The organism is Sphingopyxis sp. GW821-FHT10B01 (genome assembly GCF_059415685.1).
On record NZ_JBWKNS010000006.1, the window covers coordinates 57,358 to 170,466 of the forward strand.

Sequence of the window (113,109 nt, forward strand, 5' to 3'; positions counted from 1 at the left end):
GTCAGCTGATCGAAGAGGTCAGCGGCCAGACGTGGGAAGTGTTCATGCGCGATCGCGTGCTGCGCGCAGGTGGCATGAAGAATGCGACGAGCGACAGCGAAGACCGCTTTCGCATTCCGAACCGTTCGTGGCCGCATGCGCGCCTGTCGGGTGCGTTGCGCGGTCTTGGGCCGCAGGAAGCACTGAACGAACGCGACGAGCTTGGCCGCAACGGCGCACCCGCCGGCGGGCTCGCGCTCAGCGCCAACGACATGGCGGCATGGCTCAAGATCCAGCTCGCGCACGGCGCGCTGCCGAACGGGAAGCGCCTGTTCAGCGAAAAGCAGGCGACCGAGATGTGGACGCCCGTGACTCCGATGCCGATCAGCGAACTACCCGATGCACTCAAGCCCGCGCAGCCAACGCAACAGGCGTATGCGCTCGGCTGGCAGGTGCAGGACTATCGCGGTCACCGCATCGTCCAGCACAGCGGCGGGGTTTTCGGTTCGATCACGCGCGTCGTGATGATCCCCGACAAGAATGTCGGCTTCGCGATCATGATGAACAGCGAGGACAGCGGCATGATCCTCGGGCTGACCCACGAATTGATGGACCATTATCTCGATCAGCCGGACTTTGGCTGGACGACAAAATGGCAGGACTGGTTTGAGGCACGGCTCGCGGGCGGCAAGGCGTTCCTCGAAAAGTCGAAGGCATCGGCTGTGAAATCGGGACCGTCGCTTGCGCTTGCCGGTTACGCCGGGCGCTATCGCGATCCCTGGTATGGCGATATCGTGATCGGCCAGGCGGCGACGGGGTTGACGATCGACTTCACCTCGACGCCGCGGATGGCGGGACGGCTCAAACATTGGCAATATGACAGCTTCGTCACCGATTTTGACGATCCGGCGATCGAACCCGCTTATGTGACATTCTCCCTCGACGCCGATGGCAAGATCACCGGCGTCAAGATGAAGGCGGTAAGCCAGATCGCCGACTTCAGCTGGGATTATCACGATCTCGACCTGAAGCCCGTGAAGGACACGAAATGAAACGCATCGCCCTCCTGCTTGCGGCCACGGCGCTGACCGCCTGCTCGACAGACAAAGAGCCCGCAAAGCAGCCGGAGGGCCCGCTGCACAGCCGGATGCTCGTGCTCGACACGCATCTCGACACCCCGCTGCATTTCGAACGGCAGGGCTGGAGCTTTGCCGATCGTCATGCGCTAGCGACCGACCTTTCGCAACTCGACATCCCGCGGATGAAGGACGGCAATCTCGATGGCGGTTTCTTCGCCATCTACACCGATCAGGGGCCGCTGACCGCAAAAGGCTATTCGGACGCGCTCGCCTTTGCGCGTGCGCGATCGGACCTGATTGACCGGACCATCGCCAAATATCCCGACGCGATCGCGCCGGCGCTGACCGCGGCCGACGCGCTGCGGCTGAATAAGGACGGCAAGCTGATTGCCTTCAAGTCGATGGAGAACAGCTATCCGCTGGGTGAAGATCTGACGTTGCTTGGCGAGTTCTACAAAAAGGGCCTCCGGCTCGCGGGGCCGGTGCATTCGAAGGACAATCAGTTCGCCGACAGCGCAACGGGCGAGGGGCGCTGGAAAGGGCTGAGCCCGCTTGGCAAGCAATGGGTAGCGGAGATGAACCGGCTCGGCATCGTGATCGATGCGAGCCATTCGTCCGACGCGGCGTTCGACCAGATCCTCGCGCTGTCGAAATATCCGATCCTGCTCTCGCACTCGAGCCTGCGCTCGGCGTACGACCACCCCCGCAATCTCGACGAGGGCCGACTGAAGGCGCTCGCAGCCAAGGGCGGGGCGATGTGCATCTCGACGATCTTCATGTCCGAAATGAACATGTCGCCCGAGCGCGCCAAGCTGTTCGGAGCATATGAGCGTATCGGACAACTTTCGCCTGCCGAGCAGGCCGATCTCACGCGCCAGTGGCGCGAACTCGACAAGAAAGAGTTGATGTGGGCGGCCGATTTCGACGCTTATATGAAGATGGTGCTGCGCGCGATCGAGGTTGGCGGTGTCGACCATATCTGTTTCGGCGCCGACTGGGACGGTGGTGGTGGTTTGTCGGGCATTGAGGATATCTCGGCACTTCCCAAGGTTACCGAACGGTTGAAGGCCGCCGGCTATTCGGATGCGGACATCGAAAAAATGTGGAGCGGCAACATCTTGCGCGTGCTCGCGGCACAGGGGAAGCCGACGGCGCGCTAGGCGCGGAAGCGCTTCGGGTCGATCCCCAACTTCTGCATCTTGTCGTAAAGCGTCTTTCGCGGAACCCCCAGCTGCGCCATCGTTTCGGCAATATTGCCGCGCGTCTGGGTCAGCGTGTCGTGAATAATGGTCGCTTCGAAACGGCGCAGCCGCTCCGACAGCGGCGCGTCGGCGGGCATCGACGCCAGTCCCGGATCGGACGGCAGGTCGAGCACGACGCTATAAGCGAAATTCTTCAGTTCGCGGACATTGCCCGGCCAGTCATGCTCGACGAGGTGGCGGCGCACGCTGTCGTCGATCGCAAAGCCCGCCAGCCCCATTTTGGCCGCCGCTTCGTCGAGGAAATAGGCGAAAGTCTGCGGAATATCCGACCGGCGCTCGCGCAGCGGCGGAATGCGCAGCTTCACGACATGCAGGCGGTAATAAAGATCCTCGCGAAATGCGCCGGCGCGCACCGCCTCCATCAGGTCGGTCTTGGTCGCCGCGACCACGCGCAGATCGACGGGTTCGGGCGCGCTGGCGCCGATCGGCTGAACCTCGCGCTCCTCGATCACGCGCAGCAGCTTTGCCTGTACCGCGGGATGCATGGTGTCGATCTCGTCGAGGAAAAGCGTACCGCGGTGCGCGCTGCGAATACGCCCCGCTTGGCCGAGCTTGCCCGTGCTGCGATCGACGAGATCGCTGCCGAACAGCTCGGCCTCTGCCAGCTCCTGCGGCAGCGCCGCGCAATTGACCGCGACCAGCGACGCCGCGCTTCGCCGGCTCTGGCGGTGGAGCATATGCGCGACCAGTTCCTTGCCGGTTCCCGTTTCACCCTCGATCAACACGTCAAAGTCGGCCTGTGCCAGCTGAGCGATCGTCTCGCGTAGCCGCAGCATGGCAGTGCTTTCCCCGATCAGGGGGCTGTCGATCGCGGCCGCTGCGGCCGTCAGCCGGCGATTGTCGAGGATCAGCGCGCGGTGCGCGAGCGCCCGGCGCACGATTCCGACCAGATGGTCGGCGGCAAAGGGCTTGGCGAGGAAATCGAAGGCGCCGTCGTGAAGCGCCCGCACGGCCATTGCGACATCCGCATGGCCGGTGATCAGGATGACAGGGATATCAGGGTCGATGCCATGGATCGCGGCGCGCAATTCGAGCCCGTCCATGCCGGGCATGCGGATGTCAGTGACGACGACCCCGGGGAAATCGGTGGCGATGCGGGGCAGCACGCTCTGCGCGTCGGGGAAAGCCTCGACGGCAAGACTGGCAAGGTCGAGCGTCTGGACATTCGCCTCGCGCAGCGCCGTATCGTCGTCGACGAAGAAGATCGTCTGTTCAGCCGTGAAAAAGCTCATGCGGCCCTCAATGTCAGGCGGAAACCCGCGCCGCCGAGCGGGGAGGGGATGAGGGCCAGCATCCCGCCGAATTCGGCCATGATATCACTCGCGATGGCCAGCCCGAGACCGAGCCCGTCGGGGCGGCCGGTCACGAAGGGGGTGAAAAGCTGCGGCAGCAATTCTGCGGGGACGCCGGGGCCGTTGTCGCAGACATCGATGCAGACGGGCGCGCTGCCATGGGTGCGCAGATCGATGCGCGGGTCCTTGCTCCCCTGTACGGCGTCGGCGGCGTTCTGCAGCAGGTTGACGAGCACTTGTTCGAGCCGGACCCGATCGGCGTGGACCGCCCTGTCGGGCGCCTCGACACCGATATCGAGCGTGATGCCCTGCGCGCGAAGTCGGTCGCCGATGAGCAGACAGGTGCCCTCGATTGCCGATTGCAGCGACACGGGTCCGAGCGGGGTCGGTTTGCGCCGCGAAAAATTGCGCAGTTCGTTGGTTATTGCGCCGACGCGTGCGGTCAGTTCGACGATCGTGTCCAGATTGCCGCGCACCTTGTCGGGCTGTTCGCGCTCGAGATAGCGCAGGCTGTTTTCGGCGAACGTGCGGATGGCGGCAATCGGCTGGTTGATCTCGTGCGCGACGCCCGCCGTAATCTGCCCGATCGAGCCGAGGCGACTTGCCTGCGCCAGTTCCTCGCGCGCGGCGCGATAGCGCAGGTCGGTGTCGGCCTGCCGTTCGGATGCCTGCCGCAGTTCGTCGTTCGCGGTGCGCAGATCCTGTGTGCGCGCGGCGACCTCGCGCTCGAGCGCGTCGTGCGCGGCTTGCCGCAGCGTCTGCCGCTCGACGAGGCGCAGCAGCGTCACGATCGCCGCGCCGACGAGGATCAGCAGGACGAGGAAGATAACGCGCGCGGTCGCATTGGCGCTGTCTCGCGCCGGTTCGGCGGGCTGGAGCAGGCGAAGCGTGCTGCCGGGCAGCGAGACGCGCTCGTCGGCCTGGCGAAACATGTCTGCCCCGACACGCAGATCGCTGTCGGTCCGGCGGACCGGCAACGGATCGAGCGGCGCCTCGCCATAGCTGCGCGTCTCGCGAAGCTGTGCCTGCCTTTCAGGCGAAATGGCGTTGAACGAACGGAAACGCCATTCGCTCTCGCTCGTCATGACGATGATGCCCGCGGCATCGGTCACGATCGTTTTTGCCGTGGAATCGGCCCATCGCGATTCGAGCTTGTCGAACTCGATCTTGACCACGATCGCTCCCAGTTGTCGGCCGCCGACGTCGACGCGCCGCGCCAGATACAGCCCCGGCCGCCCGCTGACCGTGCCGAGCGCGAACAGTTCGGCCTCGCCATCTTGCATCGCGCCCTGAAAATAGGGCCGGAACCGGTAAGTCTCGCCAACGAAGCTTGTCGGCGCGCGCCAATTGCTCGCGGCGATGGTCACCCCGCCAGCGTCGATTACATAGAGAACTGCAGCATCGGTGCGGGCGGCCAGTTGTTCGAGCTCGCGGTCGAGCCGGCGCGACGCGGCATCGCTCTTGTCAGCGAGCGCCGTCCGCACATCGGGAAACTCGGACAGCACGCGCGGTAGCAGGCGGAATTTCTGTAACTCGCTCTCGAGCAAGCTCGCATGCGCACGGGCATTTTGCCGCGCCTCGACATCGGCCTGCGCGCGCGCATGGCCTGCCGCCCATCCCGACAAGCCGAGCGCGGCAACGAGTAGGAGCATCGCACCGACAATCGTCGCGATCAGCAATCGCCGTCGGTCGAGGCGGGCAGTGATCCTGGGCGACTCAGTGAGCGATGGCATGTGCGGAATATTGCACATTCTGAGTCATTCGTATGCGGATTTTTGCACAAATTTGGGTATGTCGCTCGGGCATCGCAAATATTACATATTATTTACAATGAATTAGTAATGCGGCGCGGGTGTTTGACCATGCTTCTTGCGTCCGCCTATTTTGGCACTGCGGTCGAACAACGGCCGTGGATCGCGTCGAAACGGGCGCCTGACATAGGGAGAGGCCGGTGGCCGCCATGATCGACATGAATGCGGTGCCCGAACCCGCGCGGCGGGGGCCATGGTGGTCGCACCTCTATGTGCAAGTGCTCGGCGCCATTCTCGGTGGGGTCCTGCTCGGCCATTTCTGGCCCGAGGTCGGCGTCAAGCTCCAGCCGCTCGGCAAAGGCTTTATCGACCTGGTAAAGATGATCATCGCACCGGTGATCTTCCTGACTGTCTCGACCGGCATCGCGTCGGTGGGCAGCGGCAAGACGCTCGGGCGCCTGACGGTGAAGACCTTCGCTTATTTCCTGTTCTTCTCGACGCTCGCGCTAATCGTCGGGCTCGTGGTCGCCAATGTGATCCAGCCGGGCGCGGGAATGAATATCGACCCGCGGACGCTCGATCCCGGCGACATCGCCAAAATCGCCGAATATGATGCCAAGGCGCATGACACGTCGCTGGTCGGGTTCCTGCTCGCGATCATTCCGACGACCTTCGTTTCCGCGCTGACCTCGGGGTCGATCCTGCAGGCCCTGTTCGCGGCCATATTGTTTGGCATTGCCCTGTCGCACACGGGCGCGGCGGGCGCGCAAGTGCTCGGCATGCTCGAAAAGCTTTCGAGCGTTTTCTTCTATCTCGTCGGCATGTTGATGCGTTTCGCGCCGATCGGCGCGTTCGGGGCGATGGCTTTCACGATCGGCGAATATGGCGTCGAATCGCTCGTCAACCTCAGCGCGCTGATCGCAACCTTCTATCTGACGTCGATCCTGTTCGTCGTCGTCATCCTCGGTGCGATGGCGCGCTTTTCGGGCTTTTCGATCTTCCGGCTGATCGCCTATCTGAAGGCCGAACTGCTTCTCGTTCTCGGTACCTCGTCGTCCGAGGCGGCGCTGCCCAGCCTCATGGAAAAGCTCGAAAAGGCGGGCTGTGCCAAGTCGGTCGTCGGCATGGTCGTGCCCACCGGCTACAGCTTCAACCTCGACGGCACCAATATCTATATGACGCTCGCCGCGCTGTTCGTCGCGCAGGCGACGGGGATCGAACTCAGCCTTGGCGACCAGATCACGCTGCTGCTCGTCGCGATGGTCAGTTCGAAGGGCGCGGCGGGGGTCACTGGCGCGGGCTTCATCACGCTCGCTGCGACGCTGACCGCAGTGCCGACCGTCCCGGTCGCAGGGCTGGCGCTGATCCTCGGCATCGACCGCTTCATGAGCGAGTGCCGCGCGCTCACCAACTTCATCGGCAATGCGCTCGCGGCGATCGTCGTCGCGGGCTGGGAAAATGCGCTCGACCGCGACGCGCTGCACCGCGCGCTGAACGGCGAGCCTGCGGCAGGGCTCGCGGCGCAGCCGGTCGAGACCGACGCCGATTGACGCCGCAAAGGCGCAGAAATTCAAACAATAAAATTGGGGAGAGTGACAATGAAACGCACAATCGGAACAATGTTTCTGGCGAGCACGGCGATATGCCTGCTCGCGAGCGCACCCGCGCGGGCGCAGACCGGCGGTGAGACCGCCGCGGCGGACCCGGCGACCGATACGGCGGACAGCGAGCCGCAGCCCGATGGCGAAACCGCTGGCGACATCGTCGTCGTTGGCACGCGCATCGAGGGCGCGCGCGTCACCGAGGCGCTGCCGGTCGTCGTCGTCGGGCAGGACAAACTCGACGCAATCGGCGCGGTCAGCGGGGACGAGCTGATCCGCAACATTCCGCAGATGGGCGACGTCAGCTTCAACCCGGGCAACAATGCGCAGACCAGCAACGCCGCGCGCGGCGACGTCGGTTCGGTCAACCTGCGCTCGCTTGGCGTCGGCAACACCCTCGTGCTGCTGAACGGCCGCCGCATCGTCACCCACCCCGCCAGTCAGGGGCTGTCGGATACCGGTACGGTGCCGGTGCTGAGCTATAATTCGAATGCGATCCCGACGACGGGGCTGCAGCGGCTTGAAGTGCTGCTCGACGGCGCGGCGGCGCTTTATGGCTCGGATGCCGTCGCGGGTGTCGTGAACACCGTGCTCAAGGACAATTATGACGGGCTCCGGCTGCAGGCTCAATATGGCGGCGCCGAGGGCACCCATCTGCGCGAATTTCAGGGTAATATTCTCGCCGGCAAGAATTTCGAGCGCGGCAATATCACCGTCTCGCTCGAATATACCGACCGCTCGGCCTTGCGCGCCGAGGATCAGGATTTCACCGCCTCTGCCAACCTCCGCCCGCTGTTCGCCGATTATCCGGACTTTGCGGACTCGCAGACCCCCGATGCGCGCGCCACGCGCGGTGCCTGGCCCGCGCTGATGGTCCCGGTTACCGGCGGCCGGCCACGCCGCGGGACGACCAATCTGACCACCGCCGCGGGTGCGTTCACGGTTCGCCCGACAGCATTGGGCGGATGCTCGCAGGCGCTTACCGCCGACCTGTGTCTGGTGAATACGGCGCTGGCGACCAACAACGCCTTCCGCGATCTGCGCTACGACACCGCAGTCGGCACCACGGTGATGCCCAGCGTGAAGCGGTACAACGCCTTTGCAAACGGTCACTATGACGTCACCGATGATCTGACGCTGTTTGGCGAGTTCGGCTATTACAAGTCGAGCACGACCCGCATCCAGCCGCCGGTGATCAACCTCAACCAGATCTGGATTCCGGCCAGCAACTATTACAATCCCTTCGGTGCGGCGACGATCAATGGCCAGCCCAATCCCAATCGCATCCCGGGCCTCGTCAACGTGCCCGCAGCGGGTTTGCCGGTGTTGCTCACGACCTATCGCTTCGTCGATACCGGGCCGCAGGCCGTAAAAGTGACCGGCGAGCAATTGCGCGGCCTGATCGGCGTCCGCGGCGAGGCGGCCGGATTCAAATGGGACAGCGCCTTCGTCTATTCCGAAGCCTCTGCCGTCGACAGCAGCCTCGCGGTCCGCAGCTCGGCGCTCCAGAAGAGCCTCGCGCTGTCGACCCCCGACGCCTATAATCCTTTCAACGGCGGCTGCATCGGCAGCCTGAGTTCGGGGGATTGTACCCCCAGCTCGCAGGCGGCGCTCGACGCGATCACCTTCCAGCTCCAGCGCCGCTCGAAAACCACTCTGACGATGGGGGACTTTCGCGCCTCGCGCGCGGACCTGTTCGCACTACCCGGCGGTGACGTCGGCATGGCATTCGGTCTCGAAGTGCGTCGCGAGACCCAGCGCGACAATCGCGATTCGGCGGTCGACGGGTCGAGCCCCTTCGTCGATGCCGTGTCGGGTGCGGTCACCATCAGCGATGCCGCAGCGGTCAGCGACAATCCCGACACCTATGGCAAGCGCACGGTCGCGGCTGCCTATGCCGAACTCGCGGTGCCTTTGGTGTCGGAGGAGATGGATATCCCGCTCATCCGGCGCTTCGATGTCCAGCTTGCGGGCCGCTACGAGCATTATAGCGACTTCGGCAGCGTTGCCCGGCCGAAAATCGCCGCGGCGTGGGACGTCGTCGAAGGGGTGCGTTTCCGGGGCTCCTTCTCGCAGGGCTTCCGCGCCCCGAACCTCGAACAGACCAATGCCGTCGAATATGCACGCCTGTCGACCACCCGCGATTTCCTGCGCTGCGAAGTCGATCTGCGTCGGGGGCGGATTCCCAATTTTAGCGCGTGCGGCAGCGATCCCTACGCCCGACGCGTCTCCGGCAATCCCGAGCTCAAACCCGAAAAGAGCACCAACTATAATCTGGGCGCGGTCTTCGAACCGGCCTTCCTCTCGCCGGACCTCGGACGCGTGACCTTCACCGTCGATTATTGGTCGATCAAGCAAAAGGGCATCGTTGGCGTTCTTGGCAATGATACGGCGATCGCGCTCGACTATCTGCTGCGCTTGAAGGGGTCGTCGAACCCGAACGTCGTTCGTGACGCTCCCAACGCCGACGACATCGCGGCTTTCGCTGGGACGGGCATCGCGCCGGTGGGGCGGATCAACACGGTGCGCGACCAGTTCGTGAACCTGTTGCCGCAGACGGTGCGCGGGCTCGATTTTGCATTCTATTGGCAGTCGCCGAAGACCGACATCGGCAAGTTCGATTTCTCGGTCAACGCGACGCGATTGCTCAAATTCTCGCGCGCGCCGGGCGACGCGGTCGACTTGCTCGTCGCGGCACGCGCGGCCGGCGACATCAATGCCGGCACACCCTTGCCAGAGACCGAAAATCTGATCGAAGCGAATGGCCGCCCGAAATGGCGCGGCACGGCATCGCTGACCTGGTCGCTCGGCGAGTTTCAGATCGGTGCCTTCGCGCGCTACACCGGCGCGGTCGACGAAACGGCGTTCGTCGACGCCGACGGCGATCCGTGGCGCGTGAAATCGCAGGTCACCGGGAATCTGTATGCGCAGGTGCGGATCAAGGACCAGGGCGGCATCGGCGGCGATATGCGCTGGCGCGTCGGGGTGCGCAACATCACCAACGAAAAGCCGCCGCTGTCGTCCGAAGGTTATCTGGGGTCGCTCTACAACCCCTATGGCCGCTATTGGTATACCTCGGTCACCACGGAGTTCTGATATGAAACGCGAGCACGGTATCTGGCTATTCATCGGCTGCGCCGCGCTCGCCGTCGCGCCGGCCGGTACGGCAAAGGAACGCGCGCCCGCGCCGACCGCCGCCGCCGGCGCGACCCCATCCTCTCCGCCGGCAAAGGCTGCACCGCGCACGATCCTGTTTATTGGCAACAGCTTCACACAGGGCGCGCATTCGGCGGCGCGGAACTGGCGCGCGGGGACGGTCACCGACCTCAACAACGCGGGCTATGGCGGCGTGCCCGCGCTGTTCAAACTCTTCGCACAGCAGGCGGGCCTCGATTATGATGTCAGCCTCGAGACGCAGGGCGGCAAATCGCTCGGCTTTCACTATGACGAGCGGCGTCAGCTTTTCGACCGGTCGTGGGATATTGTCGTGCTGCAGGAATTCAGCACGCTCGATCGCGCCAAGCCGGGCGATCCCGCGGATTATATGCGCAATGTCGACCGGCTCGCCGCGCTGTTCAAGGCGCGCAATCCCGCGGTCGACATTCGCCTCGCGGCGACATGGACGCGCGCCGACCAGATCTACCGACCCGGGGGTCCTTGGTACGGAAAGCCGGTAACGGCGATGGCCGACGACCTCCGCGCCGCGGCCGACCGCGCACGATCCGCCAATCCGTCCGTGGCGGGTATCGTGCCGGTCGGCCAGGCATGGAGCCGGGCGATGGCGACAGGCGTCGCCGACCCCAATCCCTATGACGGGATCGGATACGGCCAGCTCGATCTATGGGCCTACGACCATTATCATGCGAGCGTCGCGGGCTATTATCTCTCGGCCCTCGTAACCTTCGGCGCGATCACCGGCGTCGACCCGACGACGCTCGGCGCGAAGGAACAGGGTGCCGACGAGCTGGGGCTGTCGGACGCGCAGGCTGCGGCGTTGCAGCGCATCGCGCGCGATACGCTCGCAAGCGGATCATAAGGTCGGGACGGTTCCGCTCGCTAATATATCGGCGTGATCTGCATTTGGGGCAGCGGCCTTGGTGTCGCGTCGCTGAGGTCGGGGCCAAGATCGGCCCATTCCTCACCGCGCGACACAAGGTCCGCGTACAGTTTCTGTGCGGTGGCACCGGCGGCGGCGGACCGGAATCTATACGAAACCGGCGGCGGTGTTCCCGTCCTGACCGTCGCAAAGGCCGCCTCATAGGCGGGGATGGGCGGGACGACATTCGTACTCGCGGCAATCCGCATCGTATAGCGTTGAAGCCCCGATGCGACGTTGCGCCAGCGCACCCAGACATGATTGGCAAAGGAAAAACCGTAGAGTCGTTCGCCTGCGGCGGTTCCTTTTAGCGAAATGCTGTCGAGTATCGTCTGCGACATGTCGAGGTTCATGCCGCCCTCGGTCGCGTCGAGCGAGACATGGACGATCCTGTCGCGCTGGCCCGGCGCCCGGGACTGCAACAGATCACGCCAGTTCTGCATCGTGGCGACAAGGCCAAACACAAAGCCGGATACTTCGGCCAGCGCGACCGGCCGGGCAATCGATCGATAGGAACGTTGCCACCCGCGGTTGTTGTGCAGCGGCAGCCATACGGCCGCCTCTGCCTTGTCCCGTGCATTCTGCGGTTCGCTGCTTTCGACGGGCGGTCCGGTCTCGTCGGCCTGGGGGTAAACCAGATTGATCGCAAAGGTCGGCCAACGCGGAAGCGGCGCGTCGAACAGGTGCAGGGGGAAATTGCTGGAGATGCCGCCATCGGAAAACCAGCAGATGCGAAATCCCTCGATCGACGAGACCCGCACCTCGCCGCCGGTCGCCAGGCTGTCGGTACTCTGGCTGAGCGTGGTCTCCCTGGCGTCGGCATGCGGCATGTCGTCAAGCGCATCGCCCTCGGTTTCGGCGCCGCGCGTGCGCCGGGCGATCGGCTCGTGAAGCGGCACCGCGCTGATGAGCAGCGGAAAGCTGAGGCTCATCCGCATCGCCACCAGCACCGGCATCCGGCCCCCGCTGGGCAGTCGGTAGTATGTCTTTCCCGCGACCTGATCGGGGGTCCCCGCGTTCGCGACCATCGCATCGACGACCGGCTTGGGAAACAGCAGGTCGAACTCTTCGCGCAGGAACCAGAATGTCGCATCGGTGAACGGCAGCGTTCGCGGCTCGTGATGCGACACGCCGGTCGTGATCATTTGCAGCGAGATTGCAGTCTCGGTATTCGGCTCGCCCGGGTAGCGCGGTGCGGACCAGAGATCGTCGAAGAGCAGCGGGTCCGACGGTGCCTTTCCCGATAGCGATTGCAGGACATCGTGCAGCCATTCGGTCAGCACCGGCTTGGGTGGGCCCGATCGCCATGGAAACAGGCGCTTTGTCCTACTGGGTACCGCGAGGCCGGAGCAAAGCCCCAGCAGATTGCGGCGGGCGACGCGTGCAACGCGCAGCACTGCGGCAATTGCAGCGCCCAGATAGGCGCAGATCGCCGACGGTAGCGCGACCGCGGCCAGCCCCGGCACTCCTGCGAGCCAGTATCCGAGCGTGGCAAATATGCCGAAAAGCAGCAGCGCCTCGAGCGGGGCGATGGCGACCACGGCAATCGCCGCCGCGAAGGCCTTGCGGGCGATACCGGCATTTCCGGCAAGGGTGACGATCAGCCGATAGGTGTTTCTCGCGCCGCGCGCGGGCTGGAACAGGCCAAAGATGAAGCCTTGCGACGAAAGTTGCGCCGCAACGGTCTCGAGTCCTGCAAATCCAAGCGTCCGGGGGCAGGGGGCGGTGGTTCCCGATGCGATATGCTTGCGGTCGCCCAATGCTGCCGCTGCGGTGGCGGCGGCCGCGATCGCACCGGCCGAGGTTCCGCCGATATTCTTGAAGCGAAAGTCGCGGGAGAGGGCCAGTACCGCATTGGGATATACGATGCCGCTCGTGATCCCGCCCTTCATCACAAGATCGCAATAGCGGGTCGCTTCTTGGCTCATCTCTTCGCTCTCCGGATGCGCGGGCCGTCGGCGCCATTCTATCCCCGCGCGGCGCTCAAGTCGCCGCCCATCTGCTGCATAAGCTATTTGCTTATGCTGTATTGGAATTGTAATACGGGCCCAAGCATGAACTGGTTCCGCAAACCCGACAGCCCTGATCCGGCACTCGCCGCAATACCGGGCGGCCCCGTTTCCGACCCGGCACTTCCTGTCGTTCCCGAAACGCGCCGGCGCAAATGGCTGCGCCGGATTTCGCGCGGCTTTGCCATTTTTTGCGTCGTCTTCATCCTGCTTATTGGCTGGCTGGCGCTCACTGCGCCGCTGTCGAAATCGCTCGAACCGATCGCGCCGCCGCAGATTACCCTGCTTGCGTCCGACGGCACTCCGATCGCGCGCATCGGTGCGATCGTCGACACGCCGGTGAAGGCGAAGGATCTGCCAAAGCATGTGACGGGCGCTTTCCTCGCGATCGAGGATCGCCGTTTCTATACGCATTGGGGGGTCGACCCGCGCAGCATCGCGCGTGCTGTATGGAGCAACGTCACCGGCGGACGGACGCAGGGGGGGAGCACGATCACCCAGCAACTCGCGAAATTCACCTTCCTGACGCCAAAGCGAACGCTCGGCCGTAAGGCGCGCGAGGCGCTTATCGCCTTCTGGCTCGAAGCCTGGCTTAGCAAGGACGAGATTCTCGAACGCTATCTCTCCAACGCCTATTTCGGCGATAACACTTACGGGCTGCGCGCGGCGTCGCTCCATTATTTCTATCGCCAGCCCGAAAAGCTGACCCCGGCGCAGGCCGCGATGCTCGCGGGGCTGGTGCAGGCGCCCTCGCGCCTTGCTCCGACGCGCAATCCCGACCTGGCCGAAAAACGCATGAAGCTCGTCCTGAACGCGATGGTCGACACGGGCTATCTGACAGAAAAGGAAGCGAAGGCGCTTCGCGCGCCGCGGATCGATGTGCGCACGCGCAATGCCCTGCCGACGGGCACCTATTTCGCCGACTGGGCTTTGCCCGAAGCGCGCAAGCTCAGCGACGTCGGCTATTCGCGGCAGACGATCACGACAACGCTCGACGCACGGCTTCAGGCGGCCGCGCGGCGCGTGACGGCGCGCGCCGGGCTCGGCAAGGCGCAGGTCGCGCTCGTCGCGATGCGCCCGAATGGCGAGGTTGTCGCGATGATCGGCGGCAAGGATTATGCCGCATCGCCCTTTAACCGCGCGACGCAGGCGCAGCGGCAGCCGGGCTCGACCTTCAAACTCTTCGTCTATCTCGCCGCGCTTCGCGCGGGTTGGGATCCTGACGACGTCATCGACAACAGCGCGATCGAGACCGGATCCTACCGCCCCAAAAATGCCGGCGGGGCCTATTCGAAATCGATCACGCTCGAAGACGCATTCGCATCCTCGAGCAATGTCGCCGCGGTGCGCCTGTTCCGCGAGGTCGGTGACGACAAGGTCATCGACATGGCGCGCGACCTTGGCGTCACCGCCCCGATGACGAAGGGCGACCCCAGCCTCGCGCTCGGCACGTCGAGCATGACGCTGCTCGAACTTACCGCCGCCTATGCCGCAGTTGCAGCAAACAGCTATCCGGTCGAACCGCGCGCCTTCAAAGGCGAAGAACGCGGCTGGTTCGAGAATCTGATTTCGGGGCCCAGTCGCTTCGGGGCCGAAGAGCATGACGAGATCGAACAATTGCTGCGCGCCGCGGTCAATCGCGGCACCGGCCGCGCCGCACGGCTTCCGCAGGCCAATTTTGGCAAGACCGGCACCAGCCAGGACAATCGCGATGCGCTGTTCGTGGGCTACGCTAACGGCCTCGTCGTCGGGGTCTGGATCGGCAATGACGACAACACCCCGCTTCGGGGTGTATCGGGCGGCGGGCTGCCGGCGCGCATCTGGCGGGATTTCATGGTCGAGGCATCGGGCAAAAAGGCGGCGCCGCCGTCGAGACCCGTCAATCCCGCGGGTCCGGTCGAGCCGCTCGACATTCCCGATATCAGCGATATTCCCATCGGCGACCGGACACGCGTCGGTATCGAGGGTGGTGACGCGGTGATCTCGACCGAGATCAACGGCAGCCGCATCGATTTGCGCCTGCCGATTCAGGAGGGGCGTCCGCCGCCCGAGGTGGTGACCGAACCGCCGCCGCCGTCTCCACCTGCGGCGTCGCGGCAAGGAAATTAGCGCGCCAGGATATCGAATGCGGCCGTCGCCATCGTCTGGCCGTTGACGATCAACTCCACTTCGTGCCGCCCCGGGTGATGGCGCCGCGTGCTGAAATCCCGGATAACCTGGCTGATGCCCAGCGGCACGGTGTCGCCCGCCGCAAGTTCGAACGTCTTCAGCTTGAATACCTTGGCGGCAGTCTTGCCGCCGGCGCGTGCGTAATGGACGCGGTAATCGACGACCAGTCTCTGCTGTTCCGCTGAGCCGGACAAAAGTTCGGCAGCGATCATGATCCGGTCGCCGAGGCGGACGGTCTGCGGGGCGACCGAGAAATGGCGAATGGTGACCTCGGCGCCGTGACCGACGCCGATCAGCGCCAACGCGCGCGGTTCGCCCTTTTTGATAAGCGTCCGCAGCGCATGACGCACAATCCACGCCGTACGCGGGTCGTCCTGCGGCCAGCCGGCGAGGCGATCGAGCACCCAATCGGGCTGGTCCTTCGCGATGTCGTTAAGATGGTTCGCAACCGATTTGCGAACATAAAGGCTGGCGTCGGCCTTGAGCGCCTCGAGGATCGGGGCTGCCAGCGTTGGATCGAGCTTTAGTGCCGCAACGCGCGTCGCCCAGGGCAATCGCGGCCGGCTTCCTTCGCTCGCCAGCCTTCGCACATGCTCGTCGTTACTGCCGGTCCATTGGTTCATGACCGCAAGCGCACGAGGGGCATCTGCCGCGAGAAAAGGGCGGATCGCGAATTCGGCGGAACCAAAGCGCGTCAGGTCGGCGAGCGCGTCCATCGAGCGGTCGAAATCATCGAGGCCGTGGCGGGCGACATATTCGGTAACCGCGATCGCCTGAAACCCTTGCTTCAATCGCGGCGCCATCGCGCGGAGAATATCGAGTGCCTCGGCATAATTGCCCGGCAGCGCCCGATGAAGCGCATCGGCGATATGGCGCACGCGCTCCATGATCGACAGCGCCTCCAGCCCGTTTGACGCCGCGTCAAGGAAAGCGGTTCGACCGAAATGCGGCGACGCCGCGGAGCCCGCATCGGCGATCGTTTCCAGCGCCTGAGAGCCCAGGATATCCTTGAGCAGGGCAGGGGCGGCGGCTTCGTTCGTCATCGCACTTGTCCCCGGATAGCACGCGCCGGCATGGTCATGCGGGCTTCGCGGTAGGCATAGCAGGCCGGGTCTGATCCGGAATGATTTTCATTTCCGCAAGCCTGGAATTTGCTTTTCGACGATCCTTCCAACCTGTTGATCATTTCATTCACACTCGTGAGAGTGAATGTTGACTCGTTGCCGAGCCGCTGTCATGAAAGCGGCATGCCGACGAGCGAGCGGCGATGAATGGGAGAGGGCAAGATGAAGGCAAGGCTGTTTGCGTCCGTATGTGCGGGCGCATTTTTCGCAATCCCGGCAGGCGCTGCCGCGCAGGATGCGGCCGAGGCCGCACCGCAGGCCGATCAGGCGCATGACGGCAACGACATCATCGTCACCGCGACCCGCCGCGCCGAGCGCATTCAGGATGTGCCGATCAGCATTTCGGCCTTTTCGCAGGAAGAGCTGACCGAAAAGGGCATCGTCGGATATGAAGGTATCGGGCGCGAGACGCCGGGCGTTGTGCTGAACAAGCCGACCGCCAACTTCAACAATTTTACCGCGCGGGGCATCGCGACCAACGGCTATAACGCGAACCTGCAAAGCTCGGTCGCCATCTATATCGACGAGCTTCCGGTCTCGACGATTGGCAACACCACCGTCGTGGACCCGAACCTGTTCGACGTCGAGCGCGTCGAGTTCCTGCGCGGGCCGCAGGGGACTTTGTTTGGTTCGGGTTCGCTGTCGGGCGCGATGCGCATCTTGCAGAAAAGCCCCGACCTCAATGATTTCGATGCCGCGGCGCTCGTCGATCTCGGGCTGACCGGGTCGGATTCGATCCGTCAGCGCTATAATGCGATGGTCAATGTGCCGTTGGTCGAGGATCGGTTGGCGGTGCGTGCAGTGGGTTTCTACCGCCACGAGGAAGGCTATCTCGACAACGTCGGGACCGGGGTCAAAAACTCGAACACGCTGGTCGATTACGGCGGGCGTCTGGTCCTGCTGTGGAAGCCGACCGACCGGCTTTCGATCAAACTGCTCGGTTCGTACGAATATAGCAATCCGAAGGACAGCTCGCTGACGAGCCCCTCGCTCGGCCGCAACAAGCGGATTTCGGACGAGCCCGACCGCTTTACCGGCAAGCAGCTGATCGCGAACGCGACGATCGATTATGAATTCGATTTCGCCAAGCTCACCAGCTCGTCGACCTATTCGGATTTCAAACAGCGCTTTTATGTCGACCTTGCCGGGACCTTCCCGGCGGGATCTTTCCCGGGTGCGCCGATCGCTTTCGGCCTCGATGCGGACGGTTACGACAAGGTGTTTGTCCAGGAAACGCGGCTCGCGTCGACGCTCGACGGCCCGTTCCAGTTCGTCGTCGGCGGTTTCTATCTCGATCGCCGCCGCGACGTCGATTATTTCTACCGGTCGAACCCCGCCTTTCTCGCGGCGCGCGGATACACAGGGCTCCCCGACAAATATTATCAGAAGCAATATACCCATTCGCTCAGCAAGGAGCTGGCGGGTTTCGGTGAGCTGACCTATCGTTTCTCGGACAAATTCTGGCTCACCGGCGGCATGCGTTATGGCGAGACATCGGCGCAGGGCTTCACCGAAGAGGGCGGTTATCTCGCCACGGCGCCCGCATTCTTTAACCTGAATTATCTGCAGGTTGCGTTGGGAGGCTTCTCCAACGTCGCCTTCACCGACTTGACGCCTTACGCGGCGGTGACGGGTCTCAAGGCCAAAGGGTCGAAACCGTCGTGGAAGGCAAGTGCCACGTTCAAGCCGAGCGAAACGCTCACTACCTACGCGACCTTCTCGACGGGCTTCCGCGCCCCGATTGTCAACGCATTTGCCAACCGGCCGAGCGTCACCGATCCAAGCGACATCGTCATTCCCTTCGGTGCGAGCTCCGACAATCTCAAAAGCTATGAAGTCGGCGCGAAAGGCCGCTGGCTGGACGGACGCGTCAGCATCAACGCGGCCTTCTACCAGATCGACTGGAGCAATATTCAGGCGCAGGCGAACCGCGTGTCGGACTCGGTGCAGTTCGCGACTAACATTGGCGCCGCGCGCAGCAAGGGTTTCGAGTTCGAGGTCGGAGTGATCCCCGCGACGGGCTGGGCGATCGGTTTCAACGGCGCCTATAATGATGCAAAGATCACCAAATTGTCGGCGGCAGAAGCGGCGATTTCGGGCGCCGTGCTCGGTCACCGGCTGTCGGCGCCGCGCATCCAGGGGTCGGCCTATATGTCCTATAATTTCAAGCTCGCGAGTGACATCGATGCGATGCTGGCGGTCAACGCCCAGCATATCGGGGCATATAACAGCAGCTTCCCGAACACGCCGGGCCGCCCCACCGTGCCGCTCTCGACCTTTGGCAAGACCGACGCCTACAGCAACGTCAATCTCAGCCTCGGGCTGAAGAAGGGCGATGTATCGGCGCAACTCTATGTCGAAAACCTCTTCGACGATCATTCGATCACCTACATCCATCCGGAGGCCTTCCTGAACAGCCGCTTCGGGACGATGCGCCCGCGGACTTTCGGCATTCGCCTCGGTTACGGTCTCTAAACGATGGCGGTCGCCGATCGCGCCCTTCTCCCGGCCGCAGCGTCCACGCGGCCGGGGGGCAATCCGAGCTTCGTGTTGGGGATGCTCTGCTTCGTCTATGTGCTGAACTTTCTCGACCGGCAGCTGCTCTCGATCCTCGCGAAGCCGATCCAGGATACACTCCAGATCAGCGACGGGCAGCTCGGGCTGATCAGCGGCCTCTATTTCGCGATGTTCTATTGCTTCATCGCGATCCCCGTCGGCTGGTTCGCCGACCGGACCAGCCGTGTCGGCGTCCTGTCGGCCGCCTGCGCGATCTGGAGCGGGGCCACCGTCGCGTGCGGGATGGCCGCCAATTATACACAGCTGGTGGTCGCGCGCATGGTCGTCGGCTTCGGCGAAGCGGGCGGCGTGCCGCCATCTTATGCGATCATCACCGACACCTATCCGCCCGGAAAGCGCGCCGCGGCGCTCGGCATCTTCAACCTCGGCCCAGCGATCGGCGCGGCGGCGGGGGTGGCGTTCGGCGCAGCAATCGCCGAGCGCTTTGGCTGGCGCATCCCCTTCATCGCCGTGGGTGCGATCGGGATTGTGACGGCGCTGATTGTCTGGCTGACGGTACGTGAACCGACCCGCGGCGCAACCGATGCGGTGGTTCCGTCCGCAAACCCGCCCGCGAACGAGAAGGCGGCCTTCTGGCCGACGGTGCGCATGTTCCTGTCGAACCGCGTCCTCATGCTCGCCGCGCTCGGCAGCGGTGCGACGCAGTTCGTCACCTATGGCCTTGGCAATTTCGCGGTGCTGTTTCTGATGCGCGAAAAGGGCATGGTCCTCGGTGACGTCGCGATCTGGTACGCGTTGGTGCTTCTGATCGGCATGGGCGGCGGAATGATCGTCTCGGGCCGCGTCATCGACCGCATGGTGCGCAAATCGCGCGCGGGCTATGCCATCGCGCCTGCGCTTTCGCTGGTGGTGGCGATGCCCTTTTACGTCGCTTTCGTCTGGGCGCCGGGCTGGCCGCTCGCGCTCGCGTTTCTCACCGTCGTGATGATCTTCAACTATTTCTACCTCTCGGCCTCGGTTGCGCTGGTTCAGGAGGAAGTGAAACCCAACCAGCGTGTGCTGGCGGGCGCCTTGCTGCTGCTCATCATGAATTTCATCGGATTGGGTCTGGGCCCGACATGGGTCGGCTTCGCCAGCGACTGGTTCAAGGCGCAGGGCGACCTGCATGGGCTGCAAACCGCGCTCTACACGCTGACGCCCTTTTATCTGATCGCGATCGGACTCTTCCTCTGGCTCGCGCGGCGGCTGCGCGGAGAGGATAGCCGGCAGGAGTTAGCGGCATGAAGAAACTGAACATCGCATTGTCCGCTGCGGGGCTTTTGATCGCGGCGCCCGCCATCGCCGCGAGCCCGGTGGTCGAGGCGCCCGCCGGTAAGCTCGAGGGCAAGACCGTCGGTAAGGTCCGCGAGTTCAAGGGCATTCCCTTTGCGCAGCCGCCGGTCGGGTCGCTCCGCTGGAAAGCGCCGCTACCGCTGCCGGCCTGGCAGGGCGTACGCAAGGCGCAGAGCTTTGGCGCCGCCTGCATCCAGCCGCGCCCGACCGCGGTACACATCTATGCCAATCCACCCGCGAAGATTTCCGAGGATTGCCTGACGCTGAACATCTGGACGCCCGAAAAGGTGACGGATGCACCCGTGATCGTCTGGATCCATGGCGGCGCGCTCACCACCGGTTACAGCCATGAGGGCATGTACGACGGAGCGAAGCTCGCGGCGCGCGGTGCGATCGTCGTGTCGATCAACTACCGCCTCGGCGTGCTCGGCTATATGGCGCATCCGGTGCTGAGCGCGGAATCGCCCGACGGGGTCTCCGGCAATTACGGCCTGCTCGACCAGATCGCGGCGTTGCAATGGGTGAAGGATAATATCGGCGCGTTCGGCGGCGATGCGAACAATGTCACCATCGCGGGCGAGTCCGCAGGCGCGCTCAGTGTGATGTATCTGATGGCGTCACCCAAGGCGCGCGGCCTGTTCCACAAGGCGATCGCGCAGAGCGCCTATATGATCTCGACCCCGTCGCTGAAGGAAGACCGTCACGGCGAACCCGCCGCCGAGGCGGCGGGCATGCGGATCGCAACCGCTCTTGGCGCGAGCGACGTGACGGTGCTGCGCGCGATGGATGCCACTGCTCTTTCGGACGGCGCGCTGAAGGCGGGCTATTTCCCGTGGGGAACGGTCGACGGCAAGATCCTTCCCGACCAGCTTGTCGATATCTTCGACCGCGGCGAGCAGGCGCCCGTACCGATGATCGCCGGGTTCAATATCGGCGAAATCCGTTCGCTGCGGATGCTCGCACCGCCAGCCCCCGCCAGTGCAGCCAGCTATGAAGCGGCGATCCGTGAACGATATGGCGACCTCGCCGAGGCTTGGCTGAAACTCTACCCAGCAAAGGATCTGGCCGAAACGATCCTCGCGACGCCGCGCGATGCGCTCTATGGCTGGACCTCCGAACGCCTCGCGATCAAACAGAGTGCGCTCGGTCAGTCTGCGTATCTTTACCTCTTCGACCATGGCTATCCTGCGACGAGCGAATACGGGCTACACGGCTTCCACGCCGCCGAAATCCCCTTCGTGTTCGGCACGGCAAACGACACGCCGCCCTATTGGCCGAAAATCCCCGATACAGTAGCCGAGCGCCGCTTCGCGACCGCGATGGGCGATTATTGGGTGTCCTTCGCCAGAACGGGCAAACCCGAGGCAGCGGGGCAGGCGGCCTGGCGCCCTTATGGCAAGGACGCCGCCTTCATGGCCTTTGCCGACATACCGCGCAGCGGTGCCCGCTTGATGCCCGGCATGTATGCGCTCCACGAAGCCGCAATGTGCCGACGCCGCGCTGCGGGTAATCAGCCATGGAACTGGAACACGGGGATACTGTCGCCGGTGCTTGCAAAGGGTGACCATTGCCCATGATCGACGGCAGCATTCAGGATTACCCGCTCACACTGAACAAATTTCTCGACCACGCCGCGCGCTGGCACGGCGAGGCCGAGGTTGTGACCGCGCGCGAGGACGGCAGCATCGGACGGATTACCTATGCTGCGCTTCGCGAGCGTAGTCTGGCCATCTCGTCGTTGCTGGCCGGTTTCGGCATCGGGCAGGGCGACCGTATCGCGACGCTGGCGTGGAACAGTCAGGCGCATGTCGAGACCTGGTACGCGGTCATGGGCATGGGCGCGGTCTGCCATACGCTCAACCCGCGGCTGACGGGATCGCAACTCGCGTCGATGGCGGTGCAATCGGGCGCAAAGATTTTGGTGGCGAGCGCAGACCTGTTGCCGCTCGCGCGGCTGATCGTCGAACGTGCGCCCGCGATCGAGCGCGTGCTTGTCATTGACGGACATATCAGGGAATGGTCGGCAAGCGCCTCGCCGCTTTTCGATATCGAGCCGTTGATCGCCGACGTCTCCGGCGAAATGATCTGGGGCGACTTCGCCGAGACATCACCGGCCGGCCTTTGTTTTACCTCGGGCACCACGGGGGCGCCGAAGGGCGTGACTTACACCCATCGCGGCAGCTTTCTCCACACGCTGCGTAGCCTCCAGGCCGACGTCATGGCTTTCACCAGCCGCGACGCCGTGCTCGCGGTCGTGCCGATGTTCCACGCCAACGCATGGGGGCTGCCTTTCGCGCTGCCTGCGGTCGGCGGCAAGCTGGTGCTGCCGGGCCGTCAGGCCGACGGCGCCAGCCTCTCCCGTTTGATCGCCGCGGAAGGCGTGACGATCGGGGTCGGCGTGCCGACGATATGGCTCGGGCTGGTCGAACATCTCGAGGCGATGGGTGGCGATCTGCCCTCGCTCAAACGCCTGATCGTCGGCGGCGCGCCGATGGCGCCCGCGCTGATGGAGCGGCTTGAAAACCGCCTTGGCGTCACCGTCCAGACGAGCTGGGGCATGACCGAATTGTCACCGCTCGGCGTCATCGCGCCGCCAGAGGATCCGCAGCGCAGCGCAGCGGTGTCGGGGCGGCCGGCGATCGGCGTCGACCTCCGCCTCACCGATGCGGGTGGCATTCCGCTGGCGGAACAGCGCGGCGGCGAGGGGCACCTCCATGTCCGCGGCGCGTCGGTGGTCAATCGCTATTTCGGCGAGGACGCGCCTGCGACCGATGCCGAGAGCTGGTTCCCGACCGGCGACCTGGCGCGTATCGACGCCAAGGGCAACCTCGTCATCACGGGCCGCGCCAAGGATCTGATCAAATCGGGTGGCGAATGGATCAATCCGGCCGAGATCGAAGCCGTCGTTGGTGCGCTGCCCCAAGTGTCACTGGCTGCGGTGATCGGCCGCGAAGACGCCAAATGGGGCGAGCGTCCGATCCTTCTCGTCGAGCTGCGCACGGGTGAAGATATTGGCGACGATGACCTGCTCGCGCCGCTAAAGGGCCGCGTCGCGCCCTGGTGGATTCCCGATGCGGTCGTGCGCCTCGACGCCATGCCGCTGGCGCCGACCGGAAAAATCGATAAGATTCGCTTGCGGGGCGAATATGGCGAGGGCTGAGCCGGCGAAGGACACGTTGGCACTGTCGTCGACGAACAGGGAATTGAAGGTCGATATCGTGACAGAGCAGGTGAAAACACGTCGGCGATCGACCAAGGCCGAACAGCGTGCCGAAACCATCGAACAGATTCTCGACGAGGCAGAGTTTCTGTTCTCGAGACACGGTCTGCATGGCGTCACACTGAAGGATGTCGCCAAGCGCGTCGGTGTACATCACACGCTGCTCAACTATTATTTCGAGGACAAGAAGAAGCTGTTCGATGCGGTGTTCGCGCGCCGCGCGGTGGTGACAAGCACCGAGCGGATGCAGGCGCTCGACGAATATGATCGCGCGACCGGCGGCAAGCCGACCGTCGAAGGCGCACTCCACGCGTTCCTCGACACCGACCTTGACCTCTACATCCACGGCGGCGACGGCTGGAAGAATTATGGCGCACTCGGCGCACAGGTCGCCAACACCCCCGAATGGGGCGCCGAGCTCATGGATAGCCACTTCGACCCGGTCGTGTTACGCCTGATCGACCTTCTGAAACGCGCGTTACCCGATTGCGCCGAGGAAGATATCTTCTGGGGCTATCATTTCGTGACCGGTGCGCTGATGGTCACCCTCGCGCGCACCGGGCGTATCGATAAATTGTCGGGCGGCCTTTGCAAATCCGAAGATTTCGAGGCGATCAAAGCGCGTATGGCCTCGTTCATGGCCGCCGGTTTCCGACAGGTCTGCGGAGCGAAACAGGCCTGACCTGTCGCGCTCCGCAACACAATGGTGCCTTAGCGGCGCTCGACCAGTCCACCACCGAGCGCAACATAAAGCGTGACCAGATTGTCGACCTGCGCGCGGCGAAGCTCGATCAGCGTTTGTTCGGCAGCGAACAGGTTGCGCTCGGCATCGAGCACTTCGAGATAGGTCGAGACACCCTCGCGATAACGCTTGCGCGCAAGGTCGGCGATCTGGCGCGTCGCCAGCGTGCCGCGTTCCTGGGCCTCGACCTGTTCGGCAAGATAGCGCCGCCCGGCCAGCGCATCGGCGACTTCGCGGAATGCGCCCTGAACCGTCCGTTCATACGTCGCGACGGCGATATTCTCGCGCGCCTCGGCGACGGTCAGATTGCCCTTGTTTCGCCCGAAATCGAAGATCGGCAGGCTGATCGAAGGGCCGAAGCTCCACGTCAGGCCATTGTTGCTGAACAGATTATCGAGCGAGCCCGACGCAAAGCCCAAATTGCCCGTCAGCGAGATCGATGGGAAGAAGGCGGCGCGTGCGGCGCCGATATTGGCGCGCGCGGCCCGCAAACGCTCTTCGGCTGCGAGAACATCCGGGCGTGCGACGAGCAGGCCCGACGGCAAGCCTGCGGTGAGCGTCGGCGACTGCCCCTGCGCAACGAGCGGTAACGGAGCGGGCAGGGGGCCAGCCACCGGACCGCCGGTCAATACGCTCAGGAAATTGTCGGCCTGGGCCTTGCTGAGCTTCAGGCTCGCGAGCTGGGTTTCGGCCTGCGTCAGCAGCGTTTCCGACTGGCGATAGTCGAGCGCAGAGGTCACCCCGGCGTCGAGCCGTCGTTTCGCGATCCGGAGTCCTTCCTTGCGGCTGGTCACCGTCGCTTCGGCGAGCGTGATCTGCTCCTCGGCGCCGCGCGACGCGAAATAGGTCGATGCGACGTCGCGAACCAGCGTCAGGCGGAAGGCGCGCTCGGCCTGTTCCGTCGCGAGATACTGGCTGCGCGCGGCTTCGGACAGATTTTTCACCCGTCCCCAGAAATCGAGCTCGAACGAGGTGGCGCCGACCCCGACCGAATAGCGGTTTGTGGTGTCGGTGCCGGGTCCAGTCAGCGACGCGCCGCGAGTGCGTGTCGCATTGGCGCTTGCGCCGACGGTGGGCAAGCGGTCGGCGTCCTGGATCCGGTACAGGCCGCGCGCTTCCTCGATCTGCGCAATCGCGACGGCAAGGTCGCGATTGCGCTCGACGGCTTGCGCGATCAGGACTTCGAGCTGCGGGTCGGCAAAGAAATCCCGCCAGTTCACCTCGGTGGCGCGCTGACCCAGCGTCACATCGCCCGCGAATTCGGCCGGATAGTCAGGCGCCGTCGCCAGCGCCGGGCGCTCGTGCGGCGGAGCCATGTTGACGCATCCGGCCAGCGTCGTCGCCGCGAGCAGCGCGATCAGGTTACGCATGGTCGAGCTCCTCATGATGACCTTTTTCCGCAGGCGCAGGCGGCCGCTTGCGGCTGATCCACTTGCGTATCGACAGGTAGAAGAGCGGGATGAAGAAGACGCCGAGCAATGTCGCGGCGATCATGCCGCCCATCACGCCCGACCCGACCGCGATCCGGCTCGCCGCGCCAGCACCGCTCGCGATAACGAGCGGGACCATGCCGAGGATGAAGGCAAGGCTGGTCATGATGATCGGACGCAGGCGAAGCTTGACGGCTTCCATCACCGCGTCGAGCGTCGATTTGCCTTCGGCTTCCTGTTCGATCGCGAATTCGACGATCAGGATCGCGTTTTTGGCTGCAAGCCCGATGATCGTAATCAGCCCGACGTTAAAGTAAATGTCAGCGGACAGGCCCCGGAACATCGAGAAAAGCACCGCGCCGAGCACACCGAGCGGCACGACGAGCAGCACCGCGACCGGCACCGCCCAGCTTTCGTAAAGCGCGGCGAGCAGCAGGAAGACAACGACTAGCGACAGGCCGAGCAGCATGCCGATCTGGCCCGCCGACTGCTTCTCTTCATAGGAGATGCCCGTCCATTGGAACGAGAAGCCTGCGGGGAGCGTCTGCGCCAGCCGCTCCATCTCGGCCATTGCCTCGCCGGTCGACTGGCCCGGCGCGGGTTCGCCCGAGATCGTCATCGCGGGATAGCCGTTATAGCGCTGGAGCTGCGGGGCTTCGGCCGACCATTCGGCCTTGCTGAACGATCCGAAGGGGACCATGTCGCCGTTCGCGCTGCGGACGCGCAGGTCGAGGACGTCCTGCGGCGTCATGCGGCTCGCGGCATCGGCCTGGAGCAGCACGCGCAGCACGCGGCCTTCGCGGGTGAAGTCGTTGGCGTAGGCGCTGCCGAAGCTGATCGCGAGCGTCGCGTTGACGTCGCCGATCGACAGGCCGAGCGCACGCGCCTGAATGCGGTCGATATCGACCTTCAGTACCGGCGCATCCTCCTGCCCCTCGGGACGGACATTGGCGAGCAGCTTGCTCTGCATGGCGCCGCCCAACATCTGGTTGCGCGCGGCGATCAGAGCCTCGCGCCCGTTGCCGCCGCGATCCTGCAGCTTGAAGGTAAAGCCGCTCGACGTCCCGAGTTCGGGAATCGACGGCGGGCTCAGCGAGAAAGCAAAGGCCTCCTTGATGTTCGAATAGGCGCCCATCGCCTTGCCGGCGATCGCGTCGGCGCTGTCGCCGTCGCCCTTGCGTTCGTCCCACGGCTTCAGCGGGGTGAACATGATCGCGTTCGCCTGACCCTGGCCAAAGAAGCTGAACCCGTTGACCAGCACGATGTTCGCGACCTGTGGCTGTTCGGCGAAAAAGGCCTTTACCTGCTTGGTCGCTTCGTTCGTGCGCTGCGTCGTCGCACCCGGCGGCGCTTGAATGACGGTCACCAGATAGCCTTGGTCTTCCTGCGGCAGGAACGATCCCGGCAGGCGGGTGAACAGCAGCGCGGTCACGGCGACCAGCGCGAGAAACACGCCGAGCCAGCGCAGCGGTGCCGACAGCATCTTGCCGACGCCGCCCTGATAGCGATCGGTGGTCCGGCCGAACCAGCGGTTGAATCCACCGAAAAAGCGGTCGAAAAATGCACCGATGCGGCCCTTGCGTTCGGCCTGGTCGTGCGGCTTGAGCAACGTCGCGCACAGCGCAGGTGTCAGCGTGAGCGCGAGCAAGGCCGAGAAGGCGATCGAGATCGCGAGCGTCATGGAGAACTGGCGATAGATGCCGCCGGTCGATCCGGGGAAGAAGGCCATCGGGATGAATACCGCGATCAGCACCAGCGTGATGCCGATGATCGCCGAGGTGATTTGCGTCATCGCCTTCACCGTCGCCTCATAGGGCGACAGATGTTCCTCGTTCATGATGCGCTCGACATTCTCGATCACGACGATCGCGTCATCGACGAGAATACCGATCGCGAGCACCATGCCGAACAGGGTCAGCACGTTGATCGAGAAGCCGAACATCCAGAGGCCAAGGCAAGCGCCTGCCAGTGCGATCGGTACGACGATCGTCGGAATTACCGTCGCGCGCCAGTTCTGGAGGAAAAGGAACATGACGAGGAAGACGAGCACCATCGCCTCGGCGAGCGTTTTGACCACTTCCTCGATCGACAGGCTGATGAACGGCGTCGTGTCGTACGGGATCGACCAAGTGATGTCGGGGGGGAAGCTCTTTGACAGCTCGGCCATCCGCGCCCGAACGCCGTCCGCCGTCGCCAGCGCGTTGGCGCCGGGGGTCAGCTGGATTGCCATGCCCGCCATCGACTTGCCGTTAAGTTCGGACGAAAAGAGATAGCTTGCCGCGCCCAGTTCGACGCGTCCGACGTCGCCCAGCGTCACCGCCGACCCGTCTGGGTTGGCGCGCAGGATGATGCTCGCGAACTGTTCGGGCGTGGTGAAGCGGCCCTGCGTCGTGATGACGGCGTTGAGCTGCGCGCCCTTGGCGATCGGCTGGTCGCCCAGCTGGCCGCCCGGGGTCTGGCTATTCTGTTCCTGCACCGCGCCGAGGGCCTCGGCGGCGGACAGGTTAAAGCTCGCGAGCTTTTGCGGATCAAGCCAGATACGCATCGCATATTCGGGGGCAAAGGCCTGGACGTTGCCGACGCCGCCAACGCGCCGCAGTTCGTCGAGAACGCGGGTGTTCGCGAAATTGTTGACCTCCATCGGCGCGGTCTCGCCGGTTTTCGAGGTGATCGCGACGATCAGCAGAAAGCCCGAGTTGGCTTCGGTGACCGAGATGCCTTGCCGACGTACGTCTTCGGGCAATCGCTGCTCGACGCGGCGCAGGCGGTTCTGCACCTCCATCTGGGCATTGTCGATGTCAGTCCCCGCCTCGAAGGTCAGGGTTATCGACGCCGTGCCGTTCGATTCACTGGTCGAGGCCATGTAGAGGAAGCCCTCGACCCCGTTGAGCTCCTGCTCGATGACCTGCGTGACATTCTGTTCGAGCGTCTTGGCGTCGGCGCCGGGATAGGTGACGCCGATCGTCAGTGAGGGGGGCGCGACCGAGGGATATTGTTCAACCGGCAGGCTGCGCAGCGCGATGATGCCCGACAGCAGGATGCCGATGGCGATGACCCACGAAAAAATGGGCCGGTCGATGAAAAAGCGGGGGGTCATGGCAGATTAGCGCTTCGATGCCGGAGCCGAAGCACGACCCTTGGGCTGTGCTATTCGCACGGGCTGGCCTGGCTGCACCTTTTGCAGCCCGTCGACGATCACGCGGTCGCCCGGTTTCAAGCCGCCGAGGACCGCCCACTGGCCCGAGACCATGGCGCCGAGCTTCACTGGACGCGGTATGGCATTGTTCTTGGCATCGAGAACCATCACGCTCGCCGCGTCGGCGGCGAGTTTTACCGCACGCTGCGGGATCAGGACGCCGTCGGCGCGGTTACCCGCAAAGATGCGGGCGCGGACGAACTGGCCAGGGAGGAGCGCCGAATTCGGGTTCGGGAATTCGGCACGCAGCGCGGCGGTACCCGTCGCTTCGTCGATCGACAGGTCGAAGAAGTCGAGGTGGCCCGTGACCGGATAGGCGCTGCCGTCCTCGAGGATTAACTGGACCTCGACGCGTTCGAGCTGCGGCAGGTTCAGCTTGCCCGAATTCATGTCGCGCCGGATCGTCATCAGGTCCGAACTTGATTGCCCGAAATTGACATAGACCCGGTCGATCTGTTCGATCGTGGTGAGCAGCGTGCCGTTGCCGGCGCTGACAAGCGCACCTTCGGTCACTTCGGCGCGGCGGGCGCGGCCCGAAATCGGGGCGATCACCGATGCATAACCGAGGTTGAGGCGTGCCGATTCCAGATTGGCCTGCGCCTGTGCGACATCGGCCTCGGCCGTGCGCTGCTGCGCGATGGCGGCGTCATATTCTTGTTTCCCGATCGCCTGATCGGCAAGCAGCGGCTGGTAGCGGTTCACGACCTGACGCGCGTTGGCAGCGGTGGCCTGCGCGCGGGCGAGCTGCGCGCGCGCCGCATTGGCGGTTGCGTTGAGTTCGCGCGGATCGATCCGGAACAACGCCGTCCCGGCCCGGACAAAGCTGCCCTCGTCGAACAGACGGCGCTCCACGATGCCGTTGACACGCGCGCGGACCTCGGACGTGCGATACGCCTGCACGCGGCCTGGAAGTTCGATGACATTCGGCACGGCTTGCGTGCGGATCGTCACGATGTTGACCTCGGGCGGAGGGGGCGCGGGCGGGGCTTCGGAGGAGCAGGAAGCCAGCAAAAGGGACAGCGCGGCGCCGGCGGCGCTGGCAAGAGGACGGACGCGACTCATATGGACCCCTGAATAATCGCAGTTGTGCGGGACTTGTTTATACGCAAAACGTTGCGTTGGCGCGCCGTGTAATTTAAATTACAAAAAAGAGCAAGCGAGAGGAACTGCAAGTGGACACGTCCGAATCGATTTTATGTCAGATAGATAGGCTGTCGCCGCGCGAACGGCGGCAAAGTGCCATTCTCGACGCGGCGGAGTCGCTGTTCCTCGAGCAGGGCTATGAACGCACCAGTCTCTCCGAAATCGTCAAGCGTTCGGGCGGTTCGCTGGCGACGCTCTATGAATTGTTCGGTAACAAGCAGGGGCTGCTTCGCGCGATCGCGACGCGTTGGTGCGACGAGGTCATGCTGCGGTCGATCGGCGACGAAGCAACCCGGAGTTTGTCGACCGTAGACATCCTGAAGAGCTATGCGCATCGCCAGAGCGAGCTGATGGAATCGCCGCACGCCGTCGCGCTGATGCGCATGTTGATATCCGAAAGTTTGCGCGACCACGAATTCGCGATGCAGATATACCATGATCTTCACGTGCCCGCGCTCAAGGAGCTGGTCGAGCTGTTCGCCGAATGGGCGGCGACAGGCAAGGCCGACATCGACCGCCCGGAGGCGGCTGCGCGCCTGTTTTTCGATATTGTCGTCGGCGATTCGATGCTGAGCATGTTAATGGGCATCGAGGACGAATGGCTCGACCCCGAACAGATCGACTGGCGCCTTCAGCCCTTCCTCTCGCATTTCAAGATTCGATAGGGGCGTTCTTGCTAATCCGACGTGGATCCGCTTGCCTGTTGACATGATTGTCAATAACTGAAAGTCTGCGGCTCCCTGTCTCGGGAGCTTCGCGTTTTGGCCAGTACCGCCCTGCCTTCGGCTGCCCCGGCCGGCGAAACGTCAGCGTTGCGTCCGCGGATAGTTGCCGCTTATGCCGCAACGGCAGGGCCGACGGTGATCCTTGGGCTGCCGTTCAGCGTCTACCTGCCGCCCTACATCGCGGAAGGTGGGGCGATTTCGGTGGCGCTGGTCGGTCTTCTCTTTTCGCTCACCACGATATGGGACGGCGTCGTCGACCCGCTGATCGGCACGATGGTCGATCGCGTGCGGACCGGCCTCGGCGCCCATCGGCGCTGGATGCTGCTGGCGATCGTACCGCTGGCGCTGTTGCTTTTCGTGCTGGTGACGGTTGGCGACCGACTGCCCTTTGCGGCGCTGTTCCTGACGATGGTGCTCTTCTATTCGAGCTACAGCCTCTATGAGGTCGCGCAGTTGTCCTGGGGGTCGGCGCTGGTGGGCTCGCCTGCTGATAGCGCGCTGCTATACGGGATGCGCGACTGGTTTGCGAAGATTGCGCTGATCTTCGCCTTTGCCGCCCCGGCGGCGGCTCAACTTCTGATTCCAGGCATCAGTTTGCAGGGACGGATCATCGCATACGCCAGCCTCTTCCTGCTCATGGTGCCGATCGCGCTATTCGCGCTTAGCCATGTCCCGCCGCGCGCGGTGGTGGCAGAGCCCGGCATCGGCTGGCGGCACGAGATACGCGTATCCTTGTCCTTCCCGCCGCTGATGCTGTTGCTTGGGGTGCAGTTCCTCAACAGCTTCGCTTTCGGGTCGCTGACCTCGCTCTTCGTCTTTTTTGCTGCTGCAGTGCTTGATCTTGACGGGCAGAGCGCCGTGTTGCTTTTTGCGAGCTTCATTGGCGGCGCCTTCGCGTCGCCGGTCTGGACCTTCCTTGCGCGCCGCTTCGGCAAGCCGCCGATGATGATGGCGATGGGGCTGCTGATCTCCAGCTTCCTCGTTGCGACATTGTTCCAGCAACCGCGGGGTCTGGGGCAAGCGGTCGGTTTCTCGCTGATGCTCGGAACGGGCTTCGTGGGACTGCTCTTCACTTACTCGATGCTCGCCGACTTGATTCCGCGTGACGCCGGGCGTTGCGGCCGGAACCGGTCGGCCTTTCTCTTTGCGCTTTTGAACCTGATGCAAAAGTTCGGCGTCGCCGCCGCGATCGCCGTCAGCTACGCGCTCCTCGATCTTGTCGGCTTCGACCCGAAAAATGGCGAGGCGGCCGCGCGCGAACTGCATCTTCTGTTCGCGCTCCAGCCGACGGTCAGCTGGATTGTCATGGTGGGCTTGCTGCTTCTGATGCAACGCGCAAGCGCTCGCCTTTGATTTACGACCGCTACGCGCCTCAAGCCAAAGGCCGCTTTCATCCCCGAATTGCGGGATGAAAGCGGCCGGTAGGCTCTCTCGCTGAGCTTCTAAGGATGGGTTTGTTGGCGGGCAGCGATCACATGAATTCTACCTGCGCCGCAACGCCATTGTCGCTCGTCTGATTATATTCGATTGCGACTGAAACATGGCTGTTGCCCGCGATATTCGCACCAGAACAGGCGATTTCCAATTGCGCGTTCATGTGGGTGGCGCCACCGACTTGTGAAGCCGCAATTGAAAACCCGCTAGGACCGCCAATGGTCGATTCGTCGAATATGACGACTGACGGCCCGAACTTGATCGCGACCGGATACCCTGCAATCATCCGCACGCCGAAGGGGATTTCCAATATGCGGGTTGCGGCAAAACCCAGGTCCGCCGTTGCACCGCACATCGTAATCATCAGTTTGCCCGAAACATTCTGGGCCCCGGTGTCGCTCGTGCGCGTAAAATCAAGCAGCGCGAATGTCCGTGCAGCGTTGAAATCGCGCTTGCGCCCATTGCCCTTGCCTTGGCGATCGGTTTTGATGGTCCAGACGTCGGCGCGCGAGTTGCCGAGCGCACCGAGATTCTCGCCGTTCACCAGCATTCGGTCGGGTCCCGGCGATTTCCGATGCCAGCTGTTGGACCCGAAAGTGACGCGCCCATCGCTGGCGAACTTATAGGGGATGAGTTCCCCTCCGATAGAGGCGCCCGTAAAGTGGCAGCCGTCGAACTTGACGCCATTGAGGCTTTCCGTCTCGACCAGCGCATATTCATGCGTCGCTTCCACATAAGTGGCAAACGAGACCGAGCGAGCCTGATGCAGCCGGATCGTTGGTGTATAGCCCTTGACGCTGGCGGACGCTGCGGTCTGGCTGATATTGACGGTGTAGGTGCCATTGCCGCCGGTCCCGGTGCCGAGCGACGTGATGACCGTCCCCGAAGCAACATTATCTCCCACAAGATAGGAGCCGATCCGCAATGCCCCGTTTGCCAAGGCTGTTACGGTTAAGGTCGTTCCGGCGATACTGCCGGTGACATTGCATTCTGGTTGGCCTCCGGCTTCGAAACGGCCACCCAGAAAACGGACATTCTCTGGGCTGTTGAGCCAGACATGCTCAAGTGTATGATTCGTAAACTCGCAGCTGATGAAGCTGACGGCGTTGCAGACCGGACCCGACATGATCAGGCCACGCGGCGCTGCTCCAAAACCAACATGATAGAAGGTCGTTGTTTGCAGATATTGATTGATCTCGAAGTTTGCGACCGTCTGCAAATCCATCGATATGTCGTCGAAAAGAAGGCCCTCCGCTGCCCCGACGTCAAGCTTGATACCGTGCGTTCCGCCGTGAAACGACACGCCTTTGACGGCGGAGTTGATGAGCGTGACCGGATCGCGATTGATCAACAACGGATAGTTTGCTGGCGTGCTCTGATTATCGATGATGGTCCTGCCGCTGCCGTCGCCTTCTAGAGCGCACCAATTCGGCATCTTAAGTGGACCGGTATTACCTCGATAACGACCGGCCGGAATATAAACGCGGCCGCGGCTATGCGGGCTGTTGGCCAGAGTGTTGAGAGCCTTGTTGATGGCCAGCCCGTCGATCAGATCGTCAAGCGAAGTTGCGTCCGGAAACTCGGCTTGGGCAGCGGACAGCGAAGCGTAGAACTCGCTGAGCGGATGTACTCCATTGTCGCCAACGGCGCCAAAATCTTTAACGTTGTAAGGGGATGCCATTTTCTTTGTTCTCCAATAGCGCGGGAACATAATGGGAACATTCGATTTCCTACAACGCAACCTATATCGTGCAGGAAGAAATCGGGGCTTGCATCGATGTAGAAGGGGCGGGCAGTGACGGGTGTTGCAATCGCCGCACAGCGCAAGTAAAGGCCGCTTTCATTCGGACAGATGCGCCGTTTTCCTTCCGCCTTTCGCTGACATGCTCGGGGAGGGTGGGCGGACTATTGCCCCAAGCGCGCTTGACGCGCGGCGGGCGGCAACCCATCTGGCTCGAACCGAAGACGTTAAAGGACAGGACGATCGTTATGGCGAAGACCAGCCCGGCTGAGTTCATCAATCAGGTGCGCGCCGAAGCCCGCAAGATCGTGTGGCCCACGGGCCGCGAAACGGTGCAGACGACGATCATGGTGATCATCATGATGACGATCCTTTCGCTGTTCTTTTTCGGCGTCGACACGGTTTTCAACGCGATCGTCAGCTGGCTGACGTCGCTCGCGCGCTAAACGCCGCGATTACAGGGACGGGATAGTTACACTTATGGCGCGCTGGTACATCATTCACGCCTATTCGGGTTTCGAAAACAAGGTTCGCGATTCGGTGCTTTCCGAAGCCGAGCGCATGGGCCTCACCGAGTTCGTCGAGGCGGTTGAAGTGCCGGTCGAAACCGTCACCGAGGTGAAGCGCGGCAAGAAGATCCAGGCCGAGCGCAAATTCTTTCCGGGCTATGTTCTCGCCAAGCTGACGATGACCGACGATGTCTATCACCTTGTCAAGAACACGCCGAAGGTCACCGGCTTCCTCGGCTCGATGGGCAAGCCGCAGGCGATCAGCGAAGCCGAAGCCGCACGCATCCTGAACAGCAAGGAAGAGGCCGCGGCCCGTCCGAAGCAGGAAATCCGCGTCGATTACGAAATCGGCGATCAGGTCAAGGTGCTCGATGGTCCCTTCGCCAGCTTCAACGGGCTGGTCGAGGAGCTCGATTTCGAAAAGGCGCGCGTCAAGGTGTCGGTGTCGATCTTCGGTCGCGCCACCCCGGTCGAACTCGACTTCGAACAGGTCGAACGCTTCAAATAACATCTTCGCGCGCCTGTGAAGGTGCGCGGCGTCCATTGAACGGAACATGCGCATGAGCCTTTCTCCCGACGAGATCCAGGCTCGCATCGATCGCGCGCGTGAAATCCAGGCGGCTTTCTCGCCTGAAAAGGTCGTGTCGGCGGTAACGCGCCTGTTCGAACTCGACCCGGTGCCGGGGCTTGAGGACGAATTCACCTTTCCCGCGTTCGACAAGCCGACCCGCCAGCGTATCTTCGGCGGACAGGTGATCGCGCAGGCGCTGGCCGCCGCGGCGCGCACCGTCGATCCGGGCAAGCCGGCGCATTCGCTTCACGCCTATTTCCTGCGTGGCGGCGATGAGGCGAAGCCACTCCATTTCCGCGTTCACCGCGACTTCGACGGACGCAGCTTCGCCAACCGGCGCGTTGTCGTACGGCAGGACGGCAAGGTCATCTTCAACCTCACGGCGTCCTTTCACGCGCCGGAGCCGGGCGCGACGCATCAGGCTCCGATGCCCGACGTGCTGCCGCCCGAGGAATGCGCCGAGCTGGTCGAAAATCTGGCCGCCGATCCCAATGTCAGCGATGCGCAGCTCGAACGGATGGCGCGGCTGCGGCCGTTCGAGACGCGTAATTTTCGTCCGTCCTCGACCGAGCGCGGGACGAAACATTATCAGTGGTACCGGCTCGCGGCGCCGATCGGCGACGATCCGCTGCTCCACCGCGCTTTCCTTGCCTATGTATCGGACATGGGGCTCCTGTCCTCGTCGCTGCTGCCGCACGGCTTCACCTGGTCGACCCCCGGGTTGTTTTCGACCAGCCTCGACCACGCGATGTGGTTCCACGGCAACATCCGTGTCGACGACTGGTTCGTCTATGTGATGGACAGCGACTGGACCGGTGGCAGTCGTGGGATCAACCGCGGGCTGATCTATCGTCGCGACGGCACCCTGATCGCATCGGCAATGCAGGAAGGGCTGTTGCGGGTCACACCGCCCACATCCGACGCATAAGGCTTGTTTTTCGGCGCCTTTGCGCTTATGGGCGCCGCTTCGCGTCAGATAAGGGCGTGATTCCGCGCGGGAGGAAGGGGTGATGCCCTTCTGTTCGACCGCTAATTTTGAGCCCCGGATCAGTCCGCGGCGACAGAAAGATAGGAGGCCATCATGGCTAAAAAGATCAGCGGCTACATCAAGCTGCAAGTTCCGGCAGGGACCGCAAACCCCTCGCCGCCGCTCGGGCCGGCACTCGGCCAGCGTGGCGTGAACATCATGGAATTCTGCAAGGCGTTCAACGCTGCGACCGACGGTATGGAAAAGGGTACGCCGACCCCGACCATCATCACCGTCTTCGCCGACAAGAGCTTTACCTTTGTCACCAAGACGCCCCCGGCGACGTACCTGATCAAGAAGGCTGCGAACCTGAAGGCTGGCTCGAAGGAGCCCGGCAAGATCAGCGGTGGCAAGATCGCGCGTTCGAAGCTGACCGAAATCGCCGAGATCAAGTTCAAGGATCTCAACGCGAACGATCTGGAACAGGCGACGAAGATCATCGAAGGCAGCGCCCGCTCGATGGGCCTCGAAGTAACGGAGGGCTGAACCGATGGCAAAGCTGACCAAGAAGCTCAAGGCCCTCGAGGGCAAGGTTGACGCGCTGAAGCTTCACGACGTCGACGTCGCGATCAAGACCGTTCGCGAACTGGCTTCGGCCAAGTTCGACGAAACGCTGGAAGTTGCGATCAACCTCGGCGTCGATCCGCGCCACGCCGACCAGATGGTCCGCGGCGTCGTGACGCTCCCCGCCGGTACCGGCAAGGACGTCAAGGTTGCCGTGTTCGCGCGCGGCGACAATGCCGACAAGGCGCTGGCCGCCGGCGCCGACAAGGTCGGTGCCGAAGACCTGATGGAAGACATGCTCGCGGGTAACCTCGACTATGGCCGCGTCATCGCGACGCCGGACATGATGGGCATCGTCGGCCGCCTCGGCAAGACGCTGGGTCCGAAGGGCCTGATGCCGAACCCGAAGCTGGGCACCGTGACCCCGAACGTCGCCGAAGCCGTGAAGGCCGCCAAGGGCGGTCAGATCGAATTCCGCGTCGAAAAGGCCGGCATCATCCACGCTGGCCTCGGCAAGCTGTCGTTCGGCGAGGAAAAGCTCCGCCAGAACTTCGACGCCTTTGTCGACGCGATCGTCAAGGCCAAGCCGGCTGGCGCGAAGGGCAAGTACGTTCGCAAGATCGCACTGTCGTCGTCGATGGGCCCGGGTGTGAAGGTCGATACGGCCGACGTGACCGGCGCCTGATAGGCACCAAATGATTTAGGGAAGGGCCGGGGGAAACTCCGGCCCTTTTCTTATGGGCGGCTTTGGGGGCGGCGAACCGCCATGGCCTCCTTTCATCGTCCCGGTTGGGTCCGCGATCCGGTCGGCGCAAGCGCCGCGTGATATTCCAAAGTTCAGTAAAGTTCAGCCCTGTGCGTTCCGGGGTTTGGACCTTGCCGCGTGCTATTTGGACCTTGCCGCGTGCTAGATGCGCCCCACCTTGGTCGTACCGGCAAGCCAAGCAGCGACCGCTTTTATCCACCAAATGAAAGAGCTGGATGAAGGCTGGCACAGCCGGATAATGTAGGAAAGGCTTATTTGAAGGCGACGTCGGCTTTGGGTTGGGAAGCGGACGTTCGCTACCGCTCCTGTTCCCCGGCGAAGGCCGGGGCCCAGAGCGTTAGAAAGCAAATGTCTGCTGGTTGCGCCCTGGACCCCGGCCTTCGCCGGGGAACAGCAACTCTTGGCCCCATTCAGACCTTCGTCATCCCGGACTTGATCCGGGATCCATAGCTGCACCGTCGTCATGGATCCCGGATCAAGTCCGGGATGACGATGCGAGAAGGTCGACAATCGATCGCTAGCGGTCAAGCTGGCGAAACTCGATCAGGTCCCATTTATTGCCATAAAGGTCGAGGAAGACCGCGACGGTGCCATAGTCGGCCTCCAGCGGCTCGCGCTCGATCCGCACGCCTTTGTCGAGCAGGCGCTGATAGTCGCGCCAAAAATCGTCGGTCTGCAGGAACAGGAAGACGCGGCCACCCGCCTGATCGCCGATGAACCTGGCCTGTTCTTCATTGGAGGCCCGCGCCAGCAGGATCGTTGCCCCGCCCGGCGGATTGCCCGGCGGCGCGACGAGCACCCACCGCTTGTCCTGCGCGGGTTGATAGTCGTCGGCGACGAGCGAGAAGCCGAGTGTGCCGACATAGAAGTCGATCGCCTCGTCATAATCGCGCACCACCAGCGCGATATGCGCAATCGACTGCCGCGTCATTCGCGCAGACCGCGCAACGCCGCGCCCGTAGCAAACGGCCCGATCATCGTCAGCAGCAAACTCGTCGCCCCCAACAGCTTGATTGCCCCGCGCCCCGACGGGTCGAGCATCCCGGCGCCGAAGATCAGCATCGGCACCGCGAGTGGCAGGATCAGCAGCCCGCCGATCGCGCTCCCGCCCTTGAGGTTCGCGGTCAGCGCCGCGCTCAGCACGGCAAGCGAGGCGAGCGCCGGAATGGCAATGGCGATCCCGGTCGCGAGCAATCGGGTCCGTTCCGCATCCTGCGCGAGCAATGCCGCAGCCGGAAACAGCGCGATCATCAGCGGCAGGCCAAAGGCGATGGCGTGCGCTGCGATCTTTACCGCCGCGATGACCTCGTCCGCCATCCCCCGCACCGCGAGCTGGTCGAGCATGCCTGCATCGCGGTCGGGGCGCACCAGCCGGTCGATCGGGAGCAGCGCCGCGAGCAGCGCCGCGACCCACACCATTCCGCCGCCGGCGCGGCGCAGCAACGGCGCATCCGGCCCCACGGCAAAGGGAAAGGCGGTGGCGACGAGCAGGAAGAACAGCACCGGCAACCACAGCGCCCCGCTGCCCCATGCGCGCTGCAGGTCGCGCCAGAACAGGGCGAGCAGCGCGGTCAAGCGCGTGCACCCATATCGAGTTCGGCAAGGTCGGGAACGCCGAGCGCAAAATGCGACGCCAGCAGAACCGCGCCGCCGTTGGCGCGATGCTTCGCAATCGCCGCAACCAGCCGCGCCTGCGCCGCGTCGTCCATGCCGTTTGCGGGCTCGTCGAGCAGCCAGATTGGCGCGCTCGAGGCGATGACGCGGACCATCGCCGCGCGCTTGCGCTGCCCGGTCGAGAGCATCGATACGGGCACCTCGGCGAGCGGCGCCAGTGCCATCTCGTCCATCGCACGGTCGACGGTGTGACCGTCGACGGTATCGATCCGCGCCCAGAAATCGAGCGCGCGGCGCAAGGGAAGTTCGGCGTCGAGCGCGGCCGCTTCGTCGATCAGCGCGCAGCGGCCGTGCCGTTCGACGCTGCCTGCGGCGGGCCGCAACAGGCCGGCAGCAAGCCGGATCAGGCTCGACTTTCCCGCGCCGTTCGGACCGCGCAGCCATAGCGCGTCGCCGCGCCCGAGCGACAGTGACAGGTTTTCGAAGAGTAGCCGGTCGCTGCGAATGCATGCCACGCTGTCCAGCCGCAGCAGTTCGGTCACGCCATATCCTCGAGCGCGTGCATGTCGTCGTCCGAAAAGCCGAAATGATGGCCGATCTCGTGGATCAGGACATGGCGCACCAGCGTATCGAGCCGCTCGCCGGTCTCGATCCATTCGACAAGGATCGGGATGCGATACAGGGTGACGCGATCGGGCATGCCACCGCTCTGGTCGATGCTGCGTTCGGTGAGCGGCCGGCCTTCGTAAAGGCCGGTGAGTTCATAGGGGTGCTCGATGTCGAGCGAGGAAAGCGTTTCGTCGTCGGCAAATTCCTCGATCGCGACCACCACCCCTTCGATATGGGGGGCAAAGACGGCGGGCATCGTCGCCAGCGCGGCTTCGGCCATCGCAAACAGCGCATCGGCGTCGGGCGCGCCGCCGGTCCAGCCGGGCGGCAAATCGGGGAGGGCACTCTTGTCGCTCATCGCGCCCACCCTTATGGCGGGCGCACGAAATTGACCAGCGGGAGAAGAAAAGATGGTTCAGAAACTCGGCGAAGATGCCCGCAGCGCGCTGCTTGTCCGCTTTCCCGAATGGACGCACGAACCCGTGCGCGACGCAATCACACGCCGCTTTCAGTTCGCCGATTTCGCGCAGGCGTTTGGCTTCATGGCGAGCGTCGCGATCATCGCGGAAAAGATGGATCATCACCCCGAATGGTCGAATGTCTATAATCGTGTCGACATCCTGCTGACGACACACGACGCCGATGGGTTATCCGAACGCGACGCAAAGCTGGCCGAAGCGATCGAGGCGCTTTTGTAACTCGGCTCGTTCATCCCGGCCTTTGCGATTGCCGGCGATGACGCGGCGGGGTTGCGCTGCTTTTCCGTGACCCTACAAGCGACGAAAAGCACAAGGGGAGCCTACCGCATGACCGACAGCCTGTTCCGCCGCAAACCCATCGTCCCGGAAAAGCAGGAAGGGCACACGCTTGCACGGACGCTCGGCTGGCCGCACCTCATTGCTCTTGGGGTCGGTGCGATCGTTGGCACGGGCATTCTGACGCTGATCGGCGTCGGCGCCGACAAGGCCGGACCCGCGGTGATTCTCTCGTTCGGCATCGCCGGCCTGATCTGCGCCTGCGCCGCGCTCGCCTATGCCGAAATGGCGACGATGATCCCTGCCTCGGGCAGCGCCTACACCTACAGCTATGTCGTGATCGGCGAACTGCTCGCCTGGGTCGTCGGGTGGAGCCTGATCCTTGAATATTCGCTGGTGGTCAGCGCGGTCGCGGTCGGTTGGTCGGGCTATGCCGCGCCGTTGCTCGAGGCGTGGGCGAGCGTCCCTATGGCCTTGATGCAGGGTCCCGAACTCGGCGGTATCGTCAACCTGCCGGCGATCGCGATCATCGCAATTGTCGCCGGGCTGCTGCTCGTCGGAACGCGCGAAAGCGCGACGCTTAACGCGATCCTTGTGCTGGTGAAGGTGGTCGCGCTCGTCATCTTCGTGGCGGTCGCACTCCCGGCCTTCAACGCCGCGAACCTCGAGCCGTTCAGCCCCTATGGCTTCACCAAACATATGGGACCCGACGGCGTCGAGCGCGGTGTGATGGCCGCCGCGGCGATCATCTTCTTTGCTTTTTACGGCTTTGACGCGATCGCGACGGCGGCCGAGGAAACGCGGAATCCCGACCGCGATCTCAAGATCGGCATCGTCGGCTCGATGTTCGCTTGTGTGATCATCTATATCGCGGTTGCGGTCGCCGCGGTGGGCGCAATTTCCTACACGCGCTTCGCCAACAGCCCCGAACCCTTGGCGCTGATCCTGCGCGAGCTCGGCAGCCCGCTCGCGGCGCAATATCTCGCGGTCTCGGCGATCATCGCGCTGCCGACCGTCATCCTCGCCTTCTTCTATGGCCAGAGCCGCATCTTCTTCACCATGGCGCGCGACGGGTTGCTGCCCGCCAGCCTTGCGAAGCTGTCGTCGCGCGGCACGCCGGTGCGGATCACGATCTTCACGGCGCTCGTCGTCGCGGTGCTCGCGGGCTTCATCCCGCTCGGCGAACTCGCCGCGCTCGCCAATGCCGGCACGCTCGCCGCCTTTACCGCGGTGTCGATCTGCATGCTTATCATGCGCCGCCGCGCGCCCGACGCCCCGCGCACCTTCCGCGCGCCGATGCCGTGGGTGGTCGGCGGTATCGCGGTGCTCGGCTGTATCTATCTGTTTTTCAGCCTGCCGGCGAAGACGCAGCTCTGGTTCCTGGTATGGAATGTGGGCGGGCTGGGCGTCTATTTCCTCTACGCCCGCCGGAACGCCGTCATCGGTTAAAAAAAAAGGGCCCCGCTCCGACCGGGGAGGCGGAGCGGGGCCCAGTTTCGCCGGTCTGTATTCAGCCGTCGGCTTCGAACGCCAGCAAGTCGCCGGGCTGGCAATCGAGTTCGGTGCAGATCGCCTCGAGCGTTGAAAAACGCATCGCTTTCGCCTTGCCGGTCTTGAGGATCGACAGGTTGGCGAGGGTGATACCGATCCGGTCGGACAGGTCGGTCAATGTCATCCGCTTCGCGTGGAGCAGGTCGTCCAGTTTCACGACGATCGCCATCACACGGTCCCTTCCAGCTCGTCGCGCATCGAGGTGCCCTGTTCGAACACCGCGGCGAGGACAAAGGCGAGCAGGATCGCGAGCAGGCTGCCGAGCGAGATGCCGCCCATGTCGCCAAAATCGCTACCCGCTTTTGCGATGCTGCTCGCGGTCCAGCTGAGCGGGATCGCCAGCACCTGCGTAACCACCAGCGCCCAACCGATCCGGCGCAGCCGCGCGGCATTCTCCGGGACGAAGGGGTCGCTTGTCGTGCTCGCCACGAGCGCCTGAAACTGGCGGATGATATAGGCTGCGGCGGCGAGGATCGCGAAGAGCAATGTCATCAACACGCCGACGGGGACGCGAAGCGTCGTGACCTCAAGGAGTGCGGGGTTGTCCCGAAATCCGGCCATGACCTCGGGCCAGGCGACGATCAGCGCGATCGCAACACCGACAACGAGCAGCGCCGACGCGATGATCAGTGCCAGGATCAGCCAGAGCAGGCCGCGCGTCGCGCCGAGTAGGGGGGTATTGGGAATAGGCATATCGTTCTCCGATGGGTTGCTTATCGAAGAACGATATAGTTCGAGTCATTCTTATCGTCAATCGATATTATCGAAAAACGATATATTGCCGGAGGGAGGGATCAGGCCCGCTGCCAGTCGAAAGGCAGGGGCGCCTCGCGAAAGGCGAAGCGGTCGAGATGGCGCGCGACGGCGCCCTCCAGTCCCTCAAGCTGTTCGTCGACGCTGGCATCGATGCGGACCGACAGGGTGTCGGGTCCGGCATCGAAGGTCACCAGTCCGTCGCCCGGCCAATCGGCGCCGCGGGCATCCTTTGGGAAGGCCACGGTGCCACGGTCGGGGGAGAACTCGACCGCCAGATTATGCTGCCAATGCTTGCACAGCTGCTGGAGATATTTGCTCGCGTGCGCTGTGGGCACCTTGGCCGTGGAGGAAACCGTCATATCTGCGCTCCTTACAATCGTTCGATCTTCTGCGCGGCCTCGTCGATCAGTGCGACGATGTCGTGCAGCGCCGCATCGTCGAGGTCACGATCGCCCAGCCGGTTCACCAGAACCTGGCGCAGATTGCCCATCGCGCGGCGCACCGAAGCCGAGTCCGTGCGCTGCGTTTCCTCGCCGACCGCGGTCAGGCGCGCGAGTGCGGCTTCGACGATCTCCTTGTTGGCTTCGAGTTCGGCGCGCCCGGCATCGGTGATCGCGAACAGCTTTTTCGCGCCGTCGCTTTGCTGCGCCGCGATCAGGTCCATGTCGTCGAGCATCGTCAGCGTCGGATAGATGACGCCCGCACTCGGCGCATAGGTGCCGCCGGTCAGCTCCTCGATCTGGCGGATCAGGTCGTAGCCATGGCGCGGCTCGTCGGCGATCAGCTTCAGCAGCACCAGCCGCAATTCGCCGCCGTCGAACATGCGCCGGCGTTCGCCGCGTTCGCCCCGGCCGCCACCACGCCGGCCGCCACCGCCAAAGCCGTGGCCGAACCCGTGACCAAAGCCACGCCCGCCGCCGCGATGCATCGCATGCCGCCCGCCGCAACCGCGGCCATCCATTTTTGCATAGAATATCATTATTCGTTCCTTAGAGTGATTCTAGATGCGTCTAAGATATATCTTAAGATATGATATGCAAGAGCCTCATCGAAAATTCTCGCGGGGAAGGCGGGGCGATCAGATTTGGGGCGCGAAACGCAAGTGAATCAACGGATAGGCGCGGCCTTGGCCGTCGCGCTCAGAGCGTCCGATCCGCACAAAACCCAAGCGTTCATAGAAGCCGACCGCTTGCCCGTTCTGTTCGTTCACGTCGGTGGTCAATATGGGGTGGCGCTCCAGCGCGTGCGCGACCAGCGCGCGCCCGACCCCGGCGCCGCGATGCGCCGGATCGATGAACAGCGCCTCCATGCTCGTCTCGTCGAGCAGCATGAAGCCGATTGCCCGGTCATCCGCATCGACCGCGAGGCAGAGCGGCGCGAAGGGCAGGAAGGACTGGACCTCGGCTTCGATCGCGGCGCGGTCTTCGGGGGTCAGGAAATCATGCGTCGCATCGACAGCGTCGCGCCAGATCTGGACGGCGCGCTCGCCATCTGCGGGGGTGGAGGGGCGGATACGGATCATCGCGGTCACATAGGAAAGGACGGACGGTCGGCCAAGCCTCCATTCCGCCTTGGTTGACATGCCTCGACCATTGCCTTCGCCCGGCCGGGACGGGGGGCAGTCTCGCTGACCCCGATCCTTCGCCATCCCGGGCTTGCCCCGGGACCGGCCTTTTCCTTCAGAAAGACAGGCCCCGGATCAAGTCCGGGATGACAAGGAAGGAGAAGGCATCTTTCGGTCGAGCGCGCACCGTCTTGAGGATAGGAAATCGCTGCGTTTCTGCCGATCGCGCCTTGACTCTGCGCCCATCAGCGCTATTAGCGCCCCCGTGTTGCCACGGGTTCGCCCGCGGCAATTCCGTCCGAGACAGTTGGTGAAGGGGATTTGCCCTTCTTAATTTCCAGCCGAGACGGGGAACAGTCTTTTTCGGTCGCCCGCCTGTTTTTCAGGCGACGCGTCTTGACCGACCCCATCGGACATCGTTGCGCAAATGCAGGTGAGCCTCGGCTCGCGTCGGCATTTGCGTGTGTTAGCCGCCCGGCGGCGCGTGCGTTTCGGCGTATGCGGTTCCGGGCAGATGAGTGGAGTATAGGCATGGATCGTACGGAAAAGGCCGAAGCCGTATCCTCGCTGAACGCTACGCTGGGATCAGCTGCTGCTGTTGTGGTCGTCCGCAACCTCGGCATGACCGTCGCTCAGTCGACGGTGCTGCGCCAGCAAATGCGCGATGCAGGGGCCGACTTTCGCGTCACGAAGAACCGTCTTGCCAAAATCGCGCTCGATGGCACGTCCTACACCGGTATCGGCGAACTGCTGACCGGTCCCACGGCCCTCGCAACCTCGACCGATCCGGTCTCGGCTGCGAAGATCGCCGTGGAATTTGCCAAGACCAACGACAAGCTTGAAATCGTTGGTGGCGGCATGGGCGACGTGGTCCTCGACGTGAATGGCGTGAAGGCGCTGGCTTCGCTTCCCTCGCTCGACCAGCTTCGTGCCACGATCATTGGTCTGGTACAGGCTCCGGCCACCAAGGTTGCGCAGATTGCCGCAGCCCCGGCTGGCCAGTTGGCGCGGGTTTTTGGCGCATATGCCGCCAAAGAAGCAGCGTGATTTCGAACTGAACTGAAACTTACTGCCGGGATATCCCGGTTCTGATGGAGAATGAACATGGCTGATCTTGCAAAGATCGTTGAAGAACTGTCGACGCTGACCGTCCTCGAAGCGGCTGACCTGTCGAAGCTGCTCGAAGAAAAGTGGGGCGTTTCGGCTGCCGCTGCTGTTGCTGCTGCTCCGGCTGCTGCCGCTGCTGGCCCGGCTGCTGAAGAGCAGACCGAATTCGACGTCATCCTGACGGGTGACGGCGGCAACAAGATCAACGTCATCAAGGAAGTCCGCGCGATCACCGGCCTGGGTCTTGGCGAAGCCAAGGCACTCGTCGAAGGTGCGCCGAAGGCTATCAAGGAAGGCGTGAACAAGGCTGAAGCTGAAGAGCTGAAGGCCAAGATTCTCGCTGCCGGTGGTACCGTCGAGCTGAAGTAATTCGGTTTGATGGGTTCCGGCCGGTTGACCCGGCCGGCTTCCAGCGAAATGAGAAAGGGCGGCGCCGCGAGGCACCGCCCTTTTTCTATGCGGTGAGGGGACCACCGCGGATTGCCGGGCCTAGTTGCTCGAATAGCCCGGACGGAAGCTGGTCGAGGTGCGGACACGCGCGGGTTCGGCGCGGCGCACCTCCTGTTCCTGCGTCGCCGGGGTGGGACGCTGGGCGATTTCCCAGGCGCTGACCGGTTTGCGGGTCATGTCCTTTTGACCGGCCAATGTTTCATCATAAGCCGTGCGTTCCTGGCGGTCGAGGAAGCGCGCGCGCTTCAGGCGCTTGCTCAGCGTAGCGAACGGATTGTCATCGGTCGGACCGGCCATCGCCATCGCTTCGTGACGACCCATGCTGCCGCTCGGCGCTGCGGCGAACGTTGGCACAGTAGGTGGAGCAACCTCTTCGCGCGGGGCATATGCGGGCGTGATCCACTGTTGGCTTTCGGCGGCCGGCTCGGGAGCTACAGGTGCACGCTCATCATCATAAACCGCCGTTTCTTCGCCGACCACGCGGCGACGGCGGTTGGCAAACGCAAGGCCTGCACCACCGACGATCAGCAGCGCGGCCGCGCCACCGGCGATCTCCCACGGGAATTCATTTCCGGTCGTGCTGGCCTGTTCGGCCGGCAGCGGTGTCGGCGCAGCGATCGGTTCGGCGGCTGCCGTCACCGGCGCTTCGATCGGCGCGGCTTCGTCGAGGAGGGGAGCTTCGGCTATCGGCGCGGCGGCAGGCGTCGCGGCAACCGGCGCCGCGGCTGCGGGCTGCGCTCGCTGTGCCGTACGTTCCGCACGCGGGGTCGGAGCAGGCGCGCGCGCGGCGGCCTTGGGCGTGGGTGCGGCTTCGGCCGGAGCGATATCGAGCGGCACGCGAATGACCGGCTTCGGCGTGACGGGCTGTGCCGCCTGCTGTGCTGCGACCGGCGCGGGGGCGCTCGGCTCGGCGACGGTCGGCGGGGTCGGTGCCGCGACGGGCGGCGTCATCGTGACGGTCGGGGTTTCCTGCGCAAAAGCGGCGGGGGTGGACAGGGCCAGGAACGCGGCAATCGCGCTCATGGCGGGGCGGGAGAGGGCGATGTTTCTTGTCATAGTGAAGGACGAACGAACCGCCCGGTCAAAGTGCTGCTCCGTCGGCGCCGTTTCCGGGATGAGCCGTGTGTCTCGAACGGCACGGCGAAGATTCGGGTGTCGCCAGTCGCCATCTGCGACCGGTTTTATCGCGGCGGCGCGGGTGCCATCATGACAGAGATCTTGCGCTTCGGTGTCACGCGGGTCACCAATTCGTCATTCCCGCGAAACCTTGGCGTGGTCAACGCCGCGCATGAAAACGACCGATCTTGCCCCGACCCGGCTGCCCGACCACATGCGCGAAACGCAGCGGCTTCTTTTCATCGCCAAACATGCGCGCTGGACCGGCGGGTTGCACGCCGACGACGGCAATCACGCGCTCTATCATCGGGAAATGCGCGAGACGCTGGAGGGGCTGGGCATCGAACTGCTGATTGCCGACAGCTATGCCGCGCTGTTCGACCGCCCTGCCGCCGATTTCGTTTTCCCGCTGCTTAACCGCGGCGGCTTCTTCAACTCCGAAATGCTGCTGCCTTTGCTGTGCAACCAGCATGGGCTGCCATATCTCGGCGCGTCCCCGATCGTCCGCGGCCTGTCCGACGACAAGCATTTGACCAAGCTCGAAGCGGCTGCGCGCGGCGTGCCGACCGCGCCGTGGGCGCTGTTCCGCCGCGGCGCGCCTGTCGACGTGTCACATTGCCCTCCCGCACGGCGCTGGGTGATCAAGCCGAACAACAGTTCGGCCTCGTGGGGCGTCCGCGACGCGCATGACCGGATCGAACTGGCGCAGTCGATCGCCGAGATCCACGCGCTCGACCATGATGCGCTCGTCGAACCCTTTATCGACGGCAGCGATATCGAGGTACCGGTCATCACGCTCGACGGTGAACCGGCGATGATGCCGATGATGATTTTTGAACAGGCCGACCCGACCCAGCTTCGTACCTATCAGGAAAAGCGCGATCTCGTCGGGAACGTCGGATATTGCATCAAGCGCTTCGACGATCCGCTCATTTCGGGTCGGATCGCCGAATATACGAAGCGGATGGCGGATATCTTCCGGCCATTTGACTATGGCCGGTTCGAGTTCCGCGTCGACCACACGACCGGCGACGTCCGGCTGCTCGAGGTCAATCTCAACTGCAACCTCTGGTCCGAAAAGCTGTTTTCCCGTTCGGCCGTCGTCGCAGGCTTCACGCACGACACGCTCATCGAAACGATCGTCGCCGAAAGCATGATTCGCCAGATTGCGCCGGCGGCCGCCAGGCGGAACGCCGCGTGAGCGGGTCGATCCTGATCCTTGCCGGTCGTCGCCCCGGAGCCGTCGATGCACTGGCGGCGGCGCATGGCGTCGCCGACAAGTGCCTCGTTCCCGTGGCGGGGCGCCCGATGATCGCGCATGTGCTGGAAAGCGCGGCCGACAGTCCGGCGAAGCAGGTGTTCGTCTCGACGCATCACGCAGCTTTGCTTGAGGATCTGAACGATCCGGTTGTCGCCATGCTCGGCAATCGTTTGATCATTGTACCGGCCGCTGACAATCTGGCGGACTCGGTGATCGCAGTTGCCGGTGTGGCCGTCTTTCCGTTGCTCATCACGACCGCCGACAACTGCCTGCTGACGCCTGCAACGATCGCCGAGATCAGAGCGGAGGCGGAACGGCTCGACGCCGAGGCGGGTGTCGCGTTGGCACGGCGCGAGGATGTGCTTGCGGTCCATCCGGAAGGCCAGCGGCGCTTTTACGCGTTTTCGGATGTCGCGGTGTCGAACTGCAACGCCTATTGGATCGGGCATCCAAATGCACTGCGTGCGGTCGAAGCTTTTCGCGGCGGCGGGCAGTTCGTCAAGAAACCGTTTCGCGTGATGCAGGCCTTCGGGTTGATCAACCTGATCCGCTTCCGGTTCGGCATGGGGCCAATTCATCACATTTTCGCGTGCATCTCGCGCCATCTTAAAGTCGAAGTCGCCCCGCTGCTGGTGAGCAACGGGGCGACGGCGATCGATGTCGATAGTGAACGCTCGCTGCGCGTGACCGAGGCGCTGATGAAGCGCCCCGATATCGTCAATCCGCGACCCAGTTCCCGTGAAAGCCGGGGGGAACGCGGTGCGGCAGGTGAACGACAGCTTGCGGTGACCCGGTAAAATCATCGGCGTTGAGGATGACGAGTTCGGTCGTCTCGTGATTCATGTCGACCACCAAGCCGATGAGCCAGCCGTCGTCCTCGGCACTGTCCGCACGGCGGGGGACGAAGACGAACTCGCCGGGATGCCGGCCGGGGCCGAAATCATGGATTGTGGTGCCGCCCTCGTTCAGATCGTGGCGGAATAGCCGCGTGTCGGCCATCGCCCATTCGAGGCTCTCGCCGTCGGGCATCGCGACGCTATAGACATAGCGATAGGGACGCGTGGTCAGCCGTTCGTCGTAGCGCGGGAATTCCTGTGCGTGGTCGTGGATGACGGTGCGGGTCGTCGTTCCGGCCACCGGATCGATCGTCCAGCGTTCCATGCGCGACTTCTGGCTGTCGGGACCGCGCTTCGATTCCGCAAACATCGTTTCGTGCGCGACGACGTCGACGATCACTTTGCCGTCGGCCGTTTCATGGGCGTTGGCGGGGTGAAAGACATAGCAGGGCTCGACCGGTACCCAGATGATGCTGTCGCCGCTACCTTTCCGGGGGAGGAGGCCGACACGTGCCGGATGCGCCTCGTTCCAGGCATAGGGAAAGCGGTAACCGGCCAGCAGCATCTTCATCGAGAAGGTAACGGGAAGGTCGAAGACGAGCGCGTAATTTTCGGTGATTGCGCAATCGTGGATCGACGGCCCGTCGCTGACCGCAATCGCTTCCTCGCGGATCACATGCGCATCCCTGTCGAGCACGACGTGCCAGACCTTGTTCGGCTCGTCGCCGCGATAGGTGATCGCGTGCACCTCGTCGGTGACGGGGTCATGGTGCGGGTGCGCGGTGTACGATCCGACGAGCGTACCGTCGAACGGGTTGTGCGCGATCGTGTTCAGTTCATAGCCTAGCTCGACGGGTTTCCCGCCCGCCTCGACGATGGCGAAGGTGCGGCCGGCGAGACCGACGACATTGGTGTTCGGCGCGTCGTTGCCATCGGCGCGCGGGCCCGGCGGCAGTTCTTCGCCCAGAACGGCGCAGGCTTCGCTGCCGCGGACCCAGCGGTTGCGGTACCAGTCGGCCTTGCCGTCCTCGATACGGATCCCGTGGAGCATGCCTGCGCCGGTGAACCAGTGGTAGCTCGCCGGATCGGGGGCGACGGCCGGGTTCGGCCCGTTGCGCAGGTAGCGGCCGGTGAGCGCGGCGGGGATTTCGCCGTCAACGCGCAGTTCTTCCAGCGTGAACTCCTCGGTCATCGGTTTGTGGATGCCGGTGAGGAAGGGGTGGGCGTCGGTGGGGCGGGGGAGGCGCTTGCGGTTGAAGTCGGCGACCTTGCCGATGCCTTTGACAACGGCGCCGCGGATCAGGGTTTCGACATTGCTTGCCATGATATTGCTCCTTACGGATGTTGGCGAAAGTGCCGCGTAGCGTGGGGCTTGTGCGGACGACTCGATATGTTTACAGTGACAACATGATGGCAAGCAAAGATAACAGTGTCAACATAAAAAGCGACGGCGCGAAGGCGACGGGCGCTTATCATCATGGCGACCTTCGCGCGGCGGTGATCGCGGCGGGGCTGAAGCGGCTCGCCGAAGGCGATGGTGCCGAGCTCGGGCTGCGCGCGCTGGCGCGCGACGTCGGGGTCAGCGCGACGGCGCTGTACCGGCACTTTCCGGACAAGGAGGCGCTGCTCGACGCGCTCGCCGACGAGGGGCTGCGCCGGCTCGGCGCGCTGCAGGCGCAGGCATGGCTGAAGGCAGGCGGCGGTCACGCCGGTTTCAAGGCGACGGGCATCGCTTATGTCCGCTTCGCCTATGAGGAGCCGGCGGTGTTCCGGTTGAGCTTTACCCGGCAGATGTCCGAACGCTGCCAGCCGGGCGCCGACGGGGGAGAGGTGGGCTATAATCTGTTGCGCGCCGGGGTTTCGCAGACGATGCCCCACCTTGACGACCCCGACACCGCGGCGCTGCATGCCTGGGCGCTGGTGCACGGCCTCGCGATGCTGATCCTCGACCGGCGTATCGAGTGGGACGCGGCGATGGTCGAGGAGGTCGTCGGGCTGACCTTTGGTGGAGTTGCGTGACGTGCGGCACGATGTAGCGAAGCAGCGGAGGCAGGTGGGCTCGTCATAATTTTAGCGGTTTATTTTCCCCTTTCCGGCTATTTGGTCGCATGACCCGGTCGCTATCCCCCAGAGTTGAGGCGGTCTTCTGGTTCCTCTTGACCGCAATGGGATATTTTCTGCTTGCGAGTCTGTCGCTGCACGCCACGAAAGGCGCCGACAATATCGCGGCGGTATGGCCGCCGAGCGGATATTTCCTTGCCATCCTGCTGCTGATACCCGCCTCGGCGCGTGGCGCGGCTTTCGGCGGGATGATGGCGGCGAGCCTTGCCGCCAATATGCTGGGCGGCACGCCGTTCTGGACCTGTTTTGCCTTCACCGTGTCGAACGGCTGCGAAGCGGCGGTCGCGCTGTGGCTGATCCGCCGCCGCGAACCGGACGCGCTTTCATTCATGGTTCCGCGCTCGGTCGCCCGCTTTTGTATGGCGGCCTTCGCCGCCAGCATCGTCAGCGCGGTCCTTGCATGGGCACTCACCGGAAAGGGGCCCGATTTCTTTCTGTCCTGGTTGACGACCGTCTTGCTGGGCATGTTGATCGTGACCCCGCCGATCGTCATGCTCGCCCGGATGGTCGGAACGCATGCGCTTGCCAACGCGCCCATGCTAATGAAGGCCGAAGCAACGGCGATTCTGACGATCGCAGGGCTGGTCACCGCCCTGTCTTTTTCGCAATCGCAGTTTCCCGTAACCTTCCTTCCGTGCATCGCGGTCATTGCGGCGGCGTACCGTCTCGGCCCGTTCGGCGCCGCGGCAGGCATGCTGATCGTGACGATCGTCGCCTCGCTGCTGACCGGGCAGGGCTATGGCCCGATCGCCGCGATCGAGGGTATGCAAAAGACCCGGGTGCTGTTCCTGCAATTCTATCTGCTGATGCTGTTGTTCACGACGCTGCCGCTTGCGGCGTTGCTGATCGGTCGCCAGCGGCTGGCGAAGCGGCTCGAGCAAAGCAACCGCTGGCTGCTGCAGGCCGAGGCCGCGGCGCTGGTCGGTCATTGGCGCGTCGATCTGGTCGGATGGACGATTACCTGGTCGGACCAGACCTATCGCATCCATGGGCTGGAGCCCGGGGTGGCTGTCGATGTCGATTATAGCGTCAAACAATATGTCGCCGAGGACCGGCTGGCGGTGCGAAAGATTCTGGCGGAAGCGGTACGGACGGGGCGGCCTTTTGAATTTCAGGGGCGGATATTGCGTGCCGATGGACGGGTCCGGCACGTCAAATCGCACGGCTCGATCGAAATGGGCCGGAGCGGCCAGGCGGTTGGCATTTTCGGGACCGTCCAGGATGTGAGCGAGACGGTCGAAAACGCGCGGATACTGGAAGCCGCGCGCAGCGCCGCCGAACGCGTTGCCAACACCGATATGCTGACCGGGTTGCCGAACCGCCGCCATACGCTGGCTTTCCTCGAAAAGGCGTTGGCCGACGCGCGCGACCATGGTGCGCCACTGGCCGTGGCGATTTTCGATATCGACCATTTCAAGCGGATCAACGACACGCACGGCCATGCGGCGGGCGATCAGGTGATCCGCCGCGTTGCACAGCGCGCCAAGGCGGCGCTGCGCGACGAAGATATGCTCGGTCGCATCGGCGGCGAGGAGTTCGTGTGCATCTTGCAGCAGTCGAGTGCGCAGGCCGCAGAAATCGTCGCCGAACGTGTCCGCAAAGCGGTAGAGGTGGGCACCGTAGCCCAGGAAGGTTTGCCCAAAGCGACGATCAGCGTCGGCCTGGCGGTCTATGACGGCGAGGTGGATGTCGAGGACCTGCTGCACCGCGCCGACAAGGCGCTTTATGTCGCCAAGCGTGAAGGACGGAACCGGCTGCGCATGGCGGCGTAGAAATATTTCCATGCGATCGAAGGAGGCGACCGGCGCTTGCCGCGGTGAATTGCGGCATGACCTGAACATAGAGGCCCGTCCGTTGCCGATGGACGGCCGGGCGCGAGGGATGACGGTTTTGCCATCGCCATAACGGTACAGCAGGAATCGCCATTCTTGCCCTTGACCTTCCCATCGTTGGAAGCCCCACATTCCGGTTAATCGAAAAAAACCGGAGTGATTTGCGATGTCTGACCTAATGCAATTAGAGCGGGAAAGTGGCGGCCCCGCCCGCCAACCGGCGCAGCTGAGTGTCGCTGTCGCGGGCATGACCTGCGCTTCATGCGTCGGCCATGTCGAAAAGGCGATCGGCACGCTGCCCGGCGTGACCGGTGTCAGCGTCAATCTGGCGACCGAACGCGCCAATGTGACCTTCGCGGGCGTCGCCGATCCGCAAGCCGTCGTGCAGGCGATCGAGCGCGCCGGCTATGAGGTGCCCGAGCGCGAGGTCGAAATCGGCGTCGCGGGGATGACCTGTGCCTCATGCGTCGGCCACGTTGAAAAGGCGTTGTCCAAGGTGCCGGGGGTCATCACCGCCACGGTCAATCTGGCGACCGAAAAGGCCAGCATCCGCTATCGCAGCAGCATCGCATCGCTGGAGGATCTGGAAGCCGCGATCAGCGGTGCCGGTTATGAACCGCGCCGGATCGAAGGCGACAGCGCGTCGTCCGATCAGGCCGCCTCGGCGCGCGAGCAGGAACTGGAGAGCCTGCGTCGTTCGCTGTTGCTTGCGGCGGTGCTGGCACTGCCGGTGTTCCTGCTCGAGATGGGCTCGCACCTCATCCCCGCCGTCCATGAGTTCGTCATGACCCGCATCGGAATGCAGACAAGCTGGCTGATCCAGTTCGCGCTGACCACTTTGGTGCTCTTCGGCCCCGGGCTGCGCTTTTTCCAGAAGGGCATTCCCGCGATCCTGCGCGGAACCCCCGACATGAACTCGCTCGTCACCTTGGGGACGAGCGCCGCCTGGGGCTATTCGCTGGTCGCGACCTTTGCCCCCGGCGTCCTGCCGGCGGGCACCGCCAACGTCTATTATGAAGCCGCGGCGGTGATCGTCGCGCTGATCCTGCTCGGCCGCTATCTCGAGGCCAAGGCGAAGGGGCGAACATCGGAGGCGATCAAGCGGCTCGTCGGGCTTCAGGCGAAAACCGCGCGCGTCGTGCGCGATGGTGCGGCGCTGGAAGTCGCGCTCGCCGACGTTCGTGCCGGCGATATCGTCCAGGTCCGCCCGGGCGAACGCGTGCCGGTCGATGGCGAGGTCGTCGACGGCAATTCCTGGGTCGACGAGTCGATGATCACCGGCGAGCCGGTTCCGGTCGCCAAGGCCGCGGGCGCAGCCGTCGTCGGCGGCACGATCAACAAGACCGGCGCTTTCACTTTCCGTGCGACCAAAGTCGGCGGGGATACGGTGCTGGCGCAGATCATCCGCATGGTCGAGCAGGCGCAGGGATCGAAGCTGCCGATCCAGGCGATGGTCGACAAGGTCACCGCCTGGTTCGTGCCCGCGGTGATGGGGATCGCTGCGCTGACCTTCCTGATCTGGCTCGTCTTCGGGCCCGACCCGGCGCTGACCTTTGCACTGATCAACGCTGTCGCGGTGCTGATCATCGCCTGCCCATGCGCGATGGGCCTCGCGACCCCGACCTCGATCATGGTCGGCACCGGCCGCGCCGCCGAACTGGGGGTGTTGTTCCGCAAGGGCGAGGCGCTCCAGACGCTGCGCGACGTGACGGTCATCGCGCTCGACAAGACCGGCACGCTGACCAAGGGTCGCCCCGAACTGACCGACCTTGAGCCGGCCGCGGGCTTCGGGCGCGACGAAGTGCTGGCGCTGGTCGCGAGCGTCGAAAGCCAGTCCGAGCATCCGATCGCTGAAGCGATCGTGGCGGCCGCGAACGCGCGGGGTTTGGACGTTCCATCGCCCGCGGCGTTCGAAGCCATTCCCGGTTACGGCGTATCGGCAAAGGTCGGCGGCCGCGAGGTCCAGGTCGGCGCCGACCGCTTCATGACCAAGCTGGGCCACGATGTGTCGGCCTTTGCCGCCAAGGCGCGCGAACTCGGCGCGATGGGCCGGTCGCCGCTCTATGCCGCGATCGACGGCAAGCTCGCGGCGGTGATTGCGGTCGCCGACCCGATCAAGGAGACGACGCCCGAAGCGATCCGCGCGCTGCATGACCTCGGGCTCAAGGTCGCGATGATCACCGGCGACAATCAGGCGACTGCCGATGCCGTCGCGCGCACGCTGGGGATCGACGAAGTGGTCGGCGAAGTGCTTCCCGACGGAAAGGTCGATGCGATCAACCGGCTTCGCGCGGGTGGCCGCAAGGTTGCGTTCGTCGGCGACGGCATCAACGACGCCCCCGCGCTCGCCGAGGCCGACGTCGGCCTGGCGATCGGCACCGGCACCGATGTTGCGATCGAGTCCGCTGACGTCGTGCTGATGTCGGGCGACCTGCGCGGCGTGGTGAACGCGATCGCGCTGTCGAAGGCGACGATCCGCAATATCCAGCAAAATCTGTTCTGGGCGTTCGGCTATAATGCGGCGCTGATCCCGGTCGCCGCCGGGGTGCTCTACCCGCTGAACGGCACGCTTTTGTCGCCGGTGTTCGCTGCCGGTGCGATGGCGCTGTCGAGCGTCTTCGTGCTAAGCAATGCGCTCAGGCTGAAGGCCTTCCGGCCGGTGATCACCTCCGACAAAAATACAGAAGGAGCGCCGTCATGAACATAGGCAACGCCGCGAAAATGTCGGGCGTCTCGACGAAAATGATCCGCTATTATGAGCAGACGGGCCTCATTCCCAAGGCCGCACGTCATGACTCGGGCTATCGCGACTATGACGATGCCGATGTCCATCGGCTGCGTTTCATCCGGCGCGCGCGCGATCTGGGCTTCACGGTGGAGCAGATCGGCGAACTGCTCGGCCTGTGGTCGGACCGGACCCGCGCCAGCGCCGACGTGAAGCATTTCGCGCTGGGGCATATTGAGCGGCTGCGGGGGAAAATGGCCGAGATCGAAGCCATGGTGCGGACGCTCGAAACGCTGGCCGACCATTGCCATGGCGATGACCGGCCCGATTGCCCGATTATCGAGGGGCTGGCGGAGGAGGATGGCGCGCCGTCGCGTCTGGAACCGCGCGAACCGCGGCGCTTCGGCAAGCCCGGCGGGCAATCCGCGCGGCGATTGTGATGCGCCCGTTCTGACACAGCCTCGACAACATATGGGCCCCTCTTGCAAGCAGGAGGGGCCTTTTGATTCCACGCCGAAATAGCACTTGACCCTCCCACGATGGAAACCCGCACCCCCCGAATATGAGCGCGCCATCCATCCGGATCGGCGGGCAAAGATTCGGAGGTTGAAATGCGAAAATCGAGGGTCGCCGCGGCGCTGGGCGCGATATTGGCGACGGGGCTGGTGATATTTTGGGTGCGCGGGCCGGGCGGTGACGGACAGGCCGCCGCGCCGGGGCCGCCGATGGTGCTTGCAGCACCGGTCGTGGTGCAGGACCATGTGCCGCGTTCGACCTATACTGGCCGCCTGACCGCGGTCGAGACGGTCGATCTGAAACCGCGCGTCTCGGGCTATATCGCCGATGTCCGCGTGCCCGAGGGGCAGATCGTCCGGCGCGGGCAGATCCTTTTTCGCCTCGATAATGCGCCCTTTGCGGCGCGGCACGCCGCAGCGCGGGCGGCGACGCGCGAAGCCGAAGCGCGGCTGGGGCTCGCGCAGGCCGAGGATGGGCGCGCCCGACGGCTCGTCGCCGAGGGGGTCGCCGGGCGCGAGCGCTCGGACGTGACGACCGCGACCTTGCGCGAACGCGAAGCGCAAGTTGCGTCGGCGCGCGCGGCCGAACGGCTGGCGGCGCTCGACCTTCGCTATGCCGGTGTCGAGGCGCCCATCGCGGGCCGGGTCGGCCAGATCCTCGTCACCCGCGGCAATCTGGTTGCCGGCGGCGAGGCGGCGACGCCGCTCACCACCATCGTTTCGGTCGATCCGCTCCATGTCGAGTTCGATGTCGACGAGGCGACCTATCTTCGCTCGCTCGCCGATCGCCGCGGCCAGGGCGCCGAGGCCAAGGTCGGCGTCCGTCTCGAAGATGGAAGCACCCGAACGGCGCGGCTGGACTTCATCGGCAACCGCCTTGACCGCGCGACGGGGACGATCCGCGCGCGCGCGGTCCTGCCCAATCCGGGCGGCCGCCTGGCGCCCGGCCTGTTCGCCGAAGTCGATGTCGCGACCGACAAGGCCCGGTCCGCGATCCTCGTCAGCGACCTCGCGATCGGTGTCGAACAGGGGCGGCGCTTCGTCCTCGTGCTCGGCGCCAAGAATATGACCGAATATCGGCCGGTGACACTCGGCCCCATCGTCGATGGCCTGCGCGTCGTCGAGACGGGCTTGCGGCCCGGCGACCGCGTCGTCGTCAAGGGGCTGGCTGGCCCCGGCATGGCGGTCAAACCCAGGATCGTCTCGATGCCGCGCGGCAATGGCGTCCAGAAAGCCAGCGTCCAGCGGGAGGCGGCACGATGAACTTCCCCCGATTTTTCATCGACCGGCCGATCTTCGCGATCGTGCTGTCGGTGCTCTTGCTGATCGCAGGACTGCTCGCGCTCCTCCGGCTGCCGCTCAGCGAATATCCCGCGGTGGCGCCGCCGACGGTGACCGTCGTCGCGGCCTATCCGGGCGCCTCGCCCGACGTGATCGCGGAGACCGTCGCGAGCCCGATCGAGCAGGCGGTCAACGGCGTCGAAGGCATGCTCTATATGTCGAGCCAGGCCGCGACCGATGGCCGGATGACGCTCACCGTCACCTTCGCGCAAGGGACCGATCCCGACATTGCACAGGTCCAGGTCCAGAACCGCGTATCGCGCGCGCTGCCGCGACTGCCCGAGACGGTGCAGCGGCTTGGCGTCACCACGCAAAAGGTCGCGCCCGACGCGCTGATGGTCGTGCATCTTCTCTCGCCATCGAAGCGCTATGACCCGCTCTTCATCTCCAACTATGCGCTGCTTCAGGTCCGCGACGAGATCGCGCGCATTCCCGGGATCGCCGATGTGGTCGTCTGGGGTGCCGGCGAATATTCGATGCGCGTCTGGCTCGACCCGGCACGGATCGCCTCGCGCGGGCTGACCGCAAGCGACATCGTCGCCGCGATCCGCGCGCAGAATGTCGAGGTCGCCGCGGGCAGCGTCGGGCGGCAGCCGAACCCCGCCGCCGCGCAGCAGGTCGCGCTCGACGTCAAGGGCCGCCTCGCCACCGAAGAGGAATTTGCCGCAATCGTCGTCAAGAGCGGCGCCGACGGACAGCTTACCCGGCTCGGCGAGGTCGCCCGGATCGAAATGGGCGCCAATGATTATGCGCTGCGTTCGCTGCTCGACGGCGAACCCGCGATCGCGATGCAGATATTGCAGAGCCCCGGCGCGAACGCGCTCGACACCGCGGCCGAGGTCCGGGCGACGATGGACCGGCTCTCGGGCGAGTTCCCCGACGGGCTGGAGCATCGCATCGCTTATGATCCGACGATCTTTGTCGAGGCGTCGATCGAAAGCGTGATCGTCACGCTGATCGAGGCGACGCTGCTCGTCGTCCTCGTCGTGATCCTCTTTCTCCAGACCTGGCGCGCGTCGATCATTCCGCTTGTCGCGGTGCCCGTTTCGTTGGTCGGGACATTGGCGATCATGTATTTGTTCGGCTTTTCGCTGAACACGCTGTCGCTGTTCGGGCTGGTGCTCTCGATCGGTATTGTCGTCGATGACGCGATCGTCGTCGTCGAAAATGTCGAGCGCCATATCGGTCTTGGCGAATCCCCGCGCGAGGCCGCGCGCAAGGCGATGGCGGAGGTTACGGGGCCGATCATCGCGATCACCTCGGTCCTCGCCGCGGTCTTCATTCCCACCGCTTTTCTGGGCGGGTTGCAGGGCGAATTTTATCGCCAGTTCGCGCTGACCGTCGCGATCTCGACCATCTTGTCGGCGGTGAATTCGCTGACGCTGTCGCCCGCACTCGCCGCGATACTGCTCAAGCGTCATGATGCGCCGCGCGACGGCCTTCAGCGCGCGATCGACAAGGGCTTTGGCTGGCTGTTCCGGCCGTTCAATCGCGCCTTCGACCGCGGCTCGCTCGCCTATGTCGGCGGCGTCCAGCGCGTCATCCGGCGCGGCGCGGTCGCGGGGTTCACCTATGCCGGGTTGCTCGGCCTGACCTGGTTCGCCTTTGACAAACTGCCCGCCGGTTTCGTGCCCGCGCAGGATAAATATTATCTCGTCGGCATCGTCCAGCTGCCGAACGGCGCGTCGCTCGACCGCACGCAGGCGGTGGCCGAGCAGGTCTCGAAGATCGCGCTGGCCGAACCCGGGGTCGAAAGCGTCGTCGCTTTTCCCGGCCTGTCGATCAACGGCTTCGTCAACGTGCCCAACGCCGCCGTCATGTTCGTGATGCTCGATCCCTTCTCGCAGCGTACCTCGCCGGATATGGCGGCGGGGGCGATCGCCGGGAGGTTGCAAGGCAAATATGCGGCGGTCCCCGACGGGTTCGTCGGCATATTCCCGCCGCCGCCGGTTCCCGGTCTGGGCGCCACCGGCGGGTTCAAGATGCAGATCGAGGATCGCTCGGGTGCGGGTTATGAAGCGCTCGCCGCGGCCAGCGCCAAGGTGATGGCGGCCGCCGCCAAGGAGCCCGCGCTCGCCGGGCTGATGACCAGCTATAATGTCGCCTCGCCCGAACTTTCGGTGGATGTCGACCGGACCAAGGCCGCGGCCCAGGGCGTCGCGATGACCGACGTGTTCGAGACGATGCGGGTCTATCTCGGCTCGCTCTACGTCAACGACTTCAACCGCTTCGGCCGCACCTATCAGGTCTATGCACAGGCCGAAGCCGACGCGCGGGCGCAGCCCGATGCGGTCGGGCGGCTTCAACTCCGCAACGCGCAGGGCGATATGGTCCCGCTCGCGACGCTGGTCACCACCTCTCCGGGCGCAGGACCGGACCGCGTCATCCACTATAACGGCTTTCCCTCGGCCGATATCAGCGGCGGTCCCGCGCCGGGCTTCAGCTCGGGGCAGGCGGTCGCCGCCATGGAACGGATCGCGCGCGCCGAACTGCCCGAGGGCATGACGTTCGAGTGGACCGACCTGACCTATCAGGAAAAGACCGCGGGCAACGCCGCTCTCTATGTCTTCCCGATCGCGGTGCTGCTCGCCTTCCTGATCCTCGCGGCGCAATATAATAGCTGGACGCTGCCGCTCGCGGTCCTGCTCATCGTGCCCATGTGTCTGCTCAGCGCGCTTGTCGGCGTCTGGCTGACCGGCGGCGACATCAACATCTTCACGCAGATCGCCTTTGTGGTGCTGGTGGGGCTGGCCGCGAAAAATGCGATCCTGATCGTCGAGTTCGCGCGTGCGCAGGAGCATGAAGGTCTCAACCCGCTCGCCGCGGCGCTCGAGGCCTGCCGATTGAGGCTGCGTCCGATCCTGATGACGTCGATCGCCTTTATCGCCGGCGCGGTTCCGCTGGCGATCGCGACGGGGGCGGGCGCCGAAATGCGGCAGGCCATGGGCATTGCGGTGTTCGCCGGCATGCTCGGGGTGACGCTCTTCGGCCTCTTCCTGACCCCGCTCTTCTACGTCGTGATCCGCAAGGCCGTTCTGCGGCGCGCGGCGCGGCGCCCTTCAAACCCGGACACCAAGCCGCAGGAATTGACCCCATGACATCGATCGCCAAGCTTTCGCCCGCCGTCCTGCTTCTCGGCCTCGCCGGGTGCGCCACCGCTGGCCCCAACTATATTCCGCCGCCGATCGAGGCACCCGGCGCCTATGCCGCGCAGCCGGTGGGCGTGGGAGATGCCGCCGTCGAGACCGCCTGGTGGAAACTGTTCGGCGACCCGGCGCTCGATGGCCTGATCGCCGAGGCGCTCGCGGCCAATCTCGACGCGCGGCTCGCCGTCGCGCGGCTTGAGGAGGCGCGGGCACTCGCCGGCGTATCGCGCGCGGGGCAGCTTCCCGGTGGCGGTGTCGATGCCTCCTATCAGCGCCGCCGTCTGGCCGATGGCGAGCGTCCGGGCGGTCAGCCGCGTGAGGGCGACGCGCTGCGCCTCGGAGCGGAAGCGTCGTGGGAGATCGACCTGTTCGGCCGCGTCCGCCGCGGGGTCGAGGCTGCCGAGGCCGAGGTCGGCGGCGCCGAGGCGCTGCTACGCTCCGCCCGCGCCGCGGTCACCGCCGACGTTGCCAGCCATTATTTCGAATTGCGGGGAGGCGAGGCCGCGCTTGCCATCGCGCACCGCCAGATCGAAATCCGGCGACGCTCGCTCGACGTTACGCGCAAGCTGGAACGCGCAGGGGCGGGGGCGCGCTTCGACATTGTTCGCGCAGAGGCCGCGCTGTCCGCCGTCGAAGCGACGCTACCCCGGATCGAACAGCGCATCGGCACCGCGCGTCATGCGCTTGCCGTGCTGCTTGGCCAGACGCCGCAAAGCTTCGCCGGTCCCGCCGCGACAACGGCCAGCCTGCCGCAGATCGCGCAGATCGGCGTCGGCGCGCCCGCCGACCTGTTGCGGCGGCGGCCCGATATCGCCGCCGCCGAACGCGCGCTCGCCGCCGCCACCGCGCGGCGCGGCGTCGCCGAGGCCGAGCTGTTCCCGACGGTGCGCCTGTCCGGCGTCATCGGGCTCCTCGCCGGCGGGTTTGAGTCGCTGTTCAGCGGCGGCGCGCTCGCTTTCTCGGGCGGTCCCAGCCTCGATTGGGGCGTGTTCGATATGCCCGCCCTGCGCGCGCAGGTCCGCGCCGCCGACGCCCGCACCGATGCGGCGCTGATCGATTACCACCGGACCGTCCTCATCGCGCTTCGCGATGTCGAGGATGCGCTGGTCGCCTATGGCGCGATCCGGACGAGCCTCGCGATGCGCGACCGGCAGGTTGGCGCCAGCCGCGAGGCGGCGCGAATGGCGTCGATCCGCTTTCGCGAGGGGGAGGGCCAATATCTGGACGTTCTCGACGCCGAACGCAGCCTGTACGAAGCCGAAGCCATGTTCGTCGCGGCGCGCGCTGACCACCTCCTTTCGGTGGTCGAAATCCATCGCGCGCTCGGCGGGGGCTGGGAGGTTTGCGAAACACCGGGCGGCGCCTCTTGCGCCGGGGAAGGGGCGCGTCTCGGGCGCTAGCTGGCCCGCGTGCCGACCCCGTGTCATTCGCTCACGATGTGTGCCCGTTCGGATCGACATTCGTCGACAGGCATCTGTTGACGGGGTGATCGGATGCCGGCGCGTGAATTCCGCCACGAATAAGAAGCAGAATATTCCGCCGGGAGGTCCTTGACCTTGCCACGTTGGCAAGCCCCACATCGGCGGGAGACCCCACAACAGGAGAGCAAGATGTTTCGCTTCCAAATTCCGAACATGGCCTGTGGCGGCTGTGCCAGATCCGTCGCCAAAGCGCTGCAGAGTGTCGACCCGCATGCCCGCATTGAAACCGACCCGCCCACCCGTGCAGTCCGTGTCGAGAGCGCGGCGGACGAGATGGCCTTTCGCGCCGCGCTTGGCGAGGCCGGCTATCCGGCGGAGCCGGGTCCCCAAGCGATAGCCGGCTGATCGGGGACAAGATTCCTGTACCGGCTCTTGTCGTCGGGGCAGGGCCGCCGCATGCTATTGCCCGGTCTTCGTCGGTCGGGCTTTGGAGGCAAGGATTTTGCTGATAGACTGGGCACCGCGAATGGATGGTAGCGGAGGCAGCGTCATGGAATCGGATGAAGCAATGATAGCGCGGCGAATGCTGCTGGCGGGGGCGGCCGGGATGTTCGCGCTGGCGAATGCGCCGTGGGCCTTGGCGAAGCTGCCGAAGAGCGGCGTGAAGGGGCTGATCGGCAATGCCTCCGACGGAGCGCTCGATAAATTGTCGCTGCCGGGCGCCTTTTACGCCGATACGGCGGTGCGCATATTGTTGCCGGGAGCGAGTGGAAAGCTCGCTTCGAAGCTGTTTGGCATGGGCGACAAGCTGGGACTTACCACCAATTTGACCAAGAGCCTGAACGATGCCGGCGGCAAAGCCGCGGGCGAAGCGAAACCGGTGTTTCGCGCGGCGATCGACAATTTGCGCTGGACCGACGCGCCCGCGCTGGTGTCGAAAAACGATGGCGCGACACGCTATCTTCAGACGAGCGCGGGCGACGTGCTGTTCGGCAAGGTGTCGCCGCTGATCGGATCGGCGCTGGAGAATGTCGGCGCCTATCGCCAGCTCGACCAGTTGTCGAAGGGCAATCAGTTGATGGCATCGGCCGGATTGACGCGCGACGGGCTGACGCGGTCGGTGACCGAACAGGCACTGAAGGGCATTTTCCATTATATGGCGGGGGAAGAGGCGGCGTTGCGGCGGAATCCGGCGGCGTTGTTGAAGGGCGTGTTTTAGGGGAGGGCGGCTTTCGACCGGAAGTTGCCTATCAATCATCGTCACCCCGGGCTTGACCCGGGGCCTGCCTTCTTGAAGGAAAAGGCGGATCCCGGGTCAAGCCCGGGATGACGGAAATGGGGGAGGCAACATCCGCTCACCTCTCCAAAGCCGTCGTCTTGCCATCACCTCGCCGGGCACCCGTTGACACCGCACACCCCCACTCCTATATCGCCACCTCACCCCATCGTCCGAGATAGAGCCTGACTTTGCGCAGCGGGCTGTACGGATAGGGCGGCGGGGATTTCGACAGGCGTGGAAAGCTGCGGTAAACCGGCAACGGTTGCCTGCGGCTTTTTTCGCGTCGGAGCGCTCGCGATTTTGATTTTTGACAGGCGAGACAATCACTTATGGCGACCAAGGCGAAGTCGGTGGGCAAGGCCCTCGAAGCAACCGTGACCAAGCGAATCCGCAAACTGTTCGGTAACATCCACGAAGCGGTGGAAATGCCCAACCTCATTGAGGTTCAGCGCGAATCCTATGAACAGTTCCTGCGGTCCGACCCCTCGGTCGGTTACGTCTCGGGCCTCGAGAAGACGCTGCGCAGCGTTTTCCCGATCCGCGATTTCGCCGGTACCGCCGAACTCGACTTCGTTCACTATGAACTGGAAGCGCCCAAGTACGACGTCGACGAATGCCGTCAGCGCGGCATCACCTATGCGGCGCCGATGAAGGTCACGCTGCGTCTGATCGTCTTTGAAGTCGACAGCGAAACCGACACCCGTTCGGTGCTCGATATCAAGGAGCAGGACGTTTACATGGGCGACATGCCGCTCATGACCGAGAACGGCACCTTCTTCGTCAACGGCACCGAGCGCGTCATCGTGTCGCAGATGCACCGTTCGCCGGGTGTGCTCTTCGATCATGACCGCGGCAAGACCCATTCGTCGGGCAAGTTCCTGTTCGCCGCGCGCGTGATCCCGTATCGCGGTTCGTGGCTCGACTTCGAATTCGACGCCAAGGACATCGTCAACGTCCGTATCGACCGCAAGCGCAAGCTGCCGGTCACCAGCCTGCTTTATGCGCTGGGCATGACGGGCGAAGAAATCCTCAACGATTTCTATGACCGCCTCGTCTTCGAGCGCGCCGAAAACGGCTGGCGCGTGCCGTTCATGGTCGAAAACTGGCGCGGTGCGAAACCCGCCTTCGACGTCGTCGACGCCAAGACCGGCGAAGTCGTCTTCGCGGCCGGCCACAAGATCAGCCCGCGCCTTGCCAACAAGGCGGCGAAGGACGGTCTCGACACGCTGCTGATCCCGACCGAGGAAATCTTCGGCCGTTACAGCGCCTATGACCTCATCAACGAGTCGACCGGCGAAATCTACATCGAGGCCGGCGACGAAGTGAGCGCCGAGAATCTCGAAAAGATCGACGCCGCGGGCATCGACAAGCTCGTCCTGCTCGACATCGACCACAACAACACGGGCCCGTGGATCCGCAACACGCTCAAGGCCGACAAGGCCGAGGACCGCGACCAGGCGCTTTCGGACATCTACCGCGTCATGCGCCCCGGCGAGCCGCCGACGCGCGAAACTGCGGAAGCCCTGTTTGGCGGCCTGTTCTTCGACCCCGAGCGGTACGACCTGTCGGCCGTGGGCCGCGTCAAGCTGAACATGCGCCTTGGCCTCGACGCCGAGGATACGGTCACCACGCTGCGCAGCGAGGACATCCTCGCCGTCGTCAAGGAACTGGTGAACCTGAAGGACGGCAAGGGCGAAATCGACGATATCGATAACCTCGGTAATCGTCGTGTCCGTTCGGTCGGCGAACTGCTGGAAAACCAGTATCGCGTCGGCCTGCTCCGTATGGAGCGCGCCGTGAAGGAGCGCATGAGCTCGGTCGATGTGTCGACCGTGATGCCGAACGACCTGATCAACGCAAAGCCGGCCGTGGCCGCGGTGCGCGAATTCTTCGGTTCGTCGCAGCTCTCGCAGTTCATGGATCAGACCAACCCATTGTCGGAAGTCACCCACAAGCGCCGCGTGTCGGCGCTCGGGCCGGGCGGTCTGACGCGCGAACGCGCGGGCTTCGAAGTCCGCGACGTTCACCCGACCCACTATGGCCGCATCTGCCCGATCGAAACGCCGGAAGGCCCGAACATCGGTCTGATCAACTCGCTCGCGACCTTCGCGCGCGTCAACAAATACGGCTTCATCGAAACCCCGTACCGCAAGATCATCGACGGCAAGGTCACGACCGACGTCGTCTATCTGTCGGCGATGGAAGAGCAGAAGCACACGGTTGCGCAGGCGAACGCTGATCTCAACGACGATGGCAGCTTCATCGACGAACTGATCTCGGCGCGCGAAGCGGGCGAGTTCCTGATGGCCCCGCGCGATCAGATCACGCTGATGGACGTGTCGCCGAAGCAGCTTGTTTCGGTCGCGGCGTCGCTCATTCCGTTCCTGGAAAACGATGACGCCAACCGCGCGCTGATGGGATCGAACATGCAGCGTCAGGCTGTGCCGCTGATCCGGGCCGAGGCTCCGGTCGTTGGCACCGGCATGGAAGAAACCGTTGCGCGCGATTCGGGCGCGGCCATCGCGGCGCGCCGCGGCGGCGTGATCGACCAGGTCGATGCGACGCGTATCGTTATCCGTGCGACCGATATGGTCGAACCCGGCAAGTCGGGCGTCGACATCTATCGCCTCCAGAAGTTCCAGCGTTCGAACCAGAACACCTGCATCAACCAGCGTCCGCTGGTGAAGGTGGGCGAAATCGTCCGCGCGGGCGACATCATCGCCGACGGTCCGTCGACCGAGCTCGGCGAACTGGCGCTCGGCAAGAATGTGCTCGTCGCGTTCATGCCGTGGAACGGCTACAATTATGAGGACTCGATCCTCATCAGCGAACGCATCGTGAAGGACGACGTCTTCACCTCGATCCACATCGAGGAATTCGAAGTCACCGCGCGCGACACGCGCCTTGGCCCTGAAGACATCACGCGCGACATCCCGAACGTCGGCGAGGAAGCGCTTCGCAACCTCGACGAAGCGGGCATCGTCTATATCGGTGCCGAAGTCGGCCCGGGCGACATTCTGGCCGGCAAGATCACCCCCAAGGGTGAATCGCCGATGACGCCGGAAGAAAAGCTGCTGCGCGCGATCTTCGGTGAAAAGGCCAGCGACGTGCGCGACACCTCGCTTCGCCTGCCGCCGGGTGTGTCGGGCACGGTCGTCGAAGTCCGCGTCTTCAACCGTCACGGTATCGACAAGGACGAACGTGCGATTGCGATCGAACGCGAAGAAATCGAGCGTTTGAAGCAGGACTCGGACGACGAGCGCGCCATCCTCAACCGCGCGACCTTCTCCAGCCTCAAGGATATCCTGATCGGTCAGACGACCAGCGCGGTTCCGAAGGGCCTGAAGAAGGGCGATGTCGTTACCGAAGAGATGCTGGTCGAACTCGATCGCGCCGATTGGTGGAAGCTGGCCGTTGTCGAAGACAATAGCCAGACCGCGCTCGAAGCGATCAAGGCGCAGTATGACGACGCGATCAAGCGGATCAGCGCGAAATATGAAGATCGCGTCGAAAAGCTGCAGCGCGGCGACGAACTCGCCCCGGGCGTGCTCAAGATGGTCAAGGTCTTCGTCGCGGTGAAGCGCAAGCTGCAGTCGGGCGACAAAATGGCCGGCCGTCACGGCAACAAGGGCATCATCAGCCGCATCCTGCCGATCGAGGACATGCCGTTCCTCGAAGATGGGACGCATGTCGATTTCGTGCTCAACCCGCTGGGTGTGCCGTCGCGTATGAACGTCGGGCAGATTCTGGAAACGCATCTTGGCTGGGCATCGCGCGGCTTTGGTCGCCAGATCACCACGGCGCTCGAGGACTGGCGCATGGCGAACCCCGACCCGGAGGCCGGGGCACCGCCCGAGGCGGTGCGCGAAGCGCTGCTTCATGCCTATGGCGATGAATATGCGGAGGAAATCAAGGCGCGTACCGCGGAACAGGTCATCGATCTCGCCGGAAATCTTTCGGTGGGCGTGCCCTTTGCGACGCCGGTGTTCGACGGCGCGCGCGAAGGCGACGTATCGACGATGCTGGAGCGTGCGGGTCTCGACCGGTCGGGACAGGTCGATCTTTACGACGGCCGTACCGGCGACCGGTTCGACCGCAAGGTGACGGTGGGATATATGTATATCCTCAAGCTCCATCACCTTGTCGACGACAAGATCCACGCACGTTCGATCGGGCCCTACTCGCTTGTTACCCAGCAGCCGCTGGGCGGTAAGGCGCAGTTCGGTGGCCAGCGCTTCGGTGAAATGGAAGTGTGGGCGCTGCAGGCCTATGGCGCGGCGTACACGCTTCAGGAAATGCTGACGGTGAAGTCCGATGACGTGATCGGCCGCACCAAGGTTTACGAAGCGATCGTCAAGGGCGACGACACCTTCGAGGCCGGCATTCCCGAAAGCTTCAACGTGCTCGTCAAGGAAATGCGCTCGCTGGGCCTCAATGTCGAACTGTCTTCCTATGCGGAAGAAGATCCCGACAATCTCCCGGATGCCCTTCCCGAAGCCGCCGAGTAAAAGATATTGCCTCACCCCTCCCGCCGCGCGGGAGGGGCAGTGGAGCTAGATTATGAACCAGCTTACCAACTTCATGAACCCGGTCGCGAAGCCCGAAACCTTCGACATGATCAAGATCGGCATCGCGAGCCCGGAGCGCATCCGCTCGTGGTCGTTCGGCGAGATCAAGAAGCCTGAAACCATCAACTACCGCACGTTCAAGCCCGAGCGCGACGGCCTGTTCTGCGCGCGCATCTTTGGTCCGATCAAGGATTATGAATGCCTGTGCGGCAAGTATAAGCGCATGAAATACAAGGGCATCGTCTGCGAAAAATGCGGTGTCGAAGTCACGGTGACCAAGGTCCGCCGCGAGCGCATGGGCCATATCGAGCTCGCCGCGCCGGTCGCGCACATCTGGTTCCTGAAGTCGCTGCCGTCGCGCATCGGCCTGCTGCTCGACATGCAGCTGAAGCAGCTCGAGCGCGTCCTCTATTTCGAAGCCTATATCGTTCTCGAGCCCGGCCTGACCCCGCTCGAGAAGTTCCAGCTTCTGACCGAAGACGAACTGCTCGATGCGCAGGATGAATATGGCGAAGACGCGTTCAGTGCCGGCATCGGTGCCGAAGCGATCCGCGTGCTGCTCGAGAATCTCGATCTCGAACAGGAGCGCACCGATCTGCTCGAAGACCTGGCGACGACCAAGTCGGAGCTGAAGCCCAAGAAGATCATCAAGCGCCTGAAGGTCGTCGAAAGCTTCATCGATTCGGGCAACCGCCCCGAATGGATGATCCTCGAAGTCGTCCCCGTGATCCCGCCCGAACTGCGCCCGCTGGTGCCGCTCGACGGCGGCCGCTTCGCGACAAGCGACCTTAACGATCTTTACCGCCGCGTGATCAACCGCAACAACCGTTTGAAGCGCCTGATGGAGCTGCGCGCGCCGGACATTATCGTCCGCAACGAAAAGCGCATGCTGCAGGAAGCCGTCGACGCCCTGTTCGACAACGGCCGCCGCGGCCGCACGATCACGGGCGCCAACAAGCGTCCGCTGAAGTCGCTGTCCGACATGCTCAAGGGCAAGCAGGGCCGCTTCCGTCAGAACCTGCTCGGCAAGCGCGTCGACTATTCGGGCCGTTCGGTCATCGTGACCGGTCCGGAACTCAAGCTGCACCAGTGCGGCCTGCCGAAGAAGATGGCGCTCGAACTGTTCAAGCCGTTCATCTATGCGCGCCTCGACGCCAAGGGTCTGTCGATGACCCTGAAACAGGCGAAGAAGTGGGTCGAGAAGGAACGCAAGGAAGTCTGGGACATCCTCGACGAAGTCATTCGCGAGCACCCGGTCCTGCTGAACCGCGCGCCGACGCTTCACCGCCTGGGCATCCAGGCGTTCGAACCCGTGCTGATCGAAGGCAAGGCGATCCAGCTTCACCCGCTGGTCTGCGCCGCATTCAACGCCGACTTCGACGGTGACCAGATGGCCGTTCACGTCCCGCTGAGCCTCGAGGCGCAGCTGGAAGCACGCGTGCTGATGATGTCGACGAACAACATCCTGTCCCCCGCGAACGGCAAGCCGATTATCGTCCCGTCGCAGGATATGGTGCTGGGTCTCTATTATCTGTCGATGGAGCGTGCCGGCGAGCCCGGTGAGGGCATGTTGCTGGCCGACATGGCCGAAGTGCATCAGGCGCTGTTCACCGGTTCGGTGACGCTGCACACCAAGGTGATCAGCCGCGTCCCGCAGACCGACGAGAAGGGCAATGAATATCAGCGCCGCTTCGAAACGACCCCGGGTCGCATGCTGATCGGTGAATGCCTGCCGAAGTCGCACACGGTGCCCTTCGACGTCGTCAACCGCCTTCTGACCAAGAAGGAAATCGGCGACGTGATCGATCAGGTCTATCGTCACACCGGCCAGAAAGAGACTGTGCTGTTCGCCGACGCCATCATGGCGCTGGGCTTCCGCAACGCGTTCAAGGCGGGCATCTCGTTCGGCAAGGATGACATGATCATCCCGGCGTCGAAGGAAGGGATGGTCGACGAAACCCGCGCGCTCGTGAAGGATTTCGAGCAGCAGTATCAGGACGGCCTGATCACGCAGCAGGAAAAGTACAATAAGGCGATCGATGCGTGGTCGCAGTGCGGCGACAAGGTCGCGAACGCGATGATGGACGAAATCCGCGCCGAGCCGAAGGATCCGAAGACGGGTCGTCTGGCCCCGATCAACTCCATCTATATGATGGCGCACTCGGGTGCCCGTGGTTCGCAGGCGCAGATGAAGCAGCTCGCCGGCATGCGCGGCCTGATGGCCAAGCCGTCGGGTGAGATCATCGAAACGCCGATCATCTCGAACTTCAAGGAAGGCCTGACCGTTCTCGAGTATTTCAACTCGACGCACGGTGCGCGTAAGGGTCTTGCCGATACGGCGCTCAAGACGGCGAACTCGGGTTATCTGACCCGCCGTCTGGTCGACGTGTCGCAGGATTGCGTCGTGATCGAGGAAGATTGCGGCACCGAACGCGGCATGGAAATGCGCGCGATCATCCAGGGCGGTTCGACGATCGCCTCGCTGGGCGAGCGCATCCTGGGCCGCACGACGCTGGAAGATGTCCTCGACAAGGACGGCAATGTTCTGGCCCCCGTCGGCACGTTGCTCGACGAACCGACGACACAGCAGATCGAAGACGCCGAAGTTCAGTCGGTCAAGATCCGTTCGCCGCTGGTTTGCGAAGCGGTGCTGGGTGTTTGCGGCAAATGCTATGGTCGCGATCTTGCCCGCGGTACCCCGGTCAATATCGGTGAAGCTGTCGGCGTTATCGCCGCGCAGTCGATCGGTGAGCCGGGTACGCAGCTGACGATGCGTACGTTCCACATCGGTGGCGCGGCGCAGGTCAACGAGCAGTCGAATGCGGAAGCGATTTCGGACGGTACGATCGAATATCGCGAAATGCACACCATCGTCGACCAGCGTGGCCGCCGTCTGGCGCTCGCGCGTTCGGGTGAAATCGCGATCATCGACAGCGAAGGCCGCGAACGCGCGTCGCACAAGCTGCCTTATGGTGCGCAGATCCTGCACAAGGACGGCGAGAAGGTGAAGAAGGGCGAGCGGATTGCCGAATGGGATCCGTTCACCATGCCGCTGATCACCGAAAAGCAGGGCATCGTGAAGTATCAGGATCTGGAAGATACCAAGACCCTGATCGAACAGGTCGACGAAGCGACGGGCATCGCCCAGCGCGTCGTGATCGAATATCGCTCGGCGGGCCGCGCCAAGAAGGAAGACCTTCAGCCGCGTCTGACCCTGCTCGACGATCAGTCGGGCGAAGCTGCGCGCTATCTGCTTGCGGTCGGTACGATGCTCTCGGTCGAGGACGGCCAGACGGTGCAGGCGGGTGACGTTCTGGCCCGTGTCAGCCGCGAAGCGTCGAAGACGCGCGACATCACGGGCGGTCTGCCGCGTGTTGCCGAGCTGTTCGAAGCGCGTATTCCGAAGGACAATAGCGTTATCGCGAAGATCAGCGGCCGCATTGAATTCGTCAAGGATTACAAGGCGAAGCGCAAGATCGCGATCGTTCCGGAAGAAGGCGATCCGATCGAGTATCTCATTCCCAAGTCGAAGGTCCTCGAAGTGCAGGAAGGCGATCAGGTCAAGCGCGGCGACGCACTGATCAGCGGTTCGCCGAACCCGCACGACATCCTCGACGTCATGGGCGTGGAAGCACTGGCCGAATATCTCGTTGCGGAAATCCAGGAAGTTTACCGTCTGCAGGGCGTGAAGATCAACGACAAGCACATCGAAGTGATCGTTCGCCAGATGCTGCAGAAGGTCGAGATCACCGACGGCGGCGACACCACGCTGCTGCCGGGCGAGCAGCTCGATTATCTGGAGATGATGGAATATAACGCCAAGCTGCCGAAGAATGGCCGTCACGCCGAAGGGCGCCCGGTCCTCCTCGGCATCACCAAGGCGAGCCTGCAGACGCGCAGCTTCGTTTCGGCGGCATCGTTCCAGGAGACGACGCGTGTTCTCACCGAGGCTTCGGTGCAGGGCAAGATCGACTCGCTCCAGGGCCTCAAGGAAAATGTCATCGTCGGCCGCCTCATCCCGGCGGGTACCGGCGCTGCCATGAACCGCGTCCGCGTCACCGCGTCGAGCAAGGATGCCGCGCTGCGCGCCTCCATGCGCGCCGCGAACCAGGAGCATCTGATCGCTCCGAAGACCGCTGCCGAAGAGCATGCCGCCGAACTGGCGCAGGGCCCCGAAGCCGCGATCGGCGACGATCCGCTGGGCAAGGTCCAGGGCGAAGACTTCACCACCGATGATGTGATGGTCGAAGAGCGCCCCGAAGGCGAAGGCGAGGCATAAGCTTCCTCAAGCCTCGGGCTGACAGAAACGAGCCCCGCCGGAGCGATCCGGCGGGGCTTTTTCTTTGGCGGCTTTGGGGTGAAAAGCGGCTGTTTCTCGCCCCTCCCGCAAGCGGGAGGGGCAGCGAGACTTGCCAGCTTGCTGGTTAGTCGCAGCGGGGTGGGCATCAAGGCGTACCGTTCTAGCCCACCCCCGACCCCTCCCGCATGCGGGAGGGGAGAAGATGTTAGCCCCCGTCAAAAGCCGTTCGTGTCGAGCGTAGTCGAGACACCCTTCGAGATAGTGCTACGTTGAGGGGCATCTCGACTTCGCTCGATGCGAACGGAAGGTGGGATTACCACCAACAAATAGAAAAGGGCCCACCGGGTGGCCGGTGAGCCCTTGGTCCTGGGAATATGCGGGCCGGTGCGATTGCGCCTGTAAGGCGTCCGGCCCTTGGCTGTGTCCTTAAGGCGCGAGGATCGCGACGGCGAGGTACAGCAGCAGAGGCAGGCCGAAGCCCAAAAGCGTCAGAGCAACAAAGCCGACGCGCGTCCACAAGACGTCGATGCCGAATTGGTCTGATATCCCGGCGCACACGCCGAAGATCACGCCATCGCGACGATTCTTGCGAAAACCCTGTTTCATTTCTTCCCTTTCCATCCCGGCCAGATGGCCGGCGTTATTGAGCGCGGTGGCCGATCAGGCGACCAGGCCGTGCGAGCCAACGGCAGCGAGGAACATCATCGAGCAGTAAAGCGAAGCAACTGCGGCGATTGCGTAGCTCTTGAACGAGTCGACATTGAAATGGGCCATGATATTTTCCTTCCTTGAACCTTCCATCCGGATCATCCGGTGGATGCCGATATCAATGCAGGGACCGTGCCAGTTTCATTCATTGGCGGTTAACCGGGGTTTTCGGGTTTGCGACAGATTGTTTCAGAGCGAAAATTACGCTAATATGGTGAAAATTCCCGTTAGTCGGAAAATGTTCAACGAAACTTTACGCGGCGTCGGGCTGGAATCGCAACAGGCGCTGGGGTAGGCGCAAGACGGATGACGCTGACCCGCCTTTCGCTGACCGATTTTCGCAATCATGCCGGCGCGGACATGGCTGCTGCGCCGGGGCTCGTCGCGCTGCACGGCGATAATGGCGCGGGCAAGACCAATATATTGGAAGCAATCTCGCTGCTTGCGCCGGGGCGCGGCCTGCGCCGTGCCGCGCTATCCGATATGGTGCGCGATGGTGCAAGCGGGGGGTTTGCCATTTTTGCCGAGGTTCAGCCGACGGCCGACTTGACGCCGGTGGCGCTGGGCACGGGGATCGAGCCCGTGCACCCGGGGCGCCGCATCGTCCGTATCAACGGCGCCGCTGCGGCCGCGACAGCGCTGGGGGAATGGCTGGCGATGCTGTGGCTGACCCCCGCGATGGACCGGTTGTTCGTCGAGACTGCGGGCAACCGGCGACGCTTCCTCGACCGGCTCGTGCTCGCGCTGGACCCGCGCCATGCGCAGCATAGCAATCGCTACGAGGCGGCGCTCCGCGCACGGGGGAAGCTGCTCGCCGATCCAGGGCAGGCCGACCAGCAATGGTTGACGAGCCTCGAGGCGCAGCTCGCCGAACATGGCGCGGCGATGGACGCGGCGCGGCAGCATATGCTGACCGGCCTGTCCGCCGAACTCGCGGGGCAGCCCGACGCGCCGTTCGCGCGTCCGCTGCTGACATTGGTCGACAGCGATGGTGTCACGCGGGACGCGCCGCATGAGGCCGAAACGCTGAAAGCGCTGTTCGCCTCGCGCCGCCGCATCGATGCTGCCGCAGGGCGCGCGACCGCCGGGCCGCACCGCGACGATCTGTCCGCGGTCCACGCTGCGACGGGGCGTGCTGCGGCGCGCTGTTCGACCGGCGAGCAAAAGGCGATGCTGCTTTCGCTCGTCCTTGCGCATGGCGACAGCGTGGCGCGCGCGCGCGGGCAGCGCCCTGTGCTTCTGCTCGACGAGGTTGCGGCGCATCTGGATCCGTTGCGCCGCGGCGCGCTTTATGAGCGACTGGCGGGGCAGGGCGGGCAGGCGTGGCTGACGGGAACCGAGGCGGCGCTGTTCGACGACATGCCGGGACCGGTGACGCGCTTCCGGATCGCGGGCGGAAGGATCGGAGCAGTCTGAGTAACTCCATATTATTGCTTCCGATCTAAGCGGCTAGGGAAGGGGGCATGGCTATGGATGCGCGAAATAATCTGAGCGGCGGCAGTTTTGGACGGCGGCGCTCCGCGTTGACGGGTGTGGCTCCCGACGCGCCACAAACCGGTTCTCGCCTGCTTTATATGATGGAGACCGACGACGCATCGGGTCGCATTTCGGTTTTGCACCTTCTCGGATATGTGTTCGGAGGCGTGCTGGCCCTGCTGTGTATCGAAGCGATGTTTTCGGGTACGTCGTTGATAACGCCGATCAACACGACCTTTCTCAATGGCATGCGTGTGATCGGACTCGTAATCGGCGTGCCGCTCGCGTTGCTTGTCATCGCCAAGCCGCATCAGCCGATGGGGTTATTGAAGAAGCTGATGATCCTGTTGTTCCTCCCGTTGCTGACCGGCTTCGCGGGCGGCGAGGCTGCCTGGAGAATCAGCGATTGGACGGAATTCGGGTTTTCGTCCGCCGAGTTCGAGCCGGCCATCTACCCCATCAAATATGCCAGCCATGGACGCAGAGGCAGACGCGACTCCGTTGAGATCGACCCCTTTGCGGTCAAGGAAGGCACGGATATCGCGGTTCCTTCATGGCAGTTCGATTCCATCTGGCCGAACCACAGCGACTATTGCATCACCGTTATGCAGCGTCGTTCGGCATCGGGCGCGATCCAGATACGCACCGATGGCGTGTTCACGCTAAGCGAACCGACGCCCGCCGTGCTGACGCGCTGCAACGGCGAACGCACATCGAATGGCAATGGCGAAGGGTCGCCGTGGGACAAGAAGGACCTTCGTTCCCAAGATCGGGGTGCTTGATTTCGCGGAGGCTCAGAGGACTTCGCGTACCAAATCCTGCGGGCGGCACAGGCGGACGCCCTTGTCGGTTTCGACGATCGGGCGTTCGACATAGGCGGAATGGGCGGCCATTGCGGCGATGATCTCGTCCTCATTGGCGCCCTTCAGTCCGCGTTCTTCGGCATCGGTGCCGCGCAGGCGCAGGGCGTCGGCGGCGGTCAGGCCTGCGTCCTTGAACAGCTGGCGCAACTTGTCCGCGCTGTAGGGGTTTTTGAGATATTCGACGACGGTCAGGTCGACGCCCGGCGTTTCCTGAAGGATTGCCAGTGTCTTGCGCGAGGTGCCGCAAGCGGGGTTATGCCAGATGGTTGCTTTCTCATGGCGCGCATCCTAACGCAGCCTGTCAGCAGCGTAAACTCGCTATTCATAGCATATATGGCACAACTTCCCGCATGAAGGGGAACCACCTGCTTGCCTTTCACGGCGCAAACACGACTTATGCGAAGTCGAGGGACCGTAAAAGGCGGCCAATGCGGGGTTGTGTTGCAAGTGAATGAATTGATTGATCGCAGGGCGTTGTTGGCCGGCATCGCAGGCGCGGGGGCACTGGCCGCCGTACCGGCGCGCGCGCAGTTGCCCAGCTGGGTTCAGCAGCCGGTGGCGCCTTTGCCGCCGCCGGTCGATTATCTCGCCGTTGCGAAGAAGCAACTCGCGATGCAGGGGCGTAATATCCCGCAGAGCGACCGCGTCGGCGTCGTCGATTTCGGCCTGCCGTCGTCGCGCCCGCGCTTTGCGCTGGTCGATATGATCGCGGGCAAGGTCGATATGTTCCCGGTGACGCACGGCCGTGGGTCGGACCCGCAGCACGACGGCTGGCTCAAAAGCTTTTCGAACCGCATGGGATCGCTCGCGACCTCGCGCGGCGCATACCGCACCAGCGATTATTATTGGGGCGCCAACGGGTCGTCGATGCGGCTCGCCGGGCTGGAACCCGACAATTATTCGGCCGATCAGCGCGCGATCGTCGTCCATGGGGCCTGGTATGCCGACCCGGCGCTGATCGCGACGCAGGGCAAGCTGGGTCGCAGCGAAGGTTGTTTCGTCTTTGGCGAAGAGCTGTTGCCGATGATCCTCTACAAGCTCGGTCCGGGGCGGCTGCTGTTCGCCGATCGGTTGAGCATGCCGCCGCCGATGCCCAAGCCGTTCGAACTGCCGCCTGCCGATCCGCTGCCGGGAATGGAAAATATGCGTCGCGCGAGTTCGGTCAGCGGGCCGTTGCCGAAGACGGCGGACTAAAAGAGGCCCGTCGCCCCCGCGAAGGCGGGGGCCGCTGGCAACCTTGCGCTACGCCGATAGCGGCCCCCGCCTTCGCGGGGGCGGCGCCAATTTCAATAGATCCCCGACGTTCCCGGCGTCGTCGCGCGTGCGGTCGTGACCGTCGGCACGACTTCGGGCGGCTTTGGCGCGATGATTGTCGCGGTCGGGCGGCCGGGCTTGGCAAAGCTCGCCACGACAGGCGCATCGCGGCCATAGATATCGGCCAGCTTTTTGATGCCGCCCTTGCCGTCGGGAATGACGGTCCAATAGGCGACATAGACGGGGAAGGGGTTTTCGAACCCAAAGCGCGTCGTATTGCCGCTGGCAATTGCCTCGCCGAATTCTTCGGGGCTTTTCCCCGCGAACATCACCGCCATCAGGCCCGAGAAGTGCAGCGCGCGTTCGGTACGGATACAGCCATGGCTGAAGGCACGCGCCGCGGCGGCGAATGCGCCCTTCGACGGGGTGTCGTGCAGATAGATGGCGTGCGGGTTGAGCATTTCCATCTTCATTACGCCGAGGGCGTTGCCGGGTCCGGCCTTTTGCACGACCGACAGCGTCTTGCCGCTGCCCGTCCAGGTATAGCCCTGCGCGCGCGCCGCGCCCGGATTACGCGCGATCGTCGCGCCGATGCCTTCGTTGATGATGCTGCGCGGCAGCGTCCAGGTCGGGTTGACGATGATGCCCGTCGCCATGGGATTGAGCTGCGGCGTCGGGGTCGCTGCCTTGCCGACGACGGCCTTGTGCGTCGCGATGATCGTGCCGCCGTGGACGACGCGGGTCAGATATTCAGGCACGTTGCTGACGACATAGCGCTCGCCGAGCGCGCGCGGCATCCAGCGCCAGCGTTCCATGTTCACGCGGATCGCGTTGGCATCGGCAGGGGTCTTCGCCTTTTTGAGCGAGGCCTTGAGCACCGCGAAATCCGGGTGCACGGGATCCAGGGTGGCAAGCGTCTCGCTCACTGTCCCCGCGCCCAGCGCCGCGGCGAGCAGCGACAGCAAAGGCTCGCTGTTGCCGTCGCTGTCGACCATGAACCATTGTTTGCGCGCCGCGTTGGGGGTGCGGCCGTCGCGCAGATGGGTCGCGAGGAGCAGGAACGTATCGGTTGCGACCTTGTCGAGCCGCGCCTGATCGTCGCTCATGATCGCGGCCGCCAGTGTGTCGGGGTTATAATCCTTCGCGAACAGGCCTTCGGCGCCGATACCCTCGATCGACGTCAGCAGCGCTTCGGCATTCTGCTTCGACCAGCTTGGCAAATTCGCTTCGGCTGCGGTTTCGACGACAGGGGCGTCATCCTTCACCTTATCGGGCTGAAGGATCACGGAATCCTCCTTGACCCCCGGCTGCGCGAGTGCGGGAGCCGCCAGCAGGCTCAGAGGAAGGAAAAGCGCCGCAGCAGGACGCGCCGAAAATGGAGAGTTTTTGACCATGGCTAAAGCCCATAGACAAAAACTCTCCGCAATTAAAGTGAGCTACCGCACACTCCGTCGCAAGTTTAGATGATCAGGCTTTCGCCTCTTCATCCTGCCGCGCCAGCCATTCTTCCAGCCACTTGATCGTATAGTCGCCATGGATGACGTCCGGGTCGGCGAGCAGCGCCTGATGGAGCGGAATGTTCGTCTTTACTCCGCCGATCACCATTTCCTCGAGTGCGCGGCGCATCCGCATCATGCAGCTTTCGCGCGTGCGGCCATAGACGATCAGCTTGCCGATCATGCTGTCATAATAGGGCGGGATCGAATAGCCGGCGTATAGCCCGCTATCGACGCGCACGTGCATGCCGCCTGCGGCGTGATAATTGGTGACCTTGCCCGGTGAGGGCAGGAAGGTGCGCGGATCCTCGGCATTGATGCGGCATTCCATCGCATGGCCGCGAAATTCGAGATCTTCCTGTCTTACCGACAAGTCCGAGCCGCCTGCGACGCGGATCTGTTCGCGGACGAGGTCGAAGCCGGTGATCATTTCGGTCACCGGATGCTCGACCTGGATGCGCGTGTTCATCTCGATGAAGAAGAATTCGCCATTTTCCCAAAGGAATTCGATCGTGCCGGCGCCGCGATACTGCATCGCGGCCATCGCGTCGGCACACACCTTGCCCATGCGGGCACGTTCTTCGGCCGAGATGATCGGGGAAGGCGCTTCTTCGAGCACTTTCTGGTGGCGGCGCTGGAGCGAGCAGTCGCGTTCGCCGAGATGGATCGCGGTGCCCCGGCCGTCGCCGAACACCTGGAATTCGATGTGGCGCGGGTTGCCGAGATATTTTTCCATATAGACGGTCGGATCGCCGAACGCCGCCGCGGCCTCGCTCGATGCCTGGCCCATCAGGCTTTCGAGGCTGTCGGCGTCGGGCACGACTTTCATGCCGCGCCCACCGCCGCCCGATGCGGCCTTGATCAGCACCGGATAGCCGATTTCCTCTGCAATCTTGCGGGCTTCATCGCCATAGGTGACCGCGCCGGGCGAACCTGGAACGACCGGCAGGCCGAGCGCGACCGCGGTGCGCTTGGCTTCGACCTTGTCGCCCATTGTACGGATATGTTCGGGCTTCGGCCCGACGAAGATCATGTCATGCGCTTCGATGATCTCGGCGAAACGCTCGTTTTCCGACAGAAAGCCATAGCCTGGATGGATCGCGTCGGCGCCGGTGATCTCGGCCGCCGAGATGATCGCCGGAATGTTGAGATAGCTGTCCTTCGCGGCCGGCGGGCCGATGCACACGGCTTCGTCGGCGAGGCGGACATGCATCGCATCGGTGTCGGCGGTCGAGTGAACCGCAACCGTCTTGATGCCCATTTCGTGGCACGCGCGATGGATACGCAGCGCGATCTCGCCGCGGTTGGCGATCAGGAGCTTTTCAATAGCCATGCGGAACTCAGCCGATGGTGAACAGCGGCTGGTCGAATTCGACCGGCTGGCTGTTCTCGACATGCACGCCCTTGAGCGTGCCCGATGCTGGTGCAACGATCGGGTTCATGACCTTCATCGCCTCGATAATCAGGATGGTGTCGCCAGCCTTCACTGCAGAACCGACAGCGGCAAAGTTCGGCGCGCCGGGTTCGGGGGAGAGATAGACGGTGCCGACCATCGGCGATTTCACGGCGTCGGCGAAGCTGTCAGCCACGGGAGCTGCGGAAGCGGCTGCTACAGGTGTGGCAGCGGGCGCTGCGACCGGTGCTGGTGCATAGGCGACGGGCGCAGCGGCGGCGGTTAGTTGGCGCGCAACGCGTATCTTGCGCTCGCCGTCCTCAACTTCGATTTCGGACAATCCGGTGTCGTCGAGCAGCTCGGCGAGCGCCCGGACATAGGCCGGATCGATGTTGATGCCATTGTCTTTATGGTCACCCATGAGAATATTTCCTGTTGTTGTGGCGCCCCTTGTCCGGGACGCTCAGACCCCGTTTTTGATGCGCCCTATTGTCAGAGACGCGCGGCGGCGTCCAGCGCCAGCGTATAGCTGTTCGCGCCATGCCCGGCAAAATGGGCAACGGCAGCCATGCCGACATAACTCAAATGCCGGAATTCTTCGCGCTTCATCGGGTCCGACAGATGGACCTCGATCACCGGCACTTTGATCGATTTGATCGCATCGTGGATCGCAATCGAGGTGTGGGTATAGCCGCCGGCGTTGAGCAGGACCGCCTTTGCGCCCGCGACATAGGCTTCGTGCAACCAGTCGATCAGGACGCCTTCGTGGTTGGTCTGGCGGCATTCGACGCGCAATCCCAGCTCGGCGGCCTGCGCCTCGAGCCGGGCGTGGATGTCATTCAGCGTGTCGTGGCCGTAAATCTCGGGCTCGCGCGTGCCGAGCAGGTTGAGATTGGGGCCGGAGAAGACAAATACGGTCGGCTTGTCGGTACGCTCGTTGGTCAAGGGCTTGGCTTTCGGTTGCGAGGACGCGCGCTCCCCCTATATGGGCTGCTCGGCAAAGGCAAAGCAAGGCGGGTACGCGGTGATTTCTGTGATCCTCAACGGCGAAACGCGGCAGGTGCGCGAAGGCAGCATCGCCGACCTCGTCGCCTCGCTGGGCCTCGATGTGAAGAAGGTCGCGGTCGAGCGAAACCGCGAGATCGTGCCGCGCTCGACGCTCGCCGATGTCGCGCTCGCCGAGGGGGACGCGCTGGAAATTGTCCATTTTGTTGGAGGCGGCTGATGCCGGTCGCCCGGATAATACCCAATCGCTATACGGATGATCCACGGAGGGGCGAAGGCTTCTTTGACGATGTCTTGGGACTGAAGACCGCGATGGCGATGAACTTTATCACCACCTATCGCTCGGATGCGCAGCCGATGGCCCAGATCAGCATCCTGACCGAAGACCCTTCAGGATTGCGCCCGGCCTATTCGGTCGGCGTCGACGATGTTGACGCGGTTCATGCGCGTGCGGTCGAAGCCGGCCACGAGATCATATACGCCTTGCGCGACGAACCGTGGGGCGTTCGACGTTTTTTCGTTCGCGATCCGCTCGGCGATATCGCGAATGTGGTACAGAACAAGGATTGAATGTGGATAAAACTGACACCTGGAGCGTAGCCGGGCGCACCTTCACGTCGCGGCTGATTGTCGGCACCGGCAAATACAAGGATTTCGAGCAGAACGCCGCCGCAGTCGAGGCGTCGGGGGCCGAGATCGTTACCGTCGCGGTGCGCCGCGTCAATGTGTCGGACCCGACAGCGCCGATGCTCACCGACTATATCGATCCGAAGAAGATCACCTATTTGCCCAATACCGCGGGCTGCTTCAACGCTGACGATGCGATCCGCACGCTGCGGCTGGCGCGTGAAGCCGGCGGCTGGGATCTGGTCAAGCTCGAGGTGCTCGGCGAGGCGAAGACGCTGTATCCGAATATGCGCGAAACGTTGGAGGCGACCGAGGTACTGGCCAAGGAAGGCTTTCTGCCGATGGTCTATTGCGTCGACGATCCGATCGCCGCGAAGCAGCTCGAGGATGCCGGTGCGGTCGCGGTGATGCCGCTCGGCGCACCGATCGGATCGGGGCTGGGTATCCAGAATCGCGTCACCATCCGCCTGATCGTCGAGGGCGCGTCGGTGCCGGTGCTCGTCGATGCGGGGGTCGGTACGGCGAGCGATGCCGCGGTCGCTATGGAGCTTGGTTGCGACGGTGTGCTGATGAATACGGCGATTGCCGAGGCCAAGGATCCCATTCGCATGGCGCGTGCGATGAAACTTGCGGTCGAGGCCGGTCGCGACGCCTATCTGTCGGGGCGCATGGGGCTGCGGCGCTATGCCGATCCGTCGAGTCCGCTGGCGGGGTTGATCTGAGGACGTTTCAGCCCGGATAGACCTCCAGCCCCATGGCCGCCAGCAGATGCGATTGCTGGTCGGTCGACACGATCAGGCCTTCGAGGGTCGCGAGCTCTTTCAGATTCAGGCCGGCAAGGTCGGCTCCGCGAAGGTCGGCGCGCGCGAGCTTGGCACCGGCGATAAGCGCCAGGACGAAATCGCAACCGCGCAGGTCCGCGCCTTCCAGATCGGCATCGAACAGGACGGCTTCGCGGAAATTCGAACCCGAGAAGTCGCCGCCGGGCATCCGGATCCCGTTCAGGTCGGCGAACTCGAGGTTGCAGCCGCGCATTGTCGCGGCGATTTTGACCAGCTTGCGCCCGAACACACGGCTGAAATCGGCTTTGTGAAACGCCGCGCCGCGCATGTTGCAGGCATCGAATTCGACACCGAAGAGCGCGGAGCGATCAAATTTCGCGAACGAAAGGTCGCTGCGGACGAACCGGGCCTGGTCAAGGCGCGAGAAGGCGAATTGCGCCCCGGCATGGCCTGCGTCGTCGATGAAGGAGCAATTGTCGAAAACCGCGTCGCGCATATCGACATTGGCGAAGCGGCACCGGATCAGCCGGCACCCGGTCAGGCGGGCATCCTGCAGGCATGTTCCGGAAAATTGAACGTCGCGCAGCACGCATGACGAGATTGCCGCGCCAGCCAGATCGATGTCGGCGAAGTCGCAGCCGGACATGTCTGCCTTCTCTATGATGCAGCCGGGTTCCAGTTTCACTGCCACCTCCCATGGTCGAGCATCAGCGAGGTAGAAAGTTTATGGGAACGTATCAAGAACAATTGTCTGCGCAGGGACAGGGCCTTTTTCAAAATGCAAGGTCGGGCGGCCGGTCTGACTACCCTATGCCGGGAACATCTGGTCCCATGCGCCGGAACATCCAGCCTGAGCGCCCGTTGGTCCTGCACGAGGCGAGCCCCTCCCGCCTCGATAGCCAAGGAGACTCCCCATGGGTGAATTCACCGACAAGGCAAAGGGCCTCGCCAACGAAGCCGCCGGCAACGTCAAGCAGGCGATCGGCAAGGCGACCGACAATGAGCGGCTCCGCGCCGAAGGCGAACTGCAGGAGCGCAAGGGCGAAGCCCAGAATCTGAAGGGCAAGGTCAAAGGCGCGCTTGGCGACAAGATCTGACGCCTTGCCCGTCACGCAAAGAAAAGGCCCCGGGAAACCGGGGCCTTTTTTGATCGCGATGTGCGAGGCCTATTTCCCGCCCGACGCCACCAGATCGACGTCGGTCATCCCGCCGTCGCGGCGGAGCATCACGACATAGGCGAGATCGCCCTTCGTGCCGCCGAGCATATGCTCATTCCCGTTGACGCGGTGGTCGCTCGTGTAACCGGCGCGGATCGCCATCGTGTGATAATAATCGAGGACGGCCTGCATCGACGCCGCGGTCTGGAAATTGACGACGCGAATGTTGCATTTGCCGCCGGCGATGCCGGCGGCTTCGCGCAGCGTCGCGCGCGGATAGACTTTGAACGCGGCGGGCAGGCGGTCGGCCCAGGCGTTGCCATAGGTCAGCTTGGCATCGCAGCCGCCCTTTTGCTGGTCACGGGCGAGCGCGCCGATTGTGACCGGGCGCTTCTGCGCTTCGCAGCCATCGCATCCCGCCTCGAACGGCAGCGCCTTCGGCGCGGTCAGCAGTTTCCCCGCGGCCTGTGCCGCCGCCGCTTCGGCCGCAGTTGCGGCCTTGCCGCCGGCAATCCCCGGAACGCCCCCGTCGACGGGCTTGTTGCCCGGACCAACGGCATTCTGGTTCGACTGGCCGGCGAGCTTCGGATCGACCATGATCTTGTCTTCAAGCGACCCCTTGATCGCCGGGTCGGCGTTGGTCAGCCCGTCGTCGAGCGGCGCAAGATCGGCCTTGGCGTCGGGATTGTCCCGGCAGCCAGCGAGCGGGGCCGTGGCCATCAGCAAGCCGGCAATCAGCCATTTTCCGCGCAACATCATCGCTAACACTCCCTTAATCCTGTACCGGAATGCCCGATCCGGATCAAAAAGGCGCAAATAAAATGCGTTAACGGGCGGGACTTTGTTAGCCGAAAACTGTCTCGGAGCGAGACGCTTTCGGGTTGCAGCGGATCAGGCGCGACGTTTCGACCGCGGCCTGACGGTGGATGACGGCCGCGCGGTAGACGGGGTCGGTGACCATTTCCATAAAGGCGCCGCTGGTCGGATATTCGGCGATGAAGACCGCATCCCACCACTCGTTGGCGGGGCCGATCACCATGGCCTCCATCGTACCGCGCCAGACGATCGAGCCGCCGACGCGCTGGAACACCGGTCCGCTGTCGGCGCCATAATGGCGATAGGCCTCGGCCCCGGTCAGCTCTTGTTCCGCGAGCGGATGCCCGTCGGGATAAGTGGCCTGTGCCTTGAAGCGGACGAGGTTGAGCATGTGAATGATGCAGTCGCGGGGTAGCGCCTTGAACGCGTCGAATTGCGCGCGTTCGGGATCGACGTGGCTTTCGCTCACGGAAGGAATTCCTTGCGTTTGACCCGCCAGGCGTCGGCGCTTTGTGTCCATGCGTCGACCGGCGCGTCCTGAAAGGGAGCGGGCAGGCGGGTCGGGCCACTGTTGGTTGCGCCAAGCCGCTTCGCGAGCGCCTGCGACCGTATGTTATCCGGATCGATGCTGTGCATCAGTTCGGGCCATTTCAGGAATTCGACCGCAAAGTCGCATGCCGCGACGCTTCCTTCGAGCGCATAGCCCTTGCCAGCAAATTTGGCGCGTACGCCATAGCCGATCTCGGGAGCCGGCCAGCCGTCTGGCTCCCAGGGGCCGAGGCGGCCGACCCATTCGCCCGACGCGCGCTCGATGACCGAGAACATCGAAAAACCGCGGATGTGCCATGCGCCGGCGAGCGTGCACCACATACGCCACGCCTGCGAGCGAGGGCAGGTGCCGCCGATGAAGCGCATCGTGTCCTCTTCGGTGCACATTTCGGCGAAGCCGTCGAAATCCTCGGTCGCGGGCGGACGCAGGATCAGCCGTTCGGTGACGAGCAGGGGGCCGTTCAGCATATATTCTCTCCCGCAGATATGGCCGCCGCTTCTGCGGCAAGATCGCGGGTGGAGCAAGCGCCCACGCGCGTGAGGGCGCCGACACAAGATCGGCGCCCTCTCCATCGTGTGTGCGGGCGGAGGGGTCTCGGACCCGCACCCGAGACGGTTCGCTAATTAGCGGCAGCGATACTTCGACTTGTCGATCTCGCGGCCGAGCAGGGCACCACCGGCTGCGCCGAGAACGGTGCCGAGCAGCTTGTCGCCGCCGCCTGCGATCTCATGGCCAGCCAAACCGCCAACAGCGCCGCCGATCAGCAGGCCGGTCGTGCCATTGTCTTTCTTGCAGCGATAGCGGCCGTCATTGTCGCGCCAGACGCGGGTGTTGTCGCCAATGCGCTCGTCGCGGGCATAATAGCGGCGATCCTTGCGCTTCTTGTAGAAGCCCGAAGACTGGTCGAGCTGATGGAAGCCGTCTGCCTTCGCCGGAGCCGCGATCCCCGCATAGGCGGGCGCGGTCAGGGCGACGCTGGCGGCGGCAAATGCGCCCATCAGGCCCTTGGTGAAATTATGCATATCAAATCCTTTCCTGGTTCTGCGCCTCGTCTTGCCTGGCAAGACCGGGCGCTTCGGTGGGAGAACGAGCAAGGTCTCGATGGCGTTGCATTAACCCTAGGCAACAAGACGAAGCGAGCGCATTCATCGACGAACCGAAAGCCTCTTGCCGCATTGACGGAGGCATGCGACAACCCGGCCATGCTCAATATCGGATCGCTCGTCATTGGCGTTATCGCGCTGGTTCTGGCCGTTTTTGCGTTCATCCCGCTGCTCGGCTGGGCGAACTGGGTGATCGTGCCCTTTGCCGTTGTCGGACTCGCGCTTGGCGCGATGTCGGACAAGACGTCGGGGCGAAACCTGAACATCGTCGTTATCGTTATCGGCGTTATCCGCCTGATGCTGGGCGGCGGCATCATCTAATTCTCCGCCGGAAGGCAGCTTTTCGATCATGACGCAAGATAAAGCCCCGGCGGGGAGCAATCAGGGCGGCTTGCCTTACGCGGTCGGCGCCTATGTAATGTGGGGCTTCATCCCGCTGTTCTTCAAGCTGCTGTCAAGCGTGCCGCCGCTCGAAGTGCTCTCGCAGCGCATTCTCTGGTCGCTACCGCTCTGTTTCCTCATCATGTTGTTTCGTCGACAGATCGGCGAATATCTGGCCGTGTTCAGGGACTGGCGCGTGCTGCGCATGCTGCTGGCGAGCTCGGTCCTGATCGCGCTCAACTGGCTCGTTTATATCCACGCGGTCTTTTCCGACCATGTGCTCGCCGCGAGCCTCGGCTATTATCTCAACCCGCTCGTCAATGTGATGCTGGGAATGATCTTCCTCGGCGAGCGGCTTAGCCGCCTGCAAGCGCTTGCGGTCGTCATCGCGGGCATCGGCGTAGCGATTCTGCTCGCGGGTGCGCTCGACACATTGTGGATCAGCCTGACGCTCGCACTCAGTTTCGGGACCTATGGCCTGATCCGCAAGATCGTGCCTGTGGGGTCGCTGCCCGGGCTCGCGATCGAAACGACGCTGTTGCTGCCCGTGTCGGTTGCCGCCGCGACTTATTATATCTGGCTTGGCGACGGACGCGGTTTCGGGTCGGATGCCGGAATCAGTTGGCTTCTTGCCGCCGCCGGTATCGTCACCGCGGTGCCATTGCTGCTGTTTGCGACCGCCGCGCGGCGGATGAGCTATGCGGCGCTCGGATTCGTCCAGTATCTGGCGCCCAGCATCGCCTTCCTGCTCAGCCTGTTCGTGTTCGACGAGCCGCTGAAGCCGGTGCAACTGCTCTGCTTCCTGCTCATCTGGGCGAGCATCGCGGTGTTCAGTTTCGACATGTGGCGCAAGATGCGCGCCGACCGGATGATGCCGGCGGCTTGAAGCCGTCCAATCTTTTTCCCCTCCATATGGGAAGGGAAATCAAACCAGCCGCCAGCCGATCGTTTCGCCAGCATGGAAGGGAACAACCTCGCCGATCAGGTCGGGGACGGTTACCGGCGCGCGTTCCAGCGTCACCGTGCCGGTGTTGAGCGGCAGGCCATAGAAACGCGGGCCATGCTCGCTCGCAAAACCTTCTAGCTTGTCGAGTGCGCCGTCCTGATCGAAGGCGATCGCATAGCTTTCGAGCGCGAAGGGGGCATTGAAGATACCCGCGCAGCCGCACGAATTTTCTTTCGTATGCACCGCGTGCGGCGCGCTGTCGGTGCCGAGGAAGAATTTGGGCGATCCCGAGGTCGCGGCCTTGCGGACCGCGAGGCGATGATGCTCGCGCTTGGCGACGGGCAGGCAATAGGCGTGCGGGCGAATGCCGCCAACCAGCATCGCGTTGCGGTTGATGTGCAGATGCTGCGGCGTGATCGTTGCGGCGATATTGGCGGGTGCATCGGCGACGAACTGCGCGGCTTCGGCGGTGGTGATGTGCTCGAAGACGATCTTGAGCCCGGGCAGCGCGCGGACCAAAGGTTCGAGCGTGCGCTCGATGAACACGGCTTCGCGGTCGAAGATGTCGACATCATGGTCGGTGACCTCGCCATGGATGAGGAGCGGCATGCCGATCTCCTGCATCCGTTCGAGCACGCCCATGATCTTGGCGATATCGGTCACGCCATGCGCGCTGCCGGTCGTCGCGTTCGCCGGATAGAGCTTGGCGGCGGTGAAGACGCCTTCGGCATGGCCGCGCGCCATTTCACCGGCGTCGCTGTGGTCGGTGAGATAGGCGACGATCAGCGGGGTGAAGTCGAGTCCGGCCGGCACCGCGGCGTTGATCCGGTCGCGATAGGCGCGTCCTTCTTCGGCGGTCGTCACCGGCGGCGACAGGTTCGGCATCACGATCGCCCGCGCAAACTGGCGCGCGGTATAAGGCGCGACATGGCTCAGCATCGCGCCATCGCGCAGATGGACATGCCAGTCGTCGGGGCGGCGGATCGTCAGGCGGTCGGTCATCTCTGTCTCCCCCCTCCCGCTTGCGGGAGGGGTCGGGGGTGGGCGAGTCCGTCGCGCGCTTAGCGGATGTTGCTGCCCACCCCAACCCCTCCCGCAAGCGGGAGGGGCTTTAAGTCGTCCACCGGCTGTCCTATCTCTCGATATATGACCAATACTACCCTCAACGACCGCGCCCTGATCCGTCTGTCGGGGGAGGATGTCCGGGGCTTCCTGCAAGGGCTGGTGACCAATGATACATCGGGCAATCTGCCGGTGTGGGCGGCGCTGCTCTCTGCGCAGGGCAAGGCGCTGTTCGATTTCCTGATCTGGGGCGACGGCGACGACATATTGATCGATTGCGAACGCGATGCGGCGGGCGATCTGACCAGGCGGTTGACGCTCTATCGTTTGCGCCGCGCGATCACCATTGCGCCCGAACCGGATCTGGCCGTCCATTGGGCGAGCGAGGGCGATCTGGGTGTCGTCGACCCGCGCCTGTCCGGGCTCGGCCAGCGCTGGCTCGCGCCGGCGGACGAAGGCGAGGGGGCCGATGCCGCGTGGCGCCAGCACCGGTTGTTGCTCGGTGTTACCGAGGGACGCGGCGAACTGGGCGATGGCACAACCTTGTGGCTCGAATGCAATGCTGCCGAACTGAACGGCGTCAGCTTCACCAAGGGCTGTTATGTCGGGCAGGAGAATACCGCGCGGATGAACTGGCGGCAGAAGGTCAACCGGCGGCTTGCTGTCGTTCCGTTGGCCGAGGCCGACGAAAAGCGGCAGGTGATCGCTTATCCCGAACTTGGCTGGTCGGTCGAACATCGGCGGGTCGAGAATATCGATGCGGCTGTTGCTCCGCTGTGGCTGCGCGAGGGGCTGGCAGCCGGTTCATGACAGATGCAGCCTTTGCTGCTAGACTGCCTGGCATGCGCGCTTTCCTGATTTCGTCGGCGCTTGCCGCCGCATTTGTCGCCACGCCGGTCATGGCAGGTGAAGCTGGCGATGACGGAGCGCCCGATTCGCTGCTGCCGGTTGCTCCCGAAGCGGCTTTGCTGCCTTCCCGACTGGCCCCGCTCGCCGCCGATTCGGCGTGGGCGCCACGCTTCGAAGCCGCGGCGCGCGAACTGGCGGCCGCGCTCCGGTCGCGCAACGAGGCGCGATGGGGACCGCTGCTGGGCGGGAAATGGTTGACGGCCGACGGCCGGAATCGCGTCGACGGCTTGCTCCGCGACCCGACCAGCCCGTTTCTTCCTGCGCTATTTTCCAACGACGCCACGCCCCACGCCATATTCGGATGGACTGCACCGCAATCCCTGAATGCCGAGGAACGCGCGGCGATCGAGGCGGGGCAGGAAGCCGAGGCGCTGGTCTGCTGGTCCGCGGGCGGCACTGGCGAAGGACCTTGGCCAGTGACGACGGTCGACGCCGACAATCGGCCGGGACGCCCTTATGCCTGTGCGCGGATCACCTACAGCATTCGCGGTGACAAACCGACCTGGCGCGCCTTCGTCGAATAGCGCCGACCGGCTTAACCAATCTCCAACCCTCTTCTGCGACAAGCCGACCCATGTTGGGGCGCTTTCTCGGGTTGGCCGCAGGTATTGCGGCGGTGTCGGTCGGCTTGGCGGGAGTCGCCAGCCGGTCGTCGTCCAATGAGGCTGTTGATGTTGTCGAAACGCCCGAAGCCATTTCCGGCAATCACGACAATTGGACGACGCACAAACTTCGTAAAGACCGGTCTATGGCCGCCGCCGAAGCCGCTGGCAGTTCGGGCCGACCGCGCGAGGTCCTGCTCGCACGTTCGGGCGATTCGCATTTCTATGCCGACACCGAGATCGACGGGCGGAATATTCGCATGCTTGTCGACAGCGGCGCGTCGATCGTCGCGCTGACCCGCCGCGATGCCGAGGCGATCGGGATCAACGTCGACGATCTTCCGGTCGGCGGTAGCGCCAGCACAGCGGGCGGCGTCGTGCCGATGCGGCTGGTCACGCTCGATAGCATCGAAGTCGAGGGGATCGAGGTGCGCGCTGTGCAGGCGGCGGTGATTGATGCCGATATGGGCGTCTCGCTGCTCGGACAAAGCTTCCTCTCGAAACTCGCTGCGGTCAATGTCGAAGGCGATACGATGACGCTGCGCTGAGGCGCGACGATCATTGTCCCGACGTAGAAGCTTTTACCGGCTGCCGCAGGACTGTCTTGAGCTTTGACGGGTCGGTCTTGCGCGGATCGCTCAGATAGATTTCGTGATGCGGCCCGTTGAAGTCCAGTTTCTGCCCCGGCATGACGATCTCGTGGAGCCGGGCGAGGGTCGGCCCTTCATCGTCATACCGGCCGACGTGCAGAATCTGGAGCGAGGGGCCTTCATCATAGTCTTCGAGGCGCAGGCTTTCCGGTGGCTGGCCGGATTTCCGGATCGTGCTGGCTACGGCCGCCTCGAACATCGCCCGCGTGACGAAATCGGGAACCATGAGCATCATCGTCCAACGCCACCGGTCCTTTTCACGCGTGACGAAGCTCTGGGGATCATCAGCCCACCATAGGCCTTCCAGCGGCGGGACGACATAATCCTGCGAGAGTACCGACTTGGCGGCAAATTTCATCGCGTAGCTGGTCCCGTAGAGCCATTCGACCGCGGTGCGATACGCAGGAGCGCTATTGGGGTCGCCTTCGCCGTCCACCTTGACGAACTGCATTTTCGGGACGTCGACTGCGACAAAGTCGCTGGCCGGGGGACTGTACAGTGGTTTGCGGGTCTTTTTGAAGTCGATCTTTTCCATCTTGTCTCCGTTCGCAGGCTGGCTCGATATCCCATACACGCCCGCCCTTGCCAAATCCGCGCACTTTGCCCACATCGAGCGCCATGAACGCTCCCAATCCTCCACTGCGCGCGGCGATCGTGCCGGTCACCGCATTCCAGCAAAATTGCACCTTGCTGTGGTGTACCGAGACCAACAAGGCGGCTTTCGTCGATCCCGGCGGCGATCTCGACAAGCTGAAGGAAGCGGTCGGGCAGACCGGCGTCGAGGTCGAGAAGATCCTCGTCACCCATGGCCATATGGACCATTGCGGACAGGCCGGGATGCTCGCGAAGGAACTCGGCGTGCCGATCGAAGGGCCGCACGAGGACGACCGGTTCTGGATCGAACAATTTGCCGAAGATGGCGCGCGTTTCGGCATGGTGGGCGAAACGTTCGAGCCCGACCGCTGGCTGGTCGATGGCGACACGGTGACCGTCGGAAACCTCACCATCGATGTCATTCATTGCCCGGGGCACACGCCCGGCCATGTCGTTTTCCATCACGCGCCGTCAAAGCTGGCGATTGTCGGCGACGTAATTTTCCAGGGATCGATCGGCCGCACCGATTTTCCGCGCGGCAATCACCAGCAATTGCTCGATTCGATCACGCAGAAGCTGTGGCCGCTCGGCGGCGATACGACCTTCCTGCCGGGGCACGGCGCACACAGCAATTTCGCGCATGAACGGCGTACCAACCCCTTTGTCGGCGATATGGCGCTGGGGGCGTAACCCCCCTCCCGGCAGGCGGGACGGGCAAAGATCAGCGTGGCGCCGCGACCACCGTTTCCTCGATTGCGGTCGTCGTGATACCCGCCGGCGTCAGATAGACGATCGCGAGCGCGCCGAGCGCGAGGCCGAGTTGGGTCAGCATGGTGACGATCGTGCCGGCCATCCGGCCCCACATCATCCCGTCCATGCCCAGCGCGTGCAGGATGCGTCCGACGAGGTAGAGCGCACCGATTCCCCACAGCCACAGCGACGAGCCGAGGCCGAGTTCGACCAGCGCGAGCAGAATCAGCACAAACGCGGTATTCTCGACGAAATTGCTGTGCGCGCGCATCCGCCGCGTCAGCAGGTCGTTGCCGCCATCGCCGATAAAGACTTTTTCCTTGGTGCGCACGCGGCCGACGCGCACCGAAAGCCACAGGTTGAGCAGCGCCGCGCCGGCGGCGATTGTCAGGCTGATCGGCAAGATTATCATTTGGCTTCCCCCATTGTTTGCCGTCACATTACCGTGATCGGACTATATAGCTCTGGCATCCCCGGACCGGAGCGGCAAGTCCGCGCAATTGTGACGCATTGGGCTTGCCTTTGCGGGCAAAAACGCTATAGCCCCGCCCGATCCGGCACCCGACACCATCTGGCGTTGAGGCACCCTCCTGCGGAAGATTTTTCTTGTCAAATATAGACAGGAGCGAGCTTCGGCGTGGCGGGCGGGCCAGTCATTTCCGGCAACGGGGTGACAAATCCGGGTAGCCGATTCGTGACACACACTTTAAGAATGCAGGAAATATCATGGCCGTTCCCAAGCGAAAAACCTCGCCCTCGAAGCGCGGCATGCGTCGCAGCCACGACAGCCTGAAGGTCGAAGCCTTTCAGGAATGCCCCAATTGTGGCGAGCTGAAGCGCCCGCACAATCTTTGCAACTCTTGCGGCCATTATAATGGCCGTGAAGTGGTGTCGGTCGGCGCATAAGCATTAGCCGGAGGGCGTCACAATGGCACTGACACCGCGAATCGCAATCGATGCGATGGGCGGTGACGTCGGCGTGCGCATGATGCTCGCCGGCGCCGCAATGGCACGCCATAAGCATGACGGCCTCCGCTTCATCCTCGTCGGCGACGAGGTGCAGATCAAGGCGGCACTCGAAAACCACCCGAATCTGCGCGCGGCATCGGATATCATCCACACCGACGGCGTGGTGTCGGGTTCGGACAAGCCGAGCCAGGCGCTACGCAAGGCGAAGAGCACCTCGATGGGGCTCGCGATCGACGCGGTAAAGCGCGGCGATGCCGGCGGTGCTGTGTCGGCCGGCAACACCGGCGCGCTGATGGCGATGTCGAAGCTCGCGCTGCGGACGATGCCTGGGATCGACCGGCCGGCGCTTGCGGCGCTGCTGCCGACGTTGGGCGAGAATGACGTCGTCATGCTCGATCTTGGCGCCAACACCGATTGCGACGCCAACAATCTGATCCAGTTCGCGGTGATGGGCGCGGCTTATGCGCGTACCGCCATGGGGCTTCAGCGCCCGCGCGTCGCGCTGCTCAATATCGGCACCGAAGAGCTGAAGGGCACCGACGAGATTCGCGATGCCGCGGCGCGGTTGCGCGAAGCGCACGGGCTGCCGATGGAATTCACCGGCTTTATCGAGGGCGACAAATTGTCGCGCGGCGATGTCGATGTCATCGTTCACGACGGTTTTTCGGGCAATATCGCGTTGAAGACGATCGAGGGGACGGCGCGCTTCGTGACCGACCTGCTTCGCCGCGCCTTCACCAGCTCGACGCGCTCGAAGATCGGCTTTCTGATCTCGCGCCCCGCGACCGAACTGCTCAAGCATCATCTCGACCCCAACAATCACAATGGCGCGGTGTTCCTTGGTTTGAACGGCGTCGTGCTCAAAAGCCATGGCAGCGCCGATGCAAAGGGGGTCGCGAACTGTGTCCACCTCTGTGCCGAGCTGATCGAGAAGGATATCACGCGTCAGGTGACCGAGGATCTCGCGAATTTCCGCAGCGGCGACGCCGCGTGACGCTGCGTGCGATTCTGGCCGGTACCGGCTCGGCCTTGCCGCGCACGCGGGTTTCGAACGCCGAGCTTGCCGAGCGTGTCGACACCAGCGACGAATGGATCGTCGAGCGCACTGGCATCCGCTTTCGCCACATCGCCGAACCCGACGAGACGACGGCGACGCTGGGGGCTGCCGCCGCGCAGCAGGCGCTCGCGGCCGCCGGCCTCGAGCCCTCCGACATCGGCCTGATCATTGTCGCCACCGCGACTCCCGACAACACCTTTCCCGCCAGCGCGACCAAGGTGCAGGCGCTGATCGGTAGCCCCGACTGCATCGCGTTCGACGTCGCTGCGGTCTGCTCGGGTTTCCTCTATGCGGTGTCGGTCGCCGATGCGATGCTGCGCACGGGCGCGGCGAAACATGCGCTGGTGATCGGCAGCGAAACCTTCAGCCGCATCCTCGACTGGGAAGACCGCACGACCTGCGTCCTCTTCGGCGACGGCGCGGGCGCGATCGTCCTGTCGGCGAAAGATGTCGACGACGATCAGGGCATCCTTGCGACGCGGCTTCATGCCGAGGGAAAATACGCAGGCATGCTCTATGTCGACGGCGGGCCGTCGACCACCGGAACGGTGGGGCATGTCCGCATGCAGGGCCGCGAAGTGTTCCGTCATGCCGTTACCAACCTCGCCTCGGTGCTGGGCGAAGTGATGGCCGACGTCGGCCTGTCAGCCGAGTCGATCGACTGGGTCGTGCCGCACCAGGCGAACAAGCGGATCATCGACGCAACCGCCAAAAAGCTGGGTTTGCCGGCTGAACGCGTCGTGCTGACCGTCGACCAGCACGCCAACACGTCCGCGGCTTCTGTTCCCTTGGCGCTCGACCTCGCGGTTCGCGACGGGCGCATCAAGCGCGGCGACCTCGTCGTTCTTGAGGCGATGGGCGGTGGCTTCACATGGGGCGCAGCGGTCTTGCGGGTTTAATGACTCGTTCCGGCGCATCAACTTCTCCGTCCATCCGTTTCAGTTTGGCGGATTAATTCGCATTTGTTACATATACCGACAGGACTCGTGACGGTGGGGGCTGTCCGGGACTCAATTTCGCATTTCGCTTCATGAGGGGGAAGGGATCAGCATGACCGCAGGGACTCTTACGCGCGCCGACATCGCAACGCGGATCAATCAGCAGATTGGTCTGTCGCGCAACGAATCGGCATCGATCGTCGAATCGATTCTCGACCATATGTCCGACGCGCTTGCGGTCGGTCAGAATGTGAAAATATCGGGCTTCGGCACATTCGTACTCCGCGACAAGGCGCAACGCATCGGCCGCAATCCCAAGACCGGCATCGAAGTGCCGATCCTGCCGCGGCGCGTGATGACCTTTCGCGCCAGCCAGACGATGCGAGCGCGCGTTGCCGGAAAATAGGCTGCACCTGACCCATGTCGGATTTTGACATGCCCGACGATGGCGGCAAGGCGTCCGGCGCCATGCTCGCCATCGGCGAGCTGGCGGTGCGGATCGGCGTCCCGACACATGTACTACGCTATTGGGAAACGCGATTTCCGCAGCTGAAGCCGCTCCAGCGGTCGGGCCGCCGTCGCTATTATCGTGCGGAGGACGTCGCGCTCGCCGAGCGGATCCACCATCTGCTGCATGTGCAGGGTTTTACCGTCGAGGGCGCGCGTAAAGCCTTGTCCGCGCCGGGCGCCGCTGTGCCGGTCGCGGAAACGCACGCGCCGGTTACGCTGGATCACGCTGCTCCCGCGCCGGGCGGGATCCCGGTCGCGGCCTTGGTCGCGCTTCGCCAGCGACTGGCCGCAGCGATCGGCTGAACCGTCAGGCGGCGTCGCGACGGCCTTCGCCCGCGCCAATGCGGGCCCCGATCCGCCGCGCTTCGACCAAAATCTCGTCGGTTGCCCGGGCATCGGGGATCGAGAGCATGTCCGAGGACATCACGGGCGCACCGCAATAATCGAAGATTCCCTTGTCGATCTGGGTTGTCATCGCCTGCGAATATCCGCGGCGGATATACATCTCGGAGGGTGCGGCAGCGATTGCGACGAGGTGGACGCGCAGCCAGGTCAGCTTCTTTTCCACCTTGCCGTCGGCGCTTTCGTCATAGGCCCAGCCGTTCGTGAAAACCCGGTCGATCCAGCCTTTCAACAAGCCCGGCATCGACCACCAATAGACCGGATAGACGAGAATTAGACTGGCGGCGCGCTCGATCCGGGTCTGTTCGGCGCGAGCATCGTCGCCGAGGGGCGCTTCGAGATTGAAGGCGGCAATGTCGCTCAGCGAGAATCGCGGATCGAAATCCTCCCGGCTGAGGTCGGCGATTTCGACGCTGTTGGCGGGGGACGCGGCGGCGATCGCACGCTCGATTTCGGCCGCGACGGCGTGCGTCAAGGCGGTGGGGCTGGGGTGCGAAACGACAATCAGGCTGTGCATCTGTCTGATCTTTCATGAGGCTTGCGGGGAGGAGATATTCTTCTATATACTTTTAGTAAGATACTAAAGGTATATAGCATGTCAAGCCCGCCACCATCGAAAGGGGCGCCGCGCCGCCAGCGCCTTTCGCGCGAAGACCGCCGCCGCCAACTTGTTGCGACGGCGTGGCATATGATCGGAGACAGCGGCGCCGACGCCCTTTCGCTCGGGCGCCTCGCCGAGCAGGCGGGAATCACCAAACCGGTGGTTTATGGTCATTTCGGGACGCGCGAGGGGCTGCTCGCCGCCTTGTACAGCGATTATGACGAACGCCAGAGCGAGACGATGGATAGCGCGCTGGCGTCGAGCGACGACACGCTCGATGCCAAGGCCTCGGTCATCGCCGATTGCTATGTCGAATGCGTCCTGCGGCAAGGCCGCGAGATCCCCGCCATTCTAGCCGCACTGGCGGGATCGCCCGAGATGGAGCGGCTCAAGCGCGACTTTCAGCTGGGCTTCATCGAAGAATGCCGGTCCATATTGGCGCCTTTCGCGGGGGCGAAGGGCGTTGGAACCGCCGCCTTGTGGGCAATGCTGGGAAGCGCCGAATCGCTTTCGCATGCCGCCGCGGCGGGCGATATCGCCGATGTCGAAGCCCGCATGGAACTGCGCGCGATCATTGTGGCGATGGTTGCGCGGAGCGCTGCCTAGTCGTCCATCGCCGGGGCGAGCGCCGGGTCGAGGTCGCGCGGGCGGATGAAAGCGGCGAACCGCGCCATGTTCACGTCGAGCGCGTGCCAGTCGTCGATATCGATCTCGAGCCGCGCCAGCGCCGACGTCGGCAGCTTTTCCTCGACCTTCGCGCGCAATTCATCGCCGTCCGATTCGGGGACCAGCATCAGGATCAGATCCTCCAGCCCCGGATTATGCCCGGAAATCAGCAGATGATCGGCGTCGCGTCCGGTATCGCGGATCACGTCGATCAGCGTCGCGGCGGAGGCGAGGTAGATACGCCGGTCCCAATGCGGCTCGAGCGTGTCGAGATCGGCCGCCGGCTGGAAAATATCGAGCGTTTCGGTCACGCGCACCGCGGGCGACGCGATGATGCGGTCGACCGGCAGCTTCTGCCGCTTCAACCACTGCCCGATCAATTCGGCGCCGCGCGCGCCGCGCTTGTTGATCGGGCGGTCGAAATCGCGCTCTACCTGAACGTCCCAACCCGATTTGGCGTGGCGCAGGATCGTCAAAGTCTTCAAAATCTCTCCCCGCGCCGCAGCGCTATCCCTCGGTTTCGCAGGCCTTGTGCCGCAATCTTATGACGGTGAAAAGGCTGGATAGGCGCTTTTTCGCCTTTCGACGTTCGCCGCCGCCACATGGTTGACCGCTTCATCGAGCGGCAGGCGGCGGATCGGGGTGCCTTCGGGGAAAGCGCTGAGCAATCGCGAGGGGAAGGAGGGCGAGAGCATCACGAACTGACCGAAATCGTCGGCGCGGCGGATCAGGCGGCCGAACGCCTGCCCGATGCGGCCGCGAATGACCATATCGTCATAAGCGCTGCCGCCCTGCGCCGCGCGCCGCGCCGCGTGCAATATCGTCGGGCGCGGCCAGGGAACGCCTTCCATCACCACCAGCCGCAGCGATTCGCCGGGCACATCGACCCCGTCGCGCAAGGCATCGGTGCCGAGCAGCGAGGCGTGCGGATCGGCGCGGAAAATGTCGACGAGCGTGCCGGTATCGAGCGGGTCGACATGCTGCGCGTAAAGCGGGAGGCCTGCGCGGGCGAGCCGGTCGGCGATGCGCGCATGAACGATGCGCAGCCGCCGGATCGCGCTGAACAGCCCGAGCGCGCCGCCGCCCGATGCCTCGATCAGGCGGCTGTACGCGCCGGCAAGCGCGGGGAGGTCGCCGCGCGCGATATCGGTGACGATCAGCACTTCGGACTGGCGCGCATAATCGAACGGGCTGGGGACCGCAAAATGCCGGACCCCGCCGTCCATGTGCCGCGCGCCGGTGCGGATATCGGCGTCGGCCCAGCCCCCAAAATCGTTGGCGCTGCCGCGGCCGCCGTTGCGCAGCGTTGCCGAGGTGACGAGCACGCCCTGCGCCGGGCGATAGACGACATCGGCAATCGGCTTTGCCGGGTCGAGCCAGTGGCGGTGCAATCCGGTATCGAATTCGCGCCCGTCGTAGCGGTCGATCGCGAGCCAGTCGACGAAATCGGGATCGGCGGGGCCGCCAACGCGGCCGAGCAGCGACAGCCAGCCACCGAGCGTGTCGATCCGCGTGCCAAGGCTGTGCCGTGCCCCGTCGACGCGCGCCCGCGCCTGTCCGTCGAGCCAGTCGGGCGGATCGTCGACCAGCGCGTCGAGCCGCTTGCCGAGCGCCATCAGCGGACGCAACAGCGCCTCGACCGCGTCGCTCGCGCCCGCCGCCGCCGTCACCAGATCGGAATCGGGGTCGGCGAGTTCGGTTTCGAGGCCATAGCCCGCGTCGGCGGTGCGCGTGTCGACCGCGCGTGCATAAACCTGCCCGCGTACCGCGACGAGCAATCGCTCGATCGCGCCCCACGGGTCGTTTTCGGACAATCGGGCGAGCCAGCCGTCGCCGGGTAGTTCGGCGGCGGCGGCGATCGCGGCCTGGATCGCGCGGTCGCCCGCTTCGTCATAGCTGGCGACGTCGGCAAGGCGCGCCGCGAGCCCGCGCCGCCGTCCGCGCGACTTGCCCTCGGGCCCGAGCACCCAGCGGCGGATCTCGACCGCTTCCTGTCCCGTCAGTGCCGCGGCAAACATGCTGTCGGCGGCGTCCCACAGATGATGGCCTTCGTCGAAAATCAGCCGCGTCGCGGGCGCGCCGCCATCGCGCGGGCGCGCCGCCTGCACCATCGTCAGCGCATGATTGGCGATGATGATGTCGGCCTGCGTCGCCGCGCGCGCCGAGCGTTCGATGAAGCATTTGCGGAAATGCGGACAGCCCGCATAGATGCACTCGCCGCGGCGGTCGGTCAGCGCGGTGGTGCCGTTGCGGCGGAACAGCGCGGGGAGCCAGCCGGGCAGGTCGCCGCCGACCATGTCGCCGTCGCGTGTATAGGCGGCCCAGCGCGCGACAAGCTGGGCAAGGATCGCGGCGCGGCCGGAGAAGCCGCCCTGCAACGCATCCTCGAGGTTGAGCAGGCAGAGATAGTTCTCGCGCCCCTTGCGTACGACGACCTTCTCGCGGTGCGTCGCGGCGTCGGGATAGAGCTTCTCGGTCTCGCGCGCCAATTGCCGCTGCAGCGCCTTGGTAAAGGTCGAGATGCAGACGGCGCCCGCCGACTGGTCGATCCATTGTTTGGCGGGGGCGAGATAGCCCAGCGTCTTGCCGATTCCCGTTCCCGCCTCGGCGACGAGCATCTGCGGTGCTTCCTTGCGTTCGCGCGGCTCGAAGATCGCGGCGCTCGCGCGGGCATAGTCCTGCTGCCCCGGCCGCCGTTCGGCGCCATCGCCGGTCAGCCGGTCGAGCCGTGCCGTGACATCCTCGACGTTGATTTTGACCTGCCGCGGCGGTCCGCGCGGCGGCCCCTCTTCCCATTCGGGCAGGCGCGAAAACAGCCAGCGCTCATTGCCATCGGGCACCGACAGATGCGGCTGGATCAGCGGCGACCAGGACCAGCGCTGGCGCGACAAGGCCTGCATGCCGTGCCAGGCGCCCTCGCGTTCGGGCCAGTCGGGGGTGTCGATGCTGGCGAGCATCGCCGCGGCGGCCTTCGGCAGGAAAACGGCGATGTCTTCTTCGCTCTTGGGCGGCTCCAGCCCGATCGCGGCGGCGATTCCCGCCGGCGTCGGCACCGCAAAGCGTGCGGGATAAAGGAACGCGAAAAGTTCGAGCAGGTCGAGCCCCGAAAGCTCGGGATAGCCGAGTCGGTCGCCGGTCAGCGTCGCATTGAGCAAAAGGTGCGGGGACGCGGCAACCGCGGCAATCGCTTCACCGCGCCCGACGCGCTGCACGCGCCCGTGCGTGTCGGCGATCCAGATGCCGATGTGACTCGCATGAACGGCGGGGAGAGAAAGCGGGTCGGGAGCCATCGGCCCAAGCTAGGGACAAAAGGCGAACGCGGCAAGGCGGATGGAGGCCTTCGGACTATCTTTCATCCGTTCGTCCTGAGCTTGTCGAAGGACCGTTCTTGCCTTTTGCCAAAGCCGAAATCTTGTCCCAGTCGCCGCGGATGAGAGCCATCTTCTTGGCACGACTCCATCCCTTGATCCGGCGTTCTGCTTCCAATGCCTCAATGCGTGTGGAGAATTCCTGGCTCCAAACAAGAACGACGGGCAATTTGTCAGCGGTGAAGCCGGCTATAGTGCCAGATTCATGCTGTCCTATGCGGTGAGGAAGATTATCCGTGTGACCCGTGTAGAAAGTGCCGCCGCGGCAGTGCAGGATATAGGCCCAGAACCCCACTGCCTAGGTAGAAGAAAGAACGGCCCTTCGACAAGCTCAGGGCGAACGGAGGAGGGGATTCCTCCTTTCCACAACGCGAAAGGACCTTTCGGATGAGCGAAGAGACGGCGATCGGCGCAGTGATCGACGAGATGTATGCGATGATATCGGGGCCGAAGGGCCCGCGCGACTGGTCGCGGCAGGCAAACTGCTTTCACCCCGACGCGCGGCAAATCCGGACGTGGATCGACGCCGACGGACGCGCGACGTTCCGGAGCATGGCGCTCGAAGACTATGCGCGCGACACGACCCCGTTTTTCGCGGAGAATGATTTTTTCGAAATCGAGATCGGGCGGCGGATCGACGTCCTGGGCAATATTGCCCATGTCTGGAGCGCCTATGAGGCGCGTGCCGCGCTGGGCGACGCCGAACCCGAGCGGCGCGGGATCAATTCGATTCAGCTCTTCAAGGATCCCGAACTCGGCTGGCGGATCATGGCGATGATCTGGGACAATGAGCGTGAGGGCGTCGCCATCGCACCCTTTTGACGGTCAGCTGAGACCGCGGCGTCCGAAGACGGGCGCGCGGTTGCTCAGGAAAATCTGTGCGGGTTCGATCATCGACGCGCCGCGTGCACGCACCAGTGCGTTGTGGAGCGGCCCGTGCGTGAGCTCATAGGGGAAGCGCACCCCCATGCGGTCGACTTCGGACCACATGACCACGGCATAGGTGACCTGTCCGCCATAGTGGATTTCGCAGCGCGAACGCGCCGGCATGCTCGCTCCGTCGATCCGTGCTCCGCCTTCGGACAGGTCGGTGATCCGGCCGTCGATGAAGTTGAGCACGCCGTTGACGGTCACCTCGATCGAAACGTCGGTGCGTTTGTGGCCGCGCGGGGCGGGGGGGCGAAATCTGTCCATGGGCCGAGGCTACGCTCGCATGGTAAATTTCGGGTAACCATGATCGCCGCTTTTTGACGTCGGACGTCTTCGTCGTGAAGACGGAAACTGGCTTTCCTACTTTCCTGCGCTGTGCTGATACTTTCGGATGTCCTGCACTGCCCCCTCCCGGCTTAAAGCGACAAAGGAGACAAAATGCGCGTGCGCGTCGGTATCTTTTGTCGCTTTTGGGCATGTCGAAACGGATATGAAAACGCGATTCCGGCGTAAACTTGGGCGGTTTTCTGCCATTTCGGCAAAGCTGCCGATCTCATCGGCAAGGCCGCCGATCTCATCGTCTTGTCATCCCGGACTTGATCCGGGCTCCATGTGGACCGCCGCGGTCGCTCACCCCCGGATCAAGCCCGGGGTCACAGATGATTTCAGTGTGAAGTTGCGCAGTTTTCCGCGCTTCTTTCCAAGGGCGCTTCTTCCGGCTATGGGCGCGGCATGACTGACTTGCACCTTCATCCTTCGCTGCGCGAACCCGCGCAAACGTCCAAGGCCTGGCCGTTCGAGGAAGCGCGCAAACTGGTCAAACGCTATCCGGGCGGCAAGCCCGGCGGCGAAGCAATGCTGTTCGAAACGGGCTATGGTCCGTCGGGCCTGCCGCATATCGGCACGTTCAACGAAGTGCTGCGCACGACGATGGTCCGCCGCGCCTATGAGGCGTTGACCGGTGGCGCCGCGACGCGTCTTGTCGCGTTCAGCGACGACATGGACGGGCTGCGCAAGGTTCCCGACAATGTGCCGAACGGCGACATGCTGCGCGAACATCTCGGCAAGCCGCTCACCGACATCCCCGATCCATTTGGAAAGTTCGAGAGTTTCGCGCATCATAACAATGCGATGCTGCGCGAGTTTCTCGACCGGTTCGGCTTCGAATATGAATTTGTCAGTTCGACCGAGCGGTACAAGTCGGGCGCATTCGACGACGCGCTTAAGAATGTCCTGCACCACAATCAGGATATCCTCGATATCATGCTGCCGACTCTGCGCGCCGAGCGCGCGGCGACTTATTCGCCGATCCTGCCGGTCAGCCCGACATCGGGAATCGTGCTGCAGGTGCCGGTGACCATCGTCGACGCCGATGCCGGCCTCGTCTCGTTCGAGGATGCGGGCGAGACGATCACGCACAGCGTCCTTGGCGGCGGCGCGAAACTGCAGTGGAAGGTCGACTGGGCGATGCGCTGGGTCGCATTGGGCGTCGATTACGAAATGTATGGCAAGGATCTGACCGACAGCGGTGTCCAGTCGGGCAAGATCGCCAAGGCGCTTGGCGGGCGCAAGCCCGAGGGGCTGATCTACGAGATGTTCCTCGACGAAAAGGGCGAGAAGATCTCGAAGTCGAAGGGCAATGGCCTCAGCCTCGAGCAGTGGCTCGACTATGGCAGCGAGGAAAGCCTCGCCTTTTTCGCCTATCGCGAGCCCAAGGCGGCGAAGCAATTGCATATCGGTGTGATCCCGAAGGCGATCGACGAATATCTGCAGATGCGTGGCAGCTATCCGGCGCAGGAGCCCGACAAGCGCCTCGGCAATCCGGTGCACCATGTCCATGTCGCGCGCGGTGAAGAGATTCCCGCGGCGGAACTGCCGGTGACGTTCGGGTTGCTGCTCAATCTCGTCGCAGTGATGGGCGCCGACGCGTCGAAGGACCAGATCTGGCGCTACCTCGGCCGATATGTCGAGGGCGCCGACGCCGCGACCTGGCCCGAACTCGACCAGTTGATCGACAATGCGATGGCGTACAACCGTGACTATGTTGCGCCGACGCTCAATCGCCGCAAGCCGCAGGGCGGCGAGGGCGCGGCGCTGAAGGAACTCGACAACAAGCTCGCGGCGCTGCCTGTCGATGCCGGCGCCGACGATATCCAGAACATCGTCTACGAGATCGGCAAGAACGAGGCCTATGGTTTTGAAAATCTGCGCGATTGGTTCAAGGCGCTCTATGAAACCCTGCTCGGGTCGAGCGCGGGGCCGCGCATGGGAAGCTTCATTGCGCTGTTCGGGATCGACAACACGCGGCGGCTGATCGCCGAGGCTTTGGCATAATGCGCCCCCTCTTTCCATTCGCATCGAGCGAAGTCGAGATGCCGATCGTCAAAGCACGACTTCACGGTGTCTCGACTACGCTCGACACGAACGGGATGGGAGGTTGGGCCTGATGATCGACATCTTCACCACCGGCGGGACGATCGACAAAGTCTATTTCGACGCGCTCAGCGAGTTCCAGATCGGCCCTGCGGCGATCCCCGACCTGCTGCGCGAAAACAACGTCCATGTCGCGCACCGTGTGACGCAGTTGATGCGCAAGGACAGCCTCGAACTCGACGATGCCGACCGCGAAGCCATTCGCGCCGCCGTCGCGGCGAGCGATGCCACACATATCCTTGTCACCCACGGTACCGATACGATGGTCGTCACCGGCCGCGTGCTGGCGGGGATCACTGGCAAGACGATCGTGTTGACGGGGGCCATGCAGCCCGCGTCGGTGCGCGCGAGCGATGCCGAGTTCAACGTCGGCTTCGCGCTTGCCGCGGTGCAGACGCTGCCGCCCGGCGTCTATGTCGCGATGAACGGGTTGATCTTCGACCCCGAAAAGGCGGTCAAGGACCGCGCCGGGCAACGTTTCGTCGAGGAATAGGGCTCAGCCCTTTGCCGTGACCTGCCGCAGCACCGCGGCATAGTTCGGCGCGATCGTCATCGATTCGTGCCGGCCCGCGCGGCCCAGCGCGGCATGAACCTGCGGCAGGCGATAGCAGGGCACCCCCATGAACAGGTGATGCTCGGCGTGATAATTCACCCAATATGGCGCAACCGTCGCGCGTGCCAGCCAGCTTGCATGGGTGGTCCGGGCATGGGTGAAGGGATCGTCGCTGCCCGTCGTCGTGCACGCATGTTCGGCGATGTTGCGAACGCGCAGGTAAAGCTGGAAGGTCGTCGCAAGCCCGGCGAGCCAGAGGAGGTAAGGCGTCCAGCCGTAGAGTGCGAGCGAGGCCGCGAGCAGCACCGCCTGGACGATCAGAAAACGGCCGACCGCGCGCGCCACCGCCATTGCGCCCGCGACGTCGACCGTCGGTGACGTCATGCCGTCGTCCGACTGCTTGTTGAACGGCGTTCCGGCCTTGGTGCTCTTGGCGCCCTTCTCGACCTTCTCGCCGCGCAGCATCGCTCTCAGGCCGATAAAAGCGAAACCGAATTGCGCGACGCGCTGTTTGAAGAAGGTCTGGCCAGTCAGGTCGCGGAGCACTTTGCGCCACAGGCTGGCGCGCGTGGTGGGGAACGGCTTCGACAGCGCCAGGTCAGGGTCTTCGGGCTGCTGGGTGAATTTGTGATGCTGCAGATGATAGGTGCGATAGGCGATCAGGTCCGATCCGACCGCGGCGCCCGTCAGCCACTGGCCGAGGAAATTGTTGAGCTTCCGGTTCGGATGCAGCGCGCCGTGCGCCGCATCGTGCATCAGGATAGCGAGTCCGAGCTGACGCCCGCCAACGAAGACAATCGCGAGCAGCCATGCGGCGGGGTTATGCGACCAGGCGGCAAGGCCGACGAGCGCGATGCTGACGATCCAGGCATGGGCGACCAACCAGATGCCGTGCCAGCGCGAGGCGGTGGTGATCGCGGACCATTCGGCGCGATCGAAAAACTGAGTGGGCGGCAAGAGGCGGACGGCTGACATGGCCCATTCATAACAAGTTGCGAACCGAAACGTAACCCCTTCCGTTTTGGTACAATATCGGCAGAAATCACGATGTTGCGGTAAGGATTTGGCAACCCCTTTCCGACACTGAACCGGGTGGGACCAGTCGGCAGGAATATTGGGAAATTGGGGGTACGGCGTAGCATCATCCGGCCTGCGGCCAGCGAATTGTCATCCGACGAATCGCTGTTCGATTCGCCGGAATTTGTCACGCATCTGATGCGCGTGGCAAAGCTGTGGCACTATGTGCTGATCGGCCGCGCCCTTGCGTTCCTGGCCTTTGCCTTCCTGCCCGGCGTTGCCGGATTCTTCGATCATCTTTCGCACTGGCTGGTGATGGTGGCGGGTCTGTCGTGCGATGTCGTGCTGACCGTGATCGGGCAGGCGATGCGCAAACCCCGGCCGATCACGCATGAGCGCGTACGGGCTATGGCGATGCTGTGCATGGCGCTGATCGCGCTCGGTACGTTGCTCAACGCAGCGGGGATGTTCGACACGGTCGCGATCCGTGACGGCAGCTCCCATTTCGACGCCTTTGCCGCTATTCACATTGGTTCGCTGCTTGTCGGAGCGTCGGCAGTTGCGGTCGTCCGTCCTGCTTTCTTCGCGTTCGCAGGGGCGACTGCGCTGGGAGGGGCGATTGGCGTGGCATCGTGGCCGTTCGCCGTTGCGGGGGTCATCTTTCTCGGCCTGCTGATCGTGATGATGCGCGAGGATATCCGCCACCAGCGCCGCGCGACGCGGGCTGCGCGGCTGAGCGTCAGCGATCAGCAGCGCGCGCTGAACCTGATGCGCGATTTCGAGCGCGCTGGCCGCGGCTGGTTCTGGGAAACCGATCGCAATGGCCGGCTGGTCTATATCTCGCCGACCGTCGCGGCGCGGCTGGAGCGCCCGCTTTCCGACCTGCTCGGTCATCCCTTTACCGACATCATCCGCAAGCGGATCGGCAACGACGAGAGCGAAGAGCGCACGTTGGGTTTCAGCCTGTCATCGCGTACCCCGTTCAAGGAACTGACGGTGCAGGCCGCGGTGGCGAGCGAAGAGCGCTGGTGGTCGATCTCCGGCCATCCGATCAGCAACGAGCTGGGCAATTTTCAAGGTTTCCGCGGCAGCGGCACCGACCTCACCGACAAGAAACGGTCGGAGCGCGAGATCAACCAGCTTGCCCGCTACGATACGCTTACCGGCCTTGCGAACCGGCGGCACATCACCGATCTGCTCGAACGCGCGCTCAAGAGTCATAGCGGCCAGCCGCAGTCCTGTGCGCTGTTGCTGATGGACCTCGACCGGTTCAAGGCGGTGAACGACACGCTGGGCCATCCGGTCGGTGATCAGCTGTTGCAGCAGGTCGCGGGACGGCTGACGCAGATCGTCGGCGACAAGGGACAGGTCGGCCGGCTTGGCGGCGACGAGTTCCAGATCGTCGTGCCGCAGATCAGCCAACCCGAAAAGCTGGCGGGTATTGCCAATGCGATCATTCTCAGCCTCGCCAAGCCCTTTTCCATCGAGGGCGAGCAGGTGCGCGTCGGATCGTCGCTGGGCATCGCGGTATCGGAGGGGCCGGGCGTGACCGCGTCGGCGCTCGTCCGCAACGCCGACCTCGCGCTCTATGCAGCAAAGGACGCGGGGCGCGGCGTTTACCGTTTCTATGCCGACGCGATGCACAATCAGGCGAGCGAGCGCAAAGCGATCGAGGATGCACTGCGCGATGCGCTGGCGAAGGATGAATTGCGGCTGGTATATCAGCCGATCGTCGACGTCGGTAGCGAGCGGATATCGGGGTTCGAGGCACTGATCCGCTGGCATCATGCAACCGAAGGGTTGATCAGCCCTTCGAAATTCATCCCGATTGCCGAGGAGTCGAACCTGATCGTGCCGATCGGCGAGTGGATCATCCGTACCGCCTGCGCGACAATCGCGCACCTCGGCCCCGGATACCGCGTCGCGGTCAATGTTTCGCCGCGCCAGTTCGCGAATGAAAAGCTGCCGGCGACGATCATGAGTGCGGTATCGGCGGCGGGGATCCGTCCCGAGCAGCTGGAGCTCGAGATTACCGAGGGGGTGTTCCTCGACGAAAGCTCCGAAAATCTCGCGATGTTCCAGAGGCTGAAACGCACCGGCATTCGCCTCGCACTCGACGATTTCGGCACCGGCTATTCGGCGCTCGGCTATCTGAAGAAAGCGCCGTTCGACAAGATCAAGATCGACCAGAGCTTCGTTCTTGGCGCCGCCGACCCGAGCAGCATGAACGCGGCGATCATCTCGTCGATCGTCGGTCTGGCCACTGCGCTCAACATGGAAACCACCGCGGAGGGAGTCGAGACGCACGACGACCTCGCGCTGATCCGCGGGCTTGGGTGCAGTCATGTCCAAGGCTATATCTATGGCAAGCCGATGGACCTCGTCGAGGTGCTGGCGTTGCTCCGCGAGGGCGGGGGACGGGCGGAGGCACGCGGTTACAAGAGCGCGCGCGAACCACGCCTGACGACGTTCCGCACGATCCAGGTCGACAGCGATGGCTACCAGTATGAAGCGATCGTCCGCAACATGTCGCCCCGCGGCGCGCTGATCGAAGGGCTATGGAATGTTCCGCCCGGAACCCCGCTGACGCTCGAATTCGGGCCCGATCAGTCGCTCGCTGCCGAGGCACGCTGGTCGGCCGGCAACCGCGTCGGCGTCCAGTTCGCCGTCGCGGTCGATATCGAAGATCTCATCGGCCCGAAGGCAGCCGGGCCGACGCGGGGACGGATCCGCCGCGCCGCCTGACGGGTCAGTGGGCGATGCGCCCACGTGCCATCACCCAGTCGACCTTTTCAAGCAAGGTGACGTCGCTGAGCGGGTCGCCACTGACCGCGATCATGTCGGCAGACATGCCCGGCGCGATCCGGCCGATTTCATTTTCGAGCGACAGCAGCTTCGCGGCGACCGTCGTCGCGCTCGCCAGCGCCTCGCGCGGGGTCAGGCCATATTTGACGAGCAGCGCGAACTCGCCGCCGTTGCGGCCATGCTCGAACACACCGGCGTCGGTACCGAAGGCGATCGGAACCCCGAGTGCCTTGGCGCGCGTCACGGCCTTGCCGACGTCGCCAAGCGTCATGCGCACCTTGTTCTCGACCGTGGGGGTGTAGATGCCCTTGCCGAGCCGCTCGCGGATGCCCTCGAACGCCATCAGCGTCGGGACGAGATAGGTGCCCTTGGCCTTCATGACCTGCAGCGTCGCGTCGTCGGCGAAAGTCCCGTGCTCGATGCTGTCGATGCCGGCCGCAGCGGAGGATTTGATCCCGCCGGCGCCATGCGCATGCGCCATCACCTTCAGGCCCAGCGAATGGGCTGTATCGGCGATGCTCTGTAGTTCGGGGCTGGTGAAATGGCCCTCTAGCCCGCGCGCCTGCTGCGACAACACGCCGCCGGTCGCGGTGATCTTGATGACGTCGGCGCCGGCGCGCGAGGCCTTGCGGACCTTTTCGGCGCACTCGACCGCGCCAGTGCAGGTATAGCCTTCATCGAGGACGGCATGAATGTCCTCGCGAAAGCCCGTCACGTCGCCGTGCCCGCCGATGATCGACAGCGCAGGGCCGGCAGCAATGATGCGCGGCCCCTCGATAAAGCCGTTCGCGGTGCCTCGGCGGAGCGAAAATGCGGTATATTGCGCCGAGCCCGCCTCGCGCACCGTGGTGAAGCCCGCGCGCAGTGTGATGCCGGCGTTCTTCGCGCCGACGACGACACCCCATTCGGTGGGATCGACCGCAGCGGCGCGATAATCGTCGCCGGGGTCGCCGGTGAGGTGGACGTGCAGGTCGATGAGGCCGGGGAGCAAAGTCTTGTCGCCGAGATCGACGATTTCGGCGCCTGCGGGCGCTTCGGTGCGGCCGGGGGCGATCGAGGTGATCCGGTCGTCGGTAATGGTGATCGTCGAGGGGCCTTGCGCCGGTTTGGAGGCGTCGGTGATAACGCGGCCTGCATAGACGATGGTGGTTTTTGCATATGCCGTCGTGCCGAGCAGCGCGAGCGTCGCGGCCGCGACCATTCCCAATTTACGCATGAAGTCTCCCCTGTTTGATTCCGCTACCGTGGCGCGACGGGCGGGGGAGGGCAAGCGCATAAAAAGAGGGGCCGGACGAGCCGACCCCTCAGTTTGTCCTCAGGTAACCGAAAGGAATTACCAGAAGAAATCGTAGATCACGTCGATCACTTCGCCCGAGTAGGTGTCGACCAGAAGCGCATCGTCATAATAGCGGATCCAGCGCGTGCCTCCATAGGCGGGTGGCAGGCGGTAATAGCCGGGGTCGTTGATCCAGTATCGCGAGCTGTAGAACAGCGAGCTCAGGCTGAAGCCGATGTTGAACCGCGTATATCCATAACCACGATATGGGTTGTAATAGCGCGGCATCCGGTAGTGGTTGCGGTTCTGGTTGCGATAGCTGCGCCAGTCGTAGCGACGGTCACTGCGCCAGTCGCGGTTCCAGCGGTCGTTGCGGCCGTCGCGATAGCGTCGGTCATCATATCCGTTACGGTTCCGGTCATAGCGGTTGTCGTCGTTGCGATCGTAACGCCGGTTGTCGTTGCGATCATAGCGCCGGTTATTGTCGTTCCGGCGATCGATCTGGCCATCGCGGTTGCGATCCCATTGCCGATCGACCTGGCCATTACGGTTACGATCCCACTGGCGATCGACGCGGCCGTCGCGATTGCGATCGGCATTGTCGCCGCGCTGGCGTTGCTCGGCCTGTCGCTGCTGCCATTGCTGGCGTTGCTGATCGTTGCCACGCTGTTGCCACCGCTGACGCTGGGCTTCCCGCTGCTGGTCGTTGCCGCGTTGCTCACGCTGCTGCTGCCATTGCTGGCGCTGCGCTTCGCGCTGCGGATCATTGCCGCGTTGCTGCCATTGTTGCTGGCGCACGTCGCTGCGCTGCTGGCGCTCGCCCTGCGGCTGCTGGCTCTGCTGGCGTTCGGGGCGGGCCTGACCACCCCAATTGCCGCCGCGCCGGACTTCGGGGCCGCGCGGTCCGCGGTCTCCCCGGTCGCCGCGCTGCGCGATCTGCACCCGCTCGCCCGACGCCTGTGCGGCTGCCGGGGCGATGGGGGTCAGGATCGTTGCAGCGATCAGCAACCCTCCGAACATCTTCTTCATCTCGCCATTCTCCAACTCATGTCCCGTTTGCTGGAGACACCAGCCGGGATGATGAATCGATTCTTACCATTGGCAAGATGATCGATGGCTGACCGCGCTGTTGCCTGCGGTTCAGCTAGATGAACGGGGCTGTTCAGGTGCCGGGGGGCAGGCGGAGGGCAGGGACGGCGTGCGCGGCGTCCTCGGGGCGGATCCCCGGCGGAGGCGCGGCAGCGATGCGCTCCTCGCCGCGCAGCACGCGCCCGGCCAGACGGATCGCGGTCCGGATGCGCGGATAGGTGCCGCAGCGGCAGATATTGGTCATCGCCGCGTCGATTTCGGTGTCGCTCGGATTGCTGTTCGTTCGCAGCAGCGCGGCGGCCGCCATGATCATCCCCGATTGACAGAAGCCGCATTGGGGAACCTGTTCGGCGACCCACGCCTGTTGCACCGCATGGCTGCGGTCGCGCGACAGCCCCTCGATCGTCGTGACGAAGCGGCCCTCGCACTCGGCAATCGTAACCATACAGCTGCGAATCGCCTCGCCGTCGATATCGACGGTGCACGCGCCGCACTCACCGGTGCCACAGCCATATTTGGTGCCCGTCAGGTTCGACGCGTCGCGCAGCGCCCAAAGCAGGGGCGTTTCGGGCTCCATGCGATATTCGACCGGGCGGTCGTTGACCGAGAATCGTGTCATGCGGTGAGCTGTAGCCGACTCGCCGGATTAGTCACGCCAGCTCGTGTCGATCTTGTCGACCTTGCGCACCATCGCGTCGAATTCGGCCTTGCCCGACTGACGACCTGGAATCTGCGCCAGATAAAGGTCGCGCTGATGGACCTTGACGACATCGTCGCTGATCAGGATCGGCTTGCCCATGCTCATCGTCGCGAGCTGGATTTCGCACGCGCGTTGCAGTGCCCAATATTTGATGAAGGCGTCGGACAGCGATTTGCCCATCACGACGGGGCCGTGGTTGCGCAGCATCAGGATGCGCTTGTCGCCCAGATGTTCGACGAGCCGCGTGCCCTCTTCCTCGCGCACCGTGATGCCCTCGAAATCATGATAGGCGAGCTGGCCCATGAAGTTGCAGGCGTAGAAGTTGGTCGGCTGCAATCCGCCCTCGAGCCCGCACACCGCCATCGTCGCGGTGGTGTGGGTGTGGATGATCGCATGCGCGTCGGGCAGGACACGGTGGAACAGGCTGTGCTGGACGAACCCCGCCTTGTTGACGTGCCACGGATTATCCTCGTCCAGCTTGTTGCCGTCGATGTCGATCTTGATCAGGCTCGATGCCGTCACTTCGCTGAAATGCATGCCATAGGGGTTGATCAGGAAGGCGCCTTCCTGATCGTCCAGCTTCACTGTGATATGGTTGAAGATCATCTCGTCCCAGCCCATCATCGCGAAAATGCGGTAGCAGGCGGCAAGCTCCTGCCGCGCCGTCCATTCGGCTTCGCTATATTTGCTGTTGCGCTTGAGCTGGGTCGCCATGGCCTGTCCCTCATTATGATGTTAGTTTCGTCCTGCTACCTATGCCATAAGGATAGGGCGCGGCACAATCCCGAGCGGGCAGGGCGGTTCGATAGCGCGACAAGCCCGGTTTACCGCGCAGGGGCTTGCATTTCGCCGCGAATCCTTTTAGTGGCCCAGCCATCGGAAGGTCGCGGCTTCGCGGCGCTTCTTTTATTGCCCTCATATCGGCGATTTATGGCGGACCGGATATCCGGTGGCCGTTGATCGTTGGACGAACCGGAGACGACACGGCGTATGCAGATCATCGTTCGCGACAATAATGTCGACCAGGCCCTTCGCGCGCTCAAGAAGAAGCTGCAGCGTGAGGGCGTGTATCGCGAAATGAAGCTGCGCCGTCATTACGAGAAGCCCAGCGAAAAGCGCGCGCGTGAGCACGCTGCTGCCGTCCGCCGCGCCCGCAAGATGGAGCGCAAGCGGATGGAACGCGACGGTATCAAGTAAGACCGTCTCCCGTTCGGGATCCGATCGTGAAAAGGGCGCTGCGGCAACGCAGCGCCCTTTTTCGTTATGCGCGCACGCATAATTGCCTCTGGACCGGCCCGCTCTGCTCCGCCTATAGGCCTCGCCAATATTTTCGCCCCGGCCGGGGCATTCGAAGGATCAGCCAAATGAGCGTGACGACGGTTCCATTGCGTCCGGTGAACAAGGGCGGCCTGTGGCTGATGTGGTTCGGCCTCGCGGCACTACTCGTTGCGGGCGCAGCCTTCGCATGGCATATGACCCCGCGCATCACCTTCGAAGTCGTCAAGGAAGGCACCGGTCTCAGCCCGACCAAGGCAGACGTCGTGCTGGTCAAATATGAAGGCAAGCTCGACGACGGCACCGTCTTCGACGCCAATGAACAGGCGCCGATGCAGGTTGCAGGGGTCGTTCCGGGCTTTTCCGAAGCACTGACCCGCATGAAAAAGGGTGGCGAATACAAGATCACCATCCCTGCGCAGCTTGGCTATGGCGACCGCGCCACAGGTCCGATCCCGGCGGGCAGCACGCTCCATTTTGACGTGACCTTGCTCGACTTCCGCTCGGAGGCCGAGGTTCGCGCGATGCAACAGCAGATGCAGCAACAGCAGCAGATGATGCAGCAGCAACAGATGATGCAGGGCGCGCCCGGCGGCGCTCCGGGTGGTCCGGTAGGTCCTCCCCCGGGCGCACCGCAGCCGTAAAGCTGGCGACCAGAGAAGAACCGAAACGGCGGCGGGCTCAGATGTCCGCCGCCGTTTTCGTTTTGGCGGTTCCAGCGTTCCGTTCGGCTTCGCGCTCCAGCGCGACCTTGATCATCGCGACGATCGGGTCGGCGAGGAACAGCCCCATGAGCCCAAGCAGCGCGCCGAACAGGATCTGCGCGCCGAGGACGAGCGCGGGGGCGAGGTCGACGGTCTTTTTTGCGACCATCGGAACGATCAGGTAACCGTCGACTGTCTGGACGATGAAGTAGATTGCGATCGCCCAAAGGCCGGTGTCGGTTCCGGCCGAAAAGCCGACGAGCACGAGGAGTACGCCCGAGACAATCGCGCCGATATTGGGGATGAACGCGAGCAAGCCGGTGAGGAGGCCCATCAGCGCCGCCATCGGGATACCTACGACGAGGCAGGCAAGCCAGGTACCGATGCCTTCGACCAGCATGCCGAGCAGGCGGCCCGCCATCAGGCGGCGCAGTGTGAAGCCCATGCGCGCGGTGGTGATGTAGAAATTCTCGCGGCTCTTCATCGGCAGCATCCATGCGACGCCGCGCTCATAGAGCCGCGGTTCGATCGCGATGAAGATGCCTAGAACAAGGACCATGATCAGGCTGGTCAGCCCGCCGAGGACCGTGCCCACGGCGGCCGTGA

104 protein-coding genes (2 of these 104 cut by a window edge) are annotated in these 113,109 nt (G+C 63.9%); 60 read left to right on the forward strand and 44 right to left on the reverse strand.

Features of this window, described 5'->3' with window-relative positions:
* Positions 1-1,031: the 3' portion of a serine hydrolase gene (locus AC07NV_RS17715; RefSeq protein WP_495167714.1), read on the forward strand. The gene continues 547 nt to the left of window position 1, outside the view; 1,031 of the gene's 1,578 nt are visible here — the last part of the coding sequence; the start codon falls outside the window, past its left edge; the stop codon is at positions 1,029-1,031.
* The gene (locus tag AC07NV_RS17720; RefSeq protein WP_495167715.1) at positions 1,028-2,218 is read left to right on the forward strand and encodes a dipeptidase; all 1,191 of its coding nucleotides are present in this window, start codon (positions 1,028-1,030) and stop codon (positions 2,216-2,218) included. Before AC07NV_RS17715 ends, AC07NV_RS17720 begins: the two co-directional genes overlap by 4 nt.
* Here the strand turns inward: AC07NV_RS17720 and AC07NV_RS17725 are convergent.
* Positions 2,215-3,552 carry a sigma-54-dependent transcriptional regulator gene (locus AC07NV_RS17725; RefSeq protein ID WP_495167716.1) on the reverse strand — a complete coding sequence of 446 codons (1,338 nt, stop codon included), beginning with the start codon at positions 3,550-3,552 and terminating at the stop codon, positions 2,215-2,217. The two genes, AC07NV_RS17720 and AC07NV_RS17725, sit on opposite strands and share 4 nt — an antisense overlap.
* The gene (locus AC07NV_RS17730) at positions 3,549-5,345 is read right to left on the reverse strand and encodes a sensor histidine kinase (RefSeq protein WP_495167717.1); all 1,797 of its coding nucleotides are present in this window, start codon (positions 5,343-5,345) and stop codon (positions 3,549-3,551) included. Before AC07NV_RS17730 ends, AC07NV_RS17725 begins: the two co-directional genes overlap by 4 nt.
* Before the next feature lie 227 nt (positions 5,346-5,572).
* Between AC07NV_RS17730 and AC07NV_RS17735 the strand changes: the two genes are divergently transcribed.
* The 3 genes from AC07NV_RS17735 to AC07NV_RS17745 are packed head-to-tail and all read left to right on the forward strand — an operon-like array spanning position 5,573 to position 11,000.
* On the forward strand, positions 5,573-6,913 hold the full coding sequence (locus AC07NV_RS17735; RefSeq protein WP_495167977.1) for a dicarboxylate/amino acid:cation symporter: 1,341 nt from the start codon (positions 5,573-5,575) through the stop codon (positions 6,911-6,913).
* A gap of 48 nt (positions 6,914-6,961) precedes the next feature.
* Complete coding sequence (locus tag AC07NV_RS17740) at positions 6,962-10,060, forward strand: TonB-dependent receptor domain-containing protein (RefSeq protein ID WP_495167718.1); 3,099 nt, start codon at positions 6,962-6,964, stop codon at positions 10,058-10,060.
* 1 nt (position 10,061) lies between these two features.
* A complete protein-coding gene (locus AC07NV_RS17745) occupies positions 10,062-11,000 on the forward strand; it encodes an SGNH/GDSL hydrolase family protein (RefSeq protein ID WP_495167719.1) in 939 nt (312 codons plus the stop codon).
* A gap of 20 nt (positions 11,001-11,020) precedes the next feature.
* Here the strand turns inward: AC07NV_RS17745 and AC07NV_RS17750 are convergent, their stop codons facing one another.
* Positions 11,021-12,988 (reverse strand): hypothetical protein, encoded by a 1,968-nt coding sequence (locus AC07NV_RS17750; RefSeq protein WP_495167720.1) that lies wholly within the window; start codon positions 12,986-12,988, stop codon positions 11,021-11,023.
* Between the two features lie 126 nt (positions 12,989-13,114).
* Here AC07NV_RS17750 and AC07NV_RS17755 point away from each other — a divergent pair, with 126 nt between their 5' ends.
* Positions 13,115-15,178 (forward strand): transglycosylase domain-containing protein, encoded by a 2,064-nt coding sequence (locus AC07NV_RS17755; RefSeq protein ID WP_495167721.1) that lies wholly within the window; start codon positions 13,115-13,117, stop codon positions 15,176-15,178.
* On the opposite strand, the gene AC07NV_RS17760 is transcribed toward AC07NV_RS17755, so the two are convergent.
* Entirely contained in the window at positions 15,175-16,281 is a 1,107-nt protein-coding gene (locus AC07NV_RS17760; protein WP_495167722.1) for a DNA alkylation repair protein, read from the reverse strand. The two genes, AC07NV_RS17755 and AC07NV_RS17760, sit on opposite strands and share 4 nt — an antisense overlap.
* Positions 16,282-16,524: 243 nt before the next feature.
* On the opposite strand from AC07NV_RS17760, the gene AC07NV_RS17765 reads away from it, so the two are divergent.
* The 5 genes from AC07NV_RS17765 to AC07NV_RS17785 are packed head-to-tail and all read left to right on the forward strand — an operon-like array spanning position 16,525 to position 24,113.
* A complete protein-coding gene (locus AC07NV_RS17765) occupies positions 16,525-18,837 on the forward strand; it encodes a TonB-dependent receptor (protein ID WP_495167723.1) in 2,313 nt (770 codons plus the stop codon).
* Positions 18,838-18,840: 3 nt separating this feature from the next.
* Entirely contained in the window at positions 18,841-20,163 is a 1,323-nt protein-coding gene (locus tag AC07NV_RS17770) for a spinster family MFS transporter (RefSeq protein ID WP_495167724.1), read from the forward strand.
* Positions 20,160-21,788: a carboxylesterase/lipase family protein gene (locus AC07NV_RS17775; protein WP_495167725.1), complete on the forward strand. Its 1,629-nt coding sequence runs from the start codon at positions 20,160-20,162 to the stop codon at positions 21,786-21,788. The genes AC07NV_RS17770 and AC07NV_RS17775 overlap by 4 nt, the downstream gene beginning before the upstream one ends.
* Positions 21,785-23,371, forward strand: a complete 1,587-nt coding sequence (locus tag AC07NV_RS17780) for an AMP-binding protein (protein ID WP_495167726.1) — start codon at positions 21,785-21,787, stop codon at positions 23,369-23,371. The genes AC07NV_RS17775 and AC07NV_RS17780 overlap by 4 nt, the downstream gene beginning before the upstream one ends.
* Positions 23,358-24,113: a TetR/AcrR family transcriptional regulator gene (locus tag AC07NV_RS17785; RefSeq protein WP_495167727.1), complete on the forward strand. Its 756-nt coding sequence runs from the start codon at positions 23,358-23,360 to the stop codon at positions 24,111-24,113. Before AC07NV_RS17780 ends, AC07NV_RS17785 begins: the two co-directional genes overlap by 14 nt.
* A gap of 29 nt (positions 24,114-24,142) precedes the next feature.
* Here AC07NV_RS17785 and AC07NV_RS17790 read toward each other — a convergent pair whose 3' ends face one another.
* Genes AC07NV_RS17790 through AC07NV_RS17800 form a run of 3 tightly spaced genes read right to left on the reverse strand, consistent with a single transcriptional unit; the run spans position 24,143 to position 29,861 of the window.
* Positions 24,143-25,543, reverse strand: a complete 1,401-nt coding sequence (locus AC07NV_RS17790; RefSeq protein ID WP_495167728.1) for an efflux transporter outer membrane subunit — start codon at positions 25,541-25,543, stop codon at positions 24,143-24,145.
* Positions 25,536-28,700, reverse strand: coding sequence for a multidrug efflux RND transporter permease subunit (locus tag AC07NV_RS17795; protein WP_495167729.1), 3,165 nt, complete (start codon positions 28,698-28,700; stop codon positions 25,536-25,538). The genes AC07NV_RS17790 and AC07NV_RS17795 overlap by 8 nt, the downstream gene beginning before the upstream one ends.
* A 6-nt stretch (positions 28,701-28,706) precedes the next feature.
* Positions 28,707-29,861: an efflux RND transporter periplasmic adaptor subunit gene (locus AC07NV_RS17800; RefSeq protein WP_495167730.1), complete on the reverse strand. Its 1,155-nt coding sequence runs from the start codon at positions 29,859-29,861 to the stop codon at positions 28,707-28,709.
* 110 nt (positions 29,862-29,971) lie between these two features.
* Between AC07NV_RS17800 and AC07NV_RS17805 the strand changes: the two genes are divergently transcribed.
* Positions 29,972-30,607 (forward strand): TetR/AcrR family transcriptional regulator, encoded by a 636-nt coding sequence (locus AC07NV_RS17805; RefSeq protein ID WP_495167731.1) that lies wholly within the window; start codon positions 29,972-29,974, stop codon positions 30,605-30,607.
* A gap of 96 nt (positions 30,608-30,703) precedes the next feature.
* Complete coding sequence (locus AC07NV_RS17810) at positions 30,704-32,020, forward strand: MFS transporter (RefSeq protein ID WP_495167732.1); 1,317 nt, start codon at positions 30,704-30,706, stop codon at positions 32,018-32,020.
* Between the two features lie 118 nt (positions 32,021-32,138).
* Here AC07NV_RS17810 and AC07NV_RS17815 read toward each other — a convergent pair whose 3' ends face one another.
* A complete protein-coding gene (locus AC07NV_RS17815) occupies positions 32,139-33,812 on the reverse strand; it encodes a hypothetical protein (protein ID WP_495167733.1) in 1,674 nt (557 codons plus the stop codon).
* Between the two features lie 278 nt (positions 33,813-34,090).
* Between AC07NV_RS17815 and secE the strand changes: the two genes are divergently transcribed.
* The 5 genes from secE to rplA all read left to right on the forward strand — a co-directional run bounded on the left by secE (position 34,091) and on the right by rplA (position 37,138).
* Positions 34,091-34,288 carry a preprotein translocase subunit SecE gene (gene secE, locus AC07NV_RS17820; RefSeq protein ID WP_495167734.1) on the forward strand — a complete coding sequence of 66 codons (198 nt, stop codon included), beginning with the start codon at positions 34,091-34,093 and terminating at the stop codon, positions 34,286-34,288.
* A 34-nt stretch (positions 34,289-34,322) separates the two neighbouring features.
* Positions 34,323-34,859, forward strand: a complete 537-nt coding sequence (gene nusG, locus AC07NV_RS17825; RefSeq protein WP_495167735.1) for a transcription termination/antitermination protein NusG — start codon at positions 34,323-34,325, stop codon at positions 34,857-34,859.
* A gap of 52 nt (positions 34,860-34,911) precedes the next feature.
* Positions 34,912-35,850 carry an acyl-CoA thioesterase gene (locus tag AC07NV_RS17830; protein WP_495167736.1) on the forward strand — a complete coding sequence of 313 codons (939 nt, stop codon included), beginning with the start codon at positions 34,912-34,914 and terminating at the stop codon, positions 35,848-35,850.
* 153 nt (positions 35,851-36,003) lie between these two features.
* Complete coding sequence (gene rplK, locus AC07NV_RS17835; protein ID WP_495167737.1) at positions 36,004-36,435, forward strand: 50S ribosomal protein L11; 432 nt, start codon at positions 36,004-36,006, stop codon at positions 36,433-36,435.
* Positions 36,436-36,439: 4 nt separating this feature from the next.
* Positions 36,440-37,138 carry a 50S ribosomal protein L1 gene (gene rplA, locus AC07NV_RS17840; RefSeq protein ID WP_495167738.1) on the forward strand — a complete coding sequence of 233 codons (699 nt, stop codon included), beginning with the start codon at positions 36,440-36,442 and terminating at the stop codon, positions 37,136-37,138.
* Positions 37,139-37,736: 598 nt separating this feature from the next.
* Here rplA and AC07NV_RS17845 read toward each other — a convergent pair.
* From AC07NV_RS17845 to AC07NV_RS17860, 4 genes are read right to left on the reverse strand one after another with little or no spacing between them, the layout of a single operon-like run.
* Positions 37,737-38,150 carry a VOC family protein gene (locus tag AC07NV_RS17845; RefSeq protein ID WP_495167739.1) on the reverse strand — a complete coding sequence of 138 codons (414 nt, stop codon included), beginning with the start codon at positions 38,148-38,150 and terminating at the stop codon, positions 37,737-37,739.
* Positions 38,147-38,794, reverse strand: coding sequence for a heme exporter protein CcmB (locus AC07NV_RS17850; RefSeq protein WP_495167740.1), 648 nt, complete (start codon positions 38,792-38,794; stop codon positions 38,147-38,149). The genes AC07NV_RS17845 and AC07NV_RS17850 overlap by 4 nt, the downstream gene beginning before the upstream one ends.
* On the reverse strand, positions 38,791-39,375 hold the full coding sequence (gene ccmA, locus AC07NV_RS17855; RefSeq protein WP_495167741.1) for a heme ABC exporter ATP-binding protein CcmA: 585 nt from the start codon (positions 39,373-39,375) through the stop codon (positions 38,791-38,793). Before ccmA ends, AC07NV_RS17850 begins: the two co-directional genes overlap by 4 nt.
* Positions 39,372-39,800 (reverse strand): metallopeptidase family protein, encoded by a 429-nt coding sequence (locus tag AC07NV_RS17860; RefSeq protein ID WP_495167742.1) that lies wholly within the window; start codon positions 39,798-39,800, stop codon positions 39,372-39,374. Before AC07NV_RS17860 ends, ccmA begins: the two co-directional genes overlap by 4 nt.
* Positions 39,801-39,852: 52 nt before the next feature.
* Here AC07NV_RS17860 and AC07NV_RS17865 point away from each other — a divergent pair, with 52 nt between their 5' ends.
* Positions 39,853-40,140, forward strand: a complete 288-nt coding sequence (locus AC07NV_RS17865; protein WP_495167743.1) for a 4a-hydroxytetrahydrobiopterin dehydratase — start codon at positions 39,853-39,855, stop codon at positions 40,138-40,140.
* A gap of 108 nt (positions 40,141-40,248) precedes the next feature.
* Positions 40,249-41,646 (forward strand): amino acid permease, encoded by a 1,398-nt coding sequence (locus tag AC07NV_RS17870; protein WP_495167744.1) that lies wholly within the window; start codon positions 40,249-40,251, stop codon positions 41,644-41,646.
* Between the two features lie 61 nt (positions 41,647-41,707).
* Here the strand turns inward: AC07NV_RS17870 and AC07NV_RS17875 are convergent, their stop codons facing one another.
* The 5 genes from AC07NV_RS17875 to AC07NV_RS17895 form a co-directional block, all read right to left on the reverse strand.
* Positions 41,708-41,917: a helix-turn-helix domain-containing protein gene (locus AC07NV_RS17875; protein WP_495167745.1), complete on the reverse strand. Its 210-nt coding sequence runs from the start codon at positions 41,915-41,917 to the stop codon at positions 41,708-41,710.
* Positions 41,917-42,441: a DUF2975 domain-containing protein gene (locus tag AC07NV_RS17880; protein WP_495167746.1), complete on the reverse strand. Its 525-nt coding sequence runs from the start codon at positions 42,439-42,441 to the stop codon at positions 41,917-41,919. Before AC07NV_RS17880 ends, AC07NV_RS17875 begins: the two co-directional genes overlap by 1 nt.
* A 101-nt stretch (positions 42,442-42,542) precedes the next feature.
* A complete protein-coding gene (locus AC07NV_RS17885) occupies positions 42,543-42,863 on the reverse strand; it encodes a DUF2218 domain-containing protein (RefSeq protein ID WP_495167747.1) in 321 nt (106 codons plus the stop codon).
* A gap of 11 nt (positions 42,864-42,874) precedes the next feature.
* Entirely contained in the window at positions 42,875-43,483 is a 609-nt protein-coding gene (locus AC07NV_RS17890; RefSeq protein WP_495167748.1) for a PadR family transcriptional regulator, read from the reverse strand.
* A 99-nt stretch (positions 43,484-43,582) separates the two neighbouring features.
* Positions 43,583-44,026 (reverse strand): acetyltransferase, encoded by a 444-nt coding sequence (locus AC07NV_RS17895; protein WP_495167749.1) that lies wholly within the window; start codon positions 44,024-44,026, stop codon positions 43,583-43,585.
* A gap of 573 nt (positions 44,027-44,599) precedes the next feature.
* Between AC07NV_RS17895 and rplJ the strand changes: the two genes are divergently transcribed.
* Both rplJ and rplL read left to right on the forward strand, forming a co-directional pair.
* Positions 44,600-45,115: a 50S ribosomal protein L10 gene (gene rplJ / locus AC07NV_RS17900; RefSeq protein WP_495167750.1), complete on the forward strand. Its 516-nt coding sequence runs from the start codon at positions 44,600-44,602 to the stop codon at positions 45,113-45,115.
* Between the two features lie 57 nt (positions 45,116-45,172).
* Positions 45,173-45,544, forward strand: a complete 372-nt coding sequence (gene rplL, locus AC07NV_RS17905) for a 50S ribosomal protein L7/L12 (RefSeq protein ID WP_431561956.1) — start codon at positions 45,173-45,175, stop codon at positions 45,542-45,544.
* Positions 45,545-45,664: 120 nt separating this feature from the next.
* Here rplL and AC07NV_RS17910 read toward each other — a convergent pair whose 3' ends face one another.
* Complete coding sequence (locus AC07NV_RS17910) at positions 45,665-46,648, reverse strand: hypothetical protein (protein ID WP_495167751.1); 984 nt, start codon at positions 46,646-46,648, stop codon at positions 45,665-45,667.
* 265 nt (positions 46,649-46,913) lie between these two features.
* Here AC07NV_RS17910 and AC07NV_RS17915 point away from each other — a divergent pair, with 265 nt between their 5' ends.
* Together AC07NV_RS17915 and AC07NV_RS17920 are read left to right on the forward strand one after the other, a co-directional pair.
* Complete coding sequence (locus AC07NV_RS17915) at positions 46,914-47,942, forward strand: D-alanine--D-alanine ligase family protein (protein ID WP_495167752.1); 1,029 nt, start codon at positions 46,914-46,916, stop codon at positions 47,940-47,942.
* Positions 47,939-48,799, forward strand: a complete 861-nt coding sequence (locus tag AC07NV_RS17920) for an NTP transferase domain-containing protein (protein ID WP_495167753.1) — start codon at positions 47,939-47,941, stop codon at positions 48,797-48,799. The genes AC07NV_RS17915 and AC07NV_RS17920 overlap by 4 nt, the downstream gene beginning before the upstream one ends.
* On the opposite strand, the gene AC07NV_RS17925 is transcribed toward AC07NV_RS17920, so the two are convergent.
* Positions 48,720-50,162 (reverse strand): 8'-apo-carotenoid 13,14-cleaving dioxygenase, encoded by a 1,443-nt coding sequence (locus tag AC07NV_RS17925; RefSeq protein WP_495167754.1) that lies wholly within the window; start codon positions 50,160-50,162, stop codon positions 48,720-48,722. The genes AC07NV_RS17920 and AC07NV_RS17925 overlap by 80 nt on opposite strands.
* An 83-nt stretch (positions 50,163-50,245) precedes the next feature.
* Here AC07NV_RS17925 and AC07NV_RS17930 point away from each other — a divergent pair, with 83 nt between their 5' ends.
* The 11 genes from AC07NV_RS17930 to rpoC all read left to right on the forward strand — a co-directional run bounded on the left by AC07NV_RS17930 (position 50,246) and on the right by rpoC (position 72,065).
* Positions 50,246-50,857, forward strand: coding sequence for a TetR/AcrR family transcriptional regulator (locus AC07NV_RS17930; protein WP_495167755.1), 612 nt, complete (start codon positions 50,246-50,248; stop codon positions 50,855-50,857).
* A gap of 146 nt (positions 50,858-51,003) precedes the next feature.
* On the forward strand, positions 51,004-52,731 hold the full coding sequence (locus AC07NV_RS17935; protein ID WP_495167978.1) for a sensor domain-containing diguanylate cyclase: 1,728 nt from the start codon (positions 51,004-51,006) through the stop codon (positions 52,729-52,731).
* Between the two features lie 238 nt (positions 52,732-52,969).
* The gene (locus AC07NV_RS17940) at positions 52,970-55,492 is read left to right on the forward strand and encodes a heavy metal translocating P-type ATPase (protein ID WP_495167756.1); all 2,523 of its coding nucleotides are present in this window, start codon (positions 52,970-52,972) and stop codon (positions 55,490-55,492) included.
* Positions 55,489-55,956 (forward strand): Cu(I)-responsive transcriptional regulator, encoded by a 468-nt coding sequence (gene cueR, locus AC07NV_RS17945; RefSeq protein WP_495167757.1) that lies wholly within the window; start codon positions 55,489-55,491, stop codon positions 55,954-55,956. Before AC07NV_RS17940 ends, cueR begins: the two co-directional genes overlap by 4 nt.
* A 171-nt stretch (positions 55,957-56,127) precedes the next feature.
* Positions 56,128-57,294, forward strand: a complete 1,167-nt coding sequence (locus AC07NV_RS17950; RefSeq protein ID WP_495167758.1) for an efflux RND transporter periplasmic adaptor subunit — start codon at positions 56,128-56,130, stop codon at positions 57,292-57,294.
* The gene (locus AC07NV_RS17955; RefSeq protein ID WP_495167759.1) at positions 57,291-60,470 is read left to right on the forward strand and encodes an efflux RND transporter permease subunit; all 3,180 of its coding nucleotides are present in this window, start codon (positions 57,291-57,293) and stop codon (positions 60,468-60,470) included. The genes AC07NV_RS17950 and AC07NV_RS17955 overlap by 4 nt, the downstream gene beginning before the upstream one ends.
* Positions 60,467-61,918 carry an efflux transporter outer membrane subunit gene (locus tag AC07NV_RS17960; RefSeq protein ID WP_495167760.1) on the forward strand — a complete coding sequence of 484 codons (1,452 nt, stop codon included), beginning with the start codon at positions 60,467-60,469 and terminating at the stop codon, positions 61,916-61,918. Before AC07NV_RS17955 ends, AC07NV_RS17960 begins: the two co-directional genes overlap by 4 nt.
* A 210-nt stretch (positions 61,919-62,128) precedes the next feature.
* Entirely contained in the window at positions 62,129-62,344 is a 216-nt protein-coding gene (locus AC07NV_RS17965) for a heavy-metal-associated domain-containing protein (RefSeq protein ID WP_495167761.1), read from the forward strand.
* Positions 62,345-62,489: 145 nt separating this feature from the next.
* On the forward strand, positions 62,490-63,158 hold the full coding sequence (locus tag AC07NV_RS17970) for a DUF4197 domain-containing protein (RefSeq protein ID WP_495167762.1): 669 nt from the start codon (positions 62,490-62,492) through the stop codon (positions 63,156-63,158).
* 389 nt (positions 63,159-63,547) lie between these two features.
* Positions 63,548-67,726, forward strand: a complete 4,179-nt coding sequence (gene rpoB / locus AC07NV_RS17975; protein WP_495167763.1) for a DNA-directed RNA polymerase subunit beta — start codon at positions 63,548-63,550, stop codon at positions 67,724-67,726.
* Between the two features lie 52 nt (positions 67,727-67,778).
* Positions 67,779-72,065, forward strand: coding sequence for a DNA-directed RNA polymerase subunit beta' (gene rpoC, locus AC07NV_RS17980; protein WP_495167764.1), 4,287 nt, complete (start codon positions 67,779-67,781; stop codon positions 72,063-72,065).
* A gap of 447 nt (positions 72,066-72,512) precedes the next feature.
* Here rpoC and AC07NV_RS17985 read toward each other — a convergent pair whose 3' ends face one another.
* Positions 72,513-72,692, reverse strand: a complete 180-nt coding sequence (locus AC07NV_RS17985) for a PspC domain-containing protein (RefSeq protein ID WP_495167765.1) — start codon at positions 72,690-72,692, stop codon at positions 72,513-72,515.
* Positions 72,693-73,100: 408 nt separating this feature from the next.
* Between AC07NV_RS17985 and recF the strand changes: the two genes are divergently transcribed.
* Complete coding sequence (gene recF / locus AC07NV_RS17990) at positions 73,101-74,210, forward strand: DNA replication/repair protein RecF (protein WP_495167766.1); 1,110 nt, start codon at positions 73,101-73,103, stop codon at positions 74,208-74,210.
* Positions 74,211-74,257: 47 nt separating this feature from the next.
* The gene (locus AC07NV_RS17995; RefSeq protein WP_495167767.1) at positions 74,258-75,052 is read left to right on the forward strand and encodes a hypothetical protein; all 795 of its coding nucleotides are present in this window, start codon (positions 74,258-74,260) and stop codon (positions 75,050-75,052) included.
* A 12-nt stretch (positions 75,053-75,064) separates the two neighbouring features.
* Here the strand turns inward: AC07NV_RS17995 and AC07NV_RS18000 are convergent, their stop codons facing one another.
* Positions 75,065-75,397: an arsenate reductase family protein gene (locus AC07NV_RS18000; RefSeq protein WP_495167979.1), complete on the reverse strand. Its 333-nt coding sequence runs from the start codon at positions 75,395-75,397 to the stop codon at positions 75,065-75,067.
* Between the two features lie 213 nt (positions 75,398-75,610).
* Between AC07NV_RS18000 and AC07NV_RS18005 the strand changes: the two genes are divergently transcribed.
* Positions 75,611-76,327: a murein L,D-transpeptidase catalytic domain family protein gene (locus tag AC07NV_RS18005; RefSeq protein ID WP_495167768.1), complete on the forward strand. Its 717-nt coding sequence runs from the start codon at positions 75,611-75,613 to the stop codon at positions 76,325-76,327.
* 92 nt (positions 76,328-76,419) lie between these two features.
* Here the strand turns inward: AC07NV_RS18005 and AC07NV_RS18010 are convergent, their stop codons facing one another.
* The 4 genes from AC07NV_RS18010 to AC07NV_RS18025 all read right to left on the reverse strand — a co-directional run bounded on the left by AC07NV_RS18010 (position 76,420) and on the right by AC07NV_RS18025 (position 80,221).
* Entirely contained in the window at positions 76,420-77,673 is a 1,254-nt protein-coding gene (locus AC07NV_RS18010) for a L,D-transpeptidase family protein (protein WP_495167769.1), read from the reverse strand.
* Positions 77,674-77,854: 181 nt separating this feature from the next.
* Complete coding sequence (gene accC, locus AC07NV_RS18015; protein ID WP_495167770.1) at positions 77,855-79,216, reverse strand: acetyl-CoA carboxylase biotin carboxylase subunit; 1,362 nt, start codon at positions 79,214-79,216, stop codon at positions 77,855-77,857.
* Positions 79,217-79,223: 7 nt separating this feature from the next.
* Positions 79,224-79,697: an acetyl-CoA carboxylase biotin carboxyl carrier protein gene (accB, locus tag AC07NV_RS18020; RefSeq protein WP_495167771.1), complete on the reverse strand. Its 474-nt coding sequence runs from the start codon at positions 79,695-79,697 to the stop codon at positions 79,224-79,226.
* 71 nt (positions 79,698-79,768) lie between these two features.
* Complete coding sequence (locus AC07NV_RS18025) at positions 79,769-80,221, reverse strand: type II 3-dehydroquinate dehydratase (protein ID WP_495167772.1); 453 nt, start codon at positions 80,219-80,221, stop codon at positions 79,769-79,771.
* 79 nt (positions 80,222-80,300) lie between these two features.
* Between AC07NV_RS18025 and thiS the strand changes: the two genes are divergently transcribed.
* The 3 genes from thiS to AC07NV_RS18040 are packed head-to-tail and all read left to right on the forward strand — an operon-like array spanning position 80,301 to position 81,630.
* Complete coding sequence (thiS, locus tag AC07NV_RS18030) at positions 80,301-80,501, forward strand: sulfur carrier protein ThiS (RefSeq protein ID WP_495167773.1); 201 nt, start codon at positions 80,301-80,303, stop codon at positions 80,499-80,501.
* On the forward strand, positions 80,501-80,851 hold the full coding sequence (locus AC07NV_RS18035; RefSeq protein WP_495167774.1) for a VOC family protein: 351 nt from the start codon (positions 80,501-80,503) through the stop codon (positions 80,849-80,851). Before thiS ends, AC07NV_RS18035 begins: the two co-directional genes overlap by 1 nt.
* A gap of 2 nt (positions 80,852-80,853) precedes the next feature.
* Positions 80,854-81,630 (forward strand): bifunctional sulfur carrier protein/thiazole synthase protein, encoded by a 777-nt coding sequence (locus tag AC07NV_RS18040; RefSeq protein WP_495167775.1) that lies wholly within the window; start codon positions 80,854-80,856, stop codon positions 81,628-81,630.
* 7 nt (positions 81,631-81,637) lie between these two features.
* Here the strand turns inward: AC07NV_RS18040 and AC07NV_RS18045 are convergent, their stop codons facing one another.
* On the reverse strand, positions 81,638-82,375 hold the full coding sequence (locus tag AC07NV_RS18045) for a pentapeptide repeat-containing protein (RefSeq protein WP_495167776.1): 738 nt from the start codon (positions 82,373-82,375) through the stop codon (positions 81,638-81,640).
* Between the two features lie 229 nt (positions 82,376-82,604).
* Between AC07NV_RS18045 and AC07NV_RS18050 the strand changes: the two genes are divergently transcribed.
* Positions 82,605-82,787 carry a CsbD family protein gene (locus AC07NV_RS18050; protein ID WP_495167777.1) on the forward strand — a complete coding sequence of 61 codons (183 nt, stop codon included), beginning with the start codon at positions 82,605-82,607 and terminating at the stop codon, positions 82,785-82,787.
* Positions 82,788-82,856: 69 nt separating this feature from the next.
* Here the strand turns inward: AC07NV_RS18050 and AC07NV_RS18055 are convergent, their stop codons facing one another.
* The 4 genes from AC07NV_RS18055 to AC07NV_RS18070 all read right to left on the reverse strand — a co-directional run bounded on the left by AC07NV_RS18055 (position 82,857) and on the right by AC07NV_RS18070 (position 85,235).
* Positions 82,857-83,606 (reverse strand): hypothetical protein, encoded by a 750-nt coding sequence (locus AC07NV_RS18055; protein ID WP_495167778.1) that lies wholly within the window; start codon positions 83,604-83,606, stop codon positions 82,857-82,859.
* Positions 83,607-83,691: 85 nt separating this feature from the next.
* Positions 83,692-84,132 (reverse strand): DUF1330 domain-containing protein, encoded by a 441-nt coding sequence (locus tag AC07NV_RS18060; protein WP_495167779.1) that lies wholly within the window; start codon positions 84,130-84,132, stop codon positions 83,692-83,694.
* On the reverse strand, positions 84,129-84,680 hold the full coding sequence (locus AC07NV_RS18065; RefSeq protein WP_495167780.1) for a GNAT family N-acetyltransferase: 552 nt from the start codon (positions 84,678-84,680) through the stop codon (positions 84,129-84,131). Before AC07NV_RS18065 ends, AC07NV_RS18060 begins: the two co-directional genes overlap by 4 nt.
* Positions 84,681-84,836: 156 nt before the next feature.
* The gene (locus AC07NV_RS18070) at positions 84,837-85,235 is read right to left on the reverse strand and encodes a glycine zipper 2TM domain-containing protein (RefSeq protein WP_495167781.1); all 399 of its coding nucleotides are present in this window, start codon (positions 85,233-85,235) and stop codon (positions 84,837-84,839) included.
* Positions 85,236-85,415: 180 nt separating this feature from the next.
* Here AC07NV_RS18070 and AC07NV_RS18075 point away from each other — a divergent pair, with 180 nt between their 5' ends.
* Positions 85,416-85,637, forward strand: a complete 222-nt coding sequence (locus AC07NV_RS18075; RefSeq protein ID WP_495167782.1) for a hypothetical protein — start codon at positions 85,416-85,418, stop codon at positions 85,635-85,637.
* 28 nt (positions 85,638-85,665) lie between these two features.
* On the forward strand, positions 85,666-86,583 hold the full coding sequence (rarD, locus tag AC07NV_RS18080) for an EamA family transporter RarD (protein ID WP_495167783.1): 918 nt from the start codon (positions 85,666-85,668) through the stop codon (positions 86,581-86,583).
* 39 nt (positions 86,584-86,622) lie between these two features.
* Here the strand turns inward: rarD and pyrC are convergent, their stop codons facing one another.
* A complete protein-coding gene (pyrC, locus tag AC07NV_RS18085; protein ID WP_495167784.1) occupies positions 86,623-87,645 on the reverse strand; it encodes a dihydroorotase in 1,023 nt (340 codons plus the stop codon).
* Positions 87,646-87,789: 144 nt separating this feature from the next.
* Here pyrC and ygfZ point away from each other — a divergent pair, with 144 nt between their 5' ends.
* From ygfZ to AC07NV_RS18100, 3 genes are read left to right on the forward strand one after another with little or no spacing between them, the layout of a single operon-like run.
* Positions 87,790-88,515: a CAF17-like 4Fe-4S cluster assembly/insertion protein YgfZ gene (gene ygfZ, locus AC07NV_RS18090; protein WP_495167785.1), complete on the forward strand. Its 726-nt coding sequence runs from the start codon at positions 87,790-87,792 to the stop codon at positions 88,513-88,515.
* A 32-nt stretch (positions 88,516-88,547) separates the two neighbouring features.
* Positions 88,548-89,138: a hypothetical protein gene (locus tag AC07NV_RS18095; protein WP_495167786.1), complete on the forward strand. Its 591-nt coding sequence runs from the start codon at positions 88,548-88,550 to the stop codon at positions 89,136-89,138.
* A gap of 50 nt (positions 89,139-89,188) precedes the next feature.
* A complete protein-coding gene (locus tag AC07NV_RS18100; protein ID WP_495167787.1) occupies positions 89,189-89,764 on the forward strand; it encodes a retropepsin-like aspartic protease family protein in 576 nt (191 codons plus the stop codon).
* 10 nt (positions 89,765-89,774) lie between these two features.
* Here the strand turns inward: AC07NV_RS18100 and AC07NV_RS18105 are convergent, their stop codons facing one another.
* The gene (locus AC07NV_RS18105; protein WP_495167788.1) at positions 89,775-90,401 is read right to left on the reverse strand and encodes a GyrI-like domain-containing protein; all 627 of its coding nucleotides are present in this window, start codon (positions 90,399-90,401) and stop codon (positions 89,775-89,777) included.
* A gap of 83 nt (positions 90,402-90,484) precedes the next feature.
* Between AC07NV_RS18105 and AC07NV_RS18110 the strand changes: the two genes are divergently transcribed.
* Positions 90,485-91,150 carry an MBL fold metallo-hydrolase gene (locus tag AC07NV_RS18110; RefSeq protein WP_495167789.1) on the forward strand — a complete coding sequence of 222 codons (666 nt, stop codon included), beginning with the start codon at positions 90,485-90,487 and terminating at the stop codon, positions 91,148-91,150.
* 31 nt (positions 91,151-91,181) lie between these two features.
* On the opposite strand, the gene AC07NV_RS18115 is transcribed toward AC07NV_RS18110, so the two are convergent.
* On the reverse strand, positions 91,182-91,622 hold the full coding sequence (locus tag AC07NV_RS18115) for an MAPEG family protein (protein ID WP_495167790.1): 441 nt from the start codon (positions 91,620-91,622) through the stop codon (positions 91,182-91,184).
* Positions 91,623-91,936: 314 nt separating this feature from the next.
* On the opposite strand from AC07NV_RS18115, the gene rpmF reads away from it, so the two are divergent.
* From rpmF to AC07NV_RS18140, 5 genes are all read left to right on the forward strand, one after another.
* Positions 91,937-92,116 carry a 50S ribosomal protein L32 gene (rpmF, locus tag AC07NV_RS18120; RefSeq protein ID WP_487791869.1) on the forward strand — a complete coding sequence of 60 codons (180 nt, stop codon included), beginning with the start codon at positions 91,937-91,939 and terminating at the stop codon, positions 92,114-92,116.
* Between the two features lie 22 nt (positions 92,117-92,138).
* A complete protein-coding gene (gene plsX, locus AC07NV_RS18125; protein ID WP_495167791.1) occupies positions 92,139-93,173 on the forward strand; it encodes a phosphate acyltransferase PlsX in 1,035 nt (344 codons plus the stop codon).
* A complete protein-coding gene (locus tag AC07NV_RS18130) occupies positions 93,170-94,135 on the forward strand; it encodes a beta-ketoacyl-ACP synthase III (RefSeq protein WP_495167792.1) in 966 nt (321 codons plus the stop codon). The genes plsX and AC07NV_RS18130 overlap by 4 nt, the downstream gene beginning before the upstream one ends.
* A 151-nt stretch (positions 94,136-94,286) precedes the next feature.
* Positions 94,287-94,580, forward strand: a complete 294-nt coding sequence (locus AC07NV_RS18135) for an integration host factor subunit alpha (protein WP_039573003.1) — start codon at positions 94,287-94,289, stop codon at positions 94,578-94,580.
* A gap of 14 nt (positions 94,581-94,594) precedes the next feature.
* Entirely contained in the window at positions 94,595-94,987 is a 393-nt protein-coding gene (locus tag AC07NV_RS18140) for a MerR family transcriptional regulator (RefSeq protein WP_495167793.1), read from the forward strand.
* 4 nt (positions 94,988-94,991) lie between these two features.
* On the opposite strand, the gene AC07NV_RS18145 is transcribed toward AC07NV_RS18140, so the two are convergent.
* Positions 94,992-95,603, reverse strand: a complete 612-nt coding sequence (locus tag AC07NV_RS18145; RefSeq protein ID WP_495167794.1) for an NAD(P)H-dependent oxidoreductase — start codon at positions 95,601-95,603, stop codon at positions 94,992-94,994.
* Between the two features lie 78 nt (positions 95,604-95,681).
* Between AC07NV_RS18145 and AC07NV_RS18150 the strand changes: the two genes are divergently transcribed.
* The gene (locus AC07NV_RS18150) at positions 95,682-96,293 is read left to right on the forward strand and encodes a TetR/AcrR family transcriptional regulator (RefSeq protein ID WP_495167795.1); all 612 of its coding nucleotides are present in this window, start codon (positions 95,682-95,684) and stop codon (positions 96,291-96,293) included.
* On the opposite strand, the gene AC07NV_RS18155 is transcribed toward AC07NV_RS18150, so the two are convergent.
* From AC07NV_RS18155 to AC07NV_RS18165, 3 genes are read right to left on the reverse strand one after another with little or no spacing between them, the layout of a single operon-like run.
* Positions 96,290-96,838, reverse strand: coding sequence for a SixA phosphatase family protein (locus tag AC07NV_RS18155; RefSeq protein WP_495167796.1), 549 nt, complete (start codon positions 96,836-96,838; stop codon positions 96,290-96,292). The genes AC07NV_RS18150 and AC07NV_RS18155 overlap by 4 nt on opposite strands.
* 57 nt (positions 96,839-96,895) lie before the next feature.
* Positions 96,896-99,643, reverse strand: a complete 2,748-nt coding sequence (locus AC07NV_RS18160) for an ATP-dependent DNA helicase (RefSeq protein WP_495167797.1) — start codon at positions 99,641-99,643, stop codon at positions 96,896-96,898.
* A gap of 55 nt (positions 99,644-99,698) precedes the next feature.
* Positions 99,699-100,016, reverse strand: a complete 318-nt coding sequence (locus AC07NV_RS18165) for a GIY-YIG nuclease family protein (RefSeq protein WP_495167798.1) — start codon at positions 100,014-100,016, stop codon at positions 99,699-99,701.
* Positions 100,017-100,108: 92 nt separating this feature from the next.
* Here AC07NV_RS18165 and AC07NV_RS18170 point away from each other — a divergent pair, with 92 nt between their 5' ends.
* The gene (locus tag AC07NV_RS18170; RefSeq protein WP_495167799.1) at positions 100,109-100,543 is read left to right on the forward strand and encodes a hypothetical protein; all 435 of its coding nucleotides are present in this window, start codon (positions 100,109-100,111) and stop codon (positions 100,541-100,543) included.
* A 3-nt stretch (positions 100,544-100,546) separates the two neighbouring features.
* Here the strand turns inward: AC07NV_RS18170 and AC07NV_RS18175 are convergent, their stop codons facing one another.
* Entirely contained in the window at positions 100,547-100,915 is a 369-nt protein-coding gene (locus AC07NV_RS18175; protein WP_495167800.1) for a PilZ domain-containing protein, read from the reverse strand.
* Positions 100,916-101,383: 468 nt separating this feature from the next.
* Between AC07NV_RS18175 and AC07NV_RS18180 the strand changes: the two genes are divergently transcribed.
* Positions 101,384-102,985 (forward strand): lysine--tRNA ligase, encoded by a 1,602-nt coding sequence (locus AC07NV_RS18180; protein ID WP_495167801.1) that lies wholly within the window; start codon positions 101,384-101,386, stop codon positions 102,983-102,985.
* Positions 102,986-103,097: 112 nt separating this feature from the next.
* The gene (locus tag AC07NV_RS18185; RefSeq protein WP_495167802.1) at positions 103,098-103,577 is read left to right on the forward strand and encodes an asparaginase domain-containing protein; all 480 of its coding nucleotides are present in this window, start codon (positions 103,098-103,100) and stop codon (positions 103,575-103,577) included.
* Between the two features lie 3 nt (positions 103,578-103,580).
* Here the strand turns inward: AC07NV_RS18185 and AC07NV_RS18190 are convergent, their stop codons facing one another.
* Positions 103,581-104,612, reverse strand: a complete 1,032-nt coding sequence (locus AC07NV_RS18190) for a fatty acid desaturase family protein (protein WP_495167803.1) — start codon at positions 104,610-104,612, stop codon at positions 103,581-103,583.
* Between the two features lie 147 nt (positions 104,613-104,759).
* Here AC07NV_RS18190 and AC07NV_RS18195 point away from each other — a divergent pair, with 147 nt between their 5' ends.
* Positions 104,760-107,399: an EAL domain-containing protein gene (locus tag AC07NV_RS18195; protein ID WP_495167804.1), complete on the forward strand. Its 2,640-nt coding sequence runs from the start codon at positions 104,760-104,762 to the stop codon at positions 107,397-107,399.
* 4 nt (positions 107,400-107,403) lie between these two features.
* On the opposite strand, the gene AC07NV_RS18200 is transcribed toward AC07NV_RS18195, so the two are convergent.
* From AC07NV_RS18200 to AC07NV_RS18215, 4 genes are all read right to left on the reverse strand, one after another.
* Complete coding sequence (locus AC07NV_RS18200; RefSeq protein WP_495167805.1) at positions 107,404-108,675, reverse strand: metal-dependent hydrolase family protein; 1,272 nt, start codon at positions 108,673-108,675, stop codon at positions 107,404-107,406.
* Between the two features lie 117 nt (positions 108,676-108,792).
* The gene (locus tag AC07NV_RS18205; protein WP_495167806.1) at positions 108,793-109,764 is read right to left on the reverse strand and encodes an RcnB family protein; all 972 of its coding nucleotides are present in this window, start codon (positions 109,762-109,764) and stop codon (positions 108,793-108,795) included.
* A 133-nt stretch (positions 109,765-109,897) separates the two neighbouring features.
* The gene (locus tag AC07NV_RS18210; protein WP_495167807.1) at positions 109,898-110,443 is read right to left on the reverse strand and encodes a (2Fe-2S)-binding protein; all 546 of its coding nucleotides are present in this window, start codon (positions 110,441-110,443) and stop codon (positions 109,898-109,900) included.
* Between the two features lie 27 nt (positions 110,444-110,470).
* Positions 110,471-111,238, reverse strand: coding sequence for a class II aldolase/adducin family protein (locus tag AC07NV_RS18215; protein ID WP_495167808.1), 768 nt, complete (start codon positions 111,236-111,238; stop codon positions 110,471-110,473).
* Between the two features lie 276 nt (positions 111,239-111,514).
* On the opposite strand from AC07NV_RS18215, the gene rpsU reads away from it, so the two are divergent.
* Together rpsU and AC07NV_RS18225 are read left to right on the forward strand one after the other, a co-directional pair.
* A complete protein-coding gene (gene rpsU / locus AC07NV_RS18220; protein ID WP_037510267.1) occupies positions 111,515-111,721 on the forward strand; it encodes a 30S ribosomal protein S21 in 207 nt (68 codons plus the stop codon).
* Positions 111,722-111,888: 167 nt separating this feature from the next.
* On the forward strand, positions 111,889-112,443 hold the full coding sequence (locus tag AC07NV_RS18225; protein ID WP_495167809.1) for an FKBP-type peptidyl-prolyl cis-trans isomerase: 555 nt from the start codon (positions 111,889-111,891) through the stop codon (positions 112,441-112,443).
* Positions 112,444-112,480: 37 nt separating this feature from the next.
* Here the strand turns inward: AC07NV_RS18225 and AC07NV_RS18230 are convergent, their stop codons facing one another.
* Positions 112,481-113,109 carry the 3' portion of an AI-2E family transporter gene (locus tag AC07NV_RS18230; protein WP_495167810.1) on the reverse strand. The gene runs 493 nt beyond the window's last position, so only the last 629 of its 1,122 coding nucleotides appear in the window; its start codon lies off the right edge, out of view; the stop codon is at positions 112,481-112,483.

Bases quoted from the DNA above. Each gene is read 5' to 3' on its own strand.
- AC07NV_RS17740 (WP_495167718.1), top strand. From the start codon at position 6,962: ATGAAACGCACAATCGGAACAATGTTTCTGGCGAGCACGGCGATATGC.
- AC07NV_RS18135 (WP_039573003.1), top strand. From the start codon at position 94,287: ATGACCGCAGGGACTCTTACGCGCGCCGACATCGCAACGCGGATCAAT.
- AC07NV_RS17925 (WP_495167754.1), bottom strand. From the start codon at position 50,162: ATGGCAAGCAATGTCGAAACCCTGATCCGCGGCGCCGTTGTCAAAGGC.
- AC07NV_RS17875 (WP_495167745.1), bottom strand. From the start codon at position 41,917: ATGGCGATCGTCGTGAAACTGGACGACCTGCTCCACGCGAAGCGGATG.
- AC07NV_RS18170 (WP_495167799.1), top strand. From the start codon at position 100,109: ATGAGCGAAGAGACGGCGATCGGCGCAGTGATCGACGAGATGTATGCG.
- AC07NV_RS18055 (WP_495167778.1), bottom strand. From the start codon at position 83,606: ATGATGTTGCGCGGAAAATGGCTGATTGCCGGCTTGCTGATGGCCACG.
- AC07NV_RS17860 (WP_495167742.1), bottom strand. From the start codon at position 39,800: ATGAGCGACAAGAGTGCCCTCCCCGATTTGCCGCCCGGCTGGACCGGC.
- AC07NV_RS18175 (WP_495167800.1), bottom strand. From the start codon at position 100,915: ATGGACAGATTTCGCCCCCCCGCCCCGCGCGGCCACAAACGCACCGAC.
- AC07NV_RS17865 (WP_495167743.1), top strand. From the start codon at position 39,853: ATGGTTCAGAAACTCGGCGAAGATGCCCGCAGCGCGCTGCTTGTCCGC.
- AC07NV_RS18190 (WP_495167803.1), bottom strand. From the start codon at position 104,612: ATGTCAGCCGTCCGCCTCTTGCCGCCCACTCAGTTTTTCGATCGCGCC.
- AC07NV_RS17870 (WP_495167744.1), top strand. From the start codon at position 40,249: ATGACCGACAGCCTGTTCCGCCGCAAACCCATCGTCCCGGAAAAGCAG.
- accC (WP_495167770.1), bottom strand. From the start codon at position 79,216: ATGGCTATTGAAAAGCTCCTGATCGCCAACCGCGGCGAGATCGCGCTG.
- AC07NV_RS17735 (WP_495167977.1), top strand. From the start codon at position 5,573: ATGATCGACATGAATGCGGTGCCCGAACCCGCGCGGCGGGGGCCATGG.
- AC07NV_RS17915 (WP_495167752.1), top strand. From the start codon at position 46,914: ATGAAAACGACCGATCTTGCCCCGACCCGGCTGCCCGACCACATGCGC.
- AC07NV_RS17935 (WP_495167978.1), top strand. From the start codon at position 51,004: ATGGGATATTTTCTGCTTGCGAGTCTGTCGCTGCACGCCACGAAAGGC.
- AC07NV_RS18035 (WP_495167774.1), top strand. From the start codon at position 80,501: ATGCCGGTCGCCCGGATAATACCCAATCGCTATACGGATGATCCACGG.
- nusG (WP_495167735.1), top strand. From the start codon at position 34,323: ATGGCGCGCTGGTACATCATTCACGCCTATTCGGGTTTCGAAAACAAG.
- AC07NV_RS17725 (WP_495167716.1), bottom strand. From the start codon at position 3,552: ATGAGCTTTTTCACGGCTGAACAGACGATCTTCTTCGTCGACGACGAT.
- rpoC (WP_495167764.1), top strand. From the start codon at position 67,779: ATGAACCAGCTTACCAACTTCATGAACCCGGTCGCGAAGCCCGAAACC.
- AC07NV_RS18160 (WP_495167797.1), bottom strand. From the start codon at position 99,643: ATGGCTCCCGACCCGCTTTCTCTCCCCGCCGTTCATGCGAGTCACATC.
- AC07NV_RS17930 (WP_495167755.1), top strand. From the start codon at position 50,246: ATGATGGCAAGCAAAGATAACAGTGTCAACATAAAAAGCGACGGCGCG.
- AC07NV_RS17960 (WP_495167760.1), top strand. From the start codon at position 60,467: ATGACATCGATCGCCAAGCTTTCGCCCGCCGTCCTGCTTCTCGGCCTC.
- AC07NV_RS17985 (WP_495167765.1), bottom strand. From the start codon at position 72,692: ATGAAACAGGGTTTTCGCAAGAATCGTCGCGATGGCGTGATCTTCGGC.
- pyrC (WP_495167784.1), bottom strand. From the start codon at position 87,645: ATGACCGACCGCCTGACGATCCGCCGCCCCGACGACTGGCATGTCCAT.
- plsX (WP_495167791.1), top strand. From the start codon at position 92,139: ATGGCACTGACACCGCGAATCGCAATCGATGCGATGGGCGGTGACGTC.
- AC07NV_RS17795 (WP_495167729.1), bottom strand. From the start codon at position 28,700: ATGACCCCCCGCTTTTTCATCGACCGGCCCATTTTTTCGTGGGTCATC.
- AC07NV_RS17720 (WP_495167715.1), top strand. From the start codon at position 1,028: ATGAAACGCATCGCCCTCCTGCTTGCGGCCACGGCGCTGACCGCCTGC.
- AC07NV_RS18115 (WP_495167790.1), bottom strand. From the start codon at position 91,622: ATGATAATCTTGCCGATCAGCCTGACAATCGCCGCCGGCGCGGCGCTG.
- AC07NV_RS17760 (WP_495167722.1), bottom strand. From the start codon at position 16,281: ATGACGAACGAAGCCGCCGCCCCTGCCCTGCTCAAGGATATCCTGGGC.
- rplL (WP_431561956.1), top strand. From the start codon at position 45,173: ATGGCTGATCTTGCAAAGATCGTTGAAGAACTGTCGACGCTGACCGTC.
- AC07NV_RS17940 (WP_495167756.1), top strand. From the start codon at position 52,970: ATGCAATTAGAGCGGGAAAGTGGCGGCCCCGCCCGCCAACCGGCGCAG.
- AC07NV_RS18070 (WP_495167781.1), bottom strand. From the start codon at position 85,235: ATGCATAATTTCACCAAGGGCCTGATGGGCGCATTTGCCGCCGCCAGC.
- AC07NV_RS17950 (WP_495167758.1), top strand. From the start codon at position 56,128: ATGCGAAAATCGAGGGTCGCCGCGGCGCTGGGCGCGATATTGGCGACG.
- rpsU (WP_037510267.1), top strand. From the start codon at position 111,515: ATGCAGATCATCGTTCGCGACAATAATGTCGACCAGGCCCTTCGCGCG.
- AC07NV_RS18150 (WP_495167795.1), top strand. From the start codon at position 95,682: ATGTCAAGCCCGCCACCATCGAAAGGGGCGCCGCGCCGCCAGCGCCTT.
- AC07NV_RS18065 (WP_495167780.1), bottom strand. From the start codon at position 84,680: ATGCTGAACGGCCCCCTGCTCGTCACCGAACGGCTGATCCTGCGTCCG.
- AC07NV_RS17890 (WP_495167748.1), bottom strand. From the start codon at position 43,483: ATGATATTCTATGCAAAAATGGATGGCCGCGGTTGCGGCGGGCGGCAT.
- accB (WP_495167771.1), bottom strand. From the start codon at position 79,697: ATGGGTGACCATAAAGACAATGGCATCAACATCGATCCGGCCTATGTC.
- AC07NV_RS17750 (WP_495167720.1), bottom strand. From the start codon at position 12,988: ATGAGCCAAGAAGCGACCCGCTATTGCGATCTTGTGATGAAGGGCGGG.
- AC07NV_RS18215 (WP_495167808.1), bottom strand. From the start codon at position 111,238: ATGGCGACCCAGCTCAAGCGCAACAGCAAATATAGCGAAGCCGAATGG.
- AC07NV_RS17815 (WP_495167733.1), bottom strand. From the start codon at position 33,812: ATGTTCCCGCGCTATTGGAGAACAAAGAAAATGGCATCCCCTTACAAC.
- AC07NV_RS17845 (WP_495167739.1), bottom strand. From the start codon at position 38,150: ATGACGCGGCAGTCGATTGCGCATATCGCGCTGGTGGTGCGCGATTAT.
- AC07NV_RS18105 (WP_495167788.1), bottom strand. From the start codon at position 90,401: ATGGAAAAGATCGACTTCAAAAAGACCCGCAAACCACTGTACAGTCCC.
- rpmF (WP_487791869.1), top strand. From the start codon at position 91,937: ATGGCCGTTCCCAAGCGAAAAACCTCGCCCTCGAAGCGCGGCATGCGT.
- AC07NV_RS17955 (WP_495167759.1), top strand. From the start codon at position 57,291: ATGAACTTCCCCCGATTTTTCATCGACCGGCCGATCTTCGCGATCGTG.
- AC07NV_RS17880 (WP_495167746.1), bottom strand. From the start codon at position 42,441: ATGCCTATTCCCAATACCCCCCTACTCGGCGCGACGCGCGGCCTGCTC.
- AC07NV_RS17830 (WP_495167736.1), top strand. From the start codon at position 34,912: ATGAGCCTTTCTCCCGACGAGATCCAGGCTCGCATCGATCGCGCGCGT.
- rplA (WP_495167738.1), top strand. From the start codon at position 36,440: ATGGCAAAGCTGACCAAGAAGCTCAAGGCCCTCGAGGGCAAGGTTGAC.
- recF (WP_495167766.1), top strand. From the start codon at position 73,101: ATGACGCTGACCCGCCTTTCGCTGACCGATTTTCGCAATCATGCCGGC.
- AC07NV_RS17775 (WP_495167725.1), top strand. From the start codon at position 20,160: ATGAAGAAACTGAACATCGCATTGTCCGCTGCGGGGCTTTTGATCGCG.
- AC07NV_RS18225 (WP_495167809.1), top strand. From the start codon at position 111,889: ATGAGCGTGACGACGGTTCCATTGCGTCCGGTGAACAAGGGCGGCCTG.
- AC07NV_RS18050 (WP_495167777.1), top strand. From the start codon at position 82,605: ATGGGTGAATTCACCGACAAGGCAAAGGGCCTCGCCAACGAAGCCGCC.
- rplK (WP_495167737.1), top strand. From the start codon at position 36,004: ATGGCTAAAAAGATCAGCGGCTACATCAAGCTGCAAGTTCCGGCAGGG.
- AC07NV_RS18205 (WP_495167806.1), bottom strand. From the start codon at position 109,764: ATGAAGAAGATGTTCGGAGGGTTGCTGATCGCTGCAACGATCCTGACC.
- AC07NV_RS18185 (WP_495167802.1), top strand. From the start codon at position 103,098: ATGATCGACATCTTCACCACCGGCGGGACGATCGACAAAGTCTATTTC.
- cueR (WP_495167757.1), top strand. From the start codon at position 55,489: ATGAACATAGGCAACGCCGCGAAAATGTCGGGCGTCTCGACGAAAATG.
- rplJ (WP_495167750.1), top strand. From the start codon at position 44,600: ATGGATCGTACGGAAAAGGCCGAAGCCGTATCCTCGCTGAACGCTACG.
- AC07NV_RS17770 (WP_495167724.1), top strand. From the start codon at position 18,841: ATGGCGGTCGCCGATCGCGCCCTTCTCCCGGCCGCAGCGTCCACGCGG.
- AC07NV_RS18140 (WP_495167793.1), top strand. From the start codon at position 94,595: ATGTCGGATTTTGACATGCCCGACGATGGCGGCAAGGCGTCCGGCGCC.
- AC07NV_RS17745 (WP_495167719.1), top strand. From the start codon at position 10,062: ATGAAACGCGAGCACGGTATCTGGCTATTCATCGGCTGCGCCGCGCTC.
- AC07NV_RS18095 (WP_495167786.1), top strand. From the start codon at position 88,548: ATGCGCGCTTTCCTGATTTCGTCGGCGCTTGCCGCCGCATTTGTCGCC.
- AC07NV_RS17780 (WP_495167726.1), top strand. From the start codon at position 21,785: ATGATCGACGGCAGCATTCAGGATTACCCGCTCACACTGAACAAATTT.
- AC07NV_RS17885 (WP_495167747.1), bottom strand. From the start codon at position 42,863: ATGACGGTTTCCTCCACGGCCAAGGTGCCCACAGCGCACGCGAGCAAA.
- AC07NV_RS18210 (WP_495167807.1), bottom strand. From the start codon at position 110,443: ATGACACGATTCTCGGTCAACGACCGCCCGGTCGAATATCGCATGGAG.
- AC07NV_RS17995 (WP_495167767.1), top strand. From the start codon at position 74,258: ATGGCTATGGATGCGCGAAATAATCTGAGCGGCGGCAGTTTTGGACGG.
- AC07NV_RS17970 (WP_495167762.1), top strand. From the start codon at position 62,490: ATGGAATCGGATGAAGCAATGATAGCGCGGCGAATGCTGCTGGCGGGG.
- AC07NV_RS18180 (WP_495167801.1), top strand. From the start codon at position 101,384: ATGACTGACTTGCACCTTCATCCTTCGCTGCGCGAACCCGCGCAAACG.
- AC07NV_RS17730 (WP_495167717.1), bottom strand. From the start codon at position 5,345: ATGCCATCGCTCACTGAGTCGCCCAGGATCACTGCCCGCCTCGACCGA.
- AC07NV_RS18110 (WP_495167789.1), top strand. From the start codon at position 90,485: ATGAACGCTCCCAATCCTCCACTGCGCGCGGCGATCGTGCCGGTCACC.
- AC07NV_RS17800 (WP_495167730.1), bottom strand. From the start codon at position 29,861: ATGAGTCGCGTCCGTCCTCTTGCCAGCGCCGCCGGCGCCGCGCTGTCC.
- AC07NV_RS17910 (WP_495167751.1), bottom strand. From the start codon at position 46,648: ATGAGCGCGATTGCCGCGTTCCTGGCCCTGTCCACCCCCGCCGCTTTT.
- AC07NV_RS17895 (WP_495167749.1), bottom strand. From the start codon at position 44,026: ATGATCCGTATCCGCCCCTCCACCCCCGCAGATGGCGAGCGCGCCGTC.
- rarD (WP_495167783.1), top strand. From the start codon at position 85,666: ATGACGCAAGATAAAGCCCCGGCGGGGAGCAATCAGGGCGGCTTGCCT.
- AC07NV_RS18100 (WP_495167787.1), top strand. From the start codon at position 89,189: ATGTTGGGGCGCTTTCTCGGGTTGGCCGCAGGTATTGCGGCGGTGTCG.
- AC07NV_RS17755 (WP_495167721.1), top strand. From the start codon at position 13,115: ATGAACTGGTTCCGCAAACCCGACAGCCCTGATCCGGCACTCGCCGCA.
- AC07NV_RS18145 (WP_495167794.1), bottom strand. From the start codon at position 95,603: ATGCACAGCCTGATTGTCGTTTCGCACCCCAGCCCCACCGCCTTGACG.
- AC07NV_RS17965 (WP_495167761.1), top strand. From the start codon at position 62,129: ATGTTTCGCTTCCAAATTCCGAACATGGCCTGTGGCGGCTGTGCCAGA.
- AC07NV_RS18200 (WP_495167805.1), bottom strand. From the start codon at position 108,675: ATGCGTAAATTGGGAATGGTCGCGGCCGCGACGCTCGCGCTGCTCGGC.
- AC07NV_RS18075 (WP_495167782.1), top strand. From the start codon at position 85,416: ATGCTCAATATCGGATCGCTCGTCATTGGCGTTATCGCGCTGGTTCTG.
- ygfZ (WP_495167785.1), top strand. From the start codon at position 87,790: ATGACCAATACTACCCTCAACGACCGCGCCCTGATCCGTCTGTCGGGG.
- secE (WP_495167734.1), top strand. From the start codon at position 34,091: ATGGCGAAGACCAGCCCGGCTGAGTTCATCAATCAGGTGCGCGCCGAA.
- AC07NV_RS17790 (WP_495167728.1), bottom strand. From the start codon at position 25,543: ATGCGTAACCTGATCGCGCTGCTCGCGGCGACGACGCTGGCCGGATGC.
- AC07NV_RS17785 (WP_495167727.1), top strand. From the start codon at position 23,358: ATGGCGAGGGCTGAGCCGGCGAAGGACACGTTGGCACTGTCGTCGACG.
- rpoB (WP_495167763.1), top strand. From the start codon at position 63,548: ATGGCGACCAAGGCGAAGTCGGTGGGCAAGGCCCTCGAAGCAACCGTG.
- AC07NV_RS17765 (WP_495167723.1), top strand. From the start codon at position 16,525: ATGAAGGCAAGGCTGTTTGCGTCCGTATGTGCGGGCGCATTTTTCGCA.